The organism is Embleya sp. NPDC005971, assembly GCF_040629175.1.
Classification (GTDB): Bacteria; Actinomycetota; Actinomycetes; order Streptomycetales; family Streptomycetaceae; genus Embleya.
The window spans coordinates 1-111,740 of record NZ_JBEXUX010000035.1; the positions used below are offsets into that span (position 1 = coordinate 1).

The 111,740-nt window shown below is 70.5% G+C and carries 98 protein-coding genes, 2 pseudogenes and 1 riboswitch; of the genes and pseudogenes, 56 read left to right on the forward strand and 44 right to left on the reverse strand.

The window, feature by feature from the left end; all coding sequences use genetic code 11:
• Nucleotides 1-265: 265 nt before the first annotated feature.
• The 3 genes from eda to edd are packed head-to-tail and all read right to left on the reverse strand — an operon-like array spanning nt 266 to nt 3,788.
• Nucleotides 266-886 carry a bifunctional 4-hydroxy-2-oxoglutarate aldolase/2-dehydro-3-deoxy-phosphogluconate aldolase gene (gene eda, locus ABZ374_RS27570; protein WP_360315642.1) on the reverse strand — a complete coding sequence of 207 codons (621 nt, stop codon included), beginning with the start codon at nt 884-886 and terminating at the stop codon, nt 266-268.
• Nucleotides 883-1,902, reverse strand: a complete 1,020-nt coding sequence (glk, locus tag ABZ374_RS27575) for a glucokinase (RefSeq protein WP_360315644.1) — start codon at nt 1,900-1,902, stop codon at nt 883-885. Before glk ends, eda begins: the two co-directional genes overlap by 4 nt.
• Nucleotides 1,899-3,788, reverse strand: a complete 1,890-nt coding sequence (edd, locus tag ABZ374_RS27580) for a phosphogluconate dehydratase (protein WP_360315646.1) — start codon at nt 3,786-3,788, stop codon at nt 1,899-1,901. Before edd ends, glk begins: the two co-directional genes overlap by 4 nt.
• Nucleotides 3,789-4,004: 216 nt before the next feature.
• On the opposite strand from edd, the gene ABZ374_RS27585 reads away from it, so the two are divergent.
• The 6 genes from ABZ374_RS27585 to ABZ374_RS27610 all read left to right on the forward strand — a co-directional run bounded on the left by ABZ374_RS27585 (nt 4,005) and on the right by ABZ374_RS27610 (nt 9,542).
• Entirely contained in the window at nt 4,005-5,192 is a 1,188-nt protein-coding gene (locus ABZ374_RS27585; RefSeq protein WP_360315648.1) for an ROK family transcriptional regulator, read from the forward strand.
• 325 nt (nt 5,193-5,517) lie between these two features.
• Nucleotides 5,518-6,474, forward strand: a complete 957-nt coding sequence (locus ABZ374_RS27590; RefSeq protein WP_360315650.1) for a pirin family protein — start codon at nt 5,518-5,520, stop codon at nt 6,472-6,474.
• A 467-nt stretch (nt 6,475-6,941) separates the two neighbouring features.
• Complete coding sequence (locus ABZ374_RS27595) at nt 6,942-7,247, forward strand: hypothetical protein (protein WP_360315652.1); 306 nt, start codon at nt 6,942-6,944, stop codon at nt 7,245-7,247.
• Between the two features lie 3 nt (nt 7,248-7,250).
• The gene (locus tag ABZ374_RS27600; protein WP_360315654.1) at nt 7,251-8,246 is read left to right on the forward strand and encodes a hypothetical protein; all 996 of its coding nucleotides are present in this window, start codon (nt 7,251-7,253) and stop codon (nt 8,244-8,246) included.
• A 96-nt stretch (nt 8,247-8,342) separates the two neighbouring features.
• Nucleotides 8,343-8,642 (forward strand): hypothetical protein, encoded by a 300-nt coding sequence (locus tag ABZ374_RS27605; RefSeq protein WP_360315656.1) that lies wholly within the window; start codon nt 8,343-8,345, stop codon nt 8,640-8,642.
• A gap of 120 nt (nt 8,643-8,762) precedes the next feature.
• Complete coding sequence (locus ABZ374_RS27610) at nt 8,763-9,542, forward strand: endonuclease/exonuclease/phosphatase family protein (protein ID WP_360315658.1); 780 nt, start codon at nt 8,763-8,765, stop codon at nt 9,540-9,542.
• A gap of 58 nt (nt 9,543-9,600) precedes the next feature.
• Here the strand turns inward: ABZ374_RS27610 and ABZ374_RS27615 are convergent, their stop codons facing one another.
• Complete coding sequence (locus ABZ374_RS27615; RefSeq protein WP_360315660.1) at nt 9,601-10,143, reverse strand: hypothetical protein; 543 nt, start codon at nt 10,141-10,143, stop codon at nt 9,601-9,603.
• 92 nt (nt 10,144-10,235) lie between these two features.
• Between ABZ374_RS27615 and ABZ374_RS27620 the strand changes: the two genes are divergently transcribed.
• Complete coding sequence (locus ABZ374_RS27620) at nt 10,236-10,763, forward strand: PadR family transcriptional regulator (protein WP_360315662.1); 528 nt, start codon at nt 10,236-10,238, stop codon at nt 10,761-10,763.
• Between the two features lie 128 nt (nt 10,764-10,891).
• Nucleotides 10,892-11,248, forward strand: coding sequence for a VOC family protein (locus ABZ374_RS27625; protein ID WP_360315664.1), 357 nt, complete (start codon nt 10,892-10,894; stop codon nt 11,246-11,248).
• Between the two features lie 27 nt (nt 11,249-11,275).
• On the opposite strand, the gene ABZ374_RS27630 is transcribed toward ABZ374_RS27625, so the two are convergent.
• Nucleotides 11,276-11,854, reverse strand: coding sequence for a TetR/AcrR family transcriptional regulator (locus ABZ374_RS27630; protein WP_360315666.1), 579 nt, complete (start codon nt 11,852-11,854; stop codon nt 11,276-11,278).
• On the opposite strand from ABZ374_RS27630, the gene ABZ374_RS27635 reads away from it, so the two are divergent.
• The 3 genes from ABZ374_RS27635 (at nt 11,853) to ABZ374_RS27645 (ending at nt 14,134) form a co-directional block, all read left to right on the forward strand.
• Nucleotides 11,853-12,197, forward strand: a complete 345-nt coding sequence (locus ABZ374_RS27635) for an ABC transporter transmembrane domain-containing protein (RefSeq protein WP_360315668.1) — start codon at nt 11,853-11,855, stop codon at nt 12,195-12,197. The genes ABZ374_RS27630 and ABZ374_RS27635 overlap by 2 nt on opposite strands.
• Before the next feature lie 119 nt (nt 12,198-12,316).
• On the forward strand, nt 12,317-13,162 hold the full coding sequence (locus ABZ374_RS27640) for an ATP-binding cassette domain-containing protein (RefSeq protein WP_360315670.1): 846 nt from the start codon (nt 12,317-12,319) through the stop codon (nt 13,160-13,162).
• A 111-nt stretch (nt 13,163-13,273) separates the two neighbouring features.
• Nucleotides 13,274-14,134: an LPXTG cell wall anchor domain-containing protein gene (locus tag ABZ374_RS27645; RefSeq protein WP_360315672.1), complete on the forward strand. Its 861-nt coding sequence runs from the start codon at nt 13,274-13,276 to the stop codon at nt 14,132-14,134.
• A gap of 56 nt (nt 14,135-14,190) precedes the next feature.
• Here the strand turns inward: ABZ374_RS27645 and ABZ374_RS27650 are convergent, their stop codons facing one another.
• Complete coding sequence (locus ABZ374_RS27650; protein WP_360315674.1) at nt 14,191-15,309, reverse strand: PP2C family protein-serine/threonine phosphatase; 1,119 nt, start codon at nt 15,307-15,309, stop codon at nt 14,191-14,193.
• A 196-nt stretch (nt 15,310-15,505) separates the two neighbouring features.
• Here ABZ374_RS27650 and ABZ374_RS27655 point away from each other — a divergent pair, with 196 nt between their 5' ends.
• Nucleotides 15,506-16,129 carry a helix-turn-helix domain-containing protein gene (locus ABZ374_RS27655; RefSeq protein WP_360315676.1) on the forward strand — a complete coding sequence of 208 codons (624 nt, stop codon included), beginning with the start codon at nt 15,506-15,508 and terminating at the stop codon, nt 16,127-16,129.
• A gap of 131 nt (nt 16,130-16,260) precedes the next feature.
• Nucleotides 16,261-17,961 (forward strand): amidohydrolase family protein, encoded by a 1,701-nt coding sequence (locus ABZ374_RS27660; RefSeq protein WP_360315678.1) that lies wholly within the window; start codon nt 16,261-16,263, stop codon nt 17,959-17,961.
• A 271-nt stretch (nt 17,962-18,232) separates the two neighbouring features.
• Here ABZ374_RS27660 and ABZ374_RS27665 read toward each other — a convergent pair whose 3' ends face one another.
• Entirely contained in the window at nt 18,233-18,631 is a 399-nt protein-coding gene (locus ABZ374_RS27665) for an SseB family protein (RefSeq protein WP_360315680.1), read from the reverse strand.
• Nucleotides 18,632-18,860: 229 nt separating this feature from the next.
• On the opposite strand from ABZ374_RS27665, the gene ABZ374_RS27670 reads away from it, so the two are divergent.
• The 3 genes from ABZ374_RS27670 (at nt 18,861) to ABZ374_RS27680 (ending at nt 22,582) form a co-directional block, all read left to right on the forward strand.
• A complete protein-coding gene (locus ABZ374_RS27670) occupies nt 18,861-20,687 on the forward strand; it encodes an acyl-CoA dehydrogenase (protein WP_360315682.1) in 1,827 nt (608 codons plus the stop codon).
• 201 nt (nt 20,688-20,888) lie between these two features.
• Nucleotides 20,889-22,175, forward strand: coding sequence for a M18 family aminopeptidase (locus tag ABZ374_RS27675; RefSeq protein ID WP_360315684.1), 1,287 nt, complete (start codon nt 20,889-20,891; stop codon nt 22,173-22,175).
• 104 nt (nt 22,176-22,279) lie between these two features.
• Nucleotides 22,280-22,582, forward strand: coding sequence for a DUF6458 family protein (locus tag ABZ374_RS27680; RefSeq protein ID WP_360315686.1), 303 nt, complete (start codon nt 22,280-22,282; stop codon nt 22,580-22,582).
• Nucleotides 22,583-22,714: 132 nt separating this feature from the next.
• Here the strand turns inward: ABZ374_RS27680 and ABZ374_RS27685 are convergent.
• Nucleotides 22,715-24,163 (reverse strand): annotated as a pseudogene (locus ABZ374_RS27685) (thioredoxin-like domain-containing protein); the annotation flags it as partial.
• Nucleotides 24,164-24,321: 158 nt separating this feature from the next.
• Between ABZ374_RS27685 and ABZ374_RS27690 the strand changes: the two are divergent.
• From ABZ374_RS27690 to ABZ374_RS27700, 3 genes are all read left to right on the forward strand, one after another.
• On the forward strand, nt 24,322-24,870 hold the full coding sequence (locus ABZ374_RS27690) for an LURP-one-related family protein (protein WP_360315688.1): 549 nt from the start codon (nt 24,322-24,324) through the stop codon (nt 24,868-24,870).
• Nucleotides 24,871-24,955: 85 nt separating this feature from the next.
• Nucleotides 24,956-25,522, forward strand: a complete 567-nt coding sequence (locus tag ABZ374_RS27695; protein ID WP_360315690.1) for a SigE family RNA polymerase sigma factor — start codon at nt 24,956-24,958, stop codon at nt 25,520-25,522.
• Entirely contained in the window at nt 25,498-26,205 is a 708-nt protein-coding gene (locus ABZ374_RS27700; protein WP_360315692.1) for a hypothetical protein, read from the forward strand. The genes ABZ374_RS27695 and ABZ374_RS27700 overlap by 25 nt, the downstream gene beginning before the upstream one ends.
• Before the next feature lie 22 nt (nt 26,206-26,227).
• Here ABZ374_RS27700 and ABZ374_RS27705 read toward each other — a convergent pair whose 3' ends face one another.
• Nucleotides 26,228-27,001 (reverse strand): carbon-nitrogen family hydrolase, encoded by a 774-nt coding sequence (locus ABZ374_RS27705; RefSeq protein WP_360315694.1) that lies wholly within the window; start codon nt 26,999-27,001, stop codon nt 26,228-26,230.
• 149 nt (nt 27,002-27,150) lie between these two features.
• Between ABZ374_RS27705 and ABZ374_RS27710 the strand changes: the two genes are divergently transcribed.
• Nucleotides 27,151-27,963 (forward strand): maleylpyruvate isomerase family mycothiol-dependent enzyme, encoded by an 813-nt coding sequence (locus ABZ374_RS27710; protein WP_360315696.1) that lies wholly within the window; start codon nt 27,151-27,153, stop codon nt 27,961-27,963.
• Nucleotides 27,964-27,988: 25 nt separating this feature from the next.
• Here the strand turns inward: ABZ374_RS27710 and ABZ374_RS27715 are convergent, their stop codons facing one another.
• The 4 genes from ABZ374_RS27715 to pdhA all read right to left on the reverse strand — a co-directional run bounded on the left by ABZ374_RS27715 (nt 27,989) and on the right by pdhA (nt 32,992).
• A complete protein-coding gene (locus ABZ374_RS27715) occupies nt 27,989-29,326 on the reverse strand; it encodes an MFS transporter (RefSeq protein ID WP_360315698.1) in 1,338 nt (445 codons plus the stop codon).
• 107 nt (nt 29,327-29,433) lie between these two features.
• Nucleotides 29,434-30,831, reverse strand: a complete 1,398-nt coding sequence (locus ABZ374_RS27720; RefSeq protein ID WP_360315821.1) for a dihydrolipoamide acetyltransferase family protein — start codon at nt 30,829-30,831, stop codon at nt 29,434-29,436.
• 32 nt (nt 30,832-30,863) lie between these two features.
• On the reverse strand, nt 30,864-31,865 hold the full coding sequence (locus ABZ374_RS27725) for an alpha-ketoacid dehydrogenase subunit beta (RefSeq protein ID WP_360315700.1): 1,002 nt from the start codon (nt 31,863-31,865) through the stop codon (nt 30,864-30,866).
• A complete protein-coding gene (pdhA, locus tag ABZ374_RS27730) occupies nt 31,865-32,992 on the reverse strand; it encodes a pyruvate dehydrogenase (acetyl-transferring) E1 component subunit alpha (protein ID WP_360315702.1) in 1,128 nt (375 codons plus the stop codon). The genes ABZ374_RS27725 and pdhA overlap by 1 nt, the downstream gene beginning before the upstream one ends.
• Before the next feature lie 373 nt (nt 32,993-33,365).
• On the opposite strand from pdhA, the gene ABZ374_RS27735 reads away from it, so the two are divergent.
• On the forward strand, nt 33,366-34,022 hold the full coding sequence (locus ABZ374_RS27735; RefSeq protein ID WP_360315704.1) for a response regulator transcription factor: 657 nt from the start codon (nt 33,366-33,368) through the stop codon (nt 34,020-34,022).
• A 37-nt stretch (nt 34,023-34,059) separates the two neighbouring features.
• Here ABZ374_RS27735 and ABZ374_RS27740 read toward each other — a convergent pair whose 3' ends face one another.
• The 6 genes from ABZ374_RS27740 to hisC all read right to left on the reverse strand — a co-directional run bounded on the left by ABZ374_RS27740 (nt 34,060) and on the right by hisC (nt 44,681).
• Entirely contained in the window at nt 34,060-35,118 is a 1,059-nt protein-coding gene (locus tag ABZ374_RS27740; RefSeq protein WP_360315706.1) for a medium chain dehydrogenase/reductase family protein, read from the reverse strand.
• Between the two features lie 119 nt (nt 35,119-35,237).
• Nucleotides 35,238-36,989 (reverse strand): GAF domain-containing protein, encoded by a 1,752-nt coding sequence (locus tag ABZ374_RS27745; RefSeq protein ID WP_360315708.1) that lies wholly within the window; start codon nt 36,987-36,989, stop codon nt 35,238-35,240.
• Between the two features lie 157 nt (nt 36,990-37,146).
• The gene (cydD, locus tag ABZ374_RS27750) at nt 37,147-40,689 is read right to left on the reverse strand and encodes a thiol reductant ABC exporter subunit CydD (protein WP_360315710.1); all 3,543 of its coding nucleotides are present in this window, start codon (nt 40,687-40,689) and stop codon (nt 37,147-37,149) included.
• A 65-nt stretch (nt 40,690-40,754) separates the two neighbouring features.
• Nucleotides 40,755-41,792, reverse strand: coding sequence for a cytochrome d ubiquinol oxidase subunit II (gene cydB / locus ABZ374_RS27755; protein ID WP_360315712.1), 1,038 nt, complete (start codon nt 41,790-41,792; stop codon nt 40,755-40,757).
• A 12-nt stretch (nt 41,793-41,804) separates the two neighbouring features.
• On the reverse strand, nt 41,805-43,238 hold the full coding sequence (locus ABZ374_RS27760) for a cytochrome ubiquinol oxidase subunit I (protein WP_360315714.1): 1,434 nt from the start codon (nt 43,236-43,238) through the stop codon (nt 41,805-41,807).
• Between the two features lie 336 nt (nt 43,239-43,574).
• Nucleotides 43,575-44,681 (reverse strand): histidinol-phosphate transaminase, encoded by a 1,107-nt coding sequence (hisC, locus tag ABZ374_RS27765; protein WP_360315716.1) that lies wholly within the window; start codon nt 44,679-44,681, stop codon nt 43,575-43,577.
• Nucleotides 44,682-44,885: 204 nt separating this feature from the next.
• Here hisC and ABZ374_RS27770 point away from each other — a divergent pair, with 204 nt between their 5' ends.
• From ABZ374_RS27770 to ABZ374_RS27795, 6 genes are all read left to right on the forward strand, one after another.
• Nucleotides 44,886-45,905, forward strand: coding sequence for a LacI family DNA-binding transcriptional regulator (locus ABZ374_RS27770; protein ID WP_360315718.1), 1,020 nt, complete (start codon nt 44,886-44,888; stop codon nt 45,903-45,905).
• A 231-nt stretch (nt 45,906-46,136) separates the two neighbouring features.
• Nucleotides 46,137-47,066 carry a metallophosphoesterase family protein gene (locus ABZ374_RS27775; RefSeq protein ID WP_360315720.1) on the forward strand — a complete coding sequence of 310 codons (930 nt, stop codon included), beginning with the start codon at nt 46,137-46,139 and terminating at the stop codon, nt 47,064-47,066.
• Nucleotides 47,067-47,232: 166 nt separating this feature from the next.
• A complete protein-coding gene (locus ABZ374_RS27780; RefSeq protein ID WP_360315722.1) occupies nt 47,233-47,856 on the forward strand; it encodes a hypothetical protein in 624 nt (207 codons plus the stop codon).
• Between the two features lie 80 nt (nt 47,857-47,936).
• On the forward strand, nt 47,937-48,146 hold the full coding sequence (locus ABZ374_RS27785) for a hypothetical protein (RefSeq protein ID WP_360315824.1): 210 nt from the start codon (nt 47,937-47,939) through the stop codon (nt 48,144-48,146).
• Nucleotides 48,147-48,385: 239 nt separating this feature from the next.
• Nucleotides 48,386-49,771 (forward strand): SPFH domain-containing protein, encoded by a 1,386-nt coding sequence (locus ABZ374_RS27790; protein WP_360315827.1) that lies wholly within the window; start codon nt 48,386-48,388, stop codon nt 49,769-49,771.
• Nucleotides 49,772-50,055: 284 nt separating this feature from the next.
• A complete protein-coding gene (locus tag ABZ374_RS27795; RefSeq protein ID WP_360315724.1) occupies nt 50,056-50,292 on the forward strand; it encodes a hypothetical protein in 237 nt (78 codons plus the stop codon).
• Between the two features lie 402 nt (nt 50,293-50,694).
• On the opposite strand, the gene ABZ374_RS27800 is transcribed toward ABZ374_RS27795, so the two are convergent.
• Nucleotides 50,695-51,438: an ATP-binding protein gene (locus tag ABZ374_RS27800; protein ID WP_360315726.1), complete on the reverse strand. Its 744-nt coding sequence runs from the start codon at nt 51,436-51,438 to the stop codon at nt 50,695-50,697.
• Between the two features lie 20 nt (nt 51,439-51,458).
• Between ABZ374_RS27800 and ABZ374_RS27805 the strand changes: the two genes are divergently transcribed.
• The 5 genes from ABZ374_RS27805 (at nt 51,459) to ABZ374_RS27825 (ending at nt 56,482) form a co-directional block, all read left to right on the forward strand.
• Nucleotides 51,459-52,778 (forward strand): transcriptional regulator, encoded by a 1,320-nt coding sequence (locus tag ABZ374_RS27805; protein ID WP_360315728.1) that lies wholly within the window; start codon nt 51,459-51,461, stop codon nt 52,776-52,778.
• 241 nt (nt 52,779-53,019) lie between these two features.
• Nucleotides 53,020-53,940 (forward strand): ATP-binding cassette domain-containing protein, encoded by a 921-nt coding sequence (locus tag ABZ374_RS27810; protein ID WP_360315830.1) that lies wholly within the window; start codon nt 53,020-53,022, stop codon nt 53,938-53,940.
• A complete protein-coding gene (locus tag ABZ374_RS27815) occupies nt 53,937-54,656 on the forward strand; it encodes an ABC transporter permease (RefSeq protein ID WP_360315730.1) in 720 nt (239 codons plus the stop codon). Before ABZ374_RS27810 ends, ABZ374_RS27815 begins: the two co-directional genes overlap by 4 nt.
• 6 nt (nt 54,657-54,662) lie before the next feature.
• Nucleotides 54,663-55,790 carry a histidine kinase gene (locus tag ABZ374_RS27820; RefSeq protein ID WP_360315732.1) on the forward strand — a complete coding sequence of 376 codons (1,128 nt, stop codon included), beginning with the start codon at nt 54,663-54,665 and terminating at the stop codon, nt 55,788-55,790.
• Nucleotides 55,787-56,482 carry a response regulator transcription factor gene (locus ABZ374_RS27825; RefSeq protein ID WP_360315734.1) on the forward strand — a complete coding sequence of 232 codons (696 nt, stop codon included), beginning with the start codon at nt 55,787-55,789 and terminating at the stop codon, nt 56,480-56,482. The genes ABZ374_RS27820 and ABZ374_RS27825 overlap by 4 nt, the downstream gene beginning before the upstream one ends.
• 77 nt (nt 56,483-56,559) lie before the next feature.
• Here the strand turns inward: ABZ374_RS27825 and thiC are convergent, their stop codons facing one another.
• The 4 genes from thiC to ABZ374_RS27845 form a co-directional block, all read right to left on the reverse strand.
• Entirely contained in the window at nt 56,560-58,344 is a 1,785-nt protein-coding gene (thiC, locus tag ABZ374_RS27830) for a phosphomethylpyrimidine synthase ThiC (protein ID WP_360315736.1), read from the reverse strand.
• Nucleotides 58,336-58,444: riboswitch (TPP riboswitch) on the reverse strand. (Overlaps the previous gene by 9 nt.)
• 51 nt (nt 58,445-58,495) lie before the next feature.
• Nucleotides 58,496-58,696, reverse strand: a complete 201-nt coding sequence (locus tag ABZ374_RS27835; protein WP_360315738.1) for a hypothetical protein — start codon at nt 58,694-58,696, stop codon at nt 58,496-58,498.
• Between the two features lie 131 nt (nt 58,697-58,827).
• Entirely contained in the window at nt 58,828-59,493 is a 666-nt protein-coding gene (gene tenA, locus ABZ374_RS27840) for a thiaminase II (protein ID WP_360315740.1), read from the reverse strand.
• Between the two features lie 113 nt (nt 59,494-59,606).
• On the reverse strand, nt 59,607-59,924 hold the full coding sequence (locus ABZ374_RS27845) for a cupin domain-containing protein (protein WP_360315742.1): 318 nt from the start codon (nt 59,922-59,924) through the stop codon (nt 59,607-59,609).
• A gap of 81 nt (nt 59,925-60,005) precedes the next feature.
• Between ABZ374_RS27845 and ABZ374_RS27850 the strand changes: the two genes are divergently transcribed.
• From ABZ374_RS27850 to ABZ374_RS27865, 4 genes are all read left to right on the forward strand, one after another.
• A complete protein-coding gene (locus tag ABZ374_RS27850) occupies nt 60,006-60,383 on the forward strand; it encodes a phage holin family protein (protein ID WP_360315744.1) in 378 nt (125 codons plus the stop codon).
• Between the two features lie 61 nt (nt 60,384-60,444).
• Entirely contained in the window at nt 60,445-61,566 is a 1,122-nt protein-coding gene (locus tag ABZ374_RS27855) for a cystathionine gamma-lyase (RefSeq protein ID WP_360315746.1), read from the forward strand.
• Between the two features lie 74 nt (nt 61,567-61,640).
• Nucleotides 61,641-62,540: a LysR family transcriptional regulator gene (locus tag ABZ374_RS27860; RefSeq protein ID WP_360315748.1), complete on the forward strand. Its 900-nt coding sequence runs from the start codon at nt 61,641-61,643 to the stop codon at nt 62,538-62,540.
• A gap of 100 nt (nt 62,541-62,640) precedes the next feature.
• Complete coding sequence (locus ABZ374_RS27865) at nt 62,641-63,102, forward strand: NUDIX hydrolase (RefSeq protein WP_360315750.1); 462 nt, start codon at nt 62,641-62,643, stop codon at nt 63,100-63,102.
• Between the two features lie 20 nt (nt 63,103-63,122).
• Here ABZ374_RS27865 and ABZ374_RS27870 read toward each other — a convergent pair whose 3' ends face one another.
• Genes ABZ374_RS27870 through ABZ374_RS27880 form a run of 3 tightly spaced genes read right to left on the reverse strand, consistent with a single transcriptional unit; the run spans nt 63,123 to nt 67,307 of the window.
• Nucleotides 63,123-63,791, reverse strand: coding sequence for a response regulator transcription factor (locus ABZ374_RS27870; RefSeq protein WP_360315752.1), 669 nt, complete (start codon nt 63,789-63,791; stop codon nt 63,123-63,125).
• Entirely contained in the window at nt 63,788-65,113 is a 1,326-nt protein-coding gene (locus tag ABZ374_RS27875) for a sensor histidine kinase (protein WP_360315754.1), read from the reverse strand. The genes ABZ374_RS27870 and ABZ374_RS27875 overlap by 4 nt, the downstream gene beginning before the upstream one ends.
• 25 nt (nt 65,114-65,138) lie before the next feature.
• On the reverse strand, nt 65,139-67,307 hold the full coding sequence (locus ABZ374_RS27880) for an MMPL family transporter (RefSeq protein ID WP_360315756.1): 2,169 nt from the start codon (nt 67,305-67,307) through the stop codon (nt 65,139-65,141).
• Nucleotides 67,308-68,147: 840 nt separating this feature from the next.
• Here ABZ374_RS27880 and ABZ374_RS27885 point away from each other — a divergent pair.
• Nucleotides 68,148-70,361, forward strand: a complete 2,214-nt coding sequence (locus ABZ374_RS27885; protein WP_360315758.1) for a LuxR C-terminal-related transcriptional regulator — start codon at nt 68,148-68,150, stop codon at nt 70,359-70,361.
• 54 nt (nt 70,362-70,415) lie between these two features.
• The gene (locus tag ABZ374_RS27890; protein WP_360315760.1) at nt 70,416-70,916 is read left to right on the forward strand and encodes a nuclear transport factor 2 family protein; all 501 of its coding nucleotides are present in this window, start codon (nt 70,416-70,418) and stop codon (nt 70,914-70,916) included.
• 28 nt (nt 70,917-70,944) lie between these two features.
• Here the strand turns inward: ABZ374_RS27890 and ABZ374_RS27895 are convergent, their stop codons facing one another.
• Nucleotides 70,945-73,392, reverse strand: a complete 2,448-nt coding sequence (locus ABZ374_RS27895; RefSeq protein ID WP_360315762.1) for a replicative DNA helicase — start codon at nt 73,390-73,392, stop codon at nt 70,945-70,947.
• 528 nt (nt 73,393-73,920) lie between these two features.
• Here ABZ374_RS27895 and ABZ374_RS27900 point away from each other — a divergent pair.
• Entirely contained in the window at nt 73,921-75,204 is a 1,284-nt protein-coding gene (locus ABZ374_RS27900; RefSeq protein ID WP_360315833.1) for an MATE family efflux transporter, read from the forward strand.
• Between the two features lie 54 nt (nt 75,205-75,258).
• Here ABZ374_RS27900 and ABZ374_RS27905 read toward each other — a convergent pair whose 3' ends face one another.
• The 9 genes from ABZ374_RS27905 to rpsF all read right to left on the reverse strand — a co-directional run bounded on the left by ABZ374_RS27905 (nt 75,259) and on the right by rpsF (nt 81,601).
• Nucleotides 75,259-75,468, reverse strand: coding sequence for a heavy-metal-associated domain-containing protein (locus tag ABZ374_RS27905; protein ID WP_360315764.1), 210 nt, complete (start codon nt 75,466-75,468; stop codon nt 75,259-75,261).
• 166 nt (nt 75,469-75,634) lie between these two features.
• On the reverse strand, nt 75,635-76,600 hold the full coding sequence (locus tag ABZ374_RS27910; RefSeq protein ID WP_360315766.1) for a hypothetical protein: 966 nt from the start codon (nt 76,598-76,600) through the stop codon (nt 75,635-75,637).
• Nucleotides 76,597-77,709 carry a hypothetical protein gene (locus tag ABZ374_RS27915; RefSeq protein WP_360315768.1) on the reverse strand — a complete coding sequence of 371 codons (1,113 nt, stop codon included), beginning with the start codon at nt 77,707-77,709 and terminating at the stop codon, nt 76,597-76,599. The genes ABZ374_RS27910 and ABZ374_RS27915 overlap by 4 nt, the downstream gene beginning before the upstream one ends.
• Nucleotides 77,706-78,161 (reverse strand): DUF4188 domain-containing protein, encoded by a 456-nt coding sequence (locus tag ABZ374_RS27920; RefSeq protein WP_360315770.1) that lies wholly within the window; start codon nt 78,159-78,161, stop codon nt 77,706-77,708. Before ABZ374_RS27920 ends, ABZ374_RS27915 begins: the two co-directional genes overlap by 4 nt.
• Nucleotides 78,158-79,702, reverse strand: coding sequence for a phenylacetate--CoA ligase family protein (locus tag ABZ374_RS27925; RefSeq protein WP_360315772.1), 1,545 nt, complete (start codon nt 79,700-79,702; stop codon nt 78,158-78,160). Before ABZ374_RS27925 ends, ABZ374_RS27920 begins: the two co-directional genes overlap by 4 nt.
• A 156-nt stretch (nt 79,703-79,858) precedes the next feature.
• Nucleotides 79,859-80,305, reverse strand: coding sequence for a 50S ribosomal protein L9 (rplI, locus tag ABZ374_RS27930; RefSeq protein WP_020557175.1), 447 nt, complete (start codon nt 80,303-80,305; stop codon nt 79,859-79,861).
• 17 nt (nt 80,306-80,322) lie between these two features.
• A complete protein-coding gene (rpsR, locus tag ABZ374_RS27935; protein ID WP_020557174.1) occupies nt 80,323-80,559 on the reverse strand; it encodes a 30S ribosomal protein S18 in 237 nt (78 codons plus the stop codon).
• A gap of 66 nt (nt 80,560-80,625) precedes the next feature.
• On the reverse strand, nt 80,626-81,234 hold the full coding sequence (locus ABZ374_RS27940; protein WP_020557173.1) for a single-stranded DNA-binding protein: 609 nt from the start codon (nt 81,232-81,234) through the stop codon (nt 80,626-80,628).
• 76 nt (nt 81,235-81,310) lie between these two features.
• Nucleotides 81,311-81,601, reverse strand: coding sequence for a 30S ribosomal protein S6 (gene rpsF / locus ABZ374_RS27945; protein WP_020557172.1), 291 nt, complete (start codon nt 81,599-81,601; stop codon nt 81,311-81,313).
• Between the two features lie 237 nt (nt 81,602-81,838).
• Here rpsF and ABZ374_RS27950 point away from each other — a divergent pair, with 237 nt between their 5' ends.
• From ABZ374_RS27950 to ABZ374_RS27960, 3 genes are all read left to right on the forward strand, one after another.
• Nucleotides 81,839-82,165 carry a hypothetical protein gene (locus ABZ374_RS27950; RefSeq protein WP_360315775.1) on the forward strand — a complete coding sequence of 109 codons (327 nt, stop codon included), beginning with the start codon at nt 81,839-81,841 and terminating at the stop codon, nt 82,163-82,165.
• A 205-nt stretch (nt 82,166-82,370) separates the two neighbouring features.
• Nucleotides 82,371-83,489 carry a peptidoglycan bridge formation glycyltransferase FemA/FemB family protein gene (locus ABZ374_RS27955; protein WP_360315777.1) on the forward strand — a complete coding sequence of 373 codons (1,119 nt, stop codon included), beginning with the start codon at nt 82,371-82,373 and terminating at the stop codon, nt 83,487-83,489.
• Between the two features lie 132 nt (nt 83,490-83,621).
• Complete coding sequence (locus ABZ374_RS27960; RefSeq protein ID WP_360315779.1) at nt 83,622-84,653, forward strand: alanine racemase; 1,032 nt, start codon at nt 83,622-83,624, stop codon at nt 84,651-84,653.
• 92 nt (nt 84,654-84,745) lie between these two features.
• On the opposite strand, the gene ABZ374_RS27965 is transcribed toward ABZ374_RS27960, so the two are convergent.
• Both ABZ374_RS27965 and ABZ374_RS27970 read right to left on the reverse strand, forming a co-directional pair.
• On the reverse strand, nt 84,746-86,185 hold the full coding sequence (locus tag ABZ374_RS27965; RefSeq protein WP_360315781.1) for a glycosyltransferase 87 family protein: 1,440 nt from the start codon (nt 86,183-86,185) through the stop codon (nt 84,746-84,748).
• Between the two features lie 114 nt (nt 86,186-86,299).
• Nucleotides 86,300-88,675, reverse strand: a complete 2,376-nt coding sequence (locus ABZ374_RS27970) for a transglycosylase domain-containing protein (RefSeq protein WP_360315783.1) — start codon at nt 88,673-88,675, stop codon at nt 86,300-86,302.
• 530 nt (nt 88,676-89,205) lie between these two features.
• Between ABZ374_RS27970 and ABZ374_RS27975 the strand changes: the two genes are divergently transcribed.
• From ABZ374_RS27975 to ABZ374_RS27995, 5 genes are all read left to right on the forward strand, one after another.
• Entirely contained in the window at nt 89,206-89,865 is a 660-nt protein-coding gene (locus tag ABZ374_RS27975; RefSeq protein WP_360315785.1) for a PadR family transcriptional regulator, read from the forward strand.
• Nucleotides 89,866-89,913: 48 nt separating this feature from the next.
• Nucleotides 89,914-90,993: an inositol-3-phosphate synthase gene (locus tag ABZ374_RS27980; RefSeq protein WP_360315787.1), complete on the forward strand. Its 1,080-nt coding sequence runs from the start codon at nt 89,914-89,916 to the stop codon at nt 90,991-90,993.
• A 145-nt stretch (nt 90,994-91,138) separates the two neighbouring features.
• On the forward strand, nt 91,139-92,458 hold the full coding sequence (locus ABZ374_RS27985; RefSeq protein ID WP_360315789.1) for an MFS transporter: 1,320 nt from the start codon (nt 91,139-91,141) through the stop codon (nt 92,456-92,458).
• 242 nt (nt 92,459-92,700) lie between these two features.
• Nucleotides 92,701-93,099, forward strand: coding sequence for a hypothetical protein (locus ABZ374_RS27990; RefSeq protein WP_360315791.1), 399 nt, complete (start codon nt 92,701-92,703; stop codon nt 93,097-93,099).
• A 144-nt stretch (nt 93,100-93,243) separates the two neighbouring features.
• Nucleotides 93,244-93,888 carry a hypothetical protein gene (locus tag ABZ374_RS27995; RefSeq protein ID WP_360315793.1) on the forward strand — a complete coding sequence of 215 codons (645 nt, stop codon included), beginning with the start codon at nt 93,244-93,246 and terminating at the stop codon, nt 93,886-93,888.
• Nucleotides 93,889-93,952: 64 nt separating this feature from the next.
• Here ABZ374_RS27995 and ABZ374_RS28000 read toward each other — a convergent pair whose 3' ends face one another.
• Complete coding sequence (locus ABZ374_RS28000; protein WP_360315795.1) at nt 93,953-95,437, reverse strand: CCA tRNA nucleotidyltransferase; 1,485 nt, start codon at nt 95,435-95,437, stop codon at nt 93,953-93,955.
• A 129-nt stretch (nt 95,438-95,566) separates the two neighbouring features.
• Between ABZ374_RS28000 and ABZ374_RS28005 the strand changes: the two genes are divergently transcribed.
• The 9 genes from ABZ374_RS28005 (at nt 95,567) to ABZ374_RS28045 (ending at nt 108,178) form a co-directional block, all read left to right on the forward strand.
• Entirely contained in the window at nt 95,567-96,028 is a 462-nt protein-coding gene (locus tag ABZ374_RS28005) for an NUDIX hydrolase (protein WP_020557160.1), read from the forward strand.
• Nucleotides 96,025-98,445, forward strand: coding sequence for a DUF6049 family protein (locus tag ABZ374_RS28010; protein WP_360315798.1), 2,421 nt, complete (start codon nt 96,025-96,027; stop codon nt 98,443-98,445). The genes ABZ374_RS28005 and ABZ374_RS28010 overlap by 4 nt, the downstream gene beginning before the upstream one ends.
• Nucleotides 98,446-98,497: 52 nt before the next feature.
• Entirely contained in the window at nt 98,498-101,188 is a 2,691-nt protein-coding gene (gene murJ, locus ABZ374_RS28015) for a murein biosynthesis integral membrane protein MurJ (RefSeq protein ID WP_360315800.1), read from the forward strand.
• 518 nt (nt 101,189-101,706) lie between these two features.
• The gene (locus ABZ374_RS28020; RefSeq protein WP_360315802.1) at nt 101,707-103,581 is read left to right on the forward strand and encodes a protein kinase family protein; all 1,875 of its coding nucleotides are present in this window, start codon (nt 101,707-101,709) and stop codon (nt 103,579-103,581) included.
• Nucleotides 103,582-103,638: 57 nt separating this feature from the next.
• Nucleotides 103,639-104,376 carry an RNA polymerase sigma factor SigM gene (gene sigM / locus ABZ374_RS28025; RefSeq protein ID WP_360315804.1) on the forward strand — a complete coding sequence of 246 codons (738 nt, stop codon included), beginning with the start codon at nt 103,639-103,641 and terminating at the stop codon, nt 104,374-104,376.
• On the forward strand, nt 104,373-105,278 hold the full coding sequence (locus ABZ374_RS28030) for a zf-HC2 domain-containing protein (protein WP_360315806.1): 906 nt from the start codon (nt 104,373-104,375) through the stop codon (nt 105,276-105,278). Before sigM ends, ABZ374_RS28030 begins: the two co-directional genes overlap by 4 nt.
• 165 nt (nt 105,279-105,443) lie before the next feature.
• Entirely contained in the window at nt 105,444-106,391 is a 948-nt protein-coding gene (gene trxB / locus ABZ374_RS28035) for a thioredoxin-disulfide reductase (protein WP_360315808.1), read from the forward strand.
• A 52-nt stretch (nt 106,392-106,443) separates the two neighbouring features.
• A complete protein-coding gene (gene trxA / locus ABZ374_RS28040; protein ID WP_360315810.1) occupies nt 106,444-106,770 on the forward strand; it encodes a thioredoxin in 327 nt (108 codons plus the stop codon).
• Nucleotides 106,771-106,999: 229 nt separating this feature from the next.
• Complete coding sequence (locus ABZ374_RS28045; RefSeq protein WP_360315813.1) at nt 107,000-108,178, forward strand: N-acetylmuramoyl-L-alanine amidase; 1,179 nt, start codon at nt 107,000-107,002, stop codon at nt 108,176-108,178.
• Here ABZ374_RS28045 and ABZ374_RS28050 read toward each other — a convergent pair.
• The 4 genes and pseudogenes from ABZ374_RS28050 to rsmG all read right to left on the reverse strand — a co-directional run bounded on the left by ABZ374_RS28050 (nt 108,171) and on the right by rsmG (nt 111,629).
• Nucleotides 108,171-108,410, reverse strand: a complete 240-nt coding sequence (locus tag ABZ374_RS28050; protein WP_360315816.1) for a hypothetical protein — start codon at nt 108,408-108,410, stop codon at nt 108,171-108,173. The two genes, ABZ374_RS28045 and ABZ374_RS28050, sit on opposite strands and share 8 nt — an antisense overlap.
• A 150-nt stretch (nt 108,411-108,560) precedes the next feature.
• Nucleotides 108,561-109,679 (reverse strand): ParB/RepB/Spo0J family partition protein, encoded by a 1,119-nt coding sequence (locus ABZ374_RS28055; RefSeq protein WP_360315819.1) that lies wholly within the window; start codon nt 109,677-109,679, stop codon nt 108,561-108,563.
• Nucleotides 109,680-109,699: 20 nt separating this feature from the next.
• Nucleotides 109,700-110,608: pseudogene (locus tag ABZ374_RS28060) on the reverse strand (ParA family protein); the annotation flags it as partial.
• 268 nt (nt 110,609-110,876) lie between these two features.
• The gene (gene rsmG / locus ABZ374_RS28065; protein WP_360315837.1) at nt 110,877-111,629 is read right to left on the reverse strand and encodes a 16S rRNA (guanine(527)-N(7))-methyltransferase RsmG; all 753 of its coding nucleotides are present in this window, start codon (nt 111,627-111,629) and stop codon (nt 110,877-110,879) included.
• Between the last annotated feature and the right edge of the window lie 111 nt (nt 111,630-111,740).

Below are 111,740 nucleotides of genomic sequence, written 5' to 3' on the forward strand. Positions count from 1 at the left end.
ACACGAAGTCACGAGCGAGGGGCCACTTTTTGCGGAGGAGCGTCAGCGGGGGAGCAAAAAGTGGTGCCTCGCGAGCCGGCGCCAAAGGCGCCCAAAAAAGAAGAGACCCGCTCTCCTCGCCGAAGAGCGGGTCCCTATTCGCGGTCTCCGCAGGTCGAACCCTCATACGACCTGCTCGTTCGTGGGCCGAACCCTCATACGGCCCACCATCCGCGGTCCGTGCCCCTGGCGCACCTCAGGGCAGAGCGCGCCAGGGGACGATTTGTTACCCGCGCAGCCCCGAGGCTTCGCGAGCGAGCTTTTCCACCCGCGCCCAGTCGCGCGAGGCGACCGCGTCCGCGGGAAGCATCCAGGACCCGCCGACGCACGCCACGTTCGGCAGCGCCAGGTAGGTCGGGGCCGACGCCGGGGTGATTCCGCCCGTCGGGCAGAACCGCACGTCCGGCACCGGCGAGGCCAGCGACTTCAGGTACGGCGCGCCGCCCGCGGCCTCGGCCGGGAAGAACTTCATCTCCCGCACCCCGCGTTCGCGCAGTTCCAGCACCTCGGACACCGTCGACGTGCCGGGCAGGAAGGGCAGTCCGCTGTCCATCAGCGACCCGTACAGCCGCTCGGTGCAGCCCGGCGTGACCAGGAAGCGCGCGCCGGCGGCGACCGCCGCCTTCGTCTGCTTCGGCGTCAGGACCGTACCGGCGCCCACGAACGCACCCTCGACCTCGGCCGCGATGCGCTCGATCGCGCCGATCGCCGCCGGCGTGCGCAGGGTGACCTCGACGGCCGGCAGCCCGCCCGCCACCAGCGCACGCGCCAGCGGTACGGCCGACTCCACGTCGTCCACGATCACCACCGGGATCACCGGGGCCAGGTCCAGAGCGGACGTGCTCACGCCGCCACCTCCACAAGTCGAGTGCTGCGCGCGTCCAGCCACGCGGACGCGCCGCGCAGAGCCGGATGCGGGGCCACCACGAGTGCGGTGGAGATTCGGTGCAGGTACGGCGCCATCGTCGGGTTGGTCTCGAAGCCCATCCGGAATTCGCTCTTGAGCAGCGTCTCCGTGATCCGCGGCAGAATGCCGCCGGCCAGGAAGACCCCACCGCGAGCGCCCATCGTCAGGGCCACCCCGCCGGCGAAGGTGCCGAGCAGTCGGCAGAACGTCTCCACCGTCGCGACGCAGACCTCGTCGCTCCCATCCAGGGCGCGGGAGGAGATGTCCGCGGGGCTGAGCGCCTCGGCAGGGACTCCGTGCACCGCCGCCGTGCAGCGGTGCAGGCGACACAGTCCGGGGCCGGAGAGCACGTGCTCCGCGGTCACCGTGCCCAGGCCGCCGCGCTCGTCGCGCAGCACCTCCAGGGCCGCGGCGTCCGGGCCGTGCGCCGGACGGAGCAGGACGTGTCCGCCCTCACCCGGCAGCGGCACCCAGCCGCCGCCCGGGATCGGCACCAGGCCGGCCACGCCGAGCCCGGTGCCGGGGCCGAGTACGGCCATCGGCAGCGTCGGGTCGGGCAGTCGGTCGCCGACCACGATCAGGTCGTCGCCCGCGAGGTGCGGCAGCGACAGCGCCAGCGCCTCGAAGTCGTTGATCAGATACAGATCCGGGACGCCGAGCGCGACCCGGGTCTCCGCGATGGACAACACCCACGCGCCGTTGGTCAGCCGGAACCGGTCGCCGTGTACGGGGCCCGCGACCGCCGCGCAGATCGCGCCGGGCCGGGACGCGCCGGAACGGTCCAGGTAGTCCTCGATCGCGGCGGCCAGGTCCACGTGGTCCTCGCTGCGCAGCCCGAGCACCCGTTCGGGCTGCCCGCCCGGCTCGGTGACCACGGCGAAGCGCGCGTTGGTGCCGCCGATGTCGGCGACCAGCCACGGGCGGTCGGGGGTCGGCGGTGCCACGGTCGGGGTCATGCGCTCGCTCCGTCGAAAGCCACGGCCGCGACCGCGCCGAACACACCGGCGCCGAGGTCGGCCGGGCCGACTCCGGCGCGCAGTGCGGTGAACAGTTCGCGTCCCGTGCCGACCCACTCGGCGTCGGTCGGGGCCGCGCCGGTGACCTGGCGCCCGGTCAGATCGGCCTGCGTGGTCAGCGTGCCCGCGACCGCGTCCACGGTCACGATGTCGCCGTCGCGAATCTTGGCGATCGGGCCGCCGGCCGCCGCCTCCGGGGTGCAGTGGATCGCCGCCGGGATCTTGCCGGAGGCACCGGAGAGTCGACCGTCGGTGACCAGTGCCACGTGGTGGCCCCGGTCCTGGAGCACGCCGAGCGCGGGGATCAGCTTGTGCAGCTCGGGCATGCCGTTCGCCCGCGGGCCCTGGTAGCGCAGCACCGCGACCAGGTCGTGGTCCAGCTCGTTGTTCTCGAACGCGGCCAGGAACTCGGCCTGTCCGTCGAACACCCGCGCCGGTGCGGTCACCACGTGGTGCGACGGGTCGACCGCGGACACCTTGATCACCGCGCGACCGAGATCGCCGTGCAACATCCGCAGGCCGCCGTCGGGCGCGAACGGCTTGTCGTACGGCCGCAGTACGTCGAGATCCAGGCTTTCGGTCGGGCCGTCCACCCAGACGATCGAGCCGTCCTCGGTGAGTTGCGGCTCGCGCCGGTAGCGGTTCAGGCCGTCGCCGGCGACGGTGCGCACGTCCTCGTTGAGCAGCCCGCCGTCGAGCAGCGTGCCGATCAGGAACGCGGTGCCGCCCGCGGCGTGGAAGTGGTTGATGTCCGCCGGGCCGTTCGGATACATCCGGGTCAACAACGGGACCACGGTGGACAGCTCGGCGAAGTCGTCCCAGGTGAGCGTGATCCCGGCGGCGGCGGCCATCGCGACCAGGTGCAGCGTGTGGTTGGTCGAACCGCCGGTGGCCAGGAGCGCGACGACCGCGTTGACCCAGGCCTTCTCGTCGAGCACCTCGCCGATCGGCGTGTACTCGCGGAGCAGCGACGTCGGGTCGCCGAGCGACGTGGTGGCCGCGACCCGGCGGCCCGCCTCGTCGGTCAGCGCCTTGCGCAGCGGCTGGTCGGGGTGCACGAAGCTGGCGCCCGGCAGGTGCAGTCCGAGCACCTCCATCACGAGCTGGTTCGTGTTCGCGGTGCCGTAGAAGGTGCAGGTCCCGATGCCGTGGTACGCGCCGGCCTCGGCGTCGAGCAGTTCCTCGCGGGAGACCTTGCCCTCGGCGAAGCGCTGCCGGACCCGGGCCTTCTCCTTGTTCGGCAGGCCCGAGGACATCGGGCCGGCCGGCACGAAGATCGTCGGCAGGTGGCCGAAGGACAGGGCGCCGATCACCAGACCGGGCACGATCTTGTCGCACACGCCGAGCATCAGCGCGCCGTCGAACATGTCGTGGGCCAGCGCCACGGCCGCCGCCATCGCGACCACGTCGCGGCTGAACAGGGACAGTTCCATGCCCGCACGGCCCTGGGTGATCCCGTCGCACATGGCGGGCACGCCGCCGGCGAACTGGGCCACGCCGCCGGCCTCGGCCACCGCGGCCTTGAGCTGCTCGGGGTAGGTCCGCAGCGGCTGGTGCGCGGAGAGCATGTCGTTGTAAGAGGAGACGATCGCGACGTTCGGCTTGACCGGGCCCTGCGGGCCGGTGCCGCGCAGGCCGAGCTTCTCGCTGGGCGAGCAGGCGGCGAAGCCGTGGGCGAAGTTGGCGCAACCGAGCTGTCCACGGGCGGGGGCCTCAGTGGCCGCGGCCCGGATCCGCTCCAGGTACGCCGTACGCGTGGCGGCACTGCGGCGCGCGATGCGCTCCGTCACTGCGGCCACCGTCGGGTGGGTCCTCTGCTCGCTCACGATCTTGGTGCCCCTGCTGTCGGCGGCCTGCTCTGCCGGTTCGGGTACCAAACTAGGGGTACTTTTGCTTCCTGGCAAGCAAAAGAGTGACGCTCGGGTGTCGAAGTAGTGAACTTAGGGCTTTGACCGAGGGAAAGCCGCCCTGGTTCACTGGATGGCATGGCCCGACGCGCGAATCCCATCCCGCACAGCAGTGCAGGCGAGGTCCTTCGCCTTGTGCGCGAAGGGGATGCCGAGACCCGGGCCGACGTCGCCCGGCTTACCGGGCTGTCCCGATCCGCCGTGGCGGCCCGGATCGACGAACTGGTCGACGCCGGTCTGCTGGCCGAGCGCGCCGACGGCGTGTCCACCGGCGGCCGACCGCCGATCCGCCTCGAACTCAATCCCGACGGCGGCCTGGTGCTGGCCGCCTCGCTCGGCAGCAGCCGAGGTCAGCTCGCGGTCTGCGACCTGACCGGCCGGGTGCTGGCCAGCCGGGAGACCCGAATGGCCGCCCAGGGCGGACCGGACGCGGTGCTCACCGGACTGCCGGACTGGATCGACGCGATGCTCGCGGACGAGGGCTTCGACCCGGCGCGGGTGCGCGGCGTCGGAGTGGCGGTGCCCGGCCCCGTCGAACTGGACACCGGGCGCGCGGCCGGCGCGCCGACGCTGCCCGGCTGGGACGGGGTGGCGATAGCGCCTGCCCTGCAACGCCGGTTGCCGGTACCGGTGTACGTGGACAACGACGTGAACGTGATGGCCCTGGGCGAGTACCGGGCCCGGGCCGACGCGGGCGACCTGGTCTTCGTCAAGGCGTCCACCGGCATCGGCGCGGGGATAGTCGCCGACGGCAAGGTCTACCGGGGCGCGCTCGGCGCGGCGGGCGAGATCGGCCACATCCCGGTCGCCGGCGGCACCGGCGTGCGGTGTTGGTGCGGCAATGTGGACTGCCTCGAAGTGCTGGCCAGCGGACGGCACTTGATCGAGACGCTGGCCGCGCACGGGGCCCGCTTTCCGGACGGTCGCGAGATCTCCAGCGTGCGCGACGTGGTGGCGCTCGCGGCGGCCGGTCAGCCCGAGGCGGTCCGACTCGTGCGCGAGTCCGGGCGGATGCTCGGCGAGGTGCTGGCGAGCGTGGTCAACGTGCTCAATCCGGCGGTCGTGGTGCTGGGCGGCGACCTCGCCGACGCGGGCGATCCGTTGCTCGCGGGGGTGCGGGAGGTCGTCTACAAGCGGTCCACGGCGGTGGCCACGCGCGAACTGCGGATCGTACCGAGCGTATTGGGCGAGGCCGCGGGCCTGACCGGCTGCGCGTTCATGGCGTTGGACCAGATCCTGTCGCCCGATTCGGTGGACACGACGCTGGCGCGGCTTGCGGGTGGGCGGTCGTTGCCGAGTGTGAATCGGGCGCTTCCGGCCTGAGGCCGGGCTGTTCGGCCTCAGGCGCCGGCCGGGCCGAACCTGTTTTCGTCCGACGTTGGCCGTCGGTTGCCCCGGGTCGGCCTCGAACGCCGGCCGGGCCGAATCGCCGGGCGTCGGCGCGTCGGGTCGACCCCAAGCGGGCCCGGCCGAATCGCCGGTACGCCGCCTCGAACGCCCCGGGTCGAGTGGCCGGGCATGCGGTGATCGGGCGCCTTCCGCTGCTCGGAAACGGATCCTCCGCGTAGGGAATGTTGAGCGGGCAACTATCGTTGGAGCGAGCAAGGCCCGGAAAGCCGGGTCGGTACTCGTATCCGAGGAGCAGGCCATGCCCGCCGTCACCGTTTCCAACCCGCTGGCCCTGCCGCGTCTGCCGGAACCCGGTCTCGACGCGCGGCCGCGTCCCGTGCTCGCCGTCACCACCGCGCCCACCGGCGTCGAGGGTGAGGGTTTCCCGGTTCGTCGGGCCCTCGCGGGGATCGACCAGAGCCGTCTCGACCCGTTCATCATGATGGATCAGATGGGTGAGGTGGACTACGCGCCGGGCGAGCCCAAGGGCACCCCGTGGCACCCGCACCGCGGCTTCGAGACGGTGACCTATCTGATCGACGGCGAGTTCGTACACCAGGACTCGGCGGGCGGCGGTGGGGTGATCACCGATGGGGACACCCAATGGATGACCGCCGGCTCCGGACTGCTGCACATCGAGGCGCCGCCGGAGGCGCTGGTGACCAGTGGCGGTCTGTTCCACGGCATCCAGTTGTGGGTCAACCTGCCGTCCGCGCAGAAGATGGCCGATCCGCGCTACCAGGACATCCGCGCGGGTGACGTCAAGCTGCTCGCGTCGGACGACGGCGGCGCGCTGGTGCGCCTGATCGCGGGCTCCGTCGGCGACTTCGACGGCCCGGGCATCACGCACACCCCCATCACCTTGGTGCACGCCTCGGTCAACCCGGGCGCACGACTTTCGCTGCCCTGGCGCAAGGACTACAACGCACTGGTGTACGTTCTCGCGGGCTCCGGCACCGTCGGGACCGAACGTCGACCGATCGAAACCGGCCGGCTCGCGGTCTTCGGCGCCGGGGACACGATCGACCTCCAGGCCGACGCACGACAGGATTCGAACAAGCCGAACCTCGAGGTGATCGTTCTCGGCGGGCAGCCGATCGGCGAGGAAGTCGCCTGGTACGGCCCCTTCGTGATGAACACGCACGCCGAACTGGCTCAGGCGTTCGACGACTTCAAGGCGGGCCGGATGGGAAGGATCCCCGCCGACCGGATCTGACGGCCGGTCAACAGTGGCCGAAGATCATCGCCGAGGAATCTGACGCACCGTCAGAGCCCTTAGGGTGCAAGGGAATGCCTCATAGGGGCGAGCGCGTGGGCTACGCAACGGAGCCGACCGGTCGCCCCTTGACGCTGTCCCGCCCACTGGCCACACTGAACAAGGTCAAATGGAACGTACCGGTTTGCCGCGCTATGAGCGTGGCCTGCGGAAACAGGAGTGGAGCCGTCACCTCACCACCGTGAGCTCCGCCGCCGGGCCGAAGTGGCCCCGGTCGACGGGTGCGATGTGACACCGGACGAGAGGAGTCCGCGTATGTCCCGGCCCTCCCGGGTGGCACACGGCATCGGCGACGGTGACCGACGGCCGCCCCACACCTCATATTTCGCCGAATCGCCGATCGTTTCGCGGGTGATCGCACCGACTTCGACCGGTGCGTCGTCCGCAGTCGCCCGATCGACCCGTGCGTGGCCCGGCGCGTCCGGGTCCTGGGGGCGGTGATGGCCACCGACTGGCGCAAGAAGTTCGTGGAGAGCACGGTCAAGACCCGTGCCTCGTCCACGAACTGGATCGCACTGAAGATCATCCACTCGAACGCGCTCACGATGCTCATCCTCGGCACCGCCGCGGTGTTCGCGGTGGTCCTGCATCTCAAGGGACGTGCGCGCGATGGCGAGTTGTTCGCACTCGTGATCGCCGTGCCGTGGATACTGGCGGCATATCGACACAGCCGGACCTGCAAGCCGTGTCCACGTCAGTCGGGAGGGGGATAGGCGATGAGCGCGTACGAACCGCCACCGCCCCCCGAGGCACGCGGACTTCGGCTCGGCGACCTGGTCCGTCGACGCCGACTCGCCGATCCCGACGACGAGGAGCCGGCCTTCCCGGCGCCTCGCCACGATCGCGCGGACAAACCCTCGGGCCGGGCCGCGAGCGGGCCCGAGCGCGAGTCCCGCGCGTCCCGAAACGAGGACGAGCCCTCCTGGCGGCGCGACTTGCGGGAGCGTCGGAAGCACGAGCAGGAGGCCGCGGCCAGGGCCGAGACCCGGCGTACGACCGAGCGCGCGAGCGATGCGTCCGCGCGCCCCGGACGAGCCGCCGCCGGCCGACGCGCCGAGGAAGCGCAGGCCCAGGGTCGGCGAACCCAGGCGCAGCGGGCCGAGGGTGGCGCCGCCGGCGTGGCGGATCGCTCGGCTCGGCCCCCGGTGCGGCATGTGATGAAACCCCGCGACCCGGGCCGCCACAACGCGCCCGCGACCCCCGCGGAGAGCGCGCGCAAGTTGCCGTGGCGCAAGTCCGCCAAGGCGGCCGGCCCGATCGCGGGCGCCGCCGGGGCGGGCCCCGCCGCCGAGACCGCGGGCGGCTCGACCGCCGCCTCCGGTCTGGCCCGATTCGTCCGTCGAGGTCCTGCGGCCGCCGCCGCGGACGATGCCGCCGACTCCGGTACCCAGGGTGGGAGTTCGGGCATACCCAAGGTGCAGCCGCCGTTCGCGGGGGCTGCCGAGGGGAGTGCCGGACCCAGTCGGGGGCCGTTCGGTGGGACCGACCTGATCATGCTGGTTCCCGCCGGATTCGCCGCCTACTACGGTGCGGGGCTCCTGGTGAGCTGCTCGTCCGAGGCGAACTTCATGGCGGCCTTCTGCCTGTGGCTCATGATGGGCTTCTGGATCGTGATCGTCAGCGCGAAATGGCCGCTGTTGCGGCTCATGCGCTGGGCCTGGGTGCTCGCCGGTCTGATGGCCGGCGCATCCATCCCCATCGGTGGCGGGTGACGGTGCGAGCGACGTGAGTAGCTTACGAACCGTCATATCACGGGTACGCCAAGGCAAACAGGGACCGGCGGACGACCGCAGGACCGGAGGGGAATCATGCACATGTCGCTGAGCGCCGTGGCCGCTGCCGCGCCCGACTCCATCGTCGAGCTCCACTCGGCGGTGACCACCGAGACGAGCAGCGTCGGTCGCGGGGTGACCGTCGGTGTCCCGATCCTGATCATCTTCATTCTCTTCTACCTGGTCACCCACAAGAACTACAAGATCGGTGGCCTGGTGCTGGCCTTCGTGGCCGGGGTGATGTTGTCCGGGACCCAGGTGGCCTCCTCGCTCTCCGAGCTGGTCGACCACTTCGTCACGGCCGGCGTCAACGCGGTGAGCGACACGTTCAGCTGAGCCGGGACCGTACGGGCCGGGCCGCAGGACGGTCCGGGCCCGACGGTCGTGGTTCGAACACGCGTCGGTGGCGGGTGACATCCGGCGTGCGGTGGTGGTCTCGGTGGTAGTCCCCAGGACATGAGTGATCCGCTGCACGTGATGACGTTCAATCTGCGCGGCCCGGAGAACCCGGCGCCGAACTCGTGGCGCGAGCGCTACCCGCTCGTGCTGGAGTCGATCCGTCGCGAGCATCCGCATGTGCTGGGCACCCAGGAGGGTCGCTGGCACCAACTGCGGCCGTTGGCTCGCGATTTGCGGGCCGATTACGACTGGATCGGCCTCGGGCGCGAGGGTGGCAGCGGATCCGAGTTCGGCGCGGTGTTCTACGACGTCGAACGCCTGGAGCCGCTGGCCTTCGATCATCTGTGGTTGTCCGCGTTCCCGCGCCTGATCGGCTCGCGCACGTGGGGCAATTGGCGGCATCCCCGGATGATGACCTGGATCCGCTTCCGGGATCTGGACACCGGTGGCGGGTTCGGTTTCGTGAACACGCATTGGGATCACGTCTCGGCGAACGCCCGGCGCAAGAGCGCGTACGCGCTGCGGGCGCTGTTGGCGCGTCGGTTCGCCGGTGAACCGGTGATCGTGGTGGGCGACTTCAACGTCGGCACCGACAGCGACCCGTACACGATCCTGACCGGGGACGGGCTGCTGCGGGACGCCGATCCGGCCGGCACGACCCGGACCTACAACAACTGGGAACCGCCGGTCGAGGGCGAACGCATCGACTGGATCCTGGCCGGCACCGATTTCGACGTCGTCGACGCCCGCACGCTGACCTGGACCAGGGACGGCCGCTGCCCGTCCGACCACTGGCCGGTCCAGGCGTGGCTGACCCGGCGAACGCCGGTGTCCTGAGCCGGAGTCGACCGGCCCGCCCGCGCCCGACGGCGGCCGGGCCCGGTTCGGGGGCGGGTCAGCCGGCGTGCCGGGCCTGGACGATCGCCGGGTAGCGGGCGGTGAACATCGCCGGGGCCACGAAGCCGGCGGCCTGGACGGCGATCGCCGCGGCCGTGGCCAGGTCCTGCGCCTTGATCAGGCAGAGCACGATCGCGGTGACCGTGAAGCTCGCCGCCCAGACCGCGGTGATCACCACGTTGACCCGGAGGAAGCCGGGCAGGCCCCAGATCTCGCGCGGGGTGGAGCGGCGGGCGATCACCAGGGTGAACGGGTTGCGGGCGGCCAGCGAGCCCCACGCGGTGATCGCGAGCCAGCCGAACGAGGCGGCGCCGACGTAGCGGTGGAAGGCCGCGTCGGGCACGGCGAACGCGATCGGGGTCAGCACCGCGAAGAACGCCGCGCTGCTGTAGGAGAGCAGGTCGACGCCGCGGCCGGCCCGGTGGTCCTGGGCGGCCGTCACGAGGGTGACGATCAGGGCGGCGAGGGCGCCCCACTGCCAGGCGGTGGAGGGGATGGCGGCGAAGACGATCCACGGTGCGAAGTTGCGTACGTAGTTCACGGGATTCCCCTGACTCGACCCTGCGCTCCTGACATGTCAATGATGGACGTTCCACTTTCGACATGTCAATCCTGAGTGGTAAAGTCCGGGTCATGAGCCTCCGTCACGCACTCCTGGGACTCCTCGCCAACCGGTCGGCCAGTGGCTACGACCTGTTGAAGTCGTTCGAAACGTCGCTGGCCAACGTGTGGCCGGCCACGCAGAGCCAGGTCTACGGCGAGTTGGGCAAGCTCTCCGCCGAGGGCATGCTCGACGTGACCGCCGAGGGCCCGCGTGGCCGCAAGGAATACTCGATCACCGCGAGCGGCCGGACCGAGCTGCGGCACTGGCTGGTCGAGGTCGAGCCCGAGCGGGTCCGGCGCAGCGGGATGCTCCTGCGGGTCTTCTTCCTGGACACGCTGGATCCGGACGAGGCCCGGGACTATCTCGCCGCGCAGGCCGAGGCGGCGGCCGGCACCCATACCGGGCTGCGGGCGATGGAGGCGAGCGTCGAGTGGGACGACAGCCCGCTGTCGGTGTACGGGCGGATCGCACTGGAGTACGGGCTTCGCCTGTCACAGGTGCAGCGCGAGTGGGCACAGTGGGCGACGGAACAGGTGGCCTCGCCGAAGGCGGAGTGAACGGGCGAGGCGGCGGATACGAAAGGGTGGCCACGCCCCGGTCGGTGGGTACCCGGTTCGCGCCGGCCGGGCGATCCGGCCTCGCCGCGGGGCGAGGGGATCGATCCCCCCGGACTCCTGGAGAACCCGTGTTTCGTACCGTCCGCACCGTCATGGTCTTCGCCGGCGACCCGCGCGCGAGTGCGCGGTGGTGGGCCGAAGTGCTCGACGTCCCGGCCCGCTTCGACATCGACGAGGAGTCGGTGTACGCGTGGGTGGACATCGCCGGGGTCGAACTGGGCTTCCACCCCGCCGATCCGGCGCGCAACCCGCCGGGCGGGAGCACCGTCCCGTACTGGGGCGTGGCCGACCTCGACGCGATCCGGGATCGGCTCCTCGCGGCGGGCTGCGTGCATCATCGCGGCCCGTTGGTGATCGAACCCGGCCGCCGGATCTGCCAACTGGTGGACCCGTTCGGCTTCGTGTTCGGTCTGGAAGGGCCCTGACAAGGGCGCGGGTGCCGGTGGACCCGGTCAGTGCGGATCCGCCGCCAGGACACCTCGGGTCAGCGTGGTCATGATCGCGTCGACCACCTCGTGCCGGGGCAGGTCGTCCTCCTTGGCCGCCTCCCAACCCGCGTACAGCAGCGCCCAGAACGTGCGGCGGGCCCAGCCCGCGGGAAGCGCGGGGGTGGTCGGCCGACCGGCACGGGTGAGGATCGCGTCGACCGGGTCCTCACCACCGACGAGTTCGGCCCACAGCTCGGGATCGCCGACGATGGTCGGCTCGTTGTAGACGAACAGCAGGATCGGGCCCAGCGGGAACTGCCCCTCGACCACCCGGCGCAGCGCGGCGAGCGGTGGGCCGCTGTCCGGATGGGCCCGGCCGATGGCCGCGTCGCCGAGGGCGACCACGTGCCGAGCGAGGGCACGCAGCAGGTCGTGCCGGTCCGGGAAGTAGCGGTGCAGCGTGGTCCGGCCGACCTCGGCCGCCGTGGCGATCTCGCCGAGCGAGGCGGCCGGGGTGACGGCGAGCACCGTCGCGGCGGCGTCCAGGATCGCGGTCCTGGTGCGGAGTCTGGTGCCGGTTTCCACGGCGGCGTCTCTCGTCATGCCCGACCGGCCGCCCGGCGAGCTGGTCACCCGGGTGACCTCGGACACCGTGCTGCTGCGCGAGGCCGCCTCCTCCAGCCTGGTCAATCTGGTCAACGGGAGCGTGTCGCTGGTCGGCACGATCGTGCTCATGGCGGTGCTGGACGTACCACTGCTGCTGTGCACCCTGGCCGCGCTCGTGGTGATCGCGGTCCTGGTCGGGCTGCTGATGCCGCCGATCGCCCGGGCCCAGGAGCAGGCCCAGGCGTCACTGGGCAACCTCGGCGGCATCCTGGAAGGCGGCCTGCGCGCGGTGCGTACGGTCAAGTCCAGCGGGCGGAACAGCGCGAGGGCGACCGGGTGATCGCCGAGGCGCGCGACTCGGCCCGGCACGGAGTGCGCGCGGTGCGCACCGAGGCGATCGCCTGAACCGTCGCGGTCCCGGTCGGCGAGGCCGGCGAGGCCGCGCTCACGCTCGACCGGGTGTCGGTGACCTACCCGGGGGCCGATCGGCCGGCCCTGGCCGAGCTGAGCCTGAGCATTCCGCACCGGGGGCACATCGCGATCGTCGGGCGGTCCGGGGCGGGCAAGACCACGATCTTCTCGCTCCTGTCGCGGTTCCACGAGCCGGACAGCGGGCGGATCGAAATGGCCGGTGCGCCGTACGAGCGGCTGAGCATCGGTGCGGTGCGCGCCCGAATCGCCTATGTCGAACAGGAGACGCCGCTGCTCGCCGGGACGGTGCGGGACAACGTGCTCTTCCGGCACCCGGACGCGGGCGACGAGCAGGCGTGGGCGGCCCTGCGCGCGGTACGCCTGGACGAGACCGTTCGGCGGCTTCCGGGCGGCCTGGACGAGCCGGTGGCCGGGACCAGCCTGTCCGGCGGCGAACGCCGGCGCATCGCGGTGGCACGAGCCGTCGTGCGCCGGCCCGACGTGCTGCTGCCGGACGAGGCCACCGCGCAACTCGACGGCCGCACGGAGGCCGCCATCCACGACGTCATGCGGCAGGTGGCGCGGCACGGCGCCGTGGTCACCATCGCGCACCGCCTGTCCACCGTCGTGGACCGCGGACCGCATCGTGCCGATGGACGGCGGCCGACTCCGGGCCAGTGGCACGCACGACCAACTCCTGGCCACCGACGAGCTGTACAAGGAACTGGTCGCGGCTCTGCGCATCGCCACCGGGCCGACGACCGACACTCCGCCGCAGGGTGCCGCGACACCCGGCCGGGCCGTGTCCGGCGGCGCCCGGCGCGTCCACGACTCGGGGGCGGCGGAAGGGATTTCGAAGTCGGCGGCAACCCCCTCGGGGGATGGGCGTCTTAACGGTTAAGAGCCGGGAAGACGGCGGCGGGACCCGGGAAACGGGAATCCGCAGGAGCCTCGACTCGCCATCGACAATCTTCGAGAACACCCACCCCGGGGGAGAGCTCTGCCATGCGCATGCCCGATATGAACCGTTTCGCGAAGAGGGTCGGCATCTCCGTTGCCACTGCCGTCACCCTCGCCCTGGCCACCCCGATGCTGCCCGGTATGGCCGGGACCGCCTACGCGTGTGGGGACGGCCCGGCCGGGCAGGTCCCGGCGACCCCGGTCGACCCGGCGGACCTGGCCAAGGTCTCCGCCACCCTGTCCGGTGTTCCGACCAAGGTCACCCGGGGCTCCACCTTCACCGTCCGGCTCACCGTCACCAACAACTCCAAGGTGGACCTTCGCCGGATCCCGGTGGGGGTCGCAGTCGCCCTGCTCGACAACACCACGGACTCCCCCGACGATCGGCTCCACCACGGCACCGCCAAGGACGTCGACATTCGCTACACGCTGCCGGGCCGGGCCGGGCAGACCCTCGCCCTCAAGCCCGGGTGCGACCCCACCCTGGGCGGATCGTTCGTCATCACCGCAGGCGGCCGCCCCGGCAGCCGCACCACCGTCACGCTCCAGGTGACCATCAAGAGCAGCACTCCCGCCCAGGTGGTCGACGGCAGCCTCTACGCCGGTACGGGCAACGGCAAGAACGCCTCCGCGAAGTTCACCCTCGGCAAGGCCGCCGCTCCCCGGCCGACCACCCCCGCCAAGCCGACGCCGGCCAAGCCCGCCCCCGCGAAGCCCGCGGCGGACAAGGACGACGCCAAGCCGACCACCGCGACCACCCCGCCCGCCGCCGAGGCGTTGCCGGCCACCCTGCCCAAGACCGGCGGCTCGGCGCAGACCCCCGCCCTCGCCATCGGCGCGAGCGGCCTGATCCTGGTCGGGGCCACCACGATGGTGCTCGCCCGGCGTCGTCGCCGCACCACCTGACGTACCTGCGCGCTCGAAGGTGCCGGGCCTCCGGGGCCTTCGAGCGCGCCGCCGGGTCAGGCCCCGTGGGCGAGCGGCTCCAAAGCGCGGGCCGGCTTGACCACCTTCATCAGTGGGCCGGTCAGGGTGACCGCGAGCATCGCCGCGTCGTCCTCCAGCTTCCCGCCCACGTGCGCCAGCAGGCCCTGCTCGACCGCGTCCAGCATCGCCGCGGCGTCGTTGTGCGCGTGCACGGCCAGGTGTTGGGCCAGTGCGTAGAAGGTGCCGGAGGTGTCCCGGGCCTCGGTCACCCCGTCCGTGTGCAGCAACAACACGTCTCCCGGGCGAAAGCGGACCTGCTCCACCGCCCGCGCCGTGGCCGCCGGCAGCAGGCCCATGCCCAGCGGCAGTCCCGCCTCGGCGATCACCTCGCCGACCGTGCCGCCGCGCACCAGCAGCGGCGAGGGATGACCGCACGCCAGGACCTGCATCGTGCCCTCGCCCGGACACAGCTCCACCATCACCGCGGTGACGAAGTCCTCGCTGCCCAGTTGCCGGTTCAAACTGCGGTCCACCCGCATCCCGACCTCGCCCAGGGTCGGCGCGTCGTAGGCCGCCTCACGGAACGCGCCCAGTGTGCGGGCCGCCATGTCGACCGCCTCCAGACCCTTGCCCCGCACGTCGCCGAGCAGCACCCGCACCCCGTACGGCGTCTCCAACACCTCGTACAGGTCGCCGCCGATGGACGCCTCCTCGGCCGCCGCGCGATAGCGCACCGCGAAGCCGAATCGGCCGATCTTCCTGGGCACCGGCCGCAACAACGCGCGCTGCGCGACCTCGGCCACCGACTGCACGCGGTGCAGCCGGGCGTCCTGGCGGCGGCGCTCCCAGCCGACCCAGCACCCGAACGCGGTGACGATCAGGATCGCCGCCGAGACGCCGGTGGAGTTCTTGTACTGGTCGTAGTCGCCGCTGTACATCTCCGGCCGCAACAACAGTCGGGTGATCAGCGCCACGGCTCCGGCCACCGCCGTCAGCCACGGCCGGTAGGCCATCGCCACCACGGCCGGTACGGCGATCAACACCGCGTGCATGTCCAGATAGGGCGGGGCGAACACCCGACTCAGCAGCACTGCCACGTACAAACCCGCTGCCACCGGAACGGCTCGGCCGGCGGGGAGGGCCAGGGCAGGCATGTATCGAAACCTTTCGTTGACGCGCAGGGGGACGGACCGACGAGCAACTCGCTCCATCGTCCCGTGCGCCGAGGCACTCGGACAGGGGCGAAAGTCCCATTAGGTCCAAAACGTATCCAAACCTGGCCAAACAGGCACTTGACAGCACCGCCATTCGGGTCCGAACCCGCCCCCATCCAGGCCATATGCTGCGCGCATGCCGCGTGACTCCGGCCCCACCAGGCGCCGCATCGTCGAGGCCGCCGAGCTTCTGTTCGCGCGGCAGGGTCTCGACGTGCCGTTGCAGGACATCACCCGCGCGGCGGGACAGCGCAACGCAGGCGCGATCCACTATCACTTCGGCGGTCGCGAGGGGCTGCTTCGCGCGATCGTCGAACAGCACGTCCCGGTCGTCTACGCCCGCCGCCAGGCGCTGCTGGCCGCGGCCCGCGAGCAGCCGCACCTGTCCGGATACGCCCGCGCCATCGTGTTGCCGATCACCGAATTGCTCAACGGCTCGCCCGCCGACCGGGCCTATCTGCAGATCTCGGTGGAGTTGCTGCGGGACGCGACATCCCCGGTGACGCCGCTGCTCGGCGGCGAGGACATCCAGGACGTGGTGGACGCGGTCGCCGCGGCACGGCCCGACCTGCGCTCGACAGCGCTGCAGACCCGCGCCTTCCTGGTCACCCAGATGGTCGGCATGTTGTGCGCGGCCCGCGCCGCGCGACACAGCCTGCCGGCCCGCCCGGACGCGATCGTGCCCACCGGCCTGCTCGACCCGGACGCCTTCGACGACCACCTGACCACGATCGTCTCGGGCGCACTCGCCGGCGACTGAGCCGACCGGCCCCGCCCGAACACCCCCCGCCGATCACCCCGCTCCGAACCCCTTGACTCCTTCGACCCCTCGTATTAAACACACTCATTAATTCAACCGGTGGATCAGGGGCTCTGCGAGGAAGGCACGCCATGGCGAATTACGACGTGGTCATCAAGGGCGGCATCGTCGTCGACGGTTCGGGGAATCCGCGTTTCCGGGGCGACATCGCGATCACCGACGGCGTGATCAGCCGGATCGGGCGGATCCCGGCGGCGGACGCGGACCGGGTGATCGACGCGAGCGGACTGATCGTCGCGCCCGGCTTCATCGACCTGCACACCCACTACGACGGCCAGGTGTTCTGGGACCCCTACCTGACCACGTCCGGCCCGCACGGGGTCACCTCGGTGGTCACCGGGAACTGCGGGTTCGGCTTCGCGCCGGTGCGCGAGGACATGCGCGAGCGGGCGATGTTGTCGATGACCGCCGTCGAGGACATCCCCACCGAGACCCTGCGCGAGGGCATGCCGTGGGACTGGGTCACCTTCCCCGACTACCTGGACAGCGTCGACCGCACGCCCAAGGCGGTCAACGTGCTGCCGTACGTGCCGGTCAACCCGCTGCTGATCTGGGTGCTCGGGCTGGACCGGGCGAAGGCGGGCGCCGAGCCCACCGACGCGGAACACGCCGAGTTGGCCAGCCTGTTGGAGGAGGCGATGGACGCCGGAGCGTGCGGCTGGTCGGCGCAGTGTCTGGGCGAACCGGGCAACCCGAACGGCCGGCTGATGCAGGGCGACTTCGACGGCACGCCGATGCCCACCGACATCATGTGGCCGCAGACCCGGCTCGCGCTGGCCCAGGCGCTGGGCCGGCAGGGTCGAGGCTTCATGCAGGTCTCCGGGACGCAGATCACCGAGGAGGAGTACGAGCACCTGGTCGAGGTCAGCGGTCGCCCGCTGATCTGGAACGCGGTGATCGCCAACTCGCGCAGCGGCGGGTTGTACAAGCGCAAGATCGAGTGGCTGCGCCGCTGCCAGGAGCGCGGTATCCCGATCTACGGCCAGGCGATGACGACCGACGTCCCGGTGCCGTTCAGCTTCCTGTACGGCGGTGTGTCCACCCGGCCGCCGGTGGCCGACATCTTCGCGGCCGAGACGGTCGAGAAGAAGATCGAGATGTTGAACGACCCGGCGGTGCGGGCCGAACTGCGGGAGTTCGACCCGCTGTTCTACCACCTGTACCCGGACATGAAGCTGCATCGCACCTTCACCGAGGAGTACAAGCCGTACGAGGGCCTGACGTTCAAGGAGATCGGCGCCCGACTGGACCGGCACCCGGTGGACGTGCTGTGCGATGTGACCGTCGCGGACGGGCTGACCACGGAGGTGCACACCGGCCAGTTCAACGCGACCCTGGAGGGTCTGAAGGAACTCGTCGACTACGAATACCTGTTGCCCGGCCTGTCCGACGGCGGCGCGCACCTGAAGACGCTCAGCGCGGGCATGTACGGCACCGAGTACATCGTCGAGTACGTCCGCAAGCACGCCTGGACCTCGCTCGAACAGGCTCACCAACGCCTGTCCGGCCTGCCCGCCCGCTGCGCGGGCTTCACCGACCGGGGCGTGCTCACCGAGGGCGCCGCGGCCGACATCATCGTCTACGACTACGACGAACTGGCATACGGCGACCCCAAATTCGTCCACGACCTGCCCGCCGGCCAACTCCGCACGGTGATCGACGCCAAGGGCTACCGCTACATCCTGGTCAACGGCCGGGTCACCGTCGAGAACGACGAACCCACCGGCGTACACAGCGGCGAACTCCTGCGCCACGGCCGCCGCGCGCACTGAACCCCCGGCGCCGGCACGCGCGTTCGGGCTTGAGCACGGTCCGACCGTGGGTAGGCATGCGGCACGACGACCAAGGGGGCGCCATGTCGAGGAAGACCCGCAAGCGCAAGTCCCGTCGCAAGAACAAAGCCAACCACGGCCATCGGCCGGCCTGAACGACGCCGTAACGCACTCCGTCGGGCCGACGAGAGCACCCGAGCGCACCCCGCCCGCCGCACGCGGGCGCGGGTGCGCTCTCGCATGCGCGCCGACCGGGCGACGCCGGGTGGTCTCAGCCGTACATGCGGCGCATCGCGAAGGCGATCATCTGCTCTATGGCCTTCGCGTCGAACATCACCCGGTGCTCGCCGTCGAGGTCGAGCACGAAGCCGTAGCCGTTGGGCAGCAGGTCGAGCACCTCGGCGCCGGTGACGGTGAAGTGGCGCGACTCCTCGCCGGCGTACTTCTTCAGCTCGGCGAGCGAGCTGAACATCGGGATCACCGGCTCGGGAGTGTTGTGCAGGGCCAGGAACCCCGGGCGATCACCCCTCGGGCAGAAAACCTTCGACGCTATGAAGATGGACTGGAAGTCCTCGCCGTTCATGACCCCCGTCGCGAACGCGCGCACGGCGTCGGTGAGCGCCGGCGCCTCCGCGCGGGGCTGGGATTCTTCCGTTGCGTAGCCGTACACACCACGAGGCTAGCGGGTCCGGGCCCGGGTTTGAGCCCTCCGTCGAGACGGTCACATGTACCTGGTGGTAACCCGATGGGAACCTCTGGGGCATTGAAAAAGTTACCCATGGGTACGATCATTATGTTACTGACCAGTACACTGGGTTTCGGTCCGGTTCGGTCGATCGGTTCAGCGATCAGTTCAGTCAACGCAGTCCACAGGGACGCAACCACGGGCGGAGCCTGTCATGGGTCACTACAAGTCGAATCTCCGCGACCTGGAGTTCAACCTGTTCGAGGTCTTCGGACGCGAGCAGGTCTATGGCACGGGTCCGTTCGCGGAAATGGACGTCGACACCGCGAAGTCGATCCTGGCCGAGGTCGAGCGCCTCGCCGTGAACGACCTCGCCGATTCGTTCGCGGAGGGCGACCGCAACCCACCCGTGTTCGACCCCGCGACGCACTCGGCCACGCTGCCCGAGGCGTTCAAGAAGTCGTACAAGGCGTACATGGACTCGGAGTGGTGGCGCCTCGCGCTCCCCGAGAGCATGGGCGGCACCAACTGCCCGCGTTCGCTGCGCTGGTCGGTGGCCGAGCTGGTGCTCGGCGCCAACCCGGCGCTGTGGATGTACGCGGCGGGTCCCGACTTCGCCCAGGTGCTGCACACGCTGGGCACCGAGGAGCAGCGCCGGGTCGCCGGCTTCATGGTCGACCGCCAGTGGGGCTCCACCATGGTGCTGACCGAGCCGGACGCGGGCTCGGACGTGGGCGCGGGTCGGACCAAGGCGGTCCGCCAGGAGGACGGCACCTGGCACATCCAGGGCGTCAAGCGCTTCATCACCTCGGGTGACCAGGACATGACCGAGAACATCATCCACCTGGTGCTGGCGCGCCCGGAGGGTGCGGGCCCCGGCACCAAGGGCCTGTCGTTGTTCGTGGTCCCGAAGTTCCACTTCGACCCGCAGACCGGCGACCTCGGCGAGCGCAACGGCGCCTTCGTCACCAACGTCGAGCACAAGATGGGCCTCAAGGTCTCCACGACCTGCGAGCTGACCTTCGGCGAGCACGGCGTGCCCGCCGTGGGCACCCTGGTCGGCGAGGTGCACAGCGGCATCGCGCAGATGTTCAAGATCATCGAGTACGCCCGGATGATGGTCGGCACCAAGGCCATCGCGACGCTGTCCACCGGCTACCTCAACGCGCTCGAATACGCGAAGGAGCGCGCCCAGGGCGCCGACCTCGCGCAGATGACGAACAAGGCCGCGCCGCGGGTGACCATCACCCACCACCCCGACGTGCGCCGCTCGCTGCTCACCCAGAAGGCGTACGTCGAGGGCATGCGCGCGCTCGTGCTGTACACGTCCTCGTGGCAGGACCGGATCGAGAGCGCCGGGCTGACCGGCGGCAGCGACGAGACGGCGGACCGGGTCAACGACCTGCTGCTGCCGATCGTCAAGGGCTACGGCTCGGAGAAGTCCTACGAGCAGCTCGCGCAGTCGCTGCAGACCTTCGGCGGCTCGGGCTTCCTCCAGGAATACCCGATCGAGCAGTACATCCGGGACGCCAAGATCGACACCCTCTACGAGGGCACCACCGCGATCCAGGGTCAGGACTTCTTCTTCCGCAAGATCGTCCGCGACCAGGGCAAGGCGCTGACCGTGGTGGCGGGCGAGATCCAGGAGTTCATCGGCGCGCACACCGAGGGCGAACTGGCCGCCGAGGTCGAGCTGCTCGCGACCGCCGCCGAGGACGTGCAGGGCATGGTCGCCGCGATGATCAACCAGCTCATGGCGTCCGAGCAGGAGATCGACTCGATCTACAAGGTCGGCCAGAACACCACCCGGCTGCTGCTCGCCGCCGGTGACCTGGTGGTCTCCTGGCTGCTGCTGCGCCAGGCCGCGGTGGCGCTGACCAAGCTGGCCGGCACGCCCGGTCGGGACGAGGCGTTCTACCGGGGCAAGGTGGCCGCGGCCAAGCACTTCGCGCGGGAGATCCTGCCGCTGCTCACCCCGCAGCGCCTGATGGTCGAGCAGATCGACAACTCGATCATGGAACTGCCGGAGGCGGCTTTCTAGCTCGAATGCCGGCCGGGTCGCGCGTTCGCCGACCCGGCCGCGCTCGACTCGGCCATGGGCCGAAACCGACCCCGAACGCCGGTCGGGCCGACACCTCGGCCCGACCGGCGTTCGCGTCTCCGGGAATGCCGGGTCGTAGGCTCGACGCGGAGAACCCGCAACGATCTGCGCGGCCGATCGGCCGCGGACCTTGGAGTATGTATGAGTTCGCCTCGCTTCGACCGGAGTCACACCGACGACCTGATCGAATTCATCGGTGCCAGTCCCTCCCCCTACCACGCGGCGGCGAACGTGGCCGAGCGGCTGGAGGCGGCGGGCTTTCGGCGACTGGCGGAGACGGCCGCGTGGGACGGCGGGTCGGGCGGGCGGTACGTGCTGCGCGGGGGCGCGATCGTGGCCTGGTACGTGCCGGAGGGCGCCGAGAACACGCGCGGCTTCCGGATCGTGGGGGCGCACACCGACTCGCCGACGCTGCGGGTCAAGCCGCGTCCGGACACCGGGGCGGCGGGGTGGCGACAGGTCGCCGTCGAGGTGTACGGCGGGCCGCTGTTGAATTCCTGGCTCGACCGCGACCTCGGGCTGTCCGGCCGGATCGTGTTGCGCGACGGCGGCGAGCGCCTGGTGTTCGTGGACCGGCCGGTGTTGCGCGTGCCGCAGTTGGCGATCCACCTGGACCGCTCGGTCAACGAGGCCGGGTTGCAGTTGGACAAGCAGCAGCACATGACCCCGATCTGGGGACTGGGCCCGGTGGACGAGGGCGCGCTGATCCGGTTCGTGGCCGAGGAGAGCGGCGTGGCCGCCGGCGACGTCACCGGGTGGGACCTGATGGTCCACGACGTGCAGAAGCCGAGCTACCTCGGCCGTGATCGCGAACTGCTCGCCGCGCCGCGCCTGGACAACCTGCTGTCGGTGCACGCGGGCCTGGCCGCGCTCCTCGCGGCCGCGCACGACGACGTGGCGCACATCCCGGTGTTCGGCGCGTTCGATCACGAGGAGACCGGCAGCGCGTCCACCACGGGCGCGGCCGGTCCGCTCCTGGAGACCGTGCTGACCCGGATCGTCAGCGCGCGCGGCGGATCGTTGGACGACCGTGCCCGCGCGTTCGCCGACTCGTTCCACCTCTCCAGCGACGTGGGTCACGCGGTGCACCCGAACTACGTCGGTCGGCACGAGCCGGGCCACCACCCGGTGCCCAACGGCGGCCCGATCCTGAAGGTCAACACCAACCAGCGCTACGCGACGGACGCGCTCGGCCGAGCCGTGTGGACCGCGGCCTGCGAACGCGCGGGGGTGCCGGCGCAGATCTTCGTCGGGATCAACTCGATCCCGTGCGGCTCCACCATCGGTCCGATCACCGCGACGCGCCTGGGCATCGAGACGGTGGACGTCGGCACCGCCTGCCTGTCCATGCACTCGTCCCGCGAACTGTGCGGCGCCGACGACCCGTTCCTGCTGGCATCGGCCGCCGCCGCGTTCCTGGAGGGCTGAGCGCCGGCACGAATCAGCGGGCATGGGACCGGGAACTCCGGGTAGGCGCGAGCCGACAGTCAATCGAGCGCAGCGCAAACCCGCCGCACGTTCAGCGGATCGGAGTGAACGAACTCATGGGCATCGGAGCGGGCATCCTGTTGATCGCGGTAGGCGCGATCCTGACCTTCGCCACCGACTGGAGCGTGTCCGGCGTCAACATCGACGTGGTCGGTGTCGTGCTCATGATCGCCGGAGTCGTGGGCATCGCACTGTTTCTCATGGTGTGGGGGCCGCGACGCCGCGAAATGTCGTTGAACCCACCGCCGGCCGGCTACGTGCAACCGCCGCCCGTGGACGGCTACCTCGAGCAGCCCGTCGAGCGGATCGTCGAGGAGCGGCCGACCCGCCGCTACCGCCGACGCTGAAAACCATCTCGGCACCACCCCCCTGACGACCGCCGCTCCGGAGCCTCCCCCCTCCCACTCCGGAGCGGCGGTCGTCGCCGTCGGAGCCCGCCCCGGTGCCGGGCCCTGTCCGGCGGACGGGGCCTAGGTGTGCGGCATCCGGAGTTTGCGGACTCGGTGGGCCGCGGACTCGACGACGGTCAGGTAGAGGTCCTCGTCCAGGTCGGCGACCACCGCCACGGCGGCCGGTTCGGCCAGGTCGGCCAGGAGGGTGGAGACGAATCCGTCGGTGGGGTCGTAGCGGCGCAGCACGCCGTTGTAGGTGTCCGCGATCACCACCGACCCGTCAGGCAACGTGTCCACGCCCAGCGGGTGTTGGAACAGCGCGTGTTCGGCGGGGCCGTCCCGCAGACCGAAGTCGAACAGCCCCTTGCCGACCACCGTCTCGACGCCGCCGTCCACCAAACGACGCAGCGCCGAGGTCTCCGCGTCCACCACCCACAACGTGTGTCGATCGGGGGACACCGCCAAGCCGGACGGCTGGGCGAAGCTCGCGGTGTCGACCGGGCCGTCCTCCATGCCCTCGTCGGTGGTGCCGGCCAGCACGCCGACGCCCTCGCCGACCGGGTCGAACTCCCATAGCTGGTGCACACCCGCCATCGCGACGATGATCCGGCCGCCGAACCACGCGACGTCCCAGGGGCTGGAGAGGTCGATCGTCCGGGCCGCGCCGTGGTCCTCCGCGCCGTGCCGGCGGCGGCGGCCGGTGCCCGCGACCGTGCGGATCGACCCGGTGGCCAGCGAGACCCCGCGCAGCGCGTGGTTGGCGGTGTCCGCGACCACGACGTCGTACCGCACGTGGGCGGCCACCTCGGGCGGCAGCAGGGCCATCCCGTGCGGCTCGGCCAGCATCGCGTGCCGGGGCCCGCCGTCGAGCAGCCCGCGTCGGCCGGTACCGATCCGGCGCAGCACCGTACGCCCGTCGTCGGAGAGTTCGGCCAGCGAGTGGTGCCCGGTGTCGGCGACCAGCAGGGCCCCGGAGGGCAACCGCAGCAGTTGGCCCGGGAAGCGCAGGTCGGTGCGCGGCGGCTCCGTCCGCTCGAAGTCCCCGGCGGCCCGGCGCAGCGTGCCCTTGCCCTCGTGCTCGACCACCAGCTCGGCGATCGTCGCCTCGATCTCGCTCGCGTGCCCCTCGCCGGACACTTGCGCCACCACGTAGCCCTCGGGGTCGACGACCACCAGGGTCGGCCACGCGTGCACCGCGTACTGCTTCCACGTGCTCAGCTCGGGGTCGTCCAGGACCGGGTGCCGCAACTCGTGGCGCTGGACCGCGCAGACCACCGTGCCGTGTTCCGTCTCGTGTTCGAACTTGGGCGAGTGCACGCCGAGCACGGTCAGCACGTCGCGGTGGCGCTCCTCGATCGGGCGCAATTCGGCGAGCACGTGGTGGCAGTTCACGCACGCCGAGGTCCAGAAGTCCAGCAGCACGATCCGCCCGCGCAGCCCGGCGAGCGTCGGCCCGGGTCCGTCGGTGTTGATCCAGCCGCCGGAACCGGACAACTCGGGGGCCCGGATCCGGGCTCGGCGCGCGGTGCTGCTCATGATCCGAAGTGAACCATCCGGGTCGGCCGGCGACCCCCGGCCGGCGCGTGTAACGACCGCGCCCCACCCAACCGGGTGTATCCGTACGCCGCACACCGGCGCGTGGGCACGACTGAACGCCGGCATTTCGGGCAGTCTGCCGACAAGGCGTAGTCATCGTGGAGGCACCAGTGTTCGGGGACGAGTACGACGCAGCCCAGCTCTATCCGGGAGTCGCTCCCGGCCGCTATCTCGTGCGCGAGAAGATGTTCGCGATCGGCGACGACTTCTGGGTCACGACCGAATCCGGCGAGAAGGTCTATCTGGTCGACGGCAAGGCATTGACGCTGCACGACCGGCTGGAACTCAAGGACGCGGCCGGCACCGTGTTGGCCACCGTGAAGAAGAAGATCATCACCATCCACCACGCGATGAAGATCGAGGACGCGACCGGCGAGACGGTCGCCACGGTGCGCAAGAAGATGTTCACCCCGCTGCACGAGGCGTTCGAGGTCGATCTCGCGGTGGGCATCGAACTCTCGGTGCGCGGCGACATGTTCAACCACGAGTACGGCATCGCCGGGCCGAACGGGCCGATCGCGCAGATCACCCGCAAGTGGCTGCGGGTGCGCGACACCTACGGCGTCGACATCGCGCCCGGGTGGGACCATGCGCTGATCATCGCGATCGCGGTGTGCGTGGACCGGTTGAGCGGCGACGACGACTGAACCGCGGCCGATCCGTCGGTGATCGCGGCGGCGCGGCATAGAACGACCCTCTTCCACACGTCTGTTCGGGTGGAAGGGGGCACGGTTGAAATCCCACGCGGAAGACGAGTTCCGGGCCTTCGTCGAGGACCGCCGAACAGCTCTGGTGCGTACCGCGTACCTGTTGTGCGGCGATCGCGACGAGGCCGAGGACCTGGCCCAGGTCACGCTGACCAAGACGTACACGTCCTGGGCACGGGTGGCCTCGGTGGAGAATCCGGACGCCTACGTGCGCCGCATTCTCGTGAACACCAATCTCTCCCGGGTGCGCCGACGGCGGGTGACGCACTTTCTCACCGACCGGCTGCCGGAGCGCGCCGGGCCCGATTCGACCGGCGCGGTGGCCCAACGCAGCGTGCTGATGGCCGCGTTGGCCCGATTGCCGGCGGGGCAGCGGGCGGCGGTGGTGCTGCGCTACTGGGAGGATCGGCCGGAGTCCGAGGTCGCGCAGATCCTCGGTTGCGCGGTGGGTACGGTGCGCAGCCAGACGTTCAAGGGGCTCGCCCGACTCCGCCAGGATCCTCAACTGACCGATCTGATCCCGCATCAGACGGAAACCCCCTCTACTTCGAACACGGAGGTGCGGCAATGGCCGACGACGGCACCGCACTGAGGGAGGCGTTCATGGCGGAGATCCGGGCGACCGAGCTGACCGCGCCGACGGCGCAGGCGGCGATCGAGCGGGCGGGCCGGCGCCGTAGGTGGCGCGGGTACACGTTCGGGGTGACCCTGGCGACCGCGCTGGTGGTCGGCGGCGGCGGTGCGGTGATCGCCGGGGGTGTGCTGGACGAGGAGGGCAGGTCCACCGACATCGTCTCGGTCGACGGCGGCACCCGGCCGCCGGACGCCGGGCCGGACATCGTGGGCGCGGGCGTGGCGGCCGGCAAGCCGTGGAAGTTCCGGGCCTGGACCGAGGGTCCGGAACGGACCTGCTTCGAGGACGTCGAGCGCTGGCTGGTCGACGGAATCGGACCGCTGTGCCAGACCACACCGGGTCGGACCGAGGAGGCCAAGGCGGCCGACCGGAACCGTTTCGGCGGTGGCGGCACGACCGGACGGATCCCGGGCCAGGCGGACCTGTACGCGGCGGTGTTCCAGGCCGAGGTGTCCCCCGACGTGGACCACCTGGAGGTCACCTGGCAGGGGCACAAGGAGCCGGTGGTGATCCGGCCCGTGCGGATCGCCCCCACCACGCGCGTCTACGTACTCGTGGTGACCTCGCGCAAATCCGATCCCGCGTACGACCTCAAGGCGTTCGACGCGGCGGGCAAGGAGCTGGAGAACACCCACCTGTAGGACCGCGGTCCCGCCTGCGGACTCAGAACACCCGGTTCCGCAGGACCGGGAAGTCCTCGCGGGTCTTGGCCACCAGCGCCGGGTCGATCTCGGCGGTGAGCACGGTCTGTTCGGTGCCGGCCTCGGCGACGATCTCGCCCCACGGGTCGATCACCATGCTGTGCCCACCCATCGCCTCGCCGCCCTGGGTGCCGGTCGTATTGCAGGCGAGCACGAACAGCTGATTCTCGATCGCGCGGGCGCGGGACAACACGCGCCAGTGCTCGACCCGTCGCGCGGGCCACGCGGCGGGCAGCACCAGCACCTCCGCGCCCGCGTCGAGGATCCGCCGGAACATCTCCGGGAAGCGCAGGTCGTAGCAGGTCGCCAGGCCCACCTCGGCCCACGGCATGCGCACCTGGGTGAGCTCGGTGCCGCGCGAGATCAGCGCGGCCTCGCCGCCGGTGAAGCCGAAGCGGTGGATCTTGCGGTAGGTGCCGCGCAGCGTGCCGTCCGGATCGAAGACCAGCGACGTGTTGTAGAGGTTTTGATCGGCGCCGCGCTCGATGATGCTGCCGGCGTGCAGCCAGACCCCGGCGTCGCGAGCCGCGCGGGACATGGCCTGGGCGAACGGTCCGCGTACGCCTTCGGCCTGCGACTCCCAGCCGTCGTAGACCCAGCCGGTGTGGAACCACAGCTCGGGCAGGACCACCAGGTGGTCGCCGCGCCGGCCGCGCACCAGGGCCGAGACCTCGGCCAGGCGCTCCTGGGCCGGCACCGCCGGATCGACGTCGAGTTGTACGAGCGAAACGCGCACTTTCCCCTCACCTACACCGCTTGCTTCCCGCGAACGGGCTGACCGCAGGATCTTTTGCAGCGTAACGTGCCTGCCAGGATCCGGGACCACGTCAAAGCAACGGTCGCACCCGTCCAGTCGACCGGCGACGCAGCGACAAGAGGTAGTTCGTGACCAACGACCTGAAAACGCACGCCGACGCCTGGGAGCACTCCATCCGCTCCCTCAAAGATCTGGTCTCCACCCTGACCGAGGGTCGGTGGAGCAGCGCGACCGAATGTCCGGGCTGGTCGGTCCGCGACATCGTGTCGCACGTGATCGGGATCGAGCTGGAACTGCTCGGCGATCCCCGGCCCATCCACACGCTGCCGCGCGATCTGCGGCACGTGCACGACGAATTCAGCCGCTACACGGAGATACCCGTGGACGTGCGGCGCTGTCACACCTCGCCGGAGATGACCGGCGAGCTGGAGTACGTGATCCTGCGCCGGCGCCGCATGCTCGACGAGTCCGACCGGGGGCCGGAGGACGAGGTGCGCGGCATCATGGGCCGCAGCGTCCCGTACCGGTTCCTGCTCACCCAGCGGGTGTTCGACGTGTGGGTGCACGAGCAGGACGTGCGGCGCGCGATCGGGGTGCCGGGCAATCTCGACTCGCCCGCCGCGCTGATCACCCGCGATTTCCTGCTGGCCGGGTTGGCCCGGGTGGTGGCCAAGGACGCCAAGGCGCCGGTCGGCGCCTCGGTGGTGTTCGACGTGAACGGGCCGGTGGAGTTCATGCGCACGGTCACCGTCGGCGAGGACGGCCGGGGGCGGCTGGACGGGCGAGTGCCGCTGGGACCGCTGGTGCTGATCTCCACCGACTGGGAGACGTTCGTCCGGTTGATGTGCGGCCGGGTCGGTGCGACCAGGGCCGACGTCAAGGTCGAGGGCGACCCCGATCTGGCCCGACGAATCCTGGACAACATGGCCGTCACCCCCTGACCGTGCGAGTCGCCGGGGCGGGGCGTCAGCCGGCGTCGGGAACGCTCTCCCGCTCCGGCACGCGCCCCGCCGCCACCACGCACACCGGCTCGGCCCGGCGGCTTCGCCCGGCGACCTTGCGGGCGTAGCGCAGCACCTGGACCACGCCGAGCAGCAGCGGTACACCCTGGACGGCCATCGCCACGCGGTACGCGTTCAGGCCGTGGGTGCCGCCGCCCGGCTCGACCAGGTCCAGGACCAGGCCGATCGCGAACAGGCACAGGGTCGCGGCGGCGAACCCGCCGACGTTGACGATGCCCGACACCGTGCCCAGCCGCTGCGGCGGATTGCCGTCCCGGGCGAACTCCATGCCGACCAGGGACAGCGCGCCGCCCGGACCGATCACCAGCGCGAGCACGACCAGCAACCACAGCGGCGAGGGCTCGGCCGGAATCAGCACGGCCGCCCACAACACCACGGCCAGCACCGGCTGCCCCACGCACAACCACAACCTGCTGCCCGGCCGGCGGGTCACCAGCGGGCCGACCACCAGGCACGCCAGCATGTTGATCACGATCGCGACGGTCAACAACGCGCTCGCGGTGCCCTTGCTCAGCCCCTGGCCCTCGACCAGGAACGGGAAGCCCCACAACATCAGGAAGACCTGCGGCAGGCACCCACACGCCCAGTGCGCCCACAGGCCGAGCCGGGTGCCGGGTTCGGCCCACGCCGCGCGCACCTGGGACCACATGCCCGGGCGGCCGACCGGCCGCGCCCGGGTCGTCCCGCCGGGGTTGTCGCGCAGCACGAGCAGCACCACGAGCAGCACCACCACCCCCACGCCGGCGGAGACCGCGAAGGTCCGGCTCCAGCCGAACGCGTGCAGCGCGCCAGCCAGCGGCGTGGCGCCGGCCAGGTTGCCCGCCATCCCGAGCAGCGCGGTCAACTGGGTCATCACGGCGACCCGGTTCGTCGGGAACCACACCGACACCACCCGCAGCACACTGACGAACGTCATCGCGTCGCCCATGCCGACCAGCACCCGGGCGAACACGGCACCGGTGAATCCGTGGGCGAACGCGAAGGTGAACTGACCCGCCGTCATCAGCACCAGGCCGCAGCCGAGCACCCGCTTGGCGCCGAACCGGTCGGTCAACGCGCCGACGGGTATCTGCAGGCCGGCGTAGACGAGCAGTTGCAACATCGGGAACAGCGAAAGTTGCGACGCGGAGACACCGAACCGCTCCTGCGCGTCGATTCCCGCCACGCCGAGACTGCTGCGGTGGAACACCGCGACGACGTATACCGAAGCCGCGACCGCCCACATGGTCCAGGCGATGTTGCCACCGAGCCGGGAGGGGGCTGTGTCCGCAGATGGTTTCACAGTACATACACATTAGGGGACGCCCTCGGACATACATACGGCCGGGCCCCGAAAAAGGGCTCGGCCGTATGTATGTGGGCGGTCCGCCCGCCGCGGCGGACCCGAGGTCAGCCGCGGACGAACAGCAACTTCGGCCGCTCCAACATCTGGGCCACGTCGGCCAGCACACGCGAGCCCAACTCGCCGTCCACCATGCGGTGGTCGAAGGACAACGAGAGGGTGGTCACCTGCCGGGGCCTGATCTTGCCCCGATGCACCCAGGGCTGCTCCCGGATCGCGCCCACCGCCAGGATCGCGGCCTCGCCCGGGTTGAGGATCGGCGTGCCGCCGTCCACCCCGAACACGCCCACGTTGGTGATGGTCACCGTGCCGCCGGCCATGTCGGCGGGCGAGGTGCGCCCGTCCCGGGCGGTGGCCACCAACTCGGTGAGCGCACCGGCCAGCGCGATCAGGCTCTTGCTGCCCGCGTCCTTGATGTTGGGCACGAGCAACCCACGCGGCGTCGCCGCGGCGATGCCCAGGTTGATGCGATCACGGACGACGATCTCCTGGTTCGGCTCGTCCCAGGACGCGTTGATCTCCGGGTGTCGGGCGATCGCCACGAGCAGCGCCCGGGCGACCAGGAGCAGCGGACTCACCTTGACGTCCGCGAAATCGGGCAACTCGCGCAATTTGCGCACGAGTTTGACCGTACGGGTCACGTCCACCGTCACCCACTCGGTGACGTGCGGCGCGGAGAACGCGCTCGCCACCATGGCCTGCGCGGTCGCCTTGCGCACCCCCTTGACCGGGATGCGCCGCTCGCCCGCGATGGTCTCGCCGGGTCCGGTCGCCGTGAAGGCGGCCGGGGTGGCGGCCGGCGCGGGGCGCGCGGCGGCGTGTACGTCCTCGCGCGTGACCGTTCCGCCGGGGCCCGAGGGGCGCACGGACGCGAGGTCCACCCCCAGGTCCCGGGCCAGCTTGCGGACCGGCGGCTTGGCCAACGCGATCGAGCCGCCGGCGGGCGAGCCCGACGTGGGCGGCCCCGCGTGACCCGAGCCGTTGGCCGCGTGCACCGCCGGCGCGGGGGTGTCCGTCCTGCGGGCCCGCCGCCGGCCGGTCGTGGTGCGCACGCCGTAGCCGACCAGGACCGCCGTGCGGGTGTCCTTCTTCTCCGCCGCGGCGGCCGTTTCGGCCGGCGCCGGCTCGGACGCCGCGGGTCGGGGCGCCGGTTCGGGCACCAAATCCGCCGCGAGGGCCTGGTCCCGGGCGCCGGTCGATTCGGCCGCGGCGGGCACCTGCGTACCGGCCGGCGCCACCGCGATGATCGGCGCGCCGACCGCGACCGTGTCGCCCTCGGCGGCCAGGAGCTCGGTCACCACCCCGTCGAACGGACACGGCAACTCGACCAGGGCCTTCGCGGTCTCCACCTCGACCATGACCTGGCCGTCGCTGACCTCGTCGCCGACCTTGACGTGCCAGACGACGATGTCGGCCTCTTCGAGGCCCTCGCCGACGTCGGGCATCAGGAACTTCTTCACCTCGGACACGGGATTCCTCACCAGGCCAGGGAGCGGTCGACGGCATCGAGCACACGGTCCAGGTCGGGGAGGTAGTCCTCCTCGACCCGGGACGGCGGATAGGGCGTGTGATAGCCGCCGACCCGCAACACCGGCGCCTGCAGGTGATAGAAGCAGCGCTCGGTGATCGTCGCCGCGACCTCCGCGCCGATGCCCAGGAACGACGGGGCCTCGTGCACGACGACGAGCCGGCCGGTGCGCTTGACCGACGCCTCGACCGCGTCGAAGTCCAGCGGGGACAACGAGCGCAGGTCGATCACCTCCAACTCGCGCCCGTCCTCGGCCGCCGCCGCGGCGGCCTCCAGGCAGGTCGCCACCATCGGCCCGTAGGCGACCACCGTGCAGGCGTCGCCCGGCCGCACCACCCGGGAGCCGTACAGCGGGGCCGGCGTCGCGGCGGTGTCCACCTCGGCCTTGGTCCAGTAGCGCCGCTTGGGCTCCAGGAAGATCACCGGGTCGTCGGCGGCGATCGCCTGCTGGATCATCCAGTAGGCGTCCACCGGGTTCGAGCACGACACCACCCGCAGGCCCGCGGTGTGCGCGAAGTACGCCTCGGGCGACTCGCTGTGGTGCTCGACCGCGCCGATCCCGCCACCGAACGGAATTCGGATCACGATCGGCAGCCGCACGTAGCCGAGCGAACGGGCGTGCATCTTGGCGAGCTGGGTGACGATCTGGTCGTATGCGGGGAAGACGAAACCGTCGAACTGGATCTCCACGACCGGCCGGTAGCCCGCGAGGGCCAGACCGATCGCGGTGCCGACGATGCCGGACTCGGCCAGCGGGGTGTCCACCACCCGGTCCTCGCCGAAGTCCTTCTGCAAACCGTCGGTGACCCGGAAGACACCGCCGAGCTTGCCGATGTCCTCACCCATGATCAACACCTTGGGGTCGCTCTCCAGGGACTTGCGCAGCCCCGTGTTGAGCGCCTGCACCATCGACATCTGACGGGTCGTGCCCGTCGACTGTGCGGGAGCCATCAGTGCCCGTCCTCCCCGGCGTCGACGAAGGACGCGTGATAAGCCTCGAACTCGGCCCGTTCCCGATCCACCAGCGTGTGCGCATCGGCGTACACGTGCGCGAACATCGACACCGGATCCGGATCCGGCATCGTGCGCACACCGTTGCGTACGCGCTTGCCCAGTTCCTCGCTCTCGGCCTCCAGGGCCGCGAAGAACTCGGGCGTCCCGATGCTCTGCTTGTGCAGGTAGGACTTGAGCCGCTCGATCGGGTCCTTGAGCCGCCATTCCTCCAGTTCGGCATTCAGCCGATAGCGGGTCGGGTCGTCCGAAGTGGTGTGCGCGCCCATTCGGTAGGTGAACGCCTCGATCAGCATCGGGCCCTCGCCGCGCCGGGCCCGGGCCAAAGCCGCCCTGGTCACCGCGAGACACGCGAGCACGTCGTTTCCGTCCACCCGAACTCCGGGAAAGCCGAATCCGGCGGCCCGCCGATACAGCGGCACCTTCATCTGGCGTTCGGTGGGTTCGGAGATGGCCCACTGATTGTTCTGGCAGAAGAACACCACGGGGGCGTTGAACACCGCGGCGAAGGTGAATGCCTCGTTGACATCGCCCTGGCTGGAGGCTCCGTCACCGAAATACGTGACGACCGCGGCATCACTGCCGTCGCGTTGCACGCCCATCGCGTATCCGACGCCGTGCAGGGTCTGCGCCCCGATGACGATCGTGTAGAGCTGGAAATTGTTCTCGCGCGGATCCCAACCACCGTGGTTGACGCCGCGGAACATCCCGAGGAGATTCAACGGATCCACGCCGCGACACCAGGCGACGCCGTGTTCACGGTACGTGGGAAACACATAGTCGTTCGGACTCAGTGCCCGTCCGGACCCGATCTGCGCGGCCTCCTGGCCGAGCAACGAGGCCCACAGGCCCAACTCGCCCTGCCGTTGCAACGCGGTGGCCTCGGCGTCGAAGCGCCGGACCAGAACCAGGTCGCGGTACAGACTCAGGTATTCGTCATCGGACAGGTCGATCGAGTAATCGGGATGCTCGACCCGCTCGCCCTCGGGGGTGAGCAACTGGATGAGTTCCGGACCGGCTCCGGAATCGGGCGGAAACAATGTTCCGTCCGTACTGTCCACTGCCACGTTCTCTCCTCCGTCTGTCCGGTCCGCGGGGTCGCCGTGGACCGGGTCCGGATCGCCGGGCCCGGTTCCGCGCGGGGTGTGCGCGGCTACCTTGATGTGCAGACACGGCGATTGGTGGCTGTACTTCCTAGGATTTCCTAGGAATTCCCGGGTGAATCCGGGAGGCACCTGCGCACAGGCATGCGGTTCGGAAACCGCACACCGCAACGTTACCCACCAGTCCCGTCGGCACGTAGTGGCGACCGGCCCGAACGTGGCGGCACTGTTTGTTGCTCCCGGACAAACGGGCGCGGGTCGGACCCGTCCCGACTCGCCCGGACTCTCGCGTGGGCATCAACCGGCAGCCGGAAGGTGTGCGTGCGAACCTGTACAAGTGAGCGATCAGGGAAGTATTCGGGTATTTCTCCTCGACGACCACGAAGTGGTCCGCCGCGGCGTCCACGAGTTGTTGTCCCTGGAGGACGACATCGACGTGGTCGGCGAGGCCGGCACCGCGGCGGAGGCGCTGGTCCGCATCCCGGCGACCCGGCCGCAGGTCGCGGTGCTCGACGTGCGGTTGCCGGACGGCAGCGGGGTCGAGGTGTGTCGCGAGATCCGGGCCCGACTGCCCGACGTGCGCTGCCTGATGCTCACCTCGTTCTCCGACGACGAGGCGCTGTTCGACGCGATCATGGCGGGCGCCTCGGGCTACGTGCTCAAGGACATCCGCGGCTCCGACCTGGTCGGCGCGGTCCGCGACGTGGCGGCCGGCAAGTCCCTGCTCGACCCGGCGGCCACCGCCCGCGTCCTGGAACGCCTGCGCGGCGGCCCGCGCGGCGACGCCCGCCTGGAGGCCCTGAGCGACCAGGAACACCGCATCCTCGACCTGATCGGCGAGGGCATGACCAACCGTCAGATCGGCGCCGAAATGCACCTGGCCGAGAAGACCGTCAAGAACTACGTCTCCAGCCTCCTCGCCAAACTCGGCATGGAACGCCGCACCCAGGCCGCGGCCTACGTGGCCCGCCAGAAGGCCGAGAAGAGACGCTGAACGAGGAAGGGACGATCGCTCGGTCGGGTGAGCCCGATCAGGGGGTGTCCGAGGTCAGGACGACCTTGCCGGTGACGGTGCCCGACTCGGCCAGGGCCAGGGCTTCGGCCGCTCGGCCGAGCGGGATGCGGGCCGCCACCTGGGCGGTGATGGCGCCGGTGTCGAGCAGGGCGAAGACCTCGGTCAGGTCGGCGCGCAGGCGGTTTCGGAAGTTCGCCGGGCGGCGCTTGCCCGCCCAGATGTTGTAGAAGTGCGTGCGCCGGCCGTTGGGCAGCAGGTGCCACCACAGGAGGCGGCCCAACAGCTTGAACACGGGCAGTCGGGAGGAGCCGGGCTCGTTCTTGGTGGCCGCCGTCCCGTAGGAGACCAGCGTGCCGCCGCGGGCGAGCAGCCCGAACGAGTCGGCGATCCCGGCACCGCCGATGTGGTCGAAGACGGCGTCGACGCCGTTCGGCGCGAGGGCGCGCACCGACGCCGGCAGGTCGGCGTCCCGGTAGTCCAGCGGGATCGCGCCCAGGGCGCGCACCGCGTCGTGGTGGCGCGGCGCGGCGGTGCCGATGACCCGGACACCGGCGTGGGTGGCCAACTGCACCAGCGTCGAGCCCACTCCGCCGTTGGCGCCGTGCACCAGCACGCTCTGCCCCCGACGAACCCGGGCGATGCGATGCAACATCTGCCACGCGGTGATCCCGTTGACGACGACCGTCTCCGCCTCGGCCGGGTCGATGCCCTCGGGCACCTCGACCAGGGCGGCGACCGGAAGCGCCACCAGGCTGGCCCACCCGCCGACCTTGGTCAGCGCCGCGAACCGGCGGCCGACCAACGCGGCATCGCCGCCGGGCCCGACCCGCACCACCGTGCCGACGAGGTCGTAGCCGGGGACGAAGGGGAAAGCCGGCTGGTCGTAGTACTTGCCGCGGCGCATCTGCTGCTCGGCGAAGGAGATCCCCGACGCCTCGACCGCCACCAGCACCTCTCCGGCCGCCGGCTCCGGCGCCGGACGCACCCGGACCTCCAGGCCGGCGGGCTCGACGATGCCCGGCAACACGATTTCGGTGGCCGAGGCGGTGGCGGTCTCGGGTGCGCTGGCATTCATCACGACTCCATGTGATTACTATTAGTGTTTGTTATGACCTCTAACTTAAGTGCGTACCAGTAGCGTGTCAAGGGATTGCCCATGCACTTGCGAGCCCGCTCCGGCCGGCGACCGGAGCCTCAGAGCGGCACCGACCAGGTCACCGTCGTCCCGTGTCCCTGCGGCCCCGGCCCGAACCACGCCCGGCCGCCCAACTCGGCCGCGCGACCGGCCAGGTTGGCCAGGCCGCTGCGCCGACCGCCCGGCGGGATGCCCACGCCGTCGTCGGTGACCGTCAGGTCGACCGTGCCGTCGGCCACCACCAGGCTCACCTCGACCCTGGAGGCGTGCGCGTGGCGGGAGGCGTTGGAGAGCACCTCGCGCAGTGCGGCCAGGAGTTGCTCGGCGACCTCGTCCGAGACGCTCGAATCCACCGGTCCCGCGAAGGTGACCGTCGGCTCGAAGCCGAGCGGGCCGGCCGCCGCGCTCGCCTCGCGCAGCACCCGACCCCGGACCCCGGTCGGGCCCTCACGCGGCGGGTTCTGCAACGCGAAGATGGTGCTGCGCACCTCGCGGATCGTCGCGTCGAGTTCGTCCACGGCCTGGTTGATCTTGACGGTCACGGCCGGCACCCTCGCCAATCGGGCCGCGCCCTGGAGCATCATCCCGGTCGCGAACAGCCGCTGGATGACCAGATCGTGCAGGTCCCGGGCGATCCGGTCGCGATCCTCGAACACCGCCAGTCGTTCCCGGTCGCGCTGGGCGCTCGCCAGCATCAGCGCGATCGCCGCCTGGCCGCCGAACGCCTGGGCCATCGAGCGCTCGGTCCGGTTGAACGGGACCGCCCCGATCCGCTTGTCCAACTCGAGTGCGCCCAGGATGCGATCACTGGCGATCAGCGGTACGAACAGGCCCGGTCCGAAGCAACGGGACTGGTCCAGCAGCACGTTCGGATCGGTGCTCATGTCCGCGATGAAGATGCTGCGACCGGTGTTGATCGCCTCCGCGATCGGGCTGCCCTCGGCGACCACCGTGCCGCCCAGGCCCGCGAGGTCCTCGCCGGAGGTGACCTCGACCAGGTAGGAACCGTCCGGCTGGGGCAGGTACATCGCGGCGAAATCCGCCTCGGCCAGGCTGCGCGCCCGTTCCGCCACCACGGCCAGCGCCTCGTCCGGGTCCTGGGCGGTCAGCAGGGCCGTGGTGACGTCCGCCGAGCCCACGATCCATTTCTCCCGGCGGGCCGCGCTCTCGAACAGGCGCGCGTTCTCGATGGCCACCCCGGCCGCCGCCGCGAGCGCCCGGACCACCTGCTGGTCCTCGACGCCGAAGTCCGGCCGGCCGCGCTTCTCGGTCAGGTACAGATTGCCGAACACCTCGTCGCGCACCCGGATCGGCACACCCAGGAACGAGTGCATCGCGGGGTGGTTCGGCGGGAAGCCGTAGGACGCCGGATGCCGGGTCAGGTCGTCCAGCCGCAACGGTGCGGGGTGGTCGATCAACAGGCCCAGGATCCCCCGTCCGTGCGGGAGTTCGCCGATCCGCTCGCGGTCCTCGGCGGCGATGCCGACGGTGATGAAGTCGGACAGGTTGTGTTCGCTGCCGATCACCCCGAGCGCGGCGTAGCGAGCGTCCACCAGGTCGGCCGCGGCCTCGACGATGCGGCGCAGCGTGGTGTGCAGATCCAGGTCGGCGCCGACCGCGATCACCGCTTCGAGCAGACCCTGGAGGCGGTCCCCGGCCGCCGCCGCCGAGCCGAGCCGCTCGACCACCTCGGCCACCAGGTCCGCCAGGCCGAGCGAGGCGCGGGCGGACGCTTCGGGCGTGCGGCCGAAACGATCCGTCCCGTCGGGCTCGTCGGCGCCGTCGGCGCCGTTGCCCGTCGCGTTCACCATGGGTGCAGCCTACGTCGGCAAATACTGATGAAAGCGGCAAATCACCCCGGACACGCGTACGGATCCCCGCCCACGGATCACGGGTGCCGGTCCGCACACGCAGATGCACGCGCACCCGGACGCGCACTCGCACGCGCGCCGGCACCCGCCCCCCGCCTCACACCCGCGCCGCGACCTCCGCCACCGCGTCCTCGCGGTCCAGCAGCGCCCGGAACGGGCCGGGCGTGCTGCTCAACCGTTCCCACGTCCCGCGCTGCGACACCCGTCCCTCGGCCAGCACGAGAATCTCGTCCACCGCGTGCAGCCCGGTGAGTCGATGGGTGACCAGCAGCGTGGTCCGGCCCCGGGTCGCATCCAGCAGGTCGGCCGTCAGCGCGTCGGCCGTGGGCAGATCGAGGTGTTCGGCGGGCTCGTCCAGCAGCAGGATCTCGAAGTCGGCGAGCAGCGCGCGGGCCAGCGCGAGCCGCTGCCGCTGGCCGCCGGACAATCGGGCGCCGTGCTCGCCGACCATCGTGTCCAGCCCCTGCGGCAACGTGTCCACCCAGTCCAGCAGCCGGGCCCGGGCCAGCGCCGCGCGCATCGCGTCCTCGTCGCAGTCCGGGCGGGCCAGCCGCAGGTTCTCCCGCAGCGAGCTGTCGAAGACGTGCGCGTCCTGCGCGCACAGCCCGATCACCCGCCGTACGTCGTCCCCGGCGAGGTCGGTGATCGGTACGCCGGCCAGGGTCACCCGGCCCGCCGCCGGGTCCAGGAAGCGCAACAGCACGTTGGCCAGCGTGGTCTTGCCCGACCCGCTCGCGCCGACCACCGCGAGCCGCTTGCCCGGGGTGAGTTCGAGGTCGACGCCGGCCAGCGCGGGCGGGCCGTCCGGGGTCCAGCGCGCGTGCAGGTCGCGCACCGACAACGGGCGCGGCCCGGCGGGCAGCGCGCGCGGCGCGGTCGGCTCGTGCACCGGCACGGGTGCGTCGATCACCTCGAACACCCGTGCCGCCGCCCGCCGCGAGCCCTCCAGATGCCGGCCGGCGGCGGGCAACACCACGGTGGCCTCGAACGCGGCGAGCGGGGTGAGCACCACCAGCGCGAGCAGCACCCCGTTCAACCGGTCGGCGTGCACCGCCGCGACGCCCACCACGGCGGACGCCCACACGGTCGCACCGGACACCAGCGCGGCCAGCCCCGCCCCGACGCCCGCGCCCCGGGCCTGCCCCGCCTCGGTCGCGCGCAGTCGCGCGTCCACCATGTCCACCTCGGCCAGCCGGGCGGGCGCACGGCCCGCCGCGATCAGTTCGGGTGTGCCGCGCAGCAGGTCGACCACGGCGCCGGCGAGTTCGCCGCGGACCGCGGCGACCCGGCGTTCCGCCCGCCGGGCGACCCGGCCGGCCAACCACGGCACCAGCACGCCGGCGGCCAGCAGGCCGAGCAGCAACACCGCGCCGGCCTCGGGCAGTACCAGGGCGACGGTCAGCACCGCGCCCACGCCGACCACGGCCGCCACACAGGCGGGCAGCAGCGCGCGCAGGAAGAAGTCCTGTACCGCGTCCACGTCGGCGACCAGTCGGGAGAGCAGGTCGCCGCGGCGGAAGGCGGGCAGTCCCGCCGGCGCCAGTTGTTCCAGGCGTTCGTACACCCGCACCCGCAGCCGGGCCAGGATGCGAAACGCCGCGTCGTGCCCGATCAACCGCTCGGCGTAGCGGAACACCGCGCGGGAGACGCCGAAGGCCCGCACGCCGGTGACCGCGACCATCAGGGTCAGGACCGGCGGATGCTCCGACGCGCGCGAGATCAGCCAGGCCGACGTGGCCATCAGACCGACCGAGCTGCCCAGCGCGAGTGCTCCGCACAACACCGCGAGCGCGAGGCGCCCGCGCAACGGCCGGGCCAGCGCGAGCAGACGGCGGCCGGGCCCGGCGCCGGCGGCGACCGGCGGGTCCGCGAGCAGGGCATCGAAGGGCTGCTCGACGGCCGGGACGTCGTCCGCCGTCCGGGCGGCCTCGACCTCGGCCGCGGGCACCCCCGAGGGCGCGCCCGCCGGGTGCGCGCCCTGGGGCGCCGCCTGCGCCGGGGCCCCCGCGCCCACGGCCACCACCCGGTCGGCCAACGGCAGCAGCGCCGGCCGATGGGCGACCAGCACGACCGTCCGGCCGACCGCCAGTCGGCGGACCGCCTCGACGATGCCCGCCTCGCCGTCGCCGTCCAGGTTCGAGGTCGGCTCGTCCAGCAGCAGGATCGGCCGGTCGGCCAGGAACGCGCGGGCCAGCGCGAGGCGTTGCCGCTGGCCGGCGGACAGGCCCGCGCCGTCCTCGCCGAGCGGCGCGTCGAGGCCCCCTGCGGCCGCCACGAAGTCCGCCGCGCCGGCCGCGACCAGCGCGGCGTGTACCTCGGCGTCGTCGGCCTCCGGGCGGGCCAGCCGCACGTTGGCGCCGATCGTGCCGGCGAACAGGTAGGGCCGCTGCGGAACCCACGCGATCCGGGCCCGCCACGCGTCCTGGTCCAACTCGGCCAGGTCCACGCCGCCCACGGTGACCCGACCCGCCGTCGGCCGGGTGAAGCCGAGCAGCACCGCGAGCACGGTGGACTTGCCGCACCCGCTCGGCCCGGTCAGCGCGATCGTCTCGCCCGGTCGTACGGTCAGCTCCAGCCCGGCGGGCGCCGCGTCGGCCCGCCCCTCGTGCCGCACGCCCAGACCGGTCAGCACCAGCTCGGCCGAACGCGGGTCGGGCACCGGCGCGGATCCGGCCGGTGCGTCGGGGGTGGTCTCCAGGACCGCGAACACCCGGTCCGCGGCGCTGACTCCCTCGACGCTGGCGTGGTACTCGGCGCCGACCTGACGCAGCGGCAGATACGCCTCGGGCGCCAGGATCAGCACCACCAGCGCGGTCTCCAGGCTCAGCTCGCCGTCGACCAGACGCAGCCCGACGCCGACCGCGACCAGCGCGACCGAGATGGTGGCGAGCAACTCCAGCGCGAACGAGGACAGGAACGCGATCCGCAACGTCTTGAGAGTGGCCCGGCGGTAGTCGTCGGTGATCGTGCGAATCGACGCCGCCTGGGCCTTGGCCCGGCCGAACACCTTGAGCGTGGGCAGCCCGGCGACCACGTCCAGGAAGTGCCCGGCCAACCGGTTCAGGACCGTCCACTGCCGGTCCATGTACTTCTGGGTGGCCATCCCGATCAGCGCCATGAACAGCGGGATCAGCGGCAGCGTGACCACGATCGTCACGGCCGAGATCCAGTCGCCGAACACCACGCGCGCGAGCACCGCGACCGGCACGGTCACCGACAGCACCAGTTGCGGCAGGTAGCGGGCGAAGTAGCCGTCGAGCGCGTCCACCCCCCGGGTGGCCAGGGTGGTCAGCTCGCCGGAGCGCTCGTTGTTCAGCCAGGCCGGGCCGAGTTCGACCACGTGGGCGAGCAGTCGCGACCGCAATTGCGATTTCACCGCCGCCGAGGTGCGGTGCGCGATCACCTCGGTGAGCCAGGAGATCGCCGAGCGGGCCGCGATCACCCCCGCGAGCAGGCCCAGCTCCGGCCACAGGTCGCCGACGGCGGCGCCCTCCTCGAAGGCCGCCACGATCACCCGCGCGAGCAGGCCCGCCTGGACGAGCACGAGACCCGCGCCCGCCGTACCCAGCAACACCGTCAGGGCCAGAAAGCCCCGGGTGGCACGGGCGTGCGTCAGCAGGCGCGGGTCTACAGGCTTCACGAGCCGCTCTTTCCTCGGTGCGTCTTCGGTGCGGTCCTACGTGGTGCCACGCGCTGTCGGTGCGCTTACTTGCCGACCAGGTCGGCCGCGGCGGCACCGAAGGCCGGCTTGGTCGGGATGCTCCTGGTACTGATCCGCTTGCGGAACACCCAGTACGTCCAGGCCTGGTAGCACAGCACCACCGGGGTCATGAAGCCGGCGACCCAGGTCATGATCTTGAGCGTGTACGGCGTCGAGGACGCGTTGTGGATGGTCAGGTTCCACGCCGAGTCCAGGCTGGAGGGCATCACGTTCGGGAACAGCGACAGGAACAGCATCGCCACCGCGGCGATCACTGTCACGCCGGACAGCGCGAACGCCCAGCCCTCGCGGCCGATCCGGTTCATCGCCAGCGCGGCCACCAGCGCGAGCACCGCGACGATCAGCGCGGCCAGGGTGCGGCCGTTGCCGTGCTGGACCTGGGTCCAGATCAGGAACGCGGCGGCGAGCGCGGCGGTGACCAGGCCGAGCCGGCCGGCCAGCGCGTTGGCCCGGACCCGGACGTCGCCGTCGGTCTTGAGCGCGACGAACACCGCACCGTGGAAGGTGAACAGCACCGTGGTGACCACGCCGCCGAGCAGCGCGTACGGGTTGAGCAGGTCGAACAGGTCGCCGACGTACTCCTTGTTCGCGTCGATCGGCACCCCGCGGACGATGTTCGCGAACGCCACGCCCCACAGGAACGCGGGCACCAGCGAGCCCCAGAAGATCGCCTGTTCCCAGCCGCGCTTCCAGCGGTCCTCGTCGCGCTTGGCCCGGTACTCGAACGCGACCCCGCGCAGGATCAGCGCGACCAGGATCAGCAGCAGCGGCAGGTAGAAGCCGCTGAACAAGGTGGCGTACCACTCGGGGAAGGCCGCGAAGGTGGCCCCGCCCGCGGTGATCAGCCACACCTCGTTGCCGTCCCAGACCGGGCCGATGGTGTTGATCAGCACCCGGCGCTCGGTCTCGTCGCGGGCCAGCACCTTGGTCAGGATGCCGACGCCGAAGTCGAAGCCTTCGAGGAAGAAGTAGCCGATCCACAGCACGGCGATCAGCAGGAACCAGAATTCGTTGAGTCCCATGTCACTCTCCCCTTAGTACGCGAAGGCGAGCGGACGATCGGCGTCCTCGCCGCCCGACGGATCGTCGGGGTCCTTGTCCACCGGCACCTTGATCGGCTCGGGGCCGGCCTTGACGTAGCGCCGGATCAGGCCCAGTTCGACCACCGCGAGCGCGCCGTAGAGCAGCGTGAACACGATCAGCGAGGTGAACACCTCGCCGGTGGACACACTCGGCGACACGCCGGCCTCGGTCTTGAGCACGCCGAACACCAGCCACGGCTGGCGGCCCATCTCGGTGAAGATCCAGCCGAACGAGTTGGCCGCGAACGGGAACGCGATGGTCCACAGGCCGATCCGGTACACCCACGGATTGCTCGGGAGATCGCGCTTGCGCCGGGTCAACCACAGGCCGACCAGGCCGATGCCCGCGGTGACCATGCCGACGCCGATCATCAGTCGGAACGACCAGTAGGTGACGAAGATGTTGGGCCGGTAGTCGCCGGGGCCGAACTTGACCACCGACTGTTCCTGGAGGTCGTTGATCCCGGGCAGCTCGGCGTTGAAGTCGTTCTTGGCCAGGAAGGACAGCGCGCCGGGGACCTCGATGGCGACCTTGTTGTGGCCCTTGTTGACATCGCCGTAGGAGAAGATCGAGAACGGCGCCGGCTTCGAGGTCTCCCACAGTGCCTCGGCCGAGGCCATCTTCATCGGCTGCTGTTCGTACATCAGCTTGCCCTGCATGTCACCGGTGAGCGCCAGGCCGATGCCCGCCAGCACCGAGACCCACAGGCCCAGCCGCAGCGACGGGCGGAACACCGCGACCTCGTTGCGCTTGCGCAGGTGCCAGCAACTGATCCCGATCAGGAAGCCGCCAGCGACCAGGAACGCGGCCGGGAGGATGTGCAGGAAGGCGGCGATCGCGGTGTTGTTGGTGAGCACCGCGACGAAGTCGGTCAGCTCCGCGCGGCCGGTCTCCGGGTTTATCCGGTAGCCGACCGGGTGCTGCATCCACGAGTTCGCGGCCAGGATGAAGTAGGCCGACAGGATCGTGCCGATCGCGGCGGCCCAGATGGTGGCCAGGTGGATCTTCTTCGGCAGTCGCTCCCAACCGAAGATCCACAACCCGAGGAAGGTCGACTCCAGGAAGAACGCGACCAGGGCCTCGATGGCGAGCGGGGCACCGAAGATGTCGCCGACGAAGCGCGAGTAGTCGGACCAGTTCATCCCGAACTGGAACTCCTGCACGATGCCGGTGACCAGGCCGAGCGCGAAGTTGATCAGGAAGAGCTTGCCCCAGAACTTGGTGGCCCGGAGGTAGTGCTCCTTGCCGGTGCGCACCCACGCGGTCTGCAGGCACGCGACCAGGATGGACAAACCCATCGTGAGCGGGACGAAGAGGAAGTGGTAGACGGTCGTGATGCCGAACTGCCACCGGGCTACGTCGAGTGTTTCGACGGCGAGGTCCATGGGCCCCTCATTCCTCCTGATCGCCGGTCGTGTCTCGCACGCGAGCGCACGTTTGGTTCACGGTGCACACGGTGCGGGCGCGGATCCCGTCCGACACTCCGTCGAACAGACCCGGATGAACCGGGATGGATCTGCGATCGAACCGGGCAATACTTTGTGAATGGGTTCACAAAGTCGAGCTTGTGCATCCGTTCACAAACACTAGCGAGCCCTCTCGGGCACCCCTTGAGGGGGGTACCCGAGAGGGCTCGAAGTGGTCCGAACGGACCCAAACGACGACGATCGCCGGACCTGCCCGGCGCCGGGCGGTCGGACGGGCCGCCGGACCGCCGGGGCCTAGGCCGACATGAACCGCGCGGCCTGCTCCAGGAAGATCGTGTTCGCCTCGGTCTCGCCGATGGTGATCCGGCATCCCTCACCCGCGAACGGCCGGACGCTGACCCCGGCCGCCTCGCACAGCGCGGCGAACTCCTCGGTGCGCTCGCCCAGCCGCAACCAGACGAAGTTGGCCTGCGAGTCGAAGACCGTCCAGCCCTGGCCGATCAGCGTCTCCAGCACCCGCTCCCGCTCGGTGACCAACGCGTCGACCCGCTCCAGGAGTTCGGCCTCGGCGCCGATCGAGGCGATCGCGGCCACCTGGGCCAGCCGGTTCACCGAGAACGGCATCCCGGTCTTGCGCAGTTCGTCGGCCACCGCCTCGTGCGCGATGGCGAAGCCCACCCGCAGACCGGCCAGGCCGTACGCCTTCGAGAAGGTGCGCAGCACCACCACGTTGGGCCGCTCCCGGTAGATGTCCACGCCGTCCGGGACCTGCTCGTCCCGGATGAACTCGCGGTACGCCTCGTCCAGTACGACCAGCACGTTGCGCGGCACCCGGTCCAGGAAGCGCTCCAGCTCGGCGCGGTGGATCACCGTGCCGGTGGGGTTGTTCGGGTTGCACACGAAGATCAGCCGGGTCCGCTCGGTGACCGCGGCGGCCATCGCGTCCAGGTCGTGGCTCTCGTCGGCGAGCAGCGGGATCTGCACCGGCGTCGCGCCCGCCAGCAGCACCAGCAGCGGGTACGCCTCGAACGAGCGCCACGCGTAGATGACCTCGTCACCCTCGCCGGCCGTCGCGTTCACCAACTGCTGGGCCACGGTCACCGAGCCGGTGCCCGCCACGATGTGCGACGCGGGCACCCCGAACCGCTCGGCGATCGTCCTTGCCAACTCCGCGTTCGCCGGGTCCGGGTAGCGATTTATCTCACCGACCGCCTCGGCCACCACCTTGTGCACGCTGGGCAGCGGCGGGTACGGGTTCTCGTTGGACGCGAGCTTGTACGCGGGCAGACCCGCGGCGGCCACCGGCGGGCGGCCCGCCTTGTAGACCGGGACTCCGGCCAGGGCCGCGCGGAACCGCACCGTGCCGTTGTCGTCCGTACCTGGGGCGTTGTGCTGGGTCACGCCCGTCCTCCTCGCATACTGGTCGGGGTGCCTGGGCGCACGTCCCGGTCGTCTCACTCTATGGTCCGCCGGCCCGGTAGGGGATCGTCGGTACGGACGAGGAAGTCGCCGAAGGTTCAGGGGTAGGTATGGGGCGATACGTTTCTTCGTAAAGCAATGACATGAACCGGGCCAGGGCGGCGCATTCGGCCTACTGTCGGGACGATGACAGCGCCAGATGTACCGCGTGTGGGGCGGCGGATCCGGGTGGGCATCCGGGACGTCGCAGCGGCTGCCGGGGTGTCGATCACGACGGTCTCCGACGCGCTCAACGGCAAGGGCCGACTGCCCGACACGACTCGGCTGCACGTGCGCGAGGTGGCGGACCGGCTGGGCTATCGGCCCTCGGCCGCGGCCCGCACGTTGCGCACCGGTCGGTCGGGGCTGCTCGGGTTGACCACGACGATGCGTTCCACCGAGCCGTTCGCCCTGACCGAATTCGCCTGGTTCGCCGAGTTGGTCCGCTCGGCCACCGCGACCGCGCTGGATCTGGGCTACGCGCTGGTGGTGTTGCCCGCCTCCTCGCCGCACGACGTGTGGGGCAACGTGGCGCTCGACGGCACGATCGTGGTCGACCCGACGGACGACGATCCGCTCGTGCACGAATTGTTGCGCCGCGGCGTGCCGGTGGTCAGCGGCGGACATCCGGGCTCCACCCCGGTCTACGGCTGGGTGGACAACGACCACGTGGCGGCCGTGCGCTGTGTGCTCGACCACCTCGCCCAGGCCGGCGCGGGCCGGATCGGGCTGCTGGCCGCCTCGGACGGACCGGGCGCGAGCAAGGGCATCGCCGGCTATCGCGCGTGGTGTGCGGACCGGGGCGTGCCGCCGATCACCGAGGAGTACGAGGCACGCACCCCCGGCGCCGGTCGGGCCGCCGCGGCGCGCCTGCTCGACCGCACGCCGGACGCGGTGTTCGGTCTGCACGAGGGGTGTGCGGCCGAACTGCTCGCCGCCGCCCGGGCCCGCGAGTTGCGGGTGCCCGACGACCTGCTGTTGGCCTGTTGCGGCGAAGGGGCCGATCCGTCGGTGACCTCGCTGAGCCTGCAACCGGCGCTGGCCGGCGCGTGGGCGGTGGAACTGCTGGTGGGCGTGATCGAGGACGCCGGGGCGGGGCCGCTGCTGCCCGCCCAGCGCACCGTGCCCACCCGGTTGTCCGTGCGCGATTCCTCCACTCGACGCTGACCGGCGCGTGCCCGGGCCGGGCTCGGGGGCGCCGGATGGGACCGTCGCGGCTGCACGCACAATTGAGCGTGGTCCGTTCCGCCGTGCCCGCACGAGAGATACGGTCCAGGAATCATCCGAATCGGACCGGGTGAGCCGCAGCCGAACCCGGCTGTTGTGCGTCTTGGTTCACGACGGGTGTCGGCATCGCCGCCGTACGGTGGTGCGGATCGTGAAGAAAGGAACCTTCTGGTGAGCAACGTCTCGGCTACACCGGCCCCGATGGGCGCCGCAGCGGAGCAGGACGCCCCGCTGTACGTGGTCGGCGACGTCCACGGTCATCTGGAGGAACTCAAGGCCGCCCTGCGGGCCCGGGATCTGATCGACGCGGACGCGCACTGGTGCGGCGGCCGGTCCCGGCTGTGGTTCCTGGGCGACTTCACCGATCGTGGTCCGGACGGCATCGGCGTGGTCGAACTGGCGATGGCGCTGGCCCGCGAGTCGGCCGAGGTCGGCGGCAGCACCCGGATGTTGCTCGGCAACCACGAGATCCTGCTGCTCGGCGTCTTCCGTTTCGGCGACCACCCGGTGCCGGTGGCCGGCGGGTCGACCACCTTCCGCGAGATCTGGCTGCGCAACGGCGGCATGCAGTCCGACCTGGACCGCTTCACCGAGGAACAGGCCGACTGGCTGGCCGCGCAGCCGGTCGCGGCCGTGGTCGACGGACACCTGCTGATCCACTCCGACAGCAACGCCTACCTCGAATACGGCGACACCATCGAGGAGGTGGACGGCGCGGTCGCGGACATACTGCGCGAGCCGGACCCGCTCGCGTGGTGGGACCTGTTCCGCAACCTGACCCGGCGCGGCGCCTTCATGGGCGAGGTCGGCCCGTACGCGGCGGCCGACCTGCTCAGCGAGTTGGGCGGCCGGCGGATCGTGCACGGTCACACCCCCATCCCGTACCAGACGGGCGAGGACCCCTCGACGATCGTCGAGCCGCGCGTGTACGCGGACGGACAGGTGATCAACCTGGACGGCGGCATCTATCTGGGCGGCCCGTGTCTGGTCGCGCGCCTGCCGCTGACCGGCGCCCCGTCGGGCCTGCTGCCCAGTGCGTTGGAGGAGACGCAGGGTCGTGAATACGACCTGGGCGACCTCGGCGAAGAGCCCCAGTCGTAGGGAACTCCCTGCCCAAAAGCCGGGGGCGCACCTTATCATCACTGGTATCCGCCTCGACACCGTCAGGTGCTTTTGCGGGTCGTTGATCCACCGACAGCTTGCACGGGTCCCCTGACGGGCCCGGCGGACGCGGGAAACGCCCGCGCGGCCTCATTCGGGGGATCCGATGCAACACTGGTTTGGAAGTGACGAGCACCGCCGTCAGTACGAGCAGTTCGTCGATGACGCGCTGCACCTGGAGGAGACCCTCTCCGGTCTTGCGGCGGTACCCAACCTGAACGTCGAGCAGTTGCGGACGGCCACGTTGGACGCGACCCCGTCGATCGCGGACGCGGCACGCGACGAGTACGACCGCTACGAACGTACAGAGCAACGTTTCGAGGCGGGAGTCCGGCAGGACTTCGGCGCATCGATGATCGAGGTCGGCGAGAGCTTCGGCTGGTTCGCGCTCGCCACCGCGATGGCGGTGATCGTGGCCGGCATCTCGGCGGTCGTCTTCCTGATCGTGGGCTACGTGTTGTTGCCGCTCACGGTGGACGACTCGTCCATGCAGCACACGATGCAACTCGCCTCGCTGGCGGCCGTGGGCATCTCGCTCGGGGCGGCGGCGATCGGGGGACTCGCGATGTTGGCGGTGGCCGCGCGCAATCGGGCCCGGCCGATCGGCGAGATCGAGATGCATCTGGCGCGCGAGGAATGGCGTCGGGCGATCCTGCACCGGGGCATCCTGCCGTTCATGCGCTCGCGTCTGCGCGAGGCATCCGACGAGGGCACCACCCTCCTCGGCTGACCGACGATCGGCGCCGGTCCTCCCGCCCACCGGGGGCGGGAGGACCGGATCACGCCGTCGGGATCCGGTTGGGCCACACAATGGGCGACATGGTCGGCAAACGCGGGAAGGTCACCGGGGGAATCGGTCCCGGGCTGGTGGGCGAGGTCATGATCGAGGTGCGCGGTGGGGTGGAGGCTTTCCTCGCGTACTCGGCATTGCCCGGCGAGGAACACGCGGTGGGGTCGTTGGTGGTGATCGTGGAATACCTGCCGCCGCGCACGGTGTACGTGGCGTCGGCCTTCGGCTGACGCTGCGCGGGGCGGGCCCGTACGGACGAACAGCCTTGTGGGAGCTCCCGGTTCGGTGTGTTTCACGCCGGTGGGGGCTCCCGCTTCGGTGCCCGGCACGCCGCTGGGGAGCTCCCTCTTGGCGGGTCCACCGATGGCGAGGACACTCCGGGAACAGGCCAAAGGGGGAATGTTCCGTGCTCTATACCGTGCTCGCCGTGCTCGGTCTGCTCGTGGTCCTGATCGTGGTCTTCAAACTCATGTGGCGCGTCGCCGAGCCCAACGAGGCGCTCGTCATCTCCGGCTCCCGGCACCACACCGAGGGCCTGGGCGAGGGCATGGGATTTCGTATCGTCACCGGGCGCGGCACCCTGGTGCTGCCGTTCGTGCAGGCGGTGCGCAAGCTCTCGCTCGACCTGAACGAAGCGGAACTCTCGGTCGAATGTGTCACCACCCAGGGCATCCCGCTGCGGGTGCAGAGCGTGGTGATCTTCAAGATCGGCGACGACTACGTCTCGATCGCCAACGCGGCCCGCCGCTTCCTGGACCAGCAGAAGCAGATGGAGTCCCGGGTCCGCAAGGTGCTGGCCGGTCATCTGCGTTCGATCGTCGGCGGGTTGACCGTCGAGGACATGATCCGTGACCGGGAGAAGCTCACCGCGCACGTGCGCGCGGCGTCCGGGTCGGACATGGAGAAGCTCGGGCTGATCGTGGACAGCCTGCAGATCCAGGAGATCGAGGATCCGACCGGCTACATCAAGAACATGGCCGCGCCGCACACCGCGGCGGTGATCCGGGACGCGCGGATCGCCGAGGCGCTGGCCACCCGCAAGGCCACCGAAGCCGAGCAGGACGCCAAGGCGCGGATGGCCCAGGCCACCCGGGACAGCGAGATCCAGCAGGCCGGCTACCAGGCCGAGCGGGACGAGGCCACCGCGCGCTCGCGCCAGGCGGGACCGCTGGCGGACGCCGCGGCCAAGCAGGAGGTGGTGGTCCAGGAGACCCGGGTCGCCGAGTTGGAGGCCATGCGGCGCGAGCAGCAGCTCCAGGCGGACGTGCGCAAGCCGGCCGACGCGAAGGCGTACGAGACCCGCACCCGGGCCCAGGCCGAACGCGACGCGCGGATCTCGGCGGCCGAGGCGAGTGCCCGGGAGACCGAACTGGCCGCGATCGCCGACGCGGAGGCGACCAAGGTGCGCGGGCTGGCCGCCGCCGAGGCCACACTGGCGACCGGCAAGGCACAGGCCGAGGCGGCCAAGGCCAAGGGCCTCGCCGAGGCGGCCGCGATCGCCGCCCGCGCGGCGGCCCTGGCGGAGAACCAGGAGGCGGTCGTCGCCCAGCAACTCGCCGAGAACTGGCCGGAGATCGTCCGGGCCGGCGCCGAGGCCTTCGGCAACGTGGACCACATGGTCCTGCTCAACGGCGGCGACGGCATGGGCGACCTGTTCGCCAAGGCCCTGACGATGGGCGGCACGGGCCTGGGCATCGCCCGCCAACTCCTCGCGGGCGGCAACGGCAACGGCAATGGCGCCAAGCCCGCAACGGACGCTGTGCCCAAGGAATCCGTCCGCATCGAGGTGGAGGTCGACCCGATCGACCCGACCCCGGAACCGGAGCTTCGGCTCACGAAGGACTCGGAGAGCTGACCGCGACGCATCTTCCGCAGCGGTGGCCGGACCCGTGGATGTGGGGTCCGGCCACCGCTGCGGGCGGCTTTGTCGGGGCTGGGCGGGCGCGGCTTCGGGGCGCGGTCCTGCGGCGCGGTCCTGCGGCCGCGGGCGCGGCTTCGGGGGCGGTCGGGGCGGCTGCGGGGGGTCGGGGCGCGGCCGGCTCCGTCGGGGCCGGGTCGGGGTGCGGTCTCGCGGCGCGGCTTCCACAGGAGCGGCGCTTCCCGCCGGCCGTCGGAGTCGGCCCCAAGGAGTTCCAACGGTTGACCCGCATCCAGCACGTCGCGCGAACCCTGCTGCTGGACAACGAACGGCGCCATCCGGCGACCGCCCTCGATCACCTCATTCGTTGCCTGAGCCCCCGGGGCCCGGCCCTGCGCCCCCGGGCGGCCCGCGAACCGGCGGGCCGGCCCGTCTCCGCGACGATCGACGGCTGCGAGACCGACGACGACGCCCACGCCGGCTCACCCGATTCGGGTACGCGGCCATCGCAGACCTGAATCACCGCAGGCACATCCGACCAGGCCACGTTTTCCCAGCCGTCCCGGTCCGTGGCCCGGTCGCAGGGCTCGTGATCGGGCAACCCATCCGCCTGCCGCAGCCAGATCACATCCGGCAGGAACGCGTCGCGAGGCACGTGCTCGAAAGCTTCCCGCCACGGCACCGGCAGCGGGCCCGTCACCTGCTCGACAAGGCGAAGCAAGCGAGCGGGGCCGCGCTCCGCAGTCGCATCCGCCACGGTCTCACTTGTCCTTCTTGGGAGTTCCCGGATTCGGCGGCTTGTCGGGAAGGATCGGTGGCGGAATCGGCCGGCCGGGCTGGTTCCCGTCGCTCGGAATCGGACTCTTGTGCTCACCCATGTCGAGTTCCCTTCGAATGGTCATCGATCCACGGACCTTCAGCTATCGGTTACCGGTCATCACAAACGGCCGTGCCAATCCGCGTGGTTCAAGGTCGAACCGACACCACACGGTCTTCCCACCGGTGGCAACCGGCCCCCACGAAACGAAATCCGACACCGCCTCGACCATCCGCAACCCCCGCAACGACCCCCCGATCCGCTCCGGCTCCGCCGGCGAGGGTCGCATCACCCCCCGACCCGGCACCACCGGCGGACGCGGATCCGCATCCCGCACCTCGATCGCCACCGCCCGCTTGGGCCAAAACGACAACCGCACCGTGAACGTCCGCCACAACCAGTCCACATGCTGATCCGGCATCATCGCGTGCACCACGGCATTGGTCGCCAACTCCGAAGTGCACAACATCGCCTCGTCGGTCAGTTCGAGCAGGTTCCAGTCCGCCATGGCGGCCCACGTCAATGCCCGCGCTTCCTTCACGGCTGCCGGATGCGACTCCCACGCCCGCTGCCGAACCCACATCGGCTCCCACCCCGGCCCCCGAAGCACAGCCCCCAGCCACCGCTCCCCGGGGCTCACCCGCCCATCCGCCTCCGACCACGCCTCCGAAACGACGTCTCGCTCTTCCTTCTGCGGCGGCGGCTCCCGCCTGATCACATGCCGCAGACCCGTTCGTCCTGTTTGTGTTCCGGCCATGCAACGAGCATGGCCGGCCGAGATGTCCGTCATCAGCCCATGAAGGCGTACCTGCCATGGGTAGACTCGCCACATAGTGTGACGAAGCATGGACCAGGGGGTCACCGGTCGTGACACGTGACGTACTGCCGACCGCGCTACCGCGCCGAGTGCTCGACCGCGATGACGTGCGCCAAGCCCTGCGTGATCATGACTTCGGCACGGTCTTCCGGCCGGCGCGCAAGTACGGCGGGATCAGCTATCAAAAAATCGCCGACGCCTGCGACATCAAGCCCGACCGGGTCGGCACACTCGCCCGAGGGGAAGGGCGCATCACCACCGTCGAGAAGATCCGCCAGATTTCCGACGCCCTCCGCGTGCCGGGACTCATGGTCGGCATCGCGCCCCGGGAGTGGGAATCGCGCCGCGATGCTCTGCGCGGTGAAACGCCGACGCCCGTTCCGACTGTCCGCTCGATGGAAATCCCGTCGATCGACGACGAAATGGATTCCCTGGAATTGGGCCGTCGCGCTACGGCGAGCGACGTGGGCGACGAGACACTGATCCGCCTGGAAAACGCCTTCGACGCCTTGGCCGTCGACTACTCCAAGGTCCCCCCGCGTGACCTCCTTGTCCGGACGCGCCGCTATCTGTCCTACGCGACGCATCTTTTCGACGCGCGAAAGACACTGGCCGAGCATCGGCGGTTGGTGACCGTCGGAGGACGACTTGCTCTGATGGGGGCGACGCTGCAAATCGATCTCGGTAGGCAGGGTGCGGCGACGGCCGGTTTGAGGACTGCCGTGGATCTGGCCAAGCAGGCCGATCGGCCGGAGCTTGAGGCGTGGTGCTACGAGACCGATGCCTGGAGGGCTCTTGTGCAGGGGGACTACGCGCGGTCCCTGACCCTGTCCGGTGCGGCTCGAAGCCTTGCTCCCAAAGGGAGTTCGGTGGCCATCCAGGCAACCGCCCAAGAAGGGCGGGCATATGCCCGACTGGGTCGGTCGCGGGAAACCTACGACTCGATAGCGCGAGTCCACGGATTCGTATCGCACCTGCCGGCGACGAACCGTCCGGAGCATCACTACCATTACGACCCCGACAAATCGACGTCGTATACCGCGACCACGCTCTCCTGGCTGGGTGATCCGGCTGCCGAGGATTACGCCCGAGAGGTGATCGCCCGGCTCGCCCCCGCCCCGGGCACGAGATTGACCCGCCGGGCCGCGGTGGCACATCTCGATCTGGCCCTGATCCTGCTCACCCACGACCACCCCGACGAGGCATGCGATGTGGCCGGACAGGCAATCCGCTCCAAGCGCGTCGTGCCCTCCAGCCATTGGCGAGCCCTCGAAGTCGTGAAAGCGATCGAAAGCCATCGCCTGCCGGAAGCTGCGGACCTCAGGTCGGCATACGAGGAATTGAAGCTCTCCCAAACCACGACCACTTGATCGGGCCCACATCCAACGCAAGCACGCTCTACAACAGCATCCACCGCGCCGACGACGAACTGTTGGTCAACGCTCACATCCGGCGTCTCTATCGCCTGCAGAACGGCTCTCCCGTCCCGGAACCCGATCGACTCGGTACGGCGCACCAGGGATCCCCGGCTTCCCACTCCTCCTCAAGTGGCAAGTCGGGTTTGATCCTTTGGCTGAAGACCGGGAGATCGGGGGCATCGATGCTTTCCGCATGACATCGGCGCCATCACACACCGCAGCGATAGCGGTCCACGAGTTAACCAAGCGTTACGGCCGGACGACCGTGGTCGACGACCTCTCCTTCACCGTGCGGGCGGGCGTGGTGACCGGGTTCTTCGGCCCCAACGGCGCGGGCAAGACGACCGTGTTGAAGACGATCGTCGGGCTGGCCCGGCCGACCGCCGGTCACGTGTCCTTCCGGGGCGGGCCGGTGCCCTCCGACGCCCGGGCGCTGGGTGTGCACATCGAGCCGTGTGGGGCCCACCCCGGCCGGACCGCCCGCGCCCACCTCCGGGCTCTGGCGCTCCTGGCCGGCCTGCCGGCCGCCCGGGTCGACGAGGTACTGGAGACCGTCGGACTGGAGCAGGCCGCCGGACGGCGGGTCGGCAAGTACTCGTTGGGCATGCGACAACGTCTGGGACTGGCAACGGCGTTGCTCGGCGATCCGGAGGTCCTCGTCCTGGACGAACCGGTGAACGGCCTGGACCCCCAGGCCATCCGCCGCCTGCGCACGCTCCTGCGCGAACGCGCCGCGCGCGGTCGCACCACCCTGCTCTCCAGCCACATGCTCGGCGAGGCCGCGCAGACGGTCGACGACGTCGTCGTCATCGACAAGGGGCGCCTGGTCCACACCGGCCCGATCGGCGATCTCGCACAGGGCGCCCTCTCGGTACGGACCCCCGAACCCGAGCGGCTCTCAGCACTGGTCGAAAGCGCCGGCGGACGCGTCCGGCCCGCAGCCGCCGGCGGCCTGTGGATCGAGGCACTCCCGGCCGCGGAGGTCGCCCGCCTGGCCCTGCGCGAACGCATCCCGCTGGAGGAGATCACCTCGCGGACCGCATCCCTGGAGGACGTGTTCTTCGACCTGACCGAAGTTCCGAGCGAAACTCGGACGGAGGGCCGACGCGCATGAACCGGCTACTGCGAGGCGAGTTGCTCAAGACCCGCACCACCCGCTCGATCCACGCCTTCGTCGCCGGCGGAGTCGCATACACCGTGCTCAACGTGGTGATCATCGCCGTGGCGTCGGGCCGGCTGGACGAGGTGGCCGAGAAGGAGGAGGCCCTGTCCGGGCTGCCGGTCCTGTTGATGTTGTGGGGACTCGTCGGTGCGGCCGGCGAGTACCGCCACCGCACCGCCGCACCGGCCGCGCTGGTGGCCCGGCGCGACCGCGGCGCACTCCTGCTCGCCAGGATCGGCGCCTACGCGCTGACCGGTCTGCTGATCGGCGCACTGCTGGTCGCCGTCTCGGTCGCGCTCGCCCTGCCGCTGCTCGCCGACCACCCGGGAGCCGACCTCACCCCCGGCGAGGTCACCTCGGTCGCCGCAGGCAATCTGGCCGCCTTCGTGCTGTCTGCGATCATGGGTGCCGCCGTCGGCGCGATGGTGCGCAGTCCGGTCGTGGGGGTGGTCGTGGTGTTGCTGGTGAACTTCGCGGTACTCCCGCTGATCGCCGGCGTCGCCGAATCCGCCGCCAACTACACGCCGTTCGGAGCCGCCGCCGTGCTGGTCCGCTCGACGCACCACACGACGTTGTCGCCGGGTGCCGCCGCGCTGGTGCTGAGCGCCTGGGCAATCGTGCTGGTTGTCGCCGCCGTCGCCGGCGAACGTCGGCGCGACCTGGCGTAACCCGACATGTACGCGATATCCCGACCGGCACGAGCGGCGCGCCAGTGGATCCACGCGCGCCGCTCCGCGGTACTGGACGCCATCGTCGCGGTGGTGACCACCATCGTCGAACTCAGTCTGACCTTCGACGACTCGACACCCGTCCGGCCGCACCTCGTCGTACTCGTCGCCTGCACCGGTGTGCTTCTGCTCGCCCGACGGCGCGCGACGCTCACCGTGCTGCCGGCCGTCTGCGCAGTAGAGGCGCTGCTCGCGGCAACCGGCGGCAATCCCGGCGGGGCACCGGCATTGGTGGCCCTCTACACCGTCGCCGAACTGCGCGAGCGACGACTGTCGGTGGCCGCCCTCGTGCCGACGGCGCTGTTCCTGATGGTGGCGGACATCAGCTCGTTTCCCGTCACCGTCGGCGCTTGGGCCCTGGGCACCTACGCGCAGACCCGGCGCCGCTACACCGCCGCACTGGAGGAACGCGCGGCCCACCTGGAGCGCGAGCACGAGCAACTCTCGATCATCGCGGCCCAGCGCGAGCGCGCCGCGATCGCCCGCGAACTGCACGACATCATCGCCCACTCGGTCACCGTGACGCTGGTGGGCGTACGCGGCGCGCGCGACGTGCTGCGCACCGCGCCCGACGTGGCCGACGACACGCTGGAGCGGGTCGAGACCAACGCCGAGCAGAGCCTGGCGGAGTTGCGCCGGATGTTGCTGCTGCTGCGCGAGCCGGACCAGGGAGTTCGGATGCGCCCGCAGCCCTCGCTGGCCCAACTGCCCACGCTGGTCGCCTCGTACGGTGAGGCCGGGCTGCCGGCGCGCCTGGAGATCACCGGCACGTCCCGACCGCTCGCAGGCGGCGTCGAGTTGTCGGTGTACCGCATCGTCGAGGAGGCACTGACCAACGTGCTCAAGCACGCCCGGCCCACCCACGTCGCGGTGACCCTCGACTTCGGCCGTACCCACCTGCACGTCGCGGTCGTCAACGACGGCGAGCCGGTATCCGAACCCTCCTCGGGTGGACACGGCATCGTCGGCATGCGCGAGCGGATCGGCGTCCTCGGCGGCGAGCTGGAGGCCCGGCCCGGCACGGACGGCGGGTTCCGGGTCGCGGCCCGGCTTCCCCTGGGGGACCCCACATGAGCGCCCGGAGCATCCGCCTGCTGATCGTCGACGACCAAGAGCTGATCCGAACCGGCCTGCGCCTGTTCCTCCAGACCCAGGACGACATGGTCGTCGTCGGCGAGGCCGAGGACGGCGACGAGGCGGTCGAACTGGCCGCCGCCCTGCGCCCGGACGTGATCCTCATGGACATCCGGATGCCACGCATGGACGGCGTCGAGGCCACCGCCCGATTGCACGCCGAGGGCATCTCACCGCCCCCGCGCGTGCTCATCCTCACCACGTTCGACCTGGACGAGTACGTCTTCGGCGCGTTGCGGGCGGGCGCCGCGGGATTCCTGCTCAAGGACGCCTCCCGCGCCCGCCTGGTGGAGGCGATCCAGGTGGTCCACGCCGGGGAGGCACTGCTCTCGCCCTCGATCACCCGGCGCCTGATCGAGAACTTCGCCGCCCGTACCGAACCGCTCCGGTCCCCGCCGGCGCTCCTGGCGGCCCTGACCCCGCGCGAACGAGAGGCCCTGTTCCTGGTCGCCCGCGGCCTCTCCAACAGCGAGATCGCCGCCCACCTGGTGGTCACCGAGGCGACCGTGAAGAGCCACGTGGGCAGCATGTTCGCCAAACTGGGCCTGCGCGATCGGGCCCAGGCGGTGGTGTTCGCCTACGAGCACGGCGTCATCGTCGCCGGCGAGGGCGGCCCGCCCGGACCGGCCTGACCACCAGACCCGTCCGCACCGGCCCGACGACGTCCCGGGACCACCCTGCTCCCGGGACGTCGTCGCGCACGCAAACGTCAGTCGGCCAGCGGCAGATAGACCCGGTTGCCCGCCGCCGCGAACTCCGCCGACTTGGCGCGCATCCCGGCCTCGGCGTCCACCTCGGCCGCCCCGGCCGCAGCCGCAGCGGCCCCGTCGCCGTGCTCGGCCCGGATGTCGTGCGAGATCCGCATGCTGCAAAACTTCGGACCACACATCGAGCAGAAGTGGGCCGTCTTGGCCGGCTCCGCCGGGAGCGTCGCGTCGTGGTAGGCCCGTGCGGTGTCCGGGTCCATCGCCAGGTCGAACTGATCCTGCCAACGGAACTCGAAGCGGGCGTCGGAGAGCGCGTCGTCCCACGCCTGTGCGCCCGGATGGCCCTTGGCCAGGTCCGCCGCGTGGGCCGCGATCCGGTAGGCGATCACGCCCGCCTTGACGTCGTCCCGATCGGGCAGGCCCAGGTGCTCCTTCGGCGTCACGTAGCAGAGCATCGCGGTACCCCACATGCCGATCATCGCCGCGCCGATCGCCGAGGTGATGTGGTCGTAGCCCGGCGCGACGTCCGTGGTCAGCGGGCCGAGCGTGTAGAACGGCGCCTCGTCGCAGATGCGTTGCTGGAGGTCGACATTCTCCTTGATCTTGTGCATCGGCACATGGCCCGGCCCCTCGATCATCACCTGCACGTCCATCGACCGGGAGATCCGGCCCAGTTCACCCAGCGTCTCCAACTCGGCGAACTGCGCCGCGTCGTTGGCGTCCGCGATCGAGCCCGGACGCAGTCCGTCGCCGAGCGAGTAGGTCACGTCGTACGCGCGCAGGATCTCGGTCAGCTCGGCGAAGTGCGTGTAGAGGAAGTTCTCCCGGTGATGGGCCAGGCACCACGCGGCCATGATCGAACCGCCCCGCGAGACGATCCCGGTCTTGCGCCGGGCGGTCAGCGGCACGTAGCGCAGCAACACGCCGGCATGCACCGTCATGTAGTCCACGCCCTGCTCGCACTGCTCGATCACGGTGTCCCGGTAGAGCTCCCAGGTGAGTTCCTCGGGCTTGCCGTTCACCTTCTCCAGCGCCTGGTAGAGCGGCACCGTGCCGATCGGGACCGGCGAATTGCGCACGATCCACTCGCGGGTGGTGTGGATGTCCTTGCCGGTGGACAGGTCCATCACGGTGTCCGCGCCCCACCGGATCGCCCACACCAGCTTGTCGGTCTCCTCCTCGATCGAGGAGGTCACCGCCGAGTTGCCGATGTTCGCGTTGACCTTGACCAGGAAGTTCTTGCCGATCACCATCGGCTCGATCTCGGGGTGGTTGATGTTCGCGGGCAACACCGCCCGTCCGGCAGCGATCTCGTCCCGGACCAGCTCGGGCGCCAGGCCCTCGCGGATCGCCACGAACTCCATCTCCGGGGTGACCAGCCCGCGTCGCGCGTAGGCGAGTTGGGTCACCGCCTCGGAGCCGGACGCGCGCCTGGGTCGGGCCCCGGCACCGGGCACCGCGAACCCGGCCGGCGTCAGCGCCCCGATCCGGCCGTCATAGCGCACGGTGTCGCCGCGCTCCTCGATCCAGGCCGCACGCAGCGCGGGCAGGCCGCGGCGCACATCCACCTCGAAGGCCGGGTCGGTGTACGGGCCCGAGGTGTCGTAGAGGCGAACCGTCTCGCCGTTGGTCAGATGCACCGTGCGTACCGGAACGCGCAGATCCTCGCGTGATCCGGCGACGTAACCGCGGTGGTGGGCGGGGGTGATCGGTCCGCTGGTGACCGTGTGCGCGCCGACCGGGTCGGCCGACGGGGCAGCGGGCAGCGAAGTGTCGTGCGAGGTCATGGAAAGGCTCCCTACGCCGGCATTACCCGGTCAGGTTCTGCGGTCGGCGCGGCCTCAGCGCCCTCTCAGCCCGGTGCCCCGAGCTCCCGTGTATCTCCGTGTGGTGCGCCCCCACCCTGGCACACCCCCGGCCGCACGACCAGCGCCGGGTTCAGCCGAGCGGGTCGCGCGGGTTTCGGCCGACCACCGCGGTGCGGGCGAGCACGACCATCCCGACCGTGACGCACAGCCCGACCACGCCCTTGACGATGACCCACAGGAAGGCCGAGAACAGCCAGATCAGCAACCAGCACAGCAGCACCAGTACGAGCGCGGGTACGCCGATGCGCACCCAGCGCGGCCATGTCTCCATCGTCCAACCCCCAGTCACGCGAACCCACGCGAGACGTGCACATCCGGGGAGCACATTCCCCGGGAGGACACGTCGTATCCGGGCAGGCGGTTCCGGGCCGGCCGGATGCGCCCGGACCGGCCCGGACGGGCTCAGACCGGCCAGCGCTCGCCGCGCCACGCGGCATCCCAGAACATCCACTCGTAGCGCGCCGTGGTGGTGAAGTGCTCGACCATCCGGGCCCGCTCGGTCGCCGAGATGTCCTCGCCGACGCGGTCGACCAGATCGAGCACCGCGCGCACCGTCGCCTGGAACTCCTCGGCGCCGTAGGTGGCGATCCAGCGCTCGTACAACTCGTCGGGCGAGCCCTTGGCCAGCAGGGCGTCACCCACTCGGGCGTAGATCCAGTAGCAGGGCAGCACCGCCGCGACGCCCTCGGCGAAGGAGCCGTTGTGCACGGTGGCGAGCAGGTAGCTGACGTACGCCCGGGTACTCGGCAACACCGGTTCGGTCGCGGTGGCGTCGGCCACCGAGCTGCCGAAGTCGACCATGAAGCCCTCGTGCAGCGAACGCTCGGCGGCGATCGCGCCGGCCGCGTCGCTCGCGAACTGCACGGTCGTCGCCTCGTCCGGCGCCTTGGCCGCGCACACCGCGAGCGCCTTGGCGTAATCGCGCAGGTAGTGCGAGTCCTGCACGACGTAGTGCCGAAACGCCTCGCGCGGCAACGTGCCGTCGGTCAGTCCGTGGATGAACGGGTGGTCCAGGATCGCCGCGTAGACGTCCTCGATCGCAGCCCAGAGTTCGTCGCGCAGCGCCATCAGGTGTACTCCCGGTCGTCGGATCCCGAGATCCGATCACTGGATCCCAAGGTCCGATTGTCGTACACGGGTCCGGGCCGCCCACAGGTGCGCCCGACGGCGTACCCGCCCGCTCACCCCTCCGGCGGCGAGAAGAACACCAGGACCCGCAGCGGTTCGGTGATTCGATGGAAGCGGTGCGGCACCTGCGCCGGTACGTAGACGACGCTGCCGCGCGCCACGGCGGTGGACTCCTCGCCGACGGTCAGCGTGGCCCGACCGCTGATCACCACGTACGCCTCGTCCTGGCCGTGCGGCTTCTGGGTGTCGGTCTCGCCGGGTTCGAGCGCGTACAGGCCCATCGAGAAGTTCCGCTCGCTGAGGAACTTCAGGTACGCACCGTTCTCGAACGCGCGCTCCGCGTCCAGATCATCGAGCCGAAAGACCTTCATGTGACCAACTCCTTACCGACACGGACACACTTTCTGCCGAGGCTCAAGCGGGAGGGACCACCCGGATGCCAGCATCAAGATATGAAAAGCCTGCTCATCAAACTGGTTGCCAACGCACTGGCCATCTGGTTCGCCAGCTGGGTCGTGTCCGGAATCGATCTCGCCGACGGCGCCTCGGCCGGCACCAAGGCCAAGACGATACTTTTCGTCGCCCTCATCTTCGGCGTCGTCAACGCCATCATCAAACCGGTGGTGAAGCTGTTCTCACTGCCCCTGTTCGTGCTGACCCTGGGCCTGATCACGTTCGTGATCAACGCGCTGATGTTGTGGCTGACCGAGGCGATCGCCAACAAGCTGGATCTCGACTTCCACATCGACGGCTTCTGGCCCGCCCTACTCGGCGCGCTGGTCATCGGTCTGGTGAGCTGGTTCCTGAGCATGATCCTGGACCGCGACTGACGGCCACGCGGTGATGGGCTCGGACCACGTTTCACGTGAAACAGGCAGCGAAGGAGTCGTGATGTCGGCCGAATGGAGCGACGGAACCCGGGCGGTCCGGGCCGGCAACCCGGGCCACGCGCCGGGCGACCCCTTCCTGCCCGGACCGGTCTTCGCCGGCACGTACCACCTGCCCGGCGAGGTGAAAGGTCCCTACCAGTACGGGCGTTACGCGAACCCGACCTGGGTCGGCCTGGAGGAGGCGATCGGCGCGCTGGAGGGGGCCGCCGACACCGTCACCTTCGCGTCCGGGATGGCCGCCGTCTCGGCCGTGCTGCTCGGCCTGACCGCTCCGGGCGATGTGGTGGTGCTGCCGTCGGACGGCTACCCGGCCACCCGCGCGGTCGGCGAGCACCTCGCCGCCCGCGGGATCACCGTACGGCTGGTGCCGACCGCCGACGCCGCCCTGGAGCAGGCCCTGACCGGCGCCGACCTGGTGTGGTTGGAGACGCCGAGCAACCCGGGGCTGGACGTGTGCGACATCGAGCGGATCGCGACGCTCGCCCACGCGCGGGGCGCCCTGGTCGCCGTCGACAACACCCTGGCCACCCCGCTGGGCCAACTCCCGCTCGCGCTCGGCGCCGACATCTCGGCGGCGAGCGGCACCAAGGCGCTGACCGGGCACAGCGACGTACTGCTCGGCTACGTCGCCTGCGCGAGCGCCGAACTCGCCGCCCGGGTGCGTTCCTGGCGCTCGCTCACCGGCGCGGTCCCCGGGCCGATGGAGGCCTGGTTGGCCCATCGGTCGTTGTCCACCCTCCAGTTGCGGGTGGACCGGCAGGCGATCAACGCGCTGGCGATCGCCCGGGCACTGCGCGAACGCACCGACGTCGCGAACGTGCGCCACCCCGCGCTCGAAGGCGATCCGGCCTACGATGTGGCCACCCGTGGGATGCGGCGGTTCGGCTGTGTCGTGGGCTTCACGCTCGCCGACGCGGACACCGCTCGCCGGTTCCTGGGTGCGCTCGAACTGGTCGCCGACGCCACCAGCTTCGGTGGGGTGCACAGCATGGCCGAACGACGCGCACGCTGGGCCGGCAACGATGTACCGGAGGGATTCGTCAGGTTCTCGGCCGGTTGCGAGGACACCGCGGATCTCGTCGCGGACATCCTGCGCGCCCTGGACTCCACCTCCCCGGGCTGACCTGCGACTTCGGGCAAGATCACGTGAGGTCCCCGACTCTCGGGAGTGGTCGGGGGACACGAGACGGGGGACCCGTGGACCTGACGCTGTTGCGCACTTTCCTGGCCGTACATCGCGCGGGTTCCTTCACCCGGGCCTCCGCGTCGCTCGGGCTCTCGCAGCCGGCGATAACCGCGCAGATCCGCACCCTGGAAAAGCAGGTCGGCAAACAGTTGTTCGAGCGGCTGCCGCGCGGCGTGGCGCCCACCGGCCCCGCCGACGAACTCGCCCGCCGGCTCGCACCGCACCTGGACGCGATCGAGGAGATCGCGGCCCGCGAGGTGCGTGGTGTGGACCCGCTGCGGCGCACCGTGCACCTGGGCGGCCCGACCGAACTGACCGCGCTGCGCGTGTTGCCCTCGTTGGCCGATCTGGTCCGGCGCGGCCTGCGGTTACGGGTGACCCTGGGCCCCGGCGAGGTATTGCTCACGGGCCTGGCGGCGGCCCGGCACGACCTGGTGATCTCCGATGTGCGACCGCGGGCCCGCGGCATCGTGGGCACGCCGCTCACCGACGAGGAGTACGTGCTGATCGGCGCGCCGCACTGGGCCGCGCGGCTGCCGCAGACCCGGATCCTGGCCCAGGGGCCGGCCGCGCTGGAGGGGGTGCCGCTGGTCGGCGAGGCCGAGGAACAACCGCTGATCCGGCGCTACTGGTCGACCGTGTTCGACGCGAAGCCCACCGCGCCGGCGGCGGTCACCGTGCCCGACCTGCGGGCCGTGCTGGAGTGCGTAAGCGCCGGGCACGGGATCGCGGTGCTGCCGCGCTACCTGTGCGCCGAGGCGCTGGACCGGCGCGCGGTGGTCGCCCTGCTGGATCCCGAACTGCCGCCGCTGCACACGATGTTCCTCGCGGTTCGGGAGGGCACTTTGAGCCAACCGCACATCGCGCATCTGCACGGCGAGCTGATCGCGCGCGCCGCGCGCTGGTCGTGATCCCGAACGTGGCGCCGCACAGGCATAAACCACCCGTCCGACCGGAAAGGGAGACTTCAGACGGGGGTAACGTCAGGCAAGAAAGCAGAGGGCACCGACGATGCGTTCAGTGGTGAAGCGGACGGCACGCGCGATCCTGCTCGACGACGAGGACCGGATGGTGCTGATCAAACGCACCAAGCCGGGCAGCCCCCCGTACTGGATCACCCCCGGCGGCGGCGTCGAACCCGAGGACACCACGGTGGCCGAGGGGTTGCGCCGCGAGGTGTTCGAGGAACTCGGCGGCAAGATCGGCCGGCCGGTGCCCGCGTTCGTGGACACCGTGCCCGAGCCCGGCGGGGTCAAGGTCCAGCACTTCTTCGCGTGCCGGCTCGAATCGATGGACCCCGCGCTGCGGCACGGCCCCGAGGTGGACGAGCCGAACGGCGAGTACGACATCGTGCGGGTGCCCTTCACCCCCTCGGGGCTGGCCTCGGTGGGCCTGGTGCCGGCGAGCCTGGCCGCCTACCTGCGGGCCAACATCGAGGGCATCCACACCCTGCTCGCCAACGACCTGGGCTAGCGGATCCCGGGACGCGGTGCTCAGCCGCGTCCCGGCCGGACCATCCCCGACTCGTACGCGATCACCACCAGTTGTGCCCGATCGCGGGCACCGAGCTTGACCATCGCCCGGCTGACATGGGTCTTGGCGGTGAGCGGCGAGACGAACAGGTGCTCGGCGATCTCGTCGTTGCTCATCCCGGCCGCGACCAGCGAGAGCACCTCGCGCTCGCGGTCGGTGAGCGCCTCCAGCCGATCCGGCGCGGCCACCTTTGGCTCGGGCTGGGACAGGAAGCGGGCCACCAGCGCACGGGTGGCGCCCGGCGAGAGCAGCGCGTCGCCGGTGGCGACGGTCTTGATCGCCTTGAGCAGGTCCTCGGGGTCGGTGTCCTTGACCAGGAAGCCGCTGGCCCCGGCGCGCAGTGCCTCGAAGACGTACTCGTCGACCTCGAACGTGGTCAGCACGAGCACCCGCACCCCCGCGAGGTCGTCGTCGCGGACGATCCGGCGGGTGGCCTCCAGGCCGTCCATGCCGGGCATCCGGATGTCCATCAGGACCACGTCGGGGCGGGTCTCCAGGGCCAGGGCCAGGGCCTCGGCGCCGTTCGCCGCCTCGCCGACCACCTCCAACCCGGGGTCGCTGCCGACCAGCACCTTGAAGCCCGACCGGACCAGCAACTGGTCGTCCGCGATCAGTACGCGCACCGTCATGAGGAATCTCCGTTTCGACGCGCGAGCAGCGCGTCCTTGTGGTGCGGCAACACCGCGTGTACCGAAAAGCCCCCGTGCGGGCCGGGACCCACCGCGAGCGAACCGCCCACGGCGACCGCCCGTTCCCGCATGCCGAGCAACCCGTGTCCGGTGCCGTCGGCCTGCTTGCCCGGTTTCGTCTTGGGATTGCCCCGACCGTCGTCGAGCACGTCCACCTCCACCGCGTGTTCGCCGTAGACCACCCGCACGATCGCCGACGCGCCGTCGCCGCCGTGCTTCATCGCGTTGGTGAGCGACTCCTGGACGATCCGGTAGAGCGCGAGGCCGACCGGCGCGGACGGGGTCCGCGCGTCGCCGGACTCCTCCAGGAGCACCGGCAGGCCCGCATTGCGATAGGACGCCACCAGGGCGTCCACGTCCTCGACGCCCGGGGTCGGCTCGGTGGGCAGGTCGTTGTCGCCGTCCTGGCGCAGTACACCCAGCGTGGTGCGCAGCTCGGCCAGCGCGTCCCGGCTGGCCACCTTGATGTGCACGAGCGCCTCCCTGGCCTGCGGCACGTCCCGGTCGATCACGTGTGCGGCCACGCCCGCCTGGATGTTGATCATCGCGATGCTGTGCGCGACCACGTCGTGCAGCTCGCGGGCGATCCGCATGCGTTCGGCGGTGACCCGGCGGCGGGCCTCGTCCTCGCGCTCGTGCTCGGCGCGGGCCAGCCGGGCCTGTACCTCCGCCCAGTAGGCCCGCTTGGCGCGAACCGCCTCGCCGATCGCGACCGGCAGGTACATCCAGATCCCGGAGAGGTACTTCTCCGGGGACAGGAAGCCGTCCGGGGTCAGACCTATCCGCATCCCGGTGTGCACCACCGCGACCGCCGAGGCGATCAGCACCGAGCGGCGCAGTTGCCCGTTGGCGGCCACCGTGTACAGCGCGACCATGGTCGGGATCAGGATCGGCCCGTCCAGGCCGTCGGCGGCCAGGTAGAACACCTGACCCGCCTCGGTCAGCGCCAGCACCGTGAGCGGCCAGCGCAGCCGGCCCAGCAACACCAGGCAGGTGATGCCGGCGATGGTCAGGTTGAGCGCGTTCGGGTGCCCGGTGTTGTGCTCCCTGGTGGACCCGCCGAGCGAACCGCCGATCACGCACAGCAACATCAGCGCGACCAGCAGCACCTCGCCGACCCACGTGCGGCAGGGCAGCCAACGCGCGACGACCTTGGGCACCGGCAGGAACGAGGGCGGCTCGCCCGACTCGCTCTGGCGCGAACCGCTCGCGGACGCGGGAAGGCCCCGCACGGCGACTCGCGCGGGGCCTTCCTTGGCCATCCCTACTCCCTCGGGTACTACCTGATCACCGGTCCCCGGCCAGCACCGGCTCCCGATCCCGATCGCCCCGGGCCACCGGCCCGGACGCCCGATCGGCGTGTCCGGGCCACCACGCGGCATGCCCGATCAGGGCGGTCACCGAGGGCACCAGGAACATCGACATCACGAACGCCGAGATGCAGATCCCGACCGAGACCGCGAAGCCCATCTGGGTCATCATGTCGATGCCCGCCATCATGAGCGACGCGAACGTCCCTGCCAGGATGACACCCGCGGCGGCGATCGAGGGACCCGCGTGCTCGACGGCCAGGGCCGCGGCCCGTTTCGGCTCGTTGCCCTCCTTCGCCTCCTCGCGCAATCGGGCGACCATCAGGATGTTGTAGTCGGTGCCGATGGCCACCACGAACATGTAGATCATCACCGGCAGCATGAACATCACGCCGGAGTTGCCCATCAGCGTCTGGAAGACGAAGACGGTCGCCCCGATGGTCGAGATGAAGCCCAGGACCACCGCCAACATCAGGTACCACGGGGCCACCACGCTGCGCAGCAGCAGGCCCAGCACCAGTGCGATCAGCAGACCGGCGACCGGGAAGATCACCGACAGGTCGCGGTTGGTCGCCGAGCGGATGTCGGTGAAGGAGGCGGTCTGGCCGCCGACCATCGCCTTGGTGCCGTCGGGCTGGTGGTCGTGGACGAAGTCGCGCAGCGGGGCGATGGTGTCCAGCGCCTTGTTCGCGAACGGGCTCTCCTTGAGCACGATCGCGATCTCGGCGGACATCCGGTCGTCGCTGACCTTGACGTGCGAGTTCTCGTCGGGGCCGCCGGCGCCGTTCAGGTCACCGATGCCCTCGACGCCCTTGAGCGAGAGCGCGAACCGCTCGGCCGCGCCCTTGTCGATCGGCTGACCGTTCTTGCTCTTGAGGTAGATCTGCGTGGGGTTGAGCGTGCCCGCGGCGAAGTCGAGCTGCATGTCCTTCATCGCCTTGGCCGACTCGGTGTCCCCGGGCAGCTGGCCGAACTGGTCGTAGTCGGCCTTGAAGTTCAGCGCGCCGGCCGCGAAGGCGAGCATGATCACGCCGGAGACCACGGCCACCGCGAGCGGCTTGCCGCCGACCAGGCCGCCGATCCGGTGGAACGCGGTGCCCTTGGGCTGGTGCTGCCAGGTCTTGGACGGCCAGAACACCTTGGGGCCGATCAGCGAGACCACGGCGGGCACCAGGGTCAGCGCGGCGACCGCCATCACGATCACCGCGATGGCCAGGCCCGGGCCCATCGACTTGAACGCGCCGAAGGTGGCGAGCAACATCGCGCCGAAGGCGATCACGACCGCGCCGGCAGCCGAGGCGATGGCCTCGCCCACCCGCTCGACCGAGACGATCATCGCCTGCTTCTTGTCGTCGCCCGCGCGCAACCGTTCCCGGTAGCGGAAGAGCAGGAAGAGGATGTAGTCGGTGCCGATGCCGAACAACACCACGATCAGGATCGTGTTGAGCGACTGGTCCACCTGTAGGCCGGTGGCCTTGCCGACGATCGCGATCACCGGCGACGCGACCATCGACACCAGCGCGACCATGACCACCGGCAGCAGGGCGGCGATCGGGCTTCGGTAGATCGCCAGGAGCAGCACGATGATCAGCACGATCGTGACGATGCCGACGATCGCCTCGGCCTTCTTGAAGGCGTCCTCGTTGTCGACGTTGATCGCCACGCCGCCGGTGAAGCCGAGCTTGAGGTCGCTGCCCTCGACCAGTGGCTTGGCCTTGTCGCGCAGCTCCTTGAGCGCCTCGTTGACGAACTTGTCCTGCTGATCGCCCTTGATGTACGCGGTGGCCAGCGCGATCCGGTCCTTGGCGTCCCCCGCCTCGACCTTGCTGACATGCTCGACGCCGGCCGCGCCGAGCCGGCCGCTGATCTCCTTGACCCGGTCCTTGTCGGCCGGGGTGAGGTTCTTGCCGTCACCGCGCTTGAAGACCAGCAGCGCGGTCTGCTCGGTGGACTGGGGGAAGGCCTTCTCCGCGAGTTTCTGGGCCTGCACGGACTCGTACTTGTTGGGCAGGAAGCTCGCCTGGTCCTGGTTGGTCAGATCGCTCAGTTTCGGCGCGAACATGACCAGGGCGACCGCGGCTATCAACCAGGCCGCGATGACCTTCCAGGGGTTGTGGACGACGAGCCTGCCGAGTCGTCCGAACATCGAAGTCTCCTCGGTTGCGTACGCGATCCCGCGGTGTGATCAGCCCCCGAGCACTGCTTGTGATCGAATTCACAAGGCACCGATCGCCGCACGAGCCGAGAGAACGCTGGTGGTGTCAGCCTCGAAGGTAGGCAAGGCCGAACAGGCACTTCAATGGAAAACAGGGCTCGCGGCACAAGTTCCGCCCCGGGGACTACAGGGCCGCACCGCCCTCGCAGACGCCGACCCCGCGGTGTACTCCAACGGGAGTATCGGAAGTTCGTGCGCAGGGATGAACGGCACAAGGCGGGGTCGCAACGACGCGAGCCGGGGATCGTACGAAGGCGCGACAGTGCGCGCCAAGCGCACGCCCAACGAAACCCAAGCGGCCCGCACCATGATCGAACACGTGCGGCGGGCCCGGACAACCCCGTGATCGGGTCCGCCGCACCGGGAACGGTTCGGAGCCTTCCGAGGGGGGAGGGGCTCCGGGCCGAGCTCCCCGCCGTCGCCGCCGCCGAACCCCCACCACGCCCGTCGCCGCCCACCGGGACGGGGGCGTCCGGTGCGCGGCGACGGGCGCGGGGGGCGGAGAACCAGGGCGTGTCCCAGTCCTCTCCCGTGGCCGGCCGCGTGACCTCCCCGGCCTCGCTTCGACAAGTCTGCGTGCGCGCCGTACCGCGAACACTGCGCCGAACCCCCGAACCGGGGTGGGCCCAGCCCCACCCGATCGACGGCGGCCATATCGTGTGCCCATGGCGCAGCCCGCGGTGCACCCCAGCCCCGAACCGGCCCACCGCCCGATCGCGGCCAAGCTGCGCGCCCCCCCGACCGCTGACCCCGGTGGTGCCGCGCCCACGCGTGGACGCACTGCTGCGAGCCGCGGTGGACCGCTCCTTCGTGGTCTTCCTCGCCGGCCCCAGCGGCATCGGCAAAACCGTCGCACTGACCCGCTGGGCGGCCGGCGCGACCGGGCCGGTGGCCTGGGTGACGCTCGACAACCGGGACAACGACCCGCGACGACTGTGGCCGCACGTGGCCGCGGCCCTCGGCCGGGCGACCGGCGATCCCGGCCTGGAGAGCGCCATCGAGGGCCCGGACCCCGGCAGCGACGCATACGTCGCGGCCCTCGCCGACCGCATCGTCGCGCACAAACCGCACGAGCCGCACGAGCCGCGCGGCCCGCTCGACACCCGACCCGTCCTGATCCTGGACGAGTACGAACACATCGTCGAACGCGACATCCACGACCGCCTCGACCTGCTCACCCGCATCTGCGCCGACCGACTCACCCTGGTGATCGCCGCGCGCAGCCGCCCGCCGATCCCGGTCGAACGCCTCGGCCCGGCCGGACGCCTGGCCGTGCTGTCCTGGACCCAACTGCGCTTCGACCACGACGAAGCGCACGAGCTGTTCACCGACGGATACCGACTGGACCTCACCCACGACGACACCCGGGAGTTGCTCGCCGCGACCGACGGATGGGCGAGCGGGCTCACCCTGGCCGCGATCCGGCTGCGCGACGGCGCGGCACCCGACGCGGTGGTGGCCGCCCTCCACCGCGGCGACCCCACCACCACCGACTACCTCCTCGACCACGTCTGGCGCGAACTCGACTCGGAAATGCGGGAGTTCGTCCTGGAAACCGCAGTCCTGCCCCGGTTCACCGTGCCGCTGGCCGACGCCGTCCGAGGACGCACCGACTCCGCCGACTTCGTCGACCGGCTGCGCCGGGACGGACTCTTCCTGGCCGACACCGACGGCGTACTGCACTATCAGCGGCTGTTCCGCCGCTCACTGGCGCAACGCCTGGACACCGGCGACCCGGAACGCGCCGGTCGACTGCACCGCAGAGCCGCGCACCGGCACGCCCGACACGGCCGGCCCGAGGAGGCCGTCGAGCACGCACTCGCGGCCCGCGACCACCACCTCGCGGCCGACCTGCTCGACCGCCACTTCGACCACTGGTTCGCCGCCGGGCACCTGGTCACCCTGGAACAGTGGCTCGGCGCACTGCCCGACGAGGCCATCGTGCTCGCCCCCCGCCTGCACGAACGCGCGCTGAACCTGTGGTGCTCGCTCGGCCGCTTCGACGAGCGCGACCGCTGGGACCGGGCCCGCCGACCCGGCACCGAGCGCGAACTCCACGCCGCGAACGCGTGGCGGTTGTGCCTGCCGCGCGAACGGGGCGACTTCGGGTCGGCACTGCGCCGCAGTCGAGCCCTGTTGGCCGCCGACGAACGGACCCTGGGCATCGTCTGGACCCAGATCCGGATCTCGGTCGCCCGAACCCTGTTGCTCGCCGGCCGACTCGGCGAGTGCGTACGCCTGCTCACCGAGATCGAGACCGCCCGCACCGATCCACCACCCCCCGCACCGCTGCGGGTCACCCTGCACGGCCTGTCCGGCCTCGCGGCGCACCTGGCCGGCGACTCGGCCGGCGCCCGCCGGCGCGCCGCCGAGGTGGAGCGGGCGCTGGCCGAATGCCGCAACCGACCGCGCCCGCGGGCCGTGCCGGAGACCGTCATCCTGCGCGCGCTGCTCGCCCCGGACCCGACGCCGGCCCGGCCGGGCGACACCCCCGACGGCCCGGACCTGCTCGCCGCACTGATCGACGCCGACCCCGGTCTGGGCAACGATCGTTCGATGGCCGTGTTCGCCTCACTGCTCCTGGCCCGCACACTCGGCGAGCGCGGCGACCACACGGCGGCCCGCCACCGGCTCGCCGCCGCCGACACACTGCTCGCCCGATGCCCGAACCCACTGGGCCTGATCGACCTGCGCGACGCGGTGGCAGCCGAGAACCACGTCCACCCCGACGGCCCGGACCCGATCGGCCTCCACACCGCCGAACCGGGCCGCGAGCCACTCAGCGAACGCGAGTCGACCATCGCCCAATACCTGCGCAGCGACCTCACCCTGCGCGAGATCGCGGCCGACCTGTACATCTCGATCAACACGATGAAGACGCACACCCGGCACATCTATCGCAAACTCGGCATCACCGGCCGACACGACCTGCTCACCCCGGGGCTCGGGCGGATCACCCCCTCGCCCACCCCCACTCACCCCTGATCCGCGGCCAGGCTGGAGCCGTACCCGACCACGACGACCTCCCCAGGAGTGCACATGTTCGTCACCGGCCCCAGCGCACTCGCCGCGACCGACACCACCACGACCGTCCGCGAACTGCGCGACCGCACCGAGATCCTGGACGCGTTGTTGCGCTTCGGCCTCGGCTTCGACCTCCAGGACCGCGCGCTGTTCCGGACCGCCTTCACCCCGGACGCGGCCTTCGACTTCCGCCCGGTCGCCGCCGAACTCGGCCTGGACATACCGGTGATGGTTGGCATCGAGGCGATCGAGGCGGTGCACTTCAACCCGCGGGTGCGGCTGGACACCTCGCACACGATCACCAACGCGCGCATCGAGGTCACCGGCGACCGGGCCCGGCTGACCGCCCTGGTCGAGGCCCAACACCTCCCCACCGGCGACCACACCCGCCACCTGCTCCTGAAGAACCGCTACGCGGTGGACCTGCTCCGCACCGACACCGCCTGGGCCATGCACCACCTGTACGTCGAGAACATCTGGCACACCGGCGACCCGAACGTCCTGACCGGCAACTGACCCCACCCGGCCCCACCGCGGCTTCGGCTCAGCTCTGCGCCATGTCCACGAAGCGCGAGTAATGCCCCTGGAACGCCACGGTGATCGTCGCCGTCGGGCCGTTACGGTGCTTCGCCACGATCAGGTCCGCCTCCCCCGCGCGCGGCGACTCCTTCTCGTAGGCATCCTCGCGATGCAACAGGATCACCATGTCGGCGTCCTGCTCGATGGAGTTGTGGACGCTGATCCCGTTCGCGATGAAGTTGTGTGTGCCGAGCACCGTGGCGTCGTAGACCTCCTGCTCGCCGAGACTCTCGATCTCGGTGACCCGGTCCCAGAACACGTCGCTGGTCGCGAGGAGTTCCAGCTCCGCCTCCGCCAACACGGCCGCGACCTCGGCGAGCCCGGTCCTGCTCGGCGCCGCCTGGTACCGGGCCGTGCCGTAGGACGTGGAGCCCGGCACGGCCCGGGAGGCACCGGTGGACGTGTCGCGGTCCCGCATGGCCGTCTCGACGGCAGCCCGGACCTCACGCGGCACGGTGTCGAGGTTGCTGTTCGCCAGGACTGCGTCGAGCCGGGTCAGGGCCTTCGACACGGACTCCCCTCGGGCACCGTGTACGCCGACATCGGTCAGGAAACGACGCCGGTCCTCGACCCCGGGGATGTCCACCGTCCATCCCGGTCGCCCCTTCGTGTCGCCCACGCGGCGCAGCCGGGAGCGAACGTCGACGCGCAGGAGCAGAAGTTGGAGATCGCGGGCGAGACGCTCGCTCGTGCTCGCGTAGTCGACGCGAACCGCACCCGACGCCGCGACCGTCACCGAGCCGTCGGCGGCCCACAGGTGCCGCAGGAACAGCCGCACCTGCTCGTCGGGCAGCCCGAAGACCTCCTCGGGCAGGAACTTCTCGTGCGACCGCCCGTCGTCCGACACACCGCCGTCACCCAGGAGGTGCGCGGCCATGACCACCTCCGCCCGCGGCCGGGCAGCCCGACGCGTGGGAGCGTCCAGACGTCGGGGCACCGCGACCCGGGCACCGACCGTCAGTTCCCCCAGCGCCTTCCACCCGTCGTAGGTCTGGAAGGGGTGGTTCGCGGTGGCCTCGATCTCCCGCCCGGATGCCAACCGCAGCCGGAAGACCTCCTTGACCCCGCTGGGGAAGACATGCGTCATGGTGCGCGAGACGAGCCTCAGGTGCTCGTCCAGGGACCAGACGGGAATGTCCCGCTCACCCGTCGCCAACAGCTCGCCCATGGAGACCTCGGCACCGGTGTCGGCTCGCAACACCCGGGTCGCCGCCGTGACACAACCGGACTCACGCAGGTCGGAGACCATCGGCTTCTTGTCCGTGCGCTGTTCCGGGCCACGGTTGAGCTGGGACATCGCGACCACCGGGACCTCCAGCTCCTTGGCCAGGAGCTTGAGGTTTCGCGACATCTCGGAGACCTCCTGCTGGCGGTTCTCCGCCCGGCGCGAGCCGCCCGACTGCATGAGCTGGAGATAGTCGATGATCACCAGCCGCAGATCGTGCTTCTGCTTGAGTCGCCGACACTTGGCCCGGATCTCCATCATCGACAGGTTCGGCGAGTCGTCGATGTACATCGGCGCGGCGGTGACCTCACCCATCTTGCGGGAGAGCCGAGTCCAGTCGTCATCGGTCATGCTCCCCGACCGCATGTGATGCAACGCAACCCGCGCCTCCGCCGAGAGCAGGCGCATCATGATCTCGTTACGGCCCATCTCCAGCGAGAAAATCACACTGGCAAGACCATTTTTGATCGAACAAGCGCGAGCAATGTCCAATCCAAGCGTTGATTTACCCATGGCCGGGCGCGCGGCGATCACGATCATCTGGCCGGAGTGGAGGCCGTTGGTGAGGGAGTCGAGGTCGGTGAAGCCGGTGGGGATGCCGGACATCTGGCCGCCGCGCGAGCTGATCGCCTCGATCTCGTCGAGGGCGCCCTCCATGATGTCGGCCAGCGGCGCGTAGTCCTCGGTGGTGCGCTGTTCGGTGACCTTGTAGACCTCGGCCTGGGCGTTGTTGACGATGTCGTCGACCTCGCCGTCGGCCGCGTAGCCCATCTGCACGATCCGGGTGCCCGCCTCGACCAGGCGCCGCAGCACCGCCTGTTCACGCACGATCCGGGCGTAGTACTCGGCGTTGGCGGCCGTGGGCACCGAGGAGATCAGCGTGTGCAGGTACGGCGCGCCGCCCACCCGGCCGATCTCGGTGCGCTTGGTCAACTCGGCGGCGACGGTGACCGCGTCGGCCGGTTCGCCCCGCGCGTACAGGTCCAGGATGGCGTTGTAGACGAGTTCGTGGGCGGGCCGATAGAAGTCGATCGGCTTGAGGTTCTCCACGACGTCGGCGATCGCGTCCTTGGACAACATCATGCCGCCGAGCACCGATTGTTCGGCGGCGATGTCCTGGGGCGGGGTTCGCTCGAATCCCTCGCGGGCCGGTTCGGGCCTGGCCTCTTCGAACTCGGAGACGCTCATGCCCGGGGTCTCCTTTCACAAAGGCTCGCGCGAGGTGGCACCGCAGTACACCGTGTCCTTCATACGCCACACGGCCGACAGATCCGCCGCGCGACGCGGCGTGCGGCCCTTCACCGTACGGGTGGACCCTGGGACCGCCAAGACGGTCATACACAGGGCCTGTGGATAACTGTGGACAACCTGTGGAGAGAGGCGGGTCGAGCTGTGCACAAGCTGTGCGCAGTCGGCCGCCAACGCTTCGCAATCATGTCCACAAACCGGCTCTGACCTGCGATTTCTCTATCCACCGGCTGTGTATGTGAAAAACTGTTGGGCGAATCATGCGGCTATCGCCCCACGTGTGCACCCGCGTACGCCCCGCGCTCGCCGGTAATACCCAGGAGCGCATTGTGACCCTTACCTGTGGATGACTACGGTGGACGCGTGCCGCCCACGGTCCCGTCCCCACCCCCCGAACCGCCCACCTCGCCACCGCCCGCCGCGGCGCACCCCGCCGACCACACGCAGCGTCGCGCCCACGACCGCGACATCCTGCGCCTGGCCGTCCCGGCCTTCTTCGCGCTGGTCGCCGAACCGCTGTTCGTGCTCGTCGACTCGGCGATCATCGGCCGACTCGGCACGCCCCAGTTGGCCGGCCTCGGCGTCGCGGGCACGATGCTGACCACCCTGGTCAACCTGTGCGTGTTCCTCGCCTACGCGACCACCGCCGCGGTCGCGCGGCTGATGGGCGCGGGCGACCCGCGCGCCGCGATCCGCCAGGGCCTGGACGGCGTCTGGCTGGCCGCGCTGCTGGGCGTGGTGCTGCTGGTGGTCGGCCTGGTCGGCGCCCCGTGGATCGTCTCGGCGTTCGGCGCCTCGGACAGCGCGGCCCCGCACGCGGTGACCTATCTGCGGATCGGCTCGCTGGGCATCCCGGCCATGCTGATCGTGCTCGCCGCCACCGGCGTGCTGCGCGGCCTCCAGGACACCCGGACCCCGCTCGTGGTCGCGGTGCTGGGCTTCGGCGCCAACCTGCTGCTCAACCTGGGGTTCGTCTACGGCCTGCACTGGGGCATCGCCGGATCCGCGTGGGGCACCGTGCTCGCACAGACCGCGATGGCCCTGGTCTACCTGGTCACCGTCGTCCGCGGCGCCCGCCGGCACGGCGCGGCGCTGCGCCCGGACCCGGCCGGCATCCGCGCCTCCGCCTCGGCCGGCGCACCGCTGTTCGTACGCACCGTCAGCCTGCGCGCCATCCTGATCGTGGCCACCGTGGCGGCCACCCGGATGGGCGACACCTCGATCGCCACCCACCAGGTCGCCTGGCAGATATGGACGTTCCTGGCCTTCGCGATGGACGCCCTGGCCATCGCCGCACAGGCGATCGTGGGCCGGGCCCTGGGCGCCGGGGACGCGCGCGGTGCCCGTGCGGCGACCCGCCGGATGCTGGTGTGGGGGGTGTGGACGGGCGTGCTGTTCGCGATCGTGGTGGTCGCCGCGCGCCCGCTGTACATCCCGCTGTTCAGCACCGACCCGGCGGTGCGCGACCTGCTGGCCGGCACGCTGCTCGCGGTCGCCGCCCTCCAGCCGCCGGCCGGCGCGGTGTTCGTACTGGACGGGGTGCTGATCGGCGCGGGCGACGGCCGCTACCTGGCCCTGACCATGCCCATCGTGCTGGCCGCCTTCTGCGCGGCGCTGGGCACCGTGCTGGCCCTCGGCGGCGGCCTGATCGCCGTGTGGTGGTGGGCGATCGGCACGTTCATGGTCAGTCGCGCGCTCCTGCTCGGCAGGCGAGCGTACGGCGACGCCTGGCTGGTGACCGGCAGGCGCTGACGCCCGCGCGGCCGAGAGCCGTCCCGTCGGCCGCGCGGACGGGACGGCGACGCCTCACGCCCCGACGACCTGGTAGCCCGCCTCCACGACGGCCGCGCGCACCGCGTCCGGGTCCACGGGCTGCTCGGAGGTCACGGTCACCAGACCCGAGGCCAGCTCGACCTTGACGTCGGTCACGCCCGACACCTCGGAGACCTCCTCCGTGACGGACGAGACGCAGTGGCCGCAGGTCATCCCGCTGACGGTGAAGGTGGCGGTGCTCATGACGGTGATCCCTTCGTCGACACGAGGACCATGATCGGCCCCACAACGACGAATTTATACCCCCCAGGGGTATGGGCGCAAGTCATCGAACTCACTCGTTCGAGCGATTCACCCCCCACCGAACCCGCCCCGGACCCGCACCCGGCAATCCGGCCCCGCCCGGCCCTCAGTCCGTCAACCGCGCCGAACGCACCGGTTCGACCACGGGCCGCCCGACCCGGAACACCGCGAGCGGCACGGCCTCCACCATGCCCGCCAACTCCCCGGCGGTCCGCGCACAGTCGATCACCTGGCTGAGCGGATGCGTCGCGTAACCGTGCCGGGCCAGCGTCAACCAACAGCGCAACAGCCCCCGCCCCGCCTCCAACAGCTCCACCGGCCCCACCACCCCGCCCGGCGCGGTCACCACCAGCACACTCCCGTCGTACCGCAACAACCCCCGCGACGCCGCCGCCAACCCCCGCGCCAACCCGACCCGCCGCAACACCCGATACACGGCCGGGCGCAGCACCGCGTGCAGCGCCCGCTCCTCGAACCGGGACAGCGCCAACGCCCGCCCGGTCAACCCGTCCCGCGGCTGCGGCCGACCGGCCGGCACCGGCCGCAGCCGCAACCAGTCGCGCAACTCGGCGACCAGCGCCGGATCCGCGAACAACCGGCGATCCGCCTCGTCCGACAACGGCGCCAACGCCCTGGTATCACCCCGCCACAGACCCGCCGACCCGGCGAACGCCGCCGTCGCCTCGGCCAACAACGAATCCGGCAGCGTCCCCGGCGCGTACGCCCCACGCGCACTGCGCCGCCCCGCCAGGTCCGCCGCGCCGAACAGGGTCGGATAACACTCGTCCGCCCGCACGAACCGGGCCACTTCGCCCTGCTCCGGCGCGGCACCCCACTCCACCCGCAGCGGCACCTCCAGCGCCGCGGACGCGATCAGGAACGCCTCGGCGAACGCGCCGAGCGCCAGGAACAGGTCCCGCCGGGTCGGATCGCCGACCGGCAACTCCCGCTCGGCGTCCCAGGACAACGCGTAGCCCAACGCGCCGCTCGGCGTCACCGTCCAGGGCTGCGTGTTGTGCGCGCTGGGCGCCCGGCCGGCCGACCGCAGCAGTTCCGCGAGTTGCGTGCTCACCCGGTGCCCCCCACCGTTCGCTGGTAGAACGTGTGCCCGTGCAGCTCCCGGCCGCCGATCCGGCGATACTGCGCGGCCGACGCCTTGTTGTCGTCCTCGACCCACGTGCTGCGCAACGTGTCGTAGCCGCCCGCCCGCAGCGCCCGATACTGCTCACGCGCCAGCAGCGTCAGATAGCCGCGGCCCTGGGCCGCCGGCACCGTGCCCTTGATGATCAACACCGCCTCGCGGCGATAGCGCCCGCGCGTGGCCAACAGCCGCAACTGGTTGCCCAAGTGCAGATCGCCGCCGATCCGGATCAGGAACTCCGAGATGTCCGGCACCGCGAGCGTGAACGCGATCGGCTCACCCGCCCGCTCCAACCACAACAGCAACGACTCGTCCAGCAGATGCGCCAACCCGTCGGTCTGCGCCCGCAGTTCGTCGAGCTCGATCGGCGTGTAGTAACCCAGTTGCCCGAAACTCGCGTTCAACATCGTGTGCAGGACCGGCAGTTGCTCGGCCAACCGGCGTCGCGAGCCACGCCGGATCACCAACTTCTCGGCCGCGATCCGGGCGTCGTCGAACGCATATGTGGCATCCGGCTCGTCGGTGCGCTCACGCAGACCCGGACAGATCCACGTCGACGCGGAGAACCGCCGGCCGAAGCCGGCCCGTTCGTAGGTCTCCGGATACCGCGCCGGATTCCACGCCGAATCCACGAAGCCGCGCTCGGTGAACCCGGAGGTGATCACCCCACCGGTCTGGTTCGGCAACAACGCCACCGGCCCGAACAGGGTCCGGCGACCGCCCCGCGCGGCCCGCCGCTCCATCAGCTCCACCAGGGCCGCGAACACCGCCGGGTCGTCGGCGAACTCGGTGAGTCCGAACAACTGATGCCGCCCGCGCAGCTTGGCGTCCAAGCGCCCGTCGGTGTGCAGACAGGTCCGGCCCACCGCCCGCCCCGCTCCATCCCGCACCACGTACAACTCGACGCCGGCCCGCTGCCACTGCCGCACCTGCCCGTGCAGCACCGGCACGTACCGGTCCTTCGGGTGCAGCCGCAACGGAAGTTCGCAGAAGTCGCGCAACGCGCGCCGCGAGGCGACCCGCTCCACCGTCGGTGTCACGACTTCGCCTTCCGGTGCACGGGCGCGCCGCTGTGCTCGGCCCCGATCGGGGTGAACTCCTGGATGTGCGCCATCTCGTTGCCCTCGGCCCGCCACGCGCCGTTGCTGTAGCCGCCCGGCTGCGCGTCGAAGAGCCGGATGAAGCCGGCCGTGCCATTGCGGTCGCCGTGATCGGTCATCCAGCACATCAGGTCGCGGTGCGCCTTGGAGCGGGCGAACCGCAACAGCGCGTCCCGGTCCGCGAACACCGCGATCGTGCCGAGCGTGAACGGCCCCTGCCGGTAGACCTTGTGCCAGCGGTAGCCGTCCATCCGCTTCATGGTGCGCACCATCCGCAGATACGGCCGGAGCAGCGAGAGCAGCGAGCGCAGTCCGCGATAGTGCGTGGCCCCGATGAACAACGCCTCGCCCTGTGCCTGCGGCGGCGCCGCCGAGAAGTCGGTGGTCCTCATCGCTGCTCCCCCTCCACGAGGTAGACGTTCTTGATCTTGCTGGTACCGCGCAGGAACGGCCCGGTCCCGAAGTCGTGTACGAGCACCCGCACATCGGCCGCCGTCGGGTCCTCCGCGAGCGACTGGGCGAAGTCCCGGCTGACCCGGGCCAGGTGCCGCACCACCCCCTCGCGGCACACCCGGGCGAGCTTGTCCCGATCCACCTCCTGCGCCGAAGTCCCGTCGCGCAGTTGGAGGTTGACCACGGGCCTGCTCTCCAGGTCGGCGTACTCGTCGACGGTCAGGCAGAACCCCTCCAGGTGCGCCGCCATCGGGTTGTCCCGGTACAGCCCGTACTCGACGTCCTGCGGGTAGATGTTGGCGCCCATGTACGAAATCGTGCTGTCCTTGCGCCCGAAGAGCAGCAGCAGCGGCAACCGCATGCCCTCGACCCGGGCCGCGCGCTCCCAGTCGACCCACGCCCGGGCGTCCGGCCGGATCATCTCCTCGACCTGCGCGAAGGTGAGCAACCGGCCCTCGTCGCCGATGTTGTAGCGCACCTTCGGGCTCATCACCGCGGTCGAGTTGATCGTGCAGATCACCTCGTCCTCGGCGTTGGTCTCCAGGTACGTCTCCAGCGGGTTGTACTGGAACACCATCGGCACCCGGCCCTCGTCCGGCCCCAGCAGTTGCGCCCGCAGCCGCTCGTCGGTCAGCAGCCGCTTGCGCAGCCACACCGTCGCGTCGCTCTCGCCGGCCATCCCGATGGTCAGGTCCGAGGCACCGTAGCCGGAGCGCACCTTGACGAAGCGCTCCTCCAGGTAGTCGCGCAGCGCCTCGGTCATGCCCTCGCCGCCGACGAAGCCGTACATCGCGTGCCGACGCCAGTCGAAGCCCTCGGCGTCCAGGCGGTCGCGCAGATGCTTGAGGAACGGCGGGTACGCGGTGACCAGGTAGGTGAAGCGCGGCCCGAAGTGGCGCAGCGTGTCCACGATCTTGTCGATGTCGGGGCCGGTGTTCTTGACCATCGCCACCCGGGCCATCGCGATCCCGGTGTTGGTCCCGGTGGCCCACGCGCCCATCGAGTACGCGTTGATCACGAACAACTTCCGCCGGGGGAAGACCAGCGAGGTGTAGCCGGCCACGTTGCGGTGCACCGACTTGAGTTCGCGCCGCGAACGCAGCCAGTTGTGCGGTGTCCCGGAGGACCCGGACGACTCGTCCACCACCGTCCCGGCCACCTCCAGCGTGCCCAGCCAGCAGCGGGTGTCCTCGGGATACGCCTTGACGTAGTTCTCCTTGGACGTCTCCGGGTACGAGGTGAGGTCGAACCAGCGGAAGCGCCACCGGTGCCGGCGCAGGAAGTCGCGGTAGGCGGGTACGTCGAGCGCGGCGAACTGGCAGGTCATCCACGCGTGTCGGCGGGCGAATCGCTGCATCCACGGCCGATAGTTGCGCGCGGTCCAACGCCAGACGACGGGATGGATCCGGTAGAGCTGATACAGACCGGTCAGCGCGAAGCTGACCACACGCAGCAACCACTGTCGGATGAACCTGGCCATGACCGTCCGCCCCTTTGCCGCGCCGGCCCACCCGGCGTATGTCTCCAGCCTGCGGCGACAGGGGTGTTCGGGACATGAGTACCACTACTCAGTCCACTACTCGAAAACGCCGAACGGCCCGACCCCACAGGGGTCGGGCCGTTCGGGTGCTTCAGGTCAGGCAGGCACGACGTCGAGGTCGAGCGCGGCCGAAACCTCCTGGTGGAGGCGGACCGTGATGCGGTGCGACCCGACGGTCTTGATCGGCGTACCGATCTCGACGCGACGCTTGTCGATGTCCGGACCGCCGGCGGCCTTGATGGCCGACACGACGTCCGCGACGGTGACCGAGCCGAAGAGTCGGCCCGTCTCGCCGGCGCGCGTCTGGAGCGTCACCTTGAGACCCGCGAGCTGACCCTTGACCTCGGCGGCCTGGTCGAGCGTGCGGATCTCGCGGACCTTGCGGGCGCGACGGATGGCCGCCACGTCCTTTTCGCCGCCGCGGCTCCAGCGAATCGCGTAGCCGCGCGGGATGAGGTAGTTGCGGCCGTAGCCGTCCTTGACCTCGATGATGTCGCCGGGCTCACCGAGACCGGTCACCTCGTGGGTGAGGATGAGCTTCATGACAAGATCACCCTTTCTCAGCGAGCAGTGCTGGTGTACGGCAGCAGCGCCATCTCGCGGCTGTTCTTGACAGCCACGGCGACGTCACGCTGGTGCTGCGTGCAGTTACCGGTCACGCGACGAGCGCGGATCTTCCCGCGGTCGGAGATGAACTTCCGCAGCAGGTTGGTGTCCTTGTAGTCCACATAGGAGATCTTCTCCTTGCAGAACACGCAGACCTTCTTCTTAGGCTTGCGCGCAGGCGCCTTCGCCATTGTGCTCTCCAGATCGTTTCAGAAGTCTTCAGCTCGGAATGCGAACCGATCCCTGGGCCTTGCGGCCTAGAAGGGGGGTTCGTCCGAGTAGCCGCCCGGCGGGGGACCCCAGCCCCCCGCGCCGCCGCCGCCCTGCTGCTGGCCGCCCCCTGCGGGAGTGGCCCACGGGTCGTCGGCGGGTGCGCCACCGCCCTGCTGGGGACGGCCGCCGTAGCCACCGCCGCCCTGCTGTCCGCCGCCCTGCTGGCCGCCGTAACCGCCACCGCCCTGCTGCTGACCGCCGCCGTAGCCACCCTGACCGCCGCCTCCGCGGCTGGTCTTGGTGATCTTGGCGGTGGCCCACTTCAGGGTCGGGCCGATCTCGTCGACCTCGAGCTCCACGACGGTGCGCTTCTCGCCCTCTTTGGTCTCGTAGGACCGCTGCTTCAGCCGGCCCTGGACGATGACGCCCGTGCCGCGCTGGAGGGATTCCGCGACGTTCTCCGCGAGTTGCTTCCAGGCCGAACAGCGGAGGAACAGCGCTTCGCCGTCCTTCCACTCGTTCGTCTGACGGTCGAACGTGCGCGGCGTGGACGCCACGGTGAAGTTCGCGACAGCGGCACCGCTGGGCGTGAAGCGCAGTTCCGGGTCGGCAGTCAGGTTTCCGACAACAGTGATGATGGTCTCGCCTGCCATGCTGACCCCTTCGCTGATTTCAGCGCAGTGCTGCGTTTCGACGTGCGGTGCGGTTGGTGGTGCGCGCGAGCTCGGACTAGCGCTGGTCGGGGCGCAGGACCTTGGTCCGCAGCACCGACTCGTTGAGGTTCATCTGACGGTCGAGTTCCTTGACGGTCGCGGGCTCCGCGGCCAGGTCCACGACGGCGTAGATGCCCTCGGACTTCTTCTTGATCTCGTACGAGAGCCGGCGACGGCCCCACGTGTCGATCTTCTCGACCTTGCCACCGTCGTTGCGGATGACATTGAGGAACTGCTCGAGCAGCGGCGTGACCGCGCGCTCTTCGAGGTCCGCGTCGAGGATGACCATGAGTTCGTAGCTACGCATGTGAACACCCACCTCCTGTGGACTGATCGGCCACGGAATCTCCGTGGCAGGAGGGCTTGCGTAATGCCGCCGCGCCAAGGCGGCCCCCGAAAACGCGCGGGGGTGCCGAGAGTGCAGCGGACGGTACAGCGTACCCGGACCCGCACACACTCTTGAAATCGAGCTTGACGCGGTCGCCTCGGGGGATGGATATACCGACAAAACGTCCACTCCGCAGTCACTCACCGGAGGCGCGCGATGGCACAAACGATCCGCCGCACGGGATCCGCGGCAACCGCGGGAGCGCATCGGCCCCACCTGACCCTCAACTCCGACGGCCGGGCACATCCGCGCGAGAACGCGCTGGTGGCCGCGGTGGTGCTGTTCGCGCTGGTGGGCGGCATCTGTGCGTTCTTCAAGGACATGCACATCCTGGGCGCGTGGACCGCGCTCGCGGGTGTGGTGACCGGGCTGATCAGCCAGATGTTCTCGGCGACCACCGAGGAGCGGGTGGTCACGGTGCTCGCGCTCGGCGTGTCCGCCGTGGCCCTGTTCATGAACATGTTCCACGGTGGCCTCTACTGACCCCGACCCGCGCACCGCGCGACGGCCCGCCGGACGATTCTCCGGCGGGCCGCTCGCTGCTCTCGACGGCGGCCGGGCGTCCGTTTTGCCGATGAAGGTCCGGCTCGTCCTCGTACCGTCCCGACTGCGACGCCCGGCACGATCCATAGCGCCCAAAGGCGCAGTAACCTCTGTCACGGCCGAACCGATTTCGAGGAGCTCTTACATGTCTTTGCGCCTGAGGACGCTCACCGCCGAGGAGCATCTCGCCTTTATCAAGGGCAGGCCCTCCGTGAGCTTTCTTCAGTGCCCCTCCTGGGGCGCGGTGAAGAGTGAGTGGCGATCCGAGAGCATCGGTTGGATCGACGAGTCGGGCGCCGTCGTGGGCGCGGCACTCGTGCTGTACCGGCAACTGCCGAAGATAAAGCGCTATCTCGCGTACATGCCGGAGGGCCCGGTCATCGACTGGTTCGACGGCGACCTGCGCAAGTGGCTCGACCCGATGCTCGCGCACCTCAAGAGCCGCGGCTCGTTCTCGGTCAAGATGGGCCCGCCGGTGGTGATCGCCCGCTGGGAGGCGGACACGATCAAGAAGGCGATCGCGGCCAAGTCGGCGAACCGGCTGCGGGATCTGACCCCGGACTGGACCGACGACCGCGGCGCCGAGTTGGAGCGCCAACTGCGCGGCCTGGGTTGGCAGCAGGACGCGTCGGGCGGGGCCGGTTTCGGCGACGTGCAGCCGCGCTACGTGTTCCAGGTACCGCTGGTCCGGCGCAGCCTGGAGGACGTGCACGCGGGCTTCAACCAACTGTGGCGACGCAACATCAAGAAGGCCACGAAGGCCGGCGTGGACGTGGTCCAGGGCGGCTACGACGACCTGCCGGTCTTCCACGAGGTCTACAAGGTCACCGCGGTCCGCGACCACTTCACCCCGCGGCCGTTGGCCTATTTCCAGGGCATGTGGAAGGCGCTCAACGCCGAGGACCCCGAGCGCATGCGGCTGTATCTGGCCAAGCACGAGGGCGAGGTGCTCGCCTCCACCACGATGGTCACCGTGGGCGACCACGTCTGGTACTCGTACGGCGCGTCGGCCAACCACAAGCGTGAGGTGCGCCCCTCGAACGCGATCCAGTGGCGGATGTTGCGGGACGCGTACGCCCTCGGCGCCTCCGCCTACGACCTGCGCGGCATCAGCGACACCCTGGACGAGAACGACCACCTCTTCGGACTCATCCAGTTCAAGCTCGGCACCGGCGGCCAGGCCGTCGAGTATCTCGGCGAGTGGGACTTCCCGCTCAACAAGATGCTGCACAAGGCGCTGGACATGTACATGTCACGCCGCTGACGCACTACCGGCGGCACCTGTGTCGTCGGCTCGATACGTGATCGTCGCGACGCGGCCGGCGTCGTGTGTTCCCCGCCTCCGCCCTGCGTTCTCCAAGGGCAAGCCCCGTACACGGAAGGCCCCGAAGCGCCCATGTCGCTCACGCTCTACGTCGATGCCGCCCGCTGGCGCAAGCACCAGGACGAGGTACGCGACACGTTCCCCGGTCTCGTACCGGTGATGAAGGGCAACGGGTACGGGTTCACCAATCCCAGGCTGGCCGAGGAGGCCGCCCGGATGTGCGTGGACACCGTGGCCGTGGGGACCACCTACGAGGCCGCGGTGGTCAAGGACCACTTCGACGGCAAGGTCCTGGTGCTCACGCCGTACCTGCGCGGCGAGGAGGCGGTCCCGCTGCCGGATCGCACCATCCGCACGGTCTCCTCGGTGCAGGCCGCCCGGGATCTGGTGGGCTGCCGGGTGGTGGTCGCGTGCATGACCACGATGAAGCGGGACGGGGTCACCGAGGAGGAGCTGGTCAAGCTCCGCACCGGGATGGACGACGTGCGCCTGGAGGGCTTCTCGCTGCACCTGCCGCTGGACCACCCGGACGGCTACGACCCGGTGGCCGAGGTGGTGGGCTGGGTCGAGCGGCTGCGCGCGGCCCGGCTGCCGGTGCGCACGATGTACGTCAGCCACCTGACCGCGGCCGAGCTCGCGGTGCTGCGCGAGCGGCACCCGGACACCGAGTTCCGGCCGCGGATCGGCACCGACCTGTGGCTGGGCGACCACGACGCGCTGGCCAGCCGGGGCACCGTGTTGGACGTGGTGCGGATCGCGCGCGGCGAACGCTTCGGCTACCGCCAGCGCAAGGCGCCCAGCGACGGGCACCTGGTCGTGGTCAGCGGCGGCACCGCCCAGGGGGTGGGCCTGGAGGCGCCCAAGACCGTGCGCGGAGTGATGCCCAGGGCCAAGGGCGTCGCCCGGGCCGGCCTGGCGACCGTCAACCGCGCGTTGTCCCCGTTCACCTGGGCGGGCAAGCAGCGCTGGTTCGCCGAGCCGCCGCACATGCAGGTCAGCCTGCTGTTCCTGGCCAACGACGTGGCCCCGCCCAAGCCGGGCGACGAGTTGGAGGCCGCGCTGCGGCACACCACGACGCACTTCGACCGGATCGCCCTGCGCTGACCCGACCACGCGAAGGGCCTCGGCCGGGACGATTCGCGCGTCCCGGCCGAGGCCCTTCGTTCGTGCCGCCCGGCGTCGGGCCCGCGTCCCGCTCAGCCGCCCGCGCGGGCCAGGACCGAGGTCGGCACGAAGACGTCCGGGGCCCGGTCGAGCACCCCGCCCGAGGGGTCGTCGCTGCCGTCCGCGCGCACCGGGTCCCGATCCGGACGCAGGATGTCGCGCACCACGACCAGGCACAGGTAGGCGGTGCCGAGCAGGTGCAGCAGGATCACCACGTGGTAGGCGTTCTGCGACAGGCCCTTGCCGGAGAACGAGGCGATGTACATCCACACGCCGATGAAGTACGTGACCTCGCACGCCTGCCAGATCAGGAAGTCCCGCCAGCGCGGCCGGGCCAACACCGCCAGCGGGATCAGCCACAACACGTACTGCGGTGAGTAGACCTTGTTGGTCAGGATGAAGGCCGCCACGATCAGGAACACCAATTGGGCGAACCTGGGCCGACGCGGGGCGCACATGGTCAACGCGGCGATCGCCAGGCAGCACAACACCAGGCTCAGCGTGACGTAGGTGTTCAGATGCTCCAGTGGTCGCCCGTCGCGCTGCTGGATGATCAACCACACCGAGCCGTAGTCGGCGGGGCGGTCCTGGCTGAACGTATAGAAGAGTTTCCAGCCCTCGCGGATGTGCAATCCGCCCTCGAAGTCCAGCATCACCGGCAGGTTCACCACCAGCCAGGAAACCGCCGCCGCCGCGGCGGTCCGGGCGAACGCGAGCATCCGGCCCGAGCGCAGACACAACAGGAACAGCGGCGCCAGCAACAACACCGGATACAGCTTCGCCGCGGTCGCCAGACCGATCAGCACACCGGCGACCACCACGTTGCGCCGCGCCCACGACCACATCGCCACCGCCGTCAGCGCGACCGCGACCAGGTCCCAGTTGATCAGCCCGTTCAGCGCCAACGCGGGCGCACAGGCCACCATCGCGGCGTCCCAGGGCCGACGCCCGGAGGTGCCCTTGACCGCGATCACGGTCACCACCGCACAGGCCATCATGATCAACGCGTTGATCATCACGAACCAGAGCTGCTCGTCCTTGAGGTCGCCCCCGGTGAGGTCGCCCGCCGCCCGCGCCAGGGTCCCGGCGAAGGCCATCACCCCACCGGTGATGACCGGATACTCCAGGAACCTCATGTCCTTGTCGCCGGTCTCCTGGAAGTACGGGATCTTCCCGTCCGCGAGACCACGATTGACGTACAGGTGCGGCATGTCGCTGTAGCAGGCGTGCGAGTACTGCGTGGTGCCGGAGAACCAACCGCCGTCGTAGCAGGGCTTCTTCTGCATGATCCCGAGCGCGAAGCAGACCACCGCGAGCAGCACGAGCACCCGGACCGGGGTCCACCACCGATTCGGCACGAACCGGATCCGGCGTCCGGCGGGTCCGCCGACGAGCTCGCTGCCCGCCCGGACCACGGGGTCGTCCCGGGTGGGCAGGACGGGTTCGGTCGATGTCGGCGTCATGGCGCTCATCCTCTCGCGTTCCCCGAGGAGGCTGCCCTCGCCGGCCGGATACGACAACGCGTGCCCCACCGCCGAGGCGATGGGGCACGCGTAAGGCTAGGCCCTGTCCGGTGTGGCCACCGGTCAGCCGCCTCGTCCGCCGATGATGAAGCCGCTGTTGCCACCACCGCGGGTGGTGCCCTGCGGTCCGCCGGGCGGATCCGTGTTCGACGGCTTCGTCGTGGACGGCTTGGTGGTGTGTGCACCACCGGGGTCACCCGTACCGCCCTGCGGGCCACCACCGGCCGCGCTGGTCGTCGGCGCCGCCGGAGTGGTCTGCGGCGCGCTGGACGTCGGCGGCGGCGGTGGCGTCGTACGCGTCGGCGGCGGCGTGTTCGACGGCGGGAGCGTCACCTTGTTCTTGCCCTCGAACTGCTCGCCGGGCTCGGGGAAGTCCACCGAGGGCAGACCCTGGACCGCGTTCTTCATGTACGCGGTCCACACCAGCGTCGGGATGTCACCACCGTGCACGGAGTCACGACCGCCCAGGCCCTTGAGCGACAGCCGGGCGTGCGTGTTCGGGTCCTCCCGGAACAGCGCCACCGACGTGGCCAGGTTGGGCGTGTAGCCCACGAACCACGCGGAGTTGTTGCCGTCGGTGGTACCGGTCTTGCCGGCCACCGGCCGGTTCAACGCCTTCGCGGCCCGACCGGTGCCGTCGCCGAGCGGCGGGTTGTCCACGACCCGCATCATCACCTTGTTGACGGTGTCGGCGACGTTCTTGTCGAAGAGCTGCTTGGGCTCGTGCTTGGGCAGGTCCCGCTTGGAGCCGTTGTAGGTGACTTCCTTGACGAAGTACGGATCCGCGTGCATGCCCCGCGCCGCGAAGGTGGCGTACGCCTCCGCCATGTCCAGCGCACTCGGCGGTGCCACACCCAGGGCCATCGTCGGCGTCGGCTCGAACGAGGTGAGGTTCGGCGGCAGACCGGCGTCGATCGCGGCCTTCTTGACGTTCTCCGGGCCCACGTCGGCGGCGAGTTGCAGGAAGACGGTGTTCACCGACTTCTCCATGGCTCTGGTGATCGGGATCGGACCGTAGTCCACATCCCCCTCGTTCGGCGCCAGGTACTCCTTGTTGGTCTTGTCGTCCTTGAAGACCTGACCGTTGCGCAGCTTGATCGGAATCTTGCTGTCGCCGTTGTACAAACTCTCCGGCCCGATCGGCTTGCCGTCCGCGCCGCCGTTGCGCAGGGCCGCCGCGAGCACGAACAGCTTGAACGTCGAACCGGCCTGGATGTCCCGTCTGACCGCGTCGTTGTACTCCTGCTGGATGAAGTCCGGGCCGCCGTACAGCGCGACCACCGCCCCGTCGCCGGGAACCACCGAGGCCAGGCCGGTGCGGATGTAGCGGTCCGCCTCGTTCTTGTCCGGCTTGAGTTCGGACGTCAACTGGTCCTTGACCGCCGCCACCGCGGCGTCCTGCCGGGGCTTGTCGAACGTGGTGACGATCTTGTAGCCACCGCGGGCGAGGTCCGCGTCCGGGATCACGTTGTTGGCCTTGAGGTACTGGTCGGTCACCTTCATCAGGTATCCGGCCTGGCCGGCCTTGTTCGCGGCGGGCTTCGGCTTGATCGGCATCGGGAACTGCAGCGCGTCCCGTTCCGCCTTGGGCAGCCAGCCCTCCTTGACCATGCCGTTGAGCGCGTAGTTCCAGCGCCCCTTGACGTTCTCGAGCTGGCCGGGGAACTCGATCACGTCGTAGATGCCCGGCGCGTTGAGCAGGGTCGCCAGATAGGCGCCCTCGGCCACGTTCAGGTCGCCGACGTTCTTGCCGTAGTACGCCTGCGCGGCGGCCTGGATGCCGTAGGCGTTACGACCGTAGAACGCGGTGTTGAGGTAGCCGACCAGGATGTCGTCCTTGCGCATCTGCCGGTCGACCTTGAGCGCGATGAAGATCTCGCTGAACTTGCGCTTGAAGGTGCGTTCCTGGGTCAGGTAGGTGTTCTTGACGTACTGCTGGGTGATGGTCGAACCACCCTGCGTGTCGCCACCCTTGACCATGGTGACCCCGGCCCGCAGCAAGCCCTTCGGCGAGACGCCCGAGTCGCTGTAGAACGACCGGTTCTCCGCCGCGATCACGGCGCGTTGTACGTGCTTGGGGATCTGGTCGACCGTCACGTTCTGGCGGTTGACCTGCCCGGTCCGACCGATCTCGGTCTTCCCGTCGGCGTAGTAATAGATGTTCGACTGGTAGGTCGTGTTCGCGTTCGGGTCCGGCACCTTGACCATCGCGTACGCCAGGGCCGCCACGCCCATGATCGACGCGAGGAAGAACAGGATCATCGCCAGGATCTGCTTGAAGGACGGCAACCAGCGACGCACGCCGGTCTTGCCGAACCTCGGATAGTCGATGAACCGCTTCTTCCGGGGCGGGCCGGCCTCCGCGCGCGAACGGCTGCCGGACGCGGCGCCGTTGGCGGCCCGCCGACCACCCGAACGGGCGGCGGCTCGGGCCTCCATCCGCGACAGTGGACGCTCTTCGTCGCCTCCTCCGGGCGCGGCGGGCGTCGACGAGCCACCGGGTGGCGTCCCGCCCCCGGCACCACCCGTGCCCCCCGAATACGAGTCACCGCGCCCCTCGGGACGCGGTTGCTGTGATCTACGGCGATGTTCACTCATGCGTTCGCTACTCCTCGGCCGTACGACGCGGAGGTCGGACGCACGGGTCGTGGCTCTCCGCTCCCCAGGACGCACACGCGCGAGGGGCGGTTCCGCAGAAAGCGGGGCTTGAGGTACCACACGGCGGAACAGACTACGCGGAACCGCTTTCGCGACCTCACTGTGACCTGCCTGTGACCCGAGTCACCGGCGGCCGCCTTGCCACCACACGGCAAGGAGACCTATCGTCTCGATGTATCGGTTCGATACATCGGGCCGGTACATCGAGCCGGGGGCACAGGAGCCCCGGCCGGACGAAGGTCGGCTGCGACCGTATCCCACGGTTGCAACGGATCCACGTCCGGTCCGGTCGCAGTGGATGGAGGAAAGCGATGAGCAGGCGCGGTGGCGTCCTCGAATTCGCGATCCTCGGCCTGCTGCACGACTCCCCCATGCACGGTTACGAGCTGCGCAAGCGGCTCAACACCGTGCTCGGCTCGTTCCGTGCCATCGCCTACGGCACCCTCTACCCGTGTCTGAAGTCCCTGCTCGAACGGGGCTGGCTCGCGGAAGAGGTTCCGGAGGTGACGGCACTCGCCGGCAGCAAACGATCCCGGATCGTCTACCAGCTCACGGCACAGGGCAAGGAGCACTTCCAAGAACTGCTGTCCGAGTCCGGGCCCTCGGCCTGGGAGGACGAGAACTTCGGCGTGCACTTCGCCTTCTTCGGTCGAACCGACCACGAGGTGCGCATGCGTATCCTCGAGGGTCGGCGCAGCCGGCTCGAGGAACGCCTCGACCGGGTGCGCGGGTCGCTGACCCGGACACGGGAGAAGCTCGACGGCTACACCCTCGAGTTGCAGCGACACGGCTTGGAGTCGGTCGAGCGCGAAGTGCGCTGGCTGAACGAGCTCATCACCGCCGAGCGGCATGCCGGAGCCACTCCGGACGCCACCGGCCCCGAGGCACCGGTCGACGCGTCGCAGGACGCCGACCGACCTCGGACCCCCACCCAGGACGTGGCCTCGGACCCGTCCGCATCCAACAACTGAGGTCGCCGGTTCATGGCGACTTCGTCGAGATCACAGGGAGCAACCGGAATGGGTTCGGTTCGCGTAGCCATCGTCGGCGTGGGCAACTGCGCCGCTTCGCTGGTGCAGGGCGTCGAGTACTACAAGGACGCCGACCCGAACAGCCGCGTCCCCGGCCTGATGCACGTGCAGTTCGGCGAGTATCACGTGCGTGACGTCGAGTTCGTGGCTGCTTTCGATGTGGACGCCAAGAAGGTCGGCTTCGACCTCACGGACGCCATCGGTGCCAGCGAGAACAACACGATCAAGATCTGCGACGTGCCGCCGTCGGGCGTCACCGTGCAGCGTGGTCACACCCTGGACGGTCTCGGCAAGTACTACCGCGAGACCATCGAGGAGTCGCCCGAGGCTCCCGTCGACGTGGTCAAGGTCCTCAAGGACCAGGCCGTCGACGTGCTCGTCTGCTACCTCCCGGTCGGCTCCGAGGACGCGGCGAAGTTCTACGCCCAGTGCGCCATCGACGCCAAGGTCGCGTTCGTCAACGCTCTCCCGGTCTTCATCGCCGGGACCAAGGAGTGGGCGGACAAGTTCACCGAGGCCGGCGTGCCGATCGTCGGCGACGACATCAAGTCGCAGGTGGGCGCCACGATCACGCACCGCGTGATGGCGAAGCTCTTCGAGGACCGCGGTGTCCTGCTGGAGCGCACCATGCAGCTCAACGTCGGCGGCAACATGGACTTCAAGAACATGTTGGAGCGGGACCGTCTGGAGTCGAAGAAGATCTCCAAGACGCAGTCCGTCACCTCGCAGGTCGACCGTGACCTCGGCGCCGACAACGTGCACATCGGCCCGTCGGACTACGTCGCGTGGCTCGACGACCGCAAGTGGGCGTACGTGCGCCTGGAGGGTCGTGCCTTCGGTGACGTCCCGCTGAACCTGGAGTACAAGCTCGAGGTCTGGGACTCGCCGAACTCGGCCGGTGTCATCATCGACGCCGTGCGCGCCGCGAAGATCGCCAAGGACCGCGGCGTCGGTGGCCCGATCCTGTCGGCGTCCTCGTACTTCATGAAGTCGCCGCCGGTGCAGTACTTCGACGACGAGGCCCGCAACGCCGTCGAGGCCTTCATCAAGGGCGACATCGAGCGCTGACCCGCTCCGCTCGACGCGCGCCGCACCGGCGCACCCGAGTGATCGAAGGCCCGGCTCCCCTCCAGGAGCCGGGCCTTCGGCGTACCCGCCCCGGGGGCGAGTGCGGTATCCGGGCCTCGGCGGCGGGCCGGCTACGGTGGGCGCTGTGGCCCTCATCCGTGATCTGCGCTCATTGCTGAAGTTGCGCGACTTCCGTCGGCTCTTCGCCACCCGGCTGACCTCGCAGCTCTCCGACGGGGCCTTCCAGGTCGCGATCGCGGGTCAGGCGTTCTTCTCGCCGGAGAAGCAGACCTCGGCGGCGGACATCGCCACCGCGTTCGCGGTGTTGTTGCTGCCCTATTCGCTGGTCGGACCGTTCACCGGGGTGTTGCTCGACCGGTGGCGGCGACGGCAGGTGTTGGTCTCGTGCAACCTGCTGCGGGCGGTGCTGGTCGCGGCGACCGCGGGTCTGGTGCTGCTCGGGGTGCCGGACGCGGTCTTCTACACGGCGGCGCTCGTGGTGCTCTCGGTGAACCGGTTCGTGCTCGCCGGGTTGTCCGCGTCGCTGCCGCGCGTGGTGCCGGCCGAGCGGCTGGTGACCGCGAACTCGGTGTCGCCCACGGCCGGGACCGTCGCGGCGGCAATCGGCGGTGGCGCGGCGGTGCTCGTGCACGCGTTCCTGGCCGAGGGTTCGGGCGCGACCGCGCTGGTGATCCTGGTGTCCGGGCTGTTGTACCTGGGCTCGGCGGCGGTCGCGGCGACGATGCCGGCCGATCTGCTCGGGCCGGATCCGGACCGGGTGTTGCCCGGGGTGGGCGACGCGCTGCGTTCGGTGGCTCGCGGGCTGCGCGAGGGGGCGACGCACGTGTGGCGACGTCGGGCCCCCGCGCACGCGTTGGCGGCGATCACCGCGATGCGGTTCTGCTACGGCGTGCTCACCGTGATGACCGTGTTGCTCTGCCGCAATACGTTCAACGATCCCAGCGACACCGACGGGGGACTGGCCACCTTCGGGATCACGGTCAGCGTGTCCGCGCTCGGCTTCTTCGTCGCGGCCGTGGCCACGCCTTCGATCACCACCCGGATCGGCGTCGCGGCCTGGATCGGCACGTGCGCGTTCGTGGGGGCGGTGTGTCAGGCCGCGCTGGGTCTGCCGTTCGCGTTCGCGCCGCTGGTGGTGGGCGCGTTCCTGCTCGGGTTGACCTCGCAGGGCGCCAAGATCGGCGTGGACACGATCGTGCAGACCACCGTCGACGACGCGTACCGGGGTCGGGTGTTCTCCGTCTACGACGTGCTGTTCAACGTCGCGTTCGTGGGTGCCGCCGCCGTCGCGGCGCTCGGGCTGCCCGACGACGGCCGCTCGCCCGCGGTGTTGCTCGGGGTGGCCGGGGTCTATGTGGCGACCGGCGTCCTGTACACACTGGCAGCGCGCCGCCACCCTCCGGTGATCGACACGGCCCTTCCGGTGGACGACCGCCGGCCCTGATATCCCTTTTGTTGCCGATCACGGCTTATTTTCCTCGGCTACATGTCCAGGAAATTACCTGCGGGTAGTGCAATGGCGAGGACGAAGTTCTAACCTGCACATCCAGCGATTTTCGGCACCTCTGGAGATACTCCATGTCCAATAACGCCGGTTCGGGTGAAAACGATCCTCTGCCGTACATACCGGCATGGACCGAGAACACCCCGCCGCACGGGCACCCGCTTCCGTCGCGGGAGGCGTCGATGCCGCACGTGCCCGCGGTGCGCCGGGCGCAGGCCGACGGGCGTGCGGCGCGCCGGGCCGCGGCCCCGCCGAGCGGGCGGGCCCGGCGTGGGCGCGGGGTGCTGATCGCGGTGGTGGCCGTGCTGCTGGTCGGCGGCACGGCGGCGGGGGGCTGGTGGTACGTGAACAAGGAGGACGGCGGACCGCGGATCCACGAGGGCGACTGTCTGCGGGACAAGGCGACCATCGACCAGGACCCGGTGAAGTGCGAGGACCCGGCGGCGCGGTTCATCGTGGTCGAACGGGTTCAGGGGACCACGTTCGTCGGGGTGTGCGATTCGGTGCCGGGCGATCCCATCGCGTTGGCCTCGGATCCCACCGTGGAAAGCTTCGTATTGTGTCTCGCCGCGCGAAAATAGCCCTTCGCGCGCCGGACAGCGGCTTTATGTCCGTTATTCCGCTCACATTCGACCGGTGCAAGGGGAATCCCCGCAGCGGGTGTCCGGCCGGACCCCTAGTGTTCCGGACTGTCTCACCAGTCCCCTGCAACGGAGATCGTCCCCATGTCCAATCCCTTCCCGCCCGGGCCCAACGGTCCTCAGCAGCCGAACCAGGGCTGGAACCAGCAGCCGGGCCAGCCCCAGCAGCCCCAGCAGGGTTGGGGTCAGCAGCCGGGCCAGCCGCAGGGCGGTTTCCCGCCGGGCGGCTTCCCGCAGGGCGGTCAGCCGGGCTTCTACGGCGGCCCGCCGCCGCCCCCGCCGCGCAAGAGCAAGATCAAGCGGATCGTCATCCCGATCGTGGTCCTGGGGGGCCTGGTCATTGCCGGCACCGTGGCCAAGAACGCGCTCAGCAAGGACGATGTCACCGGCGCCAAGCCGGGCAGTTGCTTCGGCACGATGAAGGGCGGCCCAATCAGCTCCAAGGAGTCGCCCAAGATCGTCGACTGCACTTCGCCCAGCGCCAAGTGGAAGACGCTGCACAAGTTCGGCAATTCCTCGGCGAGCGACAAGTGCGAGGCGATCAACGGCTACGTGGCGAGCTACGAGTGGACCGGCAAGGGCAAGGGCACGCTCTGCCTCGGCTTCACCACGAACACCACCCTGGCGGACGCCAAGGCGTTCGACCCGACCTCCACCATCATGCTCAAGCAGTCCGACTTCGACGCCCTGAAGAAGGAAAAGGGCGTCGACGTCGCCCCGACGCCGTAGGCCGTGACGACGAAGGGCCGGTCGATGGCGATCAACCCCCATCGACCGGCCCTTCCCGTTGCCGTCAGGCTCCGTTCGCCGCCCACCACTCGCGCAGCGCCGCGACCGCCCGGTCGTGGTCCATCGGGCCGTGTTCGAGCCGCATCTCCAGCATGTGCCGGTACGCCTTGCCCACCAGCGGGCCCGGCGGCACCTCCAGCAGTTTCATGATCTCGTTGCCGTCCAGGTCCGGCCGGATCGAATCCAGCTCCTCCTGCTCGGCGAGCTGCGCGATCCGCTCCTCCAGCGAGTCGTAGGCGCGCGCGAGCGTGACGGCCTTGCGCTTGTTGCGCGTCGTGCAGTCCGACCGGGTCAGCTTGTGCAGCCGATCCAACAACGGCCCCGCGTCCCGTACGTACCGGCGCACCGCCGAGTCGGTCCACTCCCCCGTGCCATAGCCGTGGAAGCGCAGGTGCAACTCGACCAGGCGCGTGATGTCGTCGGTGACGTCCTTCGGGTACTTCAGCGCCTTCAGCCGCTTGCGCGTCATGTGCGCGCCGACCATCTCGTGATGGTGGAACGAGACCCGCCCGTCCGGCTCGAAGCGGCGCGTGCGCGGCTTCCCGATGTCGTGCAGCAGCGCGGCCAGGCGCAGGATCAGGTCCGGCTCGCCCGGCGTCTCCAGCGCCATCGCCTGTTCCAGCACGGTGAGCGTGTGCTCGTAGACGTCCTTGTGCCGGTGGTGCTCGTCCACCTCCAGGCGCAGCGTCGGCAACTCGGGCAGCACCCGTGCGGCCAGCCCGGTGGAGACCAGCAACTCCAGACCCTTGCGCGGGTGGTCGGAGCAGATCAGCTTGTTCAGCTCGTCCCGGACCCGCTCGGCGGAGACGATGTCGATGCGTTCGGCCATGTCCGTCATCGCCGCGACCACCTCGGGCGCGACCTCGAAGTCGAGCTGCGCGGCGAAGCGCGCGGCGCGCATCATCCGCAGCGGGTCGTCCCCGAAGGAGTCCTCGGGCCTGCCCGGTGTGCGCAGCACCCGCGCGGCCAGGTCCGTCAGCCCGCCGTGCGGGTCGACGAAGGTGATCCCGGGCAGCGCGACCGCCATCGCGTTGACCGTGAAGTCGCGACGGACCAGGTCGTCGTCGATCGAGTCGCCGTAGGAGACCTCGGGCTTGCGCGAGGTGCGGTCGTACGCCTCGGAGCGGTAGGTGGTGATCTCGATCTGGTAGTCCGGCGAGTCCGCGAGCTTCTTGCGACATCCCACCGTTCCGAACGCGATCCCCACGTCCCACACCGCGTCCGCCCACGGGCGCACGATCGCCAGCACCTGTTCGGGGCGGGCGTCGGTGGTGAAGTCGAGGTCGTTGCCCAGCCGACCGAGCAGCGCGTCCCGCACCGAGCCGCCGACCAGCGCGAGCGTGTGCCCGGCCGCCTCGAAGCGGCGGGCGAGGTCGTCGGCGACGGGGGCGACGCGCAACAGTTCGGTGACGGCGCGGCGCTGTACGGCGCTCAGTTCGCCGCCGGCCGCCGGGTCGTCCGGATGGGGTGTGTTCTTGGCGTTCGGCACGGGAGACAAGGTTACGGGTCGAGGCCGCGGGTCTCGCGCGCATTATGCCGAGGCCGCATCCGCGAACGGGCCGGGCGATGGGGTGATCATGGCGTGATGGCGTGGCGCATGTCGCACTAAGCTTGGCGGATGCCTTCCGAGACCACGCCGCCGCGCCGTCGGCTGCAGGTGGTCGAGGAGACCTCGGCAGGTGGTCTGGTGGTCGATCGACTCACCCTGCGCGCGGCGTTGATCGCGCGTCGGGATCGTCGCGGCCGGCTGTTGTGGTCGCTGCCCAAGGGACACATCGAAAACGGCGAGAGCGTGGTCGACGCCGCGCTGCGCGAGGTCGAGGAGGAGACCGGCATCGTAGGTCGGGTGCTGGCCCCGCTCGGGGTGATCGACTATTGGTTCACCGCGCCGGATCGGCGGGTGCACAAGACCGTCCACCACTACCTCATGGAGGCGGCGGGCGGGGATCTGTCGGACGACGACATCGAGGTCGAAGCGGTGGCTTGGGTTCCGCTCGGCGCGCTCACGGCGCGCCTCGCCTACCCCGACGAGCGGCGCCTGGTGACGCTCGCCCCGGAGTTGTTGGCGGACAGCGCGTGAGCGATCGCCGATCCCGGCCCGGAACCGGGGTTCTCCTGCTGCGCGGCCGGACGCTCGCCGTGCTGATACTGGCCCTGGTGCTCGCCGCCGGGCTGCTCGGGATGCTCCCGCCGACCGCCGCGCGCGCCGCCGAAGGCGACGGGATCCAGGTCCTGCTCACCAAGATGACCCCGGTGGCCAAGGCCGGCGGGACCGTCACCATCGAGGGTCGGGTGCTGAACACCGGCACCAAGCCGATCGACTCGATGGAGGTCGCGGTGCGCGTGCGCACCTCCGAGCCGCTCTTCCGCAGCGGCATCAGCTCGCCCGAGGACGCCCAGTCGACCGGCACCCTGCTGCGCGATCCCAAGCCGGTCGTGCTGCACAACCTGGCCCCGGGCGCGACCCAGCCGTGGACCTTCACCGTCGGCGCCGACACGCTGCGGCTGGGCCCGGCCGGCGCGTATCCGCTCGGGGTCGAGGCCAGGATCGGCGGCCGGACGGCCGGCGCGGCCCGCACCTTCCTGCCGTGGATTCCCAAGAACGGCCTCAAGGACGTCCAGGACCTGCGCATCGCCACGGTCTGGCCGCTGGTCGACCGACCGCACCGGGACGGCACCACGCTCGGCGACGAGAACCAGACACCGGTGTTCCGCGACGACGACCTCGCCGCGCAGTTCGCCCCGGGCGGGCGCCTGTACGACCTGGTGAGCATCGGTACCGGGATGAAGGTGGACTGGGCCGTCGACCCCGAACTGGTGGACTCCGCCGCCGAGATGGCCGGCGGCTATCGGGTCGCGCCGCCCGGCAGCCTGGATCCCGACAAGCCGAAGAAGTCCCGCAACGGCAAGACCCCCAGCGACGAGGACACCACCAAGGCGACGCCGAACGAGCTCACGAACACGCTCGCCGGCGGCGGTGGCCAGGTCGCCGCCGGCTGGCTGGAGCGGCTCAAGGCCGGCTTCGGCACCCAGCCGGTGATCGGCCTGCCGTACGCCGACACCGATCTGGCCGCGGTGGCGCACGCCCTGGAAGCGAACAAGGCCGACCTGCGCCCGCAGCTCAGCGAGGCCCTGGCCGAATCCGCCACCGTCATGCAGCGCACCCTGGGCCGCTCGGTGCGCACCGACGTCGCCTGGCCCGCCGGCGGCGCGCTGGACTCCTCGATCGTCCAGCTCGCGAACGGCACCGGGGCAAGCACCGTGATCGCCTCCGGCGCGTCCCTGCCGCCGACCAGGGAGCTCAAGGTCACCCCGCTGGCCACGGCCGCCCTGCCGGGGAGCGACAAGGGCACCGCGCTGGTCACCGACCCGGACATCGACAAGATCCTGGCCCAGGACACCAAGGCGCCGGGGCAGGGCGTGCTGACCACCCAGCAGTTGTTGGCCGAGCTGCTGACGATCGTGCTCCAGGAGCCCTCGGTCAAGCCCGCCCGCAGCCTGTTGATCGCCCCGCCGCGCACCATGGACGCCTCGCTGGCCGGCGTGCTCAAGGACGTGCTCAACGCCTCGGCCGACTGGACCCGCGGCGCGACCCTGGCCGAGCTCGCCACCGAGCCCGCCCCGCTGCCCGCGCGCAAGCTCGCCGGCTATCCCAAGGCGGTCCGCGAGAGCGAGCCGTCCATGCAGTACCTCACCGAGACCGACAACCTGGTCCGGTCGATGCAGACCTTCGCCTCGATCCTGACCCGTCCCGAGCGGGTGACCGGCCCGTTCAACCCCGCGCTGCTGCGCCTGCTGTCCACCGAGTGGCGCGGCGACCCGCAGGGGATGGACCGCTATCGGCTCGGCGTCACCCGCGGCCTGCGCGAACTGCAATCGCTGGTCTACATCATCCGCAGAACCGGGGTGACGCTGTCCGGCGAGGAGGGCAACATCCCGGTCACCGTGGTGAACAACCTCCAGCAGCCGATCACGGTGACGATCGCGGCGGCCTCGCATCAGCCCAACCGGCTCAAGCTCGGCGATCCGATCACCGTGACCGTGCCCGACGGGCGCCGCCGGGAGGTGCCGATCACGGCGAAGTCGGCCGCGAACGGCAAGGTCATGGTCGACGTGCAACTGCTCACCACGGACGGACGCTCGGTCAAGACGCCCGAATCGTTCTTCGTCAACACCACCACGATCGACGCGCTGACCCGGTGGATCATCGGCGGCCTCGCCTTCCTGCTCGCGGTGTTCTCGCTGCGGGCCTTCCTGCGCAAGCGTCGGGAGGCGGCCCTTGCCGGGGATACGAACGACGAGGATGGTGAGGACGGCCACGACACGCCGTTCGACGCCGGCTCCTCGCCGGACACCGATCCGGACCCGATCCGACCGGCATCCGGGTGGCCGCCGGCCCACTTCGCGGCCCCCTACGCCGGCGGGAACGGACCCCCGGATCCGGCCGACCCGCACGGACACACACCATCGGGATCCACGACCGACCGCCCCGAATGAGAAAGTGGGCACCGGACACTCAACCTGACCGAGAAGACGAGGGCCCGCCCGCATGAGCGACCGGAGCGACGAACGTCAGCCGTACACCGGCGGCTCCGCCGAGCCGGACGACGGCGCGCACGACGATCCCTACCGGGGTCGGCCGCCCGCCGACCCGTACCTGCAGCAGTACGTCGATCCGTACGGACAGCCGGCCGATCCCTATGCCGCGCAGCCGCCGGATCCGTACGCACGGCCGGGTGAGCCGGGATACGTCGACCCGAACGCCCCGCAGCCGGGCTACGGTGAGCCCGCGGCATACCCGCAGCAGGGTTACTCCGGGCAGGGCGGCTACGGCTCCGGGCCCGAGGCGGGCTACGGGGATCCGTACGGCTCCGGATCCAACGCGGGCGGCTACGACCCGTACGCGCAGCAGCAGCCGCCTCCGCAGCAGCAGCAGCCCGACCAGGGCGGCGGCGCGTGGTTCCGGGACGAGCTGAGCGATCCGCCGGCGAACGACCCGTACGTGGGCGTGGACGAGCTCTTCACCCCCGAGGCCCCGGCCCGGTACGACTCGGGCGGCCAGTACGCGGGTGACCAGTACTCGGGCGGCCAATACTCGGGCGGGCAGCACGACCCGTCCTCGCCGTACGACCCGTCCGCCCAGTCACAGCAGTACGGCGGCGGCGGATACGGCTCGGGCGACCCGTACCAGCAGCAGCACCAGGCCCCGCCGGCGCAGAACTACCAGCAGCCACAACAGCAACACCAGCAGCAGGTGCACCAGCAGGCGTACGTGCCGCAGCAGCCGAGCCCGCAGCAGGGGCAGGGCGGCTGGGGCGACTACGACCGGCCCGGCGGCTGGCTGATGGACCAGACGCTGACCGGCATCAACCTCGGCCTCGCCGGCGACATCGCGGGCATGCCCTCGTACACCGAGGCGTATCAGCGCTACGAGACCCAGCACCGGGCCGAGGCGGCGGCCGCGTCGATGTCCGCGAGCGCGGTCCTGGACGCCCCGCCGGTCCCGCTGAACCCGTCCACGTCGCCCGTCTACCGGATGCCCGGTTCGGGCGCCGAGGAGCGCATGGCCGGCATCCCGGTCGGCGGCGAGGGCAAGAAGGGCAGCAAGCTCGGCGGGATAATGCGGTCCTCCGCCGTGATGGCGGCGGGCACGATCGTGTCCCGGATGACGGGCTTCGCCCGCAACCTGGTCGCCGCGGCGGCGCTGGGCACCGCGGTGCTGGCCAACACGTACAACGTCGCGAACACGATGCCGACGCTGCTGTACATCCTGGTCGGCGGCGGCGCGCTGAACGCGGTCTTCGTCCCGCAACTCGTGCGCGCGATGCGCCAGGACGACGACGGTGGCGAGGCGTACGCGAACCGCCTGCTGACCCTGGTGATGAGCGCCCTGCTCGCCCTGGTCGTGCTGGCCTGGTTCGGCGCGCCGTTGTTGATCAGGGCGTTCGCGAACTCGCTGGCCAAGTACCACCAGGACTACGAGCTCGCGATCACCTTCGCGCGCTATTGCCTGCCGATCATCTTCTTCATGGGCCTGCACGTGTTGTTCGGCCAGATCCTCAACGCGCGCGAACGTTACGGCCCGATGATGTGGACCCCGGTCCTGAACAACATCGTCATCATCGCCACGTTCGGCCTCTACATCTGGGTGGCCGGCACCCAGAAGAACACCGGGCAGAACTCGGACACCATCACCCCGGACGAGATCCGCCTGCTCGGCCTGGGCACGCTGCTGGGCATGGTCGTGCAGTCGATGGCGATGATCCCGTATCTCAAGGCGGCCCGGTTCCGGTTCCGACCGCGCTTCGACTTCCGCGGCTCCGGGATGGGCAAGGCGCTGGGGCTGGCGAAGTGGACGTTCCTGTTCGTGCTCGCGAACCAGGCCGGCTACCTCGTGGTGACCCAGCTCGCGACCGCGATCGACACCAACGCGCGCAACGAGAACATCCACTTCGGTGTCGGCTTCACCGCGTACAGCAGCGCGCTGCTGATCTGGCAGTTGCCCCAGGCGGTGATCACCGTGTCGGTGATGACGGCGATGTTGCCGCGGATGAGTCGGGCCGCCGCCGACGGCGACCTGGCCAGCGTGCGCGGCGACATCTCCTCCGGGTTGCGCCTGTCGGCGGTGGCGATGATCCCGTGTGCGGCGATCTTCGTGGCGCTGGGCCGGGACATCGGCGGGTTCATCTTCGCCCCGACCGGCGAACAGAGCGCGCACTGGATCGGCTACATGCTGATGGCGCTGGGGCTGGGCCTGATCCCGTACTCGGCGCAGTACGTGCTGTTGCGCGGGTTCTATGTGTACGAGGACACCCGTACGCCCTTCCTGAACACGGTGTGGATCGCGGGCGCCCAGGCGGCGTTCGCGGGCCTGGCGTTCGTCGCGCTGCCCACCAAGTGGGCCGGTGTCGGCATCGCGGGCGGCTACAGCCTCGCCTACCTGGTGGGCGTGGTGCTGGCCGCACAGCGGCTCAAGAAGCGGCTCGGCGACCTGGACGGCCGACGGGTGACCCGGACCTACACCCGGCTGCTGATCGCCGCCGCGTTCGGTGGCGTCGCGGCGTTCTTCGTGGCCCGGGTGTGCACGGGTCACTTCGGCTCGGGCATGGGCGGCTCGGCGATCGCGGTGGGCGCGGGCATCGTGACGATGTTCGCCGTGTTCTTCGTCGCGGCCAACCGGATGCGGGTCGAGGAGATGACCGCGATGACCGGGATGATCAAGGGCCGGCTCGGCCGCTGACCGCCGGCTCGACCCCGGACGGACCCCCGCCCGCCGCGTTCCCGCCCCGGGAATTCGGCGGGCGGATCGCTGTGGGATGTACCACCATGGGCGAGTGAGGGTGTGCCGGACACCGAAACGGGGGTAAAGCTCCCCTTACGCCGGTCTCGGTTTCCTTACGGATCTTGCCATGAGGCAACCCGAACCGGGGTTCGAGAGTCTCATGGTGTGTAGAGGTTGTCCCTGACCAACGGCCCGAGATGCCTCACCTCTACGATGAGTACGCCGACAAGGAGGATGAGGCCGAGGTGACGGACCGAACCGCAGGATCCGTCGACCTAGCGACGGACGAGGCAAATCCCGTACCGACAAAGGTTTCTGACACCGAGTCGGGTGAACTGGTCGGTTCGGACGGCAAGATCTCCGCACACACCACCACGGTTGTGCCCGTCGGCGTCGAGCCCGAACCCGATGCGACCGAAGAAGTCGGATCCGGGATCGCCGCCTCCGCCGAGGCCGGCACGGCAACCGGTGGATCCGTGAACGGCGGTTCTGCGAACGGCGATTCGGCCGAGACCCAGGTCGGGGCCGCGGACGCCACGCACGTCGCGGACGATGCCGCCGAAGCCCCCTCCGGGGACGTGCCGGCCGCAGCCGCGAACGACGCGGCCGAGGACGAACCGGCAACGCACCAAAGGGCGAAGCGCACCAAGCCCACCGCGACCACCCCCCGGGCCGGCACGCCGAGCGAACCCGAGCCGGCCGCGCAAAAGACCACCGGGTCCGAGTCGGCCGAGCCGGCGCCCGCCGCGGCACCCGCCCCGCCGCGAGTCAGTCGCGGCACCCGACTGGCCGACCGCTACCGGCTCGAACACCGCCTGTCGCAGAACGGCCGCAGCGAGACCTGGCGCGCCGTCGACGAGAAGCTCCGGCGCGCGGTGGGCGTGCACATCGTGCCCGCCGGCGGGGAGCACGGCCGGGCGGTGATCGCCGCGGCCCGCGCCGCCGCGCTGATGGGCGACCCGCGCTTCGTCCAGGTGCTCGACTGCGCCGAACAGGACGGCCTGATCTATGTGGTGAAGGAGTGGCTGCCCGACGCGGACAACCTCACCAAGGTCTTCGAGAGCGCGCCGCTGCCGCCGCACGAGGTCTACGAACTCTCCCGCGCGATCGCCCAGGCGATGTCGGTGGCGCACCGGGCCGGCCTGTCGCACCTGCGGCTCACGCCGGAGAACGTGCTGCGCATGCACACCGGCCAGTACAAGATCGTCGGCCTGGCGGTCGAGGCGGCCCTGTACGGGCACGACACCACCGACGCGGCCCGCGACGACACGCACGCGGTCGGCAGGCTCATGTACGCGGCGCTGACCCGGCGTTGGGTCGAGGGCACCGAATACGGCCTCCAGGCCGCCCCGTTCACCGGCGGCAGGCTGTGCGCGCCCGGCCAGATCCGGGCCGGCGTGGACGACACGCTGGCCGCGCTGACGATGCGCGCGCTGGGCCACGAGGTCAAGCACGAACCGGCGTTCGGGACACCGGGCGAACTGTCCGCGGCGATCGGCGCGATCCCGGAGATCCATCCGCCCGAGCAGGGCGAGATCGTCGGCGGCCCCGAACAGGACGAGTACCCCGTCTACACGCCGACGCCGACCCGGACGGTCTACACGTCGGGCGGCTACAACGGTGGTTCGAACGGCACGATCCGTCCCCCGGTCGCACCGCCGCCCCCGCTGGGCGGCCGGTTCGGCGCGGCGGTCAAGGGCGCGGTCGCGGTGCTGGTGGTCCTCGCGATCGTGTTGGTGACGTGGCAGGTGGCCAGCCATGCGGGCGACGGGGAAGAGAAGGAAGGGCCGTTGAAGCGGCAGAGTGGCGCGTCGAACTCGCCGACCGAGAAACCGCCGACGCCGCCGACCACGAAGGAAGTCCCGCCGAAGACCGGCACGGAGATCTCGATCGGCGGCGCACCGACCGACGCCGAAAACGTGGTGAAGACCCACGACGGCAAGCGCGAGACCTACTGGCAGACGAACATGATGAAGGACGGCCCGAAAGTCGACTACAACGGGCGCACGGGATACGGGATCGTCTACGACCTCGGTGAGCCGATGGACGTACGAGGCGTGAACATCGCGCTCGGTGCCGGTGGGCCGACCACCACCATCACCCTCAAAGCCGCACCCGGCGCCGGATCGACGATGCCGACGAACCAGGACGCCTACAAGGTCACCATCGGCAGCAAGTCGACCGACGGCACCCAGTTGAACATGACCGGCGACAACCCCACCAAGACCCGCTACGTGCTGGTGCTGATGACCGCGATGCCCAAGGTCCTGCAAGACGTCGACGGCTACCACATCTACACCCCCGGCCATCAGAACGCCTGGCGCGAAGTCACCTTCACCGTCAACGATTGACCCCCTCCGGGCGATCGAGGCGAACCCCTCTGCGACCGGCCGGCGGCCCGTGCCAGGATGACCCCGGGCCCAGGGGGAGGTAGGCAGGCGGTGAGCACCGAGCAGACCGGATCGGCGTATGCGGATGTCACCGACGCCGATCTGCTCACCCGACACTCCGCCGGCGACCCCGACGCGTTCGGCGAAGTCGTGCGTCGGCACCGCGATCGGCTGTGGGCGGTGGCGCTGCGCACGCTGGGGGACCGCGAGGAAGCCGCTGACGCCCTCCAGGACGCCCTGGTGTCCGCCTACCGTGCCGCAGGTCGGTTCGAGGGCCGCGCGGCCGTCACGACGTGGCTGCACCGGATCGTGGTGAACGCCTGCCTGGACCGGGCCCGGCGTCGCGCCGCCCGGCCGGCCGTACCGCTGCCCGAGGACCTCGACCAGCGGCTGCCCGCGCCCGTCCAGGAGGACCCGGCGATCCGCGGCGAGACCCGGGCGGCGGTGCTCGCCGCACTGGCCACGCTGCCGGCCGAGCAGCGGGCCGCGCTGGTGCTGGTGGACATGGAGGGCTACCCCGTCGACGAGGCGGCCCGGATCCTCCGGGTCGCCTCGGGCACCATCAAGAGCCGCTGTGCCCGCGGTCGCGCCAAGCTGCTGCCGCTGGTGCGGCACCTGCGCGAGGCGGGACCGCCCCGACCGGCCGGGAACCCCGGAGCCGGACAATCCGTCCCATCGACGGACGACCGACCGGGAACGGGCGATCCGGCCCCCGACGCGGGCGGCACGAGCATGGAGGGAGGTGGCACACGATGAGCGGGCACATCGACGTCGAGGTGCTGTCCGACCTCGTCGAAGGACTGCTCACCCCGGAGCAGGCGAGCGCCCTGGACGCGCACCTGGCCGAGTGCGCCGAGTGTCGCGACACTCGGGACGCGCTGGCCGAGGTCCGCGAGTTGCTCGGCGGGCAGCCGGTCGAGCCGATGCCGGCCGACGTGATCGCGCGCATCGACGACGCGCTCGCGCTGGCCGCGCTCCCGCCCCCGCGACCCGCCGAGGCACCGTCCGTGGGGATGCCCTTCGGCGGTCCCCCCGCGCAGGCGCCGCCCGCCGCGCCGCACCCGCTCGATCACAACGTCGTCCCCCTCGACGCCGCCCGCCGACGGCGGCGTCGCGGCCCGCTGCTGCTCGCGGCGGCCGCGGTGGCGGCGGTGGCCCTGGGCGTCACCGTCGTGGTGGGCACCGGCGGCGACGACAAGTCCGCCGGAAAGCCGGCCGCCGCCCGGGACCGGTCCGCCGCGTCCGCACCGGAGCCCGGCAAGTCCGCGTCGTCCGGCAAGGCGGACGAGCGACCGGGCGCCGCGAACTCGGAAGCACAACCGCCGCTGAAGCCGTCCATCGCGGCCCCCCGGGAGTACACGGCCGCCGGACTGCCCGACCAGGTCTCGCAGTTGTTGCGCCGCACCGCCGCGACATCCCTGGGCGACCTGCCCGGGTGCGTCGCCGCCGCGGTCGGACCGGACGCCGCCCGGGCGCTGGCCGTCGACAACGGCAGCTACGCCGGCAAGCCGGCCTGGGTGGTGGTCCTGAACGGCCCGAGTGCCGACCGGGTCCGGGTGTACATCGTGGACGCGTCCTGCTCGACGCAACTCTCGACCGGCCCGTCCGGCCCGCTCACCGGCTCCGTATTGCTCGCCACGGTGGTCCCCCGGGGGTGATCCCCGGCACGCCTTGCTCGCGGCATTGGGACCCGGGAATGGTGCGCACCTAGGATCCGTTGTCGAACGAGACACCGCATCTCATCGGGGCGCGGGGCTCGCAGACCCGCACAGCCGACGCCGGCCACGGCACGAGGCTCGACAAGGAACCAGGAAAGGCTCAGCGTGAGCGACGTCCGCAACGTGATCATCATCGGATCGGGTCCGACCGGGTACACGGCCGCCGTCTACGCAGCACGCGCGGACCTGAAGCCGCTGGTCTTCGAAGGCGCCGTCACTGCGGGCGGCGCACTGATGAACACCACCGAGGTCGAGAACTTCCCCGGCTGGCCGGACGGCATCATGGGTCCGGATCTGATGGACAACATGCGCAAGCAGGCCGAGCGCTTCGGCGCCGAGCTGATTCCGGACGACGTCGTGGCGGTCGACCTCACCGGCGACGTCAAGACCGTCACGGACGGCGCGGGCACCGTGCACCAGGCGCACGCGGTGATCCTGGCGACCGGTTCGGCGTACCGCAAGCTCAACCTCCCCAACGAGGACGCGCTGTCCGGCCGGGGCGTCTCCTGGTGTGCCACCTGCGACGGCTTCTTCTTCCGGGACCAGGACATCGCGGTGGTCGGCGGTGGCGACTCGGCGATCGAGGAAGCCACGTTCCTGTCCCGCTTCGCCCGCTCGGTGACCGTCATCCACCGTCGGGACGAGCTGCGCGCGAGCAAGGCGATGCAACATCGGGCGTTCGCCGACGAGAAGATCTCGTTCGCGTGGAACAGCGAGGTCGCCGAGATCGTGGGCGACGGCAAGCTCGCCGGCGTCAAGCTGCGCGACACCGCCACCGGCGAACTGCGCGACCTGGCGGTGACCGGCCTGTTCATCGCGGTCGGCCACGACCCGCGCACCGAGTTGCTGCAGGGTCAGATCGAGCTGGACGACGAGGGCTACATCAAGGTCGACGCGCCGACCACGCACACCAACCTCACCGGCGTCTTCGCGGCGGGCGACGTCGTCGACCACACCTACCGGCAGGCGATCACCGCCGCCGGCACCGGGTGCGCCGCCGCCCTCGACGCCGAGCGCTACCTCGCCTCGCTCGCCGACGGCACCGGCGCCTGACCCACCCACTCGTCCGTAACGTCCTTCCACCCGAGCACACCGAGGAGCAACCATGGCCGGGGCCACCGTCACCGTCACCGACAAGACCTTCGACACCGACGTCCTGATGAGCGACAAGGCAGTGCTCGTCGACTTCTGGGCGGAGTGGTGCGGCCCGTGCCGCCAGATCGCCCCGGCGCTGGAGCAGATCGCGGACGAGAACGGTGAAACGCTCACCGTCGCGAAGCTGAACATCGACCAGAACCCGGAGATCACCACCCGCTACGGCGTGCTGTCGATCCCGACCCTGCACGTCTTCAAGGGCGGCGAGATCGTCAAGACGATCGTCGGTGCCAAGCCGAAGGCGGCATTGCTGCGCGAGCTCGCCGAGTACGTCTGAGTCGACCCGTTCGACGCGGCGGCCCACGGGCATACGAAGGGCGCTTCCCGGAACCGGGGAGCGCCCTTCGCGCGTGTCAGGGCGTATCGACGGCCGGCGGGCGACCCACGGCGGCAGATCGTCCGCTCGGGCCGGAATCCGGGCCCCGAGAGCCCCACTCCGGTACGGGAAGCACCGTATGCGCGCGTACGATCGAGTGTTGCGTCAAAACTCGGGAGGACTTCTTTCCATGACCATGCAGCGGCGGTACCGACGCGGTGACACCGGCCCCGCAGTGGCCGAGATCAGGTCCAAACTGGTGCTGCTCGGCCTCCTGCCCGCCGGTGCCCATGCCGTCGTCGGCAGCGGCGACGCGAGCGGCCAAGGCGGCTACGCGGACGCGGTGTTCGACGACTCCGTGGACCTCGCCGTCCGGCATTTCCAGCAGCAGCGCGCGATGACCGTGGACGGCATCGTCGGCCCGGAGACCTACCGTCACCTCGACGAGGCACGATGGCGCCTCGGCGACCGCATGCTGTCCTACTCGATCGGTCACCCGACGGTCGGGGACGACGTGGCCACCCTCCAGCAGCGGCTGCTCGACATGGGCTTCGACTGCGGCCGGGTGGACGGCATCCTGGGCCAGGCCACCGAACGCGCGCTGCGCGAATTCCAGCGCAACTACGGACTCGGCGCGGACGGCACGTGTGGACCGGCCACGTTCCGAGCCCTCGACCGGCTCGCGCGCACGGTCGTCGGCGGGCAACCGCACGCGATGCGCGAGTCCGAACTGCTGCACCGCTCCGGCCCCTCGCTGGCCGGCAAGACCGTGGTGATCGACCCGGGGCACGGCGGCGCGGATCAGGGCGTGGTGGCGCACGGGCTGAGCGAGGCCGAGGTGGTGTGGGACCTCGCCCGGCGACTGGAGGGCCGACTGTCCGCCCTGGGCGTCCAGGCGTACCTCACCCGCGGCCTGGACTCCGACGGCGTCGGCGAGGAGGACCGCGCGGCCTTCGCCAACGCCACCGACGCGGACCTGGTGATATCCCTGCACGCGGACCGCAATGCGAGCCCGCGGGCCAGTGGCGTCTCCAGTTACTACTACGGCAGCGGCAGCGACCGGTACGGGCGACGCTCGCCGACCGGAGAGCACTTCGCGAGCCTGGTACAACGCGAACTCGTGGCCCGCACCGGCCTGGTCGACGGCCGGACGCACGGCAAGGCGTGGACACTGCTCCGGCGCACCCGGATGCCCGCCGTGCGCATCGAACTGGGCTACCTCACCAACGCGGACGACGCGGCCCGACTGGCCGACTCGGAATTCCGCGACCACGCCGCCGAGTCGATCGTGGTGGCCCTCCAGCGGCTCTATCTGCCGCCGGACGAGGACGTGCCCACCGGCATGTTGCGGCTGCCCGTCTTCACCTGAGCCGACCGGCCCTGGCCCTCGCCCGAGCGAGCACCGACTCGTCGAGCACAACCCGATCCACCGGCCGGCGTGAGCCCAGCGGCAGCGCATGGACCGGAATCGCGGGCCCACCCGGCGCCCACGGCGCCCGGCCGGGCATCCGGGAACGCGGGGATTCGCCGAGCAACCCGCCGACGAATCCGCCGACGGCACCCACGCCCAGACCCGCGACGATCCAACGCATCGACCTCATCGGCCCTCCAGGGGTGCCACGTTTCACGTGAAACGTGCGCGCGGAACCCGGCCGCAGCCGAGCCGGCGGCACGTTTCACGTGAAACACAAGCAAGGAAGGGGCTCGCGGTCAACGACCGCGAGCCCCTTCCCGGGTGTTTCCCGTGCCGACTACGGCACCAACACCGAGGATTCCGCGCCGTCCACGGACGCCTCGTCCGCCGCCTCCGCGCCCTCGCGCACCGGCCCGGCCTGGCCGGGCACCTCGGGCTCCGACAACCGCTTGGCGAAGTGGTCGCCCTCACCGGGCGCCATCGACGCCAGGATGCGTTCCAGGTCCTCGATCGACGCGAACTCGACGACGATCTTGCCCTTCTTCTGTCCGAGGACGACCTTCACCTCGGTCTCGAAGCGGTTCTTGAGTCGGTCCGCGAGCTGGTTCAGCGCGGGCGCGACGATCCGGCCCGCGCGCGGCTTGTGCGCCTTGGACTTGGCCGGTCCCTCGTTGTTGATCGAGCGGGCGATCTCCTCGACGGTCCGCACCGTCATGCCCTCGGCGATGATCCGCTTGGCCAGCTTGATCAACTCGTCGGGGCGTTCTTCCAGCGCCAGCAAGGCCCGTGCGTGTCCGGCCAGCAACGTGCCCGCCGCGACCCTCGAGCGCACCTCCATCGGCAACTTCAACAGCCGCATCGTGTTGGTCAGATGCGGCCGCGAGCGACCGATGCGATCGGCGAGCTCCTCCTGCTTGCAGTCGAACTCCTCCAGCAACTGCTGGTAGGCCAGAGCCTCTTCCAACGGATTGAGTTCGGAGCGGTGCAGGTTCTCCAGGAGCGCGTCGAGCAGCAGCTTGTCGTCGTTGGTCACCCGGACGATCGCCGGAATGTGGGTCAGCCCGGCCAGCCGGGAAGCCCGCAACCGCCGCTCGCCCATCACCAGTTCGTAGGTGCCCTCGTTGGTCGAGCGGACCACGACCGGCTGGAGCACCCCGACTTCCCGAATCGACTGGACCAGCTCGGCCAGCGCCTCCTCGTCGAACACCTCGCGCGGCTGGCGCGGGTTCGGCACGATCAGGTCGACCAGGAGTTCGGCGTAGAGCGCGGCCGGTGCGGTCGGTTCGGCCTTCGGCGCATCCTGCACCGGGACCGAGGTCGGCGACAGGGCCGACTCGTCCGTCGCTATCTCCGCCATCTTGCGCAGGGTCGCCGCCGCGGAGGAGGACGGCTTCAACGGTCGGGCCGGGATGAGCGATTCGAGGCCCTTGCCCAGTCCTCTGCGTTGTCCGCTCATACTTCCTCCTTCGCCTTCGCCACACCGCGCAGCGCCATCTCCCGAGCCGCTTCAAGATACGACAACGCCCCGGTGGAGCCCGGATCGTAGGTCATCACCGTCTGCCCGTAGCTGGGCGCCTCGGAGATGCGTACCGAGCGCGGGATCGCGGTGGGCAGCACCTCGTCCGGGAAGTGGTCACGCACCTCCTGGGCCACCTGGGAGGCCAGCCGGGTGCGCGCGTCGTACATGGTGAGCAGGATGGTCGACACGGCCAGGTTCGGATTCAGGTGCGCGCGGACCAGTTCCACGTTGCGCAACAGCTGCCCGAGCCCCTCCAGCGCGTAGTACTCGCACTGGATCGGGATGACCACCTCGGCGCCCGCCACGAGCGCGTTGACCGTCAACAGGCCGAGCGAGGGCGGGCAATCGATCAGGATGTAGTCCAACGGCTGTTCGTAGGACGCGATGGCGCGCTGGAGCCGGCTCTCCCGGGCGACCAGCGAGACGAGTTCGATCTCGGCACCGGCCAGGTCGATCGTCGCCGGAGCACAGAACAGGCCCTCGACGTCGCGTACCGGCTGGACGACCTCGGCCAGGTCGCGGCCCTCGACCAGCACCTCGTAGATCGACGGTGTGCCCGCGTGATGGTCCACCCCGAGTGCCGTGGAGGCGTTGCCCTGCGGGTCGAGGTCTATCACCAACACCCGGGCGCCGTGCATCGCCAACGCCGCCGCGAGGTTCACGGTCGACGTGGTCTTGCCCACGCCACCCTTCTGGTTCGCGACCACCATGACCCGGGTGCGCTCCGGGCGTGGCAGCCCCTCCGAAGCACGACCCATCGTCTCGACGGCCTGTCGGGCCGCTCGGGCGATGGGCGTGTCTTCGATACCGGGTGCCTCTGTTTCACGTGAAACGTCGACGACGGCACCCACTCGGGGCGCCGGCATCGAGGCTGTCGGATACTCGGACGGCAACGGTCCACTCTCCTCTCCTGCCGCGGCGACATGGGAACTCGGGCCGACGGAATGACCACGCACTGCGGCGGCACCCTCAGAGGGTGTCACGTTCCGGCGCGCCTCAGGTGAGTAGAAGCGTTTCCACGGAAGGCGTTTCACGTGAAACACGATCCCGGGTGCGGCGATGGCGCGACGCGCACGACACACCCCGAGCGGGCAGGAACGGCGTTTCAGCCGTCCGGCCCAACCCGGCGACGCACTACTTTCCGGGACGCCGCCTGGTCGCCTTCGCGGCCCGTCGCGCCTTGGCCGCCTTGGACTCCTTGGCCACCACGGTGCCGATCCGGACCCGGACGACGGTGGTCAGCGGGTCCACGATCCCGGCACCCGCGTGCGCGACCGTCCAGGACACCGCGCCGAGCTTGCGCAAGTCCGCCTCGGACTCCAGGAGTTCCTCGGCGGCCGAGTCGCCCTTGAGCGCGAGCATCTCGCCGCCGGAGCCGAGCAGCGGCAGACCCCACCCGGCCAGCTTGGCCAGCGGCGCCACCGCTCGTGCGGTGACCACGTCGGCGGAGGTACGGCCGCGCAGTTCCTCGGCGCGCCCGCGCAGCACCTCGACGTTGTCGAGGCCGAGTTCCTCGACCACCTCGTCGAGGAACGTGGTGCGCCGCAGCAGCGGCTCGACGAGGGTGATCCGCAGATCCGGCCGCACCAGCGCGAGCGGAATGCCCGGCAGGCCACCGCCCGAACCGACGTCGTGCACGATCGCGTTCTCCGCGATCAATTCGGCGACCACCCCGCAGTTGAGCAGGTGCCGCTCCCAGAGCCGGCCGACTTCGCGTGGGCCGACCATGCCCCGGCGTACACCGGGCCCGGCCAGCAGATCGGCATAGCGGATCGCGCGGTCCAGGTTGGCACCGAAGAGGCGACCTGCCGCCTCCGGCGCCTCGGGCGCGCGCTCGTCCACCGGCGGGTCGGGGGTCGTGTCGTCCTGACGTTTCACGTGGAACATCATCCCAGGAACGGCGCCGGCCCCACCCGTGACGGGTGGCCCGCGCCGGTACGTGGACCTGGCAAAGAAGCCTCTGTCGTTGGCCGCCGCGGCGGCCGCGGCCGAGTCGAT

What these genes read in the sequence shown, in the direction of transcription:
- ABZ374_RS27635 (WP_360315668.1), top strand. Translation starts at nt 11,853, where the DNA reads ATGCCCGACCGGCCGCCCGGCGAGCTGGTCACCCGGGTGACCTCGGAC.
- glk (WP_360315644.1), bottom strand. Translation starts at nt 1,902, where the DNA reads ATGACCCCGACCGTGGCACCGCCGACCCCCGACCGCCCGTGGCTGGTC.
- ABZ374_RS27630 (WP_360315666.1), bottom strand. Translation starts at nt 11,854, where the DNA reads ATGACGAGAGACGCCGCCGTGGAAACCGGCACCAGACTCCGCACCAGG.
- ABZ374_RS27940 (WP_020557173.1), bottom strand. Translation starts at nt 81,234, where the DNA reads ATGGCAGGCGAGACCATCATCACTGTTGTCGGAAACCTGACTGCCGAC.
- ABZ374_RS27865 (WP_360315750.1), top strand. Translation starts at nt 62,641, where the DNA reads ATGCGTTCAGTGGTGAAGCGGACGGCACGCGCGATCCTGCTCGACGAC.
- ABZ374_RS27990 (WP_360315791.1), top strand. Translation starts at nt 92,701, where the DNA reads ATGCCGCACGTGCCCGCGGTGCGCCGGGCGCAGGCCGACGGGCGTGCG.
- ABZ374_RS27825 (WP_360315734.1), top strand. Translation starts at nt 55,787, where the DNA reads ATGAGCGCCCGGAGCATCCGCCTGCTGATCGTCGACGACCAAGAGCTG.
- ABZ374_RS27645 (WP_360315672.1), top strand. Translation starts at nt 13,274, where the DNA reads ATGCGCATGCCCGATATGAACCGTTTCGCGAAGAGGGTCGGCATCTCC.
- murJ (WP_360315800.1), top strand. Translation starts at nt 98,498, where the DNA reads ATGAGCGACCGGAGCGACGAACGTCAGCCGTACACCGGCGGCTCCGCC.
- ABZ374_RS27600 (WP_360315654.1), top strand. Translation starts at nt 7,251, where the DNA reads ATGAGCGCGTACGAACCGCCACCGCCCCCCGAGGCACGCGGACTTCGG.
- ABZ374_RS27650 (WP_360315674.1), bottom strand. Translation starts at nt 15,309, where the DNA reads ATGCCTGCCCTGGCCCTCCCCGCCGGCCGAGCCGTTCCGGTGGCAGCG.
- ABZ374_RS27790 (WP_360315827.1), top strand. Translation starts at nt 48,386, where the DNA reads ATGTGGCGCGTCGCCGAGCCCAACGAGGCGCTCGTCATCTCCGGCTCC.
- ABZ374_RS27670 (WP_360315682.1), top strand. Translation starts at nt 18,861, where the DNA reads ATGGGTCACTACAAGTCGAATCTCCGCGACCTGGAGTTCAACCTGTTC.
- ABZ374_RS27675 (WP_360315684.1), top strand. Translation starts at nt 20,889, where the DNA reads ATGAGTTCGCCTCGCTTCGACCGGAGTCACACCGACGACCTGATCGAA.
- ABZ374_RS27590 (WP_360315650.1), top strand. Translation starts at nt 5,518, where the DNA reads ATGCCCGCCGTCACCGTTTCCAACCCGCTGGCCCTGCCGCGTCTGCCG.
- trxA (WP_360315810.1), top strand. Translation starts at nt 106,444, where the DNA reads ATGGCCGGGGCCACCGTCACCGTCACCGACAAGACCTTCGACACCGAC.
- rsmG (WP_360315837.1), bottom strand. Translation starts at nt 111,629, where the DNA reads ATGTTCCACGTGAAACGTCAGGACGACACGACCCCCGACCCGCCGGTG.
- ABZ374_RS27760 (WP_360315714.1), bottom strand. Translation starts at nt 43,238, where the DNA reads ATGGACCTCGCCGTCGAAACACTCGACGTAGCCCGGTGGCAGTTCGGC.
- ABZ374_RS27925 (WP_360315772.1), bottom strand. Translation starts at nt 79,702, where the DNA reads ATGGCCAGGTTCATCCGACAGTGGTTGCTGCGTGTGGTCAGCTTCGCG.
- ABZ374_RS27740 (WP_360315706.1), bottom strand. Translation starts at nt 35,118, where the DNA reads ATGAATGCCAGCGCACCCGAGACCGCCACCGCCTCGGCCACCGAAATC.
- ABZ374_RS27870 (WP_360315752.1), bottom strand. Translation starts at nt 63,791, where the DNA reads ATGACGGTGCGCGTACTGATCGCGGACGACCAGTTGCTGGTCCGGTCG.
- ABZ374_RS27770 (WP_360315718.1), top strand. Translation starts at nt 44,886, where the DNA reads ATGACAGCGCCAGATGTACCGCGTGTGGGGCGGCGGATCCGGGTGGGC.
- ABZ374_RS27660 (WP_360315678.1), top strand. Translation starts at nt 16,261, where the DNA reads ATGGCGAATTACGACGTGGTCATCAAGGGCGGCATCGTCGTCGACGGT.
- ABZ374_RS27890 (WP_360315760.1), top strand. Translation starts at nt 70,416, where the DNA reads ATGTTCGTCACCGGCCCCAGCGCACTCGCCGCGACCGACACCACCACG.
- ABZ374_RS27745 (WP_360315708.1), bottom strand. Translation starts at nt 36,989, where the DNA reads ATGGTGAACGCGACGGGCAACGGCGCCGACGGCGCCGACGAGCCCGAC.
- ABZ374_RS27995 (WP_360315793.1), top strand. Translation starts at nt 93,244, where the DNA reads ATGTCCAATCCCTTCCCGCCCGGGCCCAACGGTCCTCAGCAGCCGAAC.
- ABZ374_RS27955 (WP_360315777.1), top strand. Translation starts at nt 82,371, where the DNA reads ATGTCTTTGCGCCTGAGGACGCTCACCGCCGAGGAGCATCTCGCCTTT.
- ABZ374_RS28045 (WP_360315813.1), top strand. Translation starts at nt 107,000, where the DNA reads ATGACCATGCAGCGGCGGTACCGACGCGGTGACACCGGCCCCGCAGTG.
- ABZ374_RS27855 (WP_360315746.1), top strand. Translation starts at nt 60,445, where the DNA reads ATGTCGGCCGAATGGAGCGACGGAACCCGGGCGGTCCGGGCCGGCAAC.
- ABZ374_RS27850 (WP_360315744.1), top strand. Translation starts at nt 60,006, where the DNA reads ATGAAAAGCCTGCTCATCAAACTGGTTGCCAACGCACTGGCCATCTGG.
- ABZ374_RS27785 (WP_360315824.1), top strand. Translation starts at nt 47,937, where the DNA reads ATGGGCGACATGGTCGGCAAACGCGGGAAGGTCACCGGGGGAATCGGT.
- ABZ374_RS27835 (WP_360315738.1), bottom strand. Translation starts at nt 58,696, where the DNA reads ATGGAGACATGGCCGCGCTGGGTGCGCATCGGCGTACCCGCGCTCGTA.
- ABZ374_RS27700 (WP_360315692.1), top strand. Translation starts at nt 25,498, where the DNA reads ATGGCCGACGACGGCACCGCACTGAGGGAGGCGTTCATGGCGGAGATC.
- ABZ374_RS27960 (WP_360315779.1), top strand. Translation starts at nt 83,622, where the DNA reads ATGTCGCTCACGCTCTACGTCGATGCCGCCCGCTGGCGCAAGCACCAG.
- ABZ374_RS27965 (WP_360315781.1), bottom strand. Translation starts at nt 86,185, where the DNA reads ATGAGCGCCATGACGCCGACATCGACCGAACCCGTCCTGCCCACCCGG.
- ABZ374_RS27920 (WP_360315770.1), bottom strand. Translation starts at nt 78,161, where the DNA reads ATGAGGACCACCGACTTCTCGGCGGCGCCGCCGCAGGCACAGGGCGAG.
- ABZ374_RS28055 (WP_360315819.1), bottom strand. Translation starts at nt 109,679, where the DNA reads ATGAGCGGACAACGCAGAGGACTGGGCAAGGGCCTCGAATCGCTCATC.
- ABZ374_RS27800 (WP_360315726.1), bottom strand. Translation starts at nt 51,438, where the DNA reads ATGCTTCGTCACACTATGTGGCGAGTCTACCCATGGCAGGTACGCCTT.
- ABZ374_RS27720 (WP_360315821.1), bottom strand. Translation starts at nt 30,831, where the DNA reads ATGCCCGACGTCGGCGAGGGCCTCGAAGAGGCCGACATCGTCGTCTGG.
- rplI (WP_020557175.1), bottom strand. Translation starts at nt 80,305, where the DNA reads ATGAAGCTCATCCTCACCCACGAGGTGACCGGTCTCGGTGAGCCCGGC.
- ABZ374_RS27620 (WP_360315662.1), top strand. Translation starts at nt 10,236, where the DNA reads ATGAGCCTCCGTCACGCACTCCTGGGACTCCTCGCCAACCGGTCGGCC.
- thiC (WP_360315736.1), bottom strand. Translation starts at nt 58,344, where the DNA reads ATGACCTCGCACGACACTTCGCTGCCCGCTGCCCCGTCGGCCGACCCG.
- ABZ374_RS27815 (WP_360315730.1), top strand. Translation starts at nt 53,937, where the DNA reads ATGAACCGGCTACTGCGAGGCGAGTTGCTCAAGACCCGCACCACCCGC.
- ABZ374_RS27875 (WP_360315754.1), bottom strand. Translation starts at nt 65,113, where the DNA reads ATGGCCAAGGAAGGCCCCGCGCGAGTCGCCGTGCGGGGCCTTCCCGCG.
- ABZ374_RS27820 (WP_360315732.1), top strand. Translation starts at nt 54,663, where the DNA reads ATGTACGCGATATCCCGACCGGCACGAGCGGCGCGCCAGTGGATCCAC.
- ABZ374_RS27950 (WP_360315775.1), top strand. Translation starts at nt 81,839, where the DNA reads ATGGCACAAACGATCCGCCGCACGGGATCCGCGGCAACCGCGGGAGCG.
- tenA (WP_360315740.1), bottom strand. Translation starts at nt 59,493, where the DNA reads ATGGCGCTGCGCGACGAACTCTGGGCTGCGATCGAGGACGTCTACGCG.
- ABZ374_RS27905 (WP_360315764.1), bottom strand. Translation starts at nt 75,468, where the DNA reads ATGAGCACCGCCACCTTCACCGTCAGCGGGATGACCTGCGGCCACTGC.
- ABZ374_RS27780 (WP_360315722.1), top strand. Translation starts at nt 47,233, where the DNA reads ATGCAACACTGGTTTGGAAGTGACGAGCACCGCCGTCAGTACGAGCAG.
- ABZ374_RS27605 (WP_360315656.1), top strand. Translation starts at nt 8,343, where the DNA reads ATGCACATGTCGCTGAGCGCCGTGGCCGCTGCCGCGCCCGACTCCATC.
- ABZ374_RS27980 (WP_360315787.1), top strand. Translation starts at nt 89,914, where the DNA reads ATGGGTTCGGTTCGCGTAGCCATCGTCGGCGTGGGCAACTGCGCCGCT.
- ABZ374_RS27880 (WP_360315756.1), bottom strand. Translation starts at nt 67,307, where the DNA reads ATGTTCGGACGACTCGGCAGGCTCGTCGTCCACAACCCCTGGAAGGTC.
- ABZ374_RS27610 (WP_360315658.1), top strand. Translation starts at nt 8,763, where the DNA reads ATGAGTGATCCGCTGCACGTGATGACGTTCAATCTGCGCGGCCCGGAG.
- ABZ374_RS27975 (WP_360315785.1), top strand. Translation starts at nt 89,206, where the DNA reads ATGAGCAGGCGCGGTGGCGTCCTCGAATTCGCGATCCTCGGCCTGCTG.
- rpsF (WP_020557172.1), bottom strand. Translation starts at nt 81,601, where the DNA reads ATGCGTAGCTACGAACTCATGGTCATCCTCGACGCGGACCTCGAAGAG.
- cydB (WP_360315712.1), bottom strand. Translation starts at nt 41,792, where the DNA reads ATGGGACTCAACGAATTCTGGTTCCTGCTGATCGCCGTGCTGTGGATC.
- ABZ374_RS28030 (WP_360315806.1), top strand. Translation starts at nt 104,373, where the DNA reads ATGAGCGGGCACATCGACGTCGAGGTGCTGTCCGACCTCGTCGAAGGA.
- ABZ374_RS28050 (WP_360315816.1), bottom strand. Translation starts at nt 108,410, where the DNA reads ATGAGGTCGATGCGTTGGATCGTCGCGGGTCTGGGCGTGGGTGCCGTC.
- ABZ374_RS27895 (WP_360315762.1), bottom strand. Translation starts at nt 73,392, where the DNA reads ATGAGCGTCTCCGAGTTCGAAGAGGCCAGGCCCGAACCGGCCCGCGAG.
- ABZ374_RS28005 (WP_020557160.1), top strand. Translation starts at nt 95,567, where the DNA reads ATGCCTTCCGAGACCACGCCGCCGCGCCGTCGGCTGCAGGTGGTCGAG.
- ABZ374_RS27810 (WP_360315830.1), top strand. Translation starts at nt 53,020, where the DNA reads ATGACATCGGCGCCATCACACACCGCAGCGATAGCGGTCCACGAGTTA.
- ABZ374_RS27845 (WP_360315742.1), bottom strand. Translation starts at nt 59,924, where the DNA reads ATGAAGGTCTTTCGGCTCGATGATCTGGACGCGGAGCGCGCGTTCGAG.
- ABZ374_RS27655 (WP_360315676.1), top strand. Translation starts at nt 15,506, where the DNA reads ATGCCGCGTGACTCCGGCCCCACCAGGCGCCGCATCGTCGAGGCCGCC.
- ABZ374_RS27970 (WP_360315783.1), bottom strand. Translation starts at nt 88,675, where the DNA reads ATGGAGGCCCGAGCCGCCGCCCGTTCGGGTGGTCGGCGGGCCGCCAAC.
- sigM (WP_360315804.1), top strand. Translation starts at nt 103,639, where the DNA reads ATGACCCCGGGCCCAGGGGGAGGTAGGCAGGCGGTGAGCACCGAGCAG.
- rpsR (WP_020557174.1), bottom strand. Translation starts at nt 80,559, where the DNA reads ATGGCGAAGGCGCCTGCGCGCAAGCCTAAGAAGAAGGTCTGCGTGTTC.
- ABZ374_RS27725 (WP_360315700.1), bottom strand. Translation starts at nt 31,865, where the DNA reads ATGGCTCCCGCACAGTCGACGGGCACGACCCGTCAGATGTCGATGGTG.